Annotated in this window: 112 protein-coding genes, 1 tRNA gene, 4 pseudogenes and 1 riboswitch (1 of these 118 cut by a window edge); of the genes and pseudogenes, 57 read left to right on the top strand and 60 right to left on the bottom strand. The window is 69.5% G+C overall.

Going from position 1 to position 112,069, the window contains the following annotated elements; all coding sequences use genetic code 11:
• The first annotated feature begins 237 nt into the window (after positions 1-237).
• Both ID574_RS62720 and ID574_RS09070 read left to right on the top strand, forming a co-directional pair.
• Positions 238-363 carry a holin gene (locus tag ID574_RS62720; RefSeq protein ID WP_223166701.1) on the top strand — a complete coding sequence of 42 codons (126 nt, stop codon included), beginning with the start codon at positions 238-240 and terminating at the stop codon, positions 361-363.
• Between the two features lie 632 nt (positions 364-995).
• Positions 996-1,283, top strand: a complete 288-nt coding sequence (locus ID574_RS09070) for a hypothetical protein (RefSeq protein ID WP_188188386.1) — start codon at positions 996-998, stop codon at positions 1,281-1,283.
• Positions 1,284-1,584: 301 nt separating this feature from the next.
• Here the strand turns inward: ID574_RS09070 and ID574_RS59585 are convergent, their stop codons facing one another.
• Positions 1,585-1,785 (bottom strand): DUF397 domain-containing protein, encoded by a 201-nt coding sequence (locus ID574_RS59585; RefSeq protein WP_262495964.1) that lies wholly within the window; start codon positions 1,783-1,785, stop codon positions 1,585-1,587.
• 286 nt (positions 1,786-2,071) lie between these two features.
• On the opposite strand from ID574_RS59585, the gene ID574_RS09080 reads away from it, so the two are divergent.
• Both ID574_RS09080 and ID574_RS09085 read left to right on the top strand, forming a co-directional pair.
• Entirely contained in the window at positions 2,072-2,758 is a 687-nt protein-coding gene (locus ID574_RS09080; RefSeq protein ID WP_223166523.1) for a transposase, read from the top strand.
• Positions 2,759-2,950: 192 nt separating this feature from the next.
• Complete coding sequence (locus tag ID574_RS09085; RefSeq protein ID WP_188188388.1) at positions 2,951-3,268, top strand: hypothetical protein; 318 nt, start codon at positions 2,951-2,953, stop codon at positions 3,266-3,268.
• Position 3,269: 1 nt separating this feature from the next.
• Here ID574_RS09085 and ID574_RS09090 read toward each other — a convergent pair.
• From ID574_RS09090 to ID574_RS09110, 5 genes are all read right to left on the bottom strand, one after another.
• A tRNA-Thr gene (locus tag ID574_RS09090) sits at positions 3,270-3,342 on the bottom strand.
• Positions 3,343-3,381: 39 nt separating this feature from the next.
• Positions 3,382-3,612 carry a transposase gene (locus ID574_RS09095; RefSeq protein ID WP_188188389.1) on the bottom strand — a complete coding sequence of 77 codons (231 nt, stop codon included), beginning with the start codon at positions 3,610-3,612 and terminating at the stop codon, positions 3,382-3,384.
• 78 nt (positions 3,613-3,690) lie between these two features.
• A complete protein-coding gene (locus tag ID574_RS09100; RefSeq protein ID WP_223166524.1) occupies positions 3,691-4,245 on the bottom strand; it encodes a C40 family peptidase in 555 nt (184 codons plus the stop codon).
• A 33-nt stretch (positions 4,246-4,278) separates the two neighbouring features.
• Positions 4,279-5,244, bottom strand: coding sequence for a GH25 family lysozyme (locus tag ID574_RS09105; RefSeq protein WP_188188390.1), 966 nt, complete (start codon positions 5,242-5,244; stop codon positions 4,279-4,281).
• 49 nt (positions 5,245-5,293) lie between these two features.
• A complete protein-coding gene (locus ID574_RS09110; RefSeq protein ID WP_223166525.1) occupies positions 5,294-5,827 on the bottom strand; it encodes a P-loop nucleotide/nucleoside kinase family protein in 534 nt (177 codons plus the stop codon).
• Between the two features lie 223 nt (positions 5,828-6,050).
• Here ID574_RS09110 and ID574_RS09115 point away from each other — a divergent pair, with 223 nt between their 5' ends.
• Both ID574_RS09115 and ID574_RS09120 read left to right on the top strand, forming a co-directional pair.
• Positions 6,051-6,992, top strand: coding sequence for an ATP-binding cassette domain-containing protein (locus ID574_RS09115; protein WP_188188391.1), 942 nt, complete (start codon positions 6,051-6,053; stop codon positions 6,990-6,992).
• Positions 6,973-7,719, top strand: coding sequence for an ABC transporter permease (locus tag ID574_RS09120; RefSeq protein ID WP_188188392.1), 747 nt, complete (start codon positions 6,973-6,975; stop codon positions 7,717-7,719). The genes ID574_RS09115 and ID574_RS09120 overlap by 20 nt, the downstream gene beginning before the upstream one ends.
• Here ID574_RS09120 and ID574_RS09125 read toward each other — a convergent pair whose 3' ends face one another.
• The gene (locus ID574_RS09125) at positions 7,720-8,832 is read right to left on the bottom strand and encodes a calcium:cation antiporter (protein ID WP_223166526.1); all 1,113 of its coding nucleotides are present in this window, start codon (positions 8,830-8,832) and stop codon (positions 7,720-7,722) included. It lies immediately after the preceding gene.
• A gap of 114 nt (positions 8,833-8,946) precedes the next feature.
• Between ID574_RS09125 and ID574_RS09130 the strand changes: the two genes are divergently transcribed.
• Positions 8,947-9,462, top strand: coding sequence for an NUDIX hydrolase (locus ID574_RS09130; protein WP_188188394.1), 516 nt, complete (start codon positions 8,947-8,949; stop codon positions 9,460-9,462).
• On the opposite strand, the gene ID574_RS09135 is transcribed toward ID574_RS09130, so the two are convergent.
• Both ID574_RS09135 and ID574_RS09140 read right to left on the bottom strand, forming a co-directional pair.
• Positions 9,436-10,110 carry a flavin reductase family protein gene (locus ID574_RS09135; protein WP_188188395.1) on the bottom strand — a complete coding sequence of 225 codons (675 nt, stop codon included), beginning with the start codon at positions 10,108-10,110 and terminating at the stop codon, positions 9,436-9,438. The two genes, ID574_RS09130 and ID574_RS09135, sit on opposite strands and share 27 nt — an antisense overlap.
• Positions 10,111-10,167: 57 nt before the next feature.
• Complete coding sequence (locus tag ID574_RS09140) at positions 10,168-10,797, bottom strand: GNAT family N-acetyltransferase (RefSeq protein WP_188188396.1); 630 nt, start codon at positions 10,795-10,797, stop codon at positions 10,168-10,170.
• A 7-nt stretch (positions 10,798-10,804) separates the two neighbouring features.
• Positions 10,805-10,901, bottom strand: a riboswitch (SAM riboswitch).
• A 114-nt stretch (positions 10,902-11,015) separates the two neighbouring features.
• Between ID574_RS09140 and ID574_RS09145 the strand changes: the two genes are divergently transcribed.
• A complete protein-coding gene (locus ID574_RS09145; RefSeq protein ID WP_188188397.1) occupies positions 11,016-11,441 on the top strand; it encodes a nuclear transport factor 2 family protein in 426 nt (141 codons plus the stop codon).
• 82 nt (positions 11,442-11,523) lie between these two features.
• Here the strand turns inward: ID574_RS09145 and ID574_RS09150 are convergent, their stop codons facing one another.
• Complete coding sequence (locus ID574_RS09150) at positions 11,524-12,120, bottom strand: TetR/AcrR family transcriptional regulator (protein ID WP_223166527.1); 597 nt, start codon at positions 12,118-12,120, stop codon at positions 11,524-11,526.
• A gap of 141 nt (positions 12,121-12,261) precedes the next feature.
• Between ID574_RS09150 and ID574_RS09155 the strand changes: the two genes are divergently transcribed.
• Both ID574_RS09155 and ID574_RS09160 read left to right on the top strand, forming a co-directional pair.
• On the top strand, positions 12,262-13,014 hold the full coding sequence (locus ID574_RS09155) for an NADPH-dependent F420 reductase (RefSeq protein WP_188188398.1): 753 nt from the start codon (positions 12,262-12,264) through the stop codon (positions 13,012-13,014).
• A 65-nt stretch (positions 13,015-13,079) separates the two neighbouring features.
• Positions 13,080-13,649: a hypothetical protein gene (locus tag ID574_RS09160; RefSeq protein ID WP_188188399.1), complete on the top strand. Its 570-nt coding sequence runs from the start codon at positions 13,080-13,082 to the stop codon at positions 13,647-13,649.
• Positions 13,650-13,688: 39 nt separating this feature from the next.
• On the opposite strand, the gene ID574_RS09165 is transcribed toward ID574_RS09160, so the two are convergent.
• On the bottom strand, positions 13,689-15,221 hold the full coding sequence (locus tag ID574_RS09165; protein ID WP_188188400.1) for an aldehyde dehydrogenase family protein: 1,533 nt from the start codon (positions 15,219-15,221) through the stop codon (positions 13,689-13,691).
• Between the two features lie 113 nt (positions 15,222-15,334).
• On the opposite strand from ID574_RS09165, the gene ID574_RS09170 reads away from it, so the two are divergent.
• A complete protein-coding gene (locus ID574_RS09170) occupies positions 15,335-16,168 on the top strand; it encodes an IclR family transcriptional regulator (RefSeq protein ID WP_223166528.1) in 834 nt (277 codons plus the stop codon).
• A gap of 260 nt (positions 16,169-16,428) precedes the next feature.
• On the top strand, positions 16,429-17,892 hold the full coding sequence (locus tag ID574_RS09175) for a benzaldehyde dehydrogenase (RefSeq protein WP_442939297.1): 1,464 nt from the start codon (positions 16,429-16,431) through the stop codon (positions 17,890-17,892).
• A gap of 68 nt (positions 17,893-17,960) precedes the next feature.
• Here ID574_RS09175 and ID574_RS59590 read toward each other — a convergent pair whose 3' ends face one another.
• Positions 17,961-18,161, bottom strand: coding sequence for a type 2 periplasmic-binding domain-containing protein (locus ID574_RS59590; RefSeq protein WP_223166529.1), 201 nt, complete (start codon positions 18,159-18,161; stop codon positions 17,961-17,963).
• The gene (locus tag ID574_RS09180) at positions 18,113-18,820 is read right to left on the bottom strand and encodes a LysR family transcriptional regulator (RefSeq protein WP_262495965.1); all 708 of its coding nucleotides are present in this window, start codon (positions 18,818-18,820) and stop codon (positions 18,113-18,115) included. The genes ID574_RS59590 and ID574_RS09180 overlap by 49 nt, the downstream gene beginning before the upstream one ends.
• A 117-nt stretch (positions 18,821-18,937) precedes the next feature.
• Here ID574_RS09180 and ID574_RS09185 point away from each other — a divergent pair, with 117 nt between their 5' ends.
• From ID574_RS09185 to ID574_RS09200, 4 genes are all read left to right on the top strand, one after another.
• Complete coding sequence (locus ID574_RS09185) at positions 18,938-19,765, top strand: tetratricopeptide repeat protein (RefSeq protein WP_188188401.1); 828 nt, start codon at positions 18,938-18,940, stop codon at positions 19,763-19,765.
• Positions 19,766-19,853: 88 nt separating this feature from the next.
• Entirely contained in the window at positions 19,854-20,336 is a 483-nt protein-coding gene (locus ID574_RS09190) for a hypothetical protein (RefSeq protein WP_188188402.1), read from the top strand.
• A gap of 114 nt (positions 20,337-20,450) precedes the next feature.
• The gene (locus ID574_RS09195; protein WP_188188403.1) at positions 20,451-20,735 is read left to right on the top strand and encodes a hypothetical protein; all 285 of its coding nucleotides are present in this window, start codon (positions 20,451-20,453) and stop codon (positions 20,733-20,735) included.
• A 143-nt stretch (positions 20,736-20,878) separates the two neighbouring features.
• The gene (locus ID574_RS09200) at positions 20,879-22,072 is read left to right on the top strand and encodes a cytochrome P450 (RefSeq protein ID WP_188188404.1); all 1,194 of its coding nucleotides are present in this window, start codon (positions 20,879-20,881) and stop codon (positions 22,070-22,072) included.
• Between the two features lie 20 nt (positions 22,073-22,092).
• On the opposite strand, the gene ID574_RS09205 is transcribed toward ID574_RS09200, so the two are convergent.
• On the bottom strand, positions 22,093-23,406 hold the full coding sequence (locus ID574_RS09205) for an MATE family efflux transporter (protein ID WP_188188405.1): 1,314 nt from the start codon (positions 23,404-23,406) through the stop codon (positions 22,093-22,095).
• A gap of 108 nt (positions 23,407-23,514) precedes the next feature.
• Here ID574_RS09205 and ID574_RS09210 point away from each other — a divergent pair, with 108 nt between their 5' ends.
• The 5 genes from ID574_RS09210 to ID574_RS09230 all read left to right on the top strand — a co-directional run bounded on the left by ID574_RS09210 (position 23,515) and on the right by ID574_RS09230 (position 29,116).
• Positions 23,515-25,020, top strand: a complete 1,506-nt coding sequence (locus ID574_RS09210; protein WP_223166531.1) for an ABC transporter substrate-binding protein — start codon at positions 23,515-23,517, stop codon at positions 25,018-25,020.
• The gene (locus ID574_RS09215) at positions 25,002-25,955 is read left to right on the top strand and encodes an ABC transporter permease (protein ID WP_188188407.1); all 954 of its coding nucleotides are present in this window, start codon (positions 25,002-25,004) and stop codon (positions 25,953-25,955) included. Before ID574_RS09210 ends, ID574_RS09215 begins: the two co-directional genes overlap by 19 nt.
• Positions 25,952-26,773 carry an ABC transporter permease gene (locus tag ID574_RS09220; protein WP_223166532.1) on the top strand — a complete coding sequence of 274 codons (822 nt, stop codon included), beginning with the start codon at positions 25,952-25,954 and terminating at the stop codon, positions 26,771-26,773. Before ID574_RS09215 ends, ID574_RS09220 begins: the two co-directional genes overlap by 4 nt.
• Positions 26,770-28,158 carry an ABC transporter ATP-binding protein gene (locus tag ID574_RS09225; protein WP_188188408.1) on the top strand — a complete coding sequence of 463 codons (1,389 nt, stop codon included), beginning with the start codon at positions 26,770-26,772 and terminating at the stop codon, positions 28,156-28,158. Before ID574_RS09220 ends, ID574_RS09225 begins: the two co-directional genes overlap by 4 nt.
• A 115-nt stretch (positions 28,159-28,273) precedes the next feature.
• Positions 28,274-29,116 (top strand): lytic polysaccharide monooxygenase, encoded by an 843-nt coding sequence (locus ID574_RS09230; RefSeq protein ID WP_223166533.1) that lies wholly within the window; start codon positions 28,274-28,276, stop codon positions 29,114-29,116.
• 126 nt (positions 29,117-29,242) lie between these two features.
• On the opposite strand, the gene rox is transcribed toward ID574_RS09230, so the two are convergent.
• Together rox and ID574_RS09240 are read right to left on the bottom strand one after the other, a co-directional pair.
• The gene (rox, locus tag ID574_RS09235) at positions 29,243-30,670 is read right to left on the bottom strand and encodes a rifampin monooxygenase (RefSeq protein WP_188188409.1); all 1,428 of its coding nucleotides are present in this window, start codon (positions 30,668-30,670) and stop codon (positions 29,243-29,245) included.
• A 212-nt stretch (positions 30,671-30,882) separates the two neighbouring features.
• Positions 30,883-31,107, bottom strand: coding sequence for a hypothetical protein (locus ID574_RS09240; RefSeq protein ID WP_188188410.1), 225 nt, complete (start codon positions 31,105-31,107; stop codon positions 30,883-30,885).
• Between the two features lie 457 nt (positions 31,108-31,564).
• Between ID574_RS09240 and ID574_RS09245 the strand changes: the two genes are divergently transcribed.
• On the top strand, positions 31,565-32,272 hold the full coding sequence (locus ID574_RS09245; protein ID WP_188188412.1) for a GntR family transcriptional regulator: 708 nt from the start codon (positions 31,565-31,567) through the stop codon (positions 32,270-32,272).
• The gene (locus tag ID574_RS09250; RefSeq protein WP_188188414.1) at positions 32,265-33,431 is read left to right on the top strand and encodes an MFS transporter; all 1,167 of its coding nucleotides are present in this window, start codon (positions 32,265-32,267) and stop codon (positions 33,429-33,431) included. The genes ID574_RS09245 and ID574_RS09250 overlap by 8 nt, the downstream gene beginning before the upstream one ends.
• 486 nt (positions 33,432-33,917) lie before the next feature.
• On the opposite strand, the gene ID574_RS09255 is transcribed toward ID574_RS09250, so the two are convergent.
• The 8 genes from ID574_RS09255 to ID574_RS09290 all read right to left on the bottom strand — a co-directional run bounded on the left by ID574_RS09255 (position 33,918) and on the right by ID574_RS09290 (position 39,832).
• A complete protein-coding gene (locus ID574_RS09255; protein WP_188188415.1) occupies positions 33,918-34,784 on the bottom strand; it encodes an SDR family NAD(P)-dependent oxidoreductase in 867 nt (288 codons plus the stop codon).
• Positions 34,785-34,845: 61 nt separating this feature from the next.
• On the bottom strand, positions 34,846-35,589 hold the full coding sequence (locus tag ID574_RS09260) for an SDR family oxidoreductase (protein WP_188188417.1): 744 nt from the start codon (positions 35,587-35,589) through the stop codon (positions 34,846-34,848).
• Positions 35,590-35,938: 349 nt separating this feature from the next.
• A complete protein-coding gene (locus ID574_RS09265) occupies positions 35,939-37,018 on the bottom strand; it encodes an ABC transporter substrate-binding protein (protein ID WP_188188419.1) in 1,080 nt (359 codons plus the stop codon).
• Complete coding sequence (locus ID574_RS09270) at positions 37,015-37,548, bottom strand: SigE family RNA polymerase sigma factor (protein WP_188188420.1); 534 nt, start codon at positions 37,546-37,548, stop codon at positions 37,015-37,017. The genes ID574_RS09265 and ID574_RS09270 overlap by 4 nt, the downstream gene beginning before the upstream one ends.
• A 110-nt stretch (positions 37,549-37,658) precedes the next feature.
• Positions 37,659-38,276 (bottom strand): DedA family protein, encoded by a 618-nt coding sequence (locus ID574_RS09275; protein WP_188188421.1) that lies wholly within the window; start codon positions 38,274-38,276, stop codon positions 37,659-37,661.
• Between the two features lie 95 nt (positions 38,277-38,371).
• On the bottom strand, positions 38,372-38,665 hold the full coding sequence (locus tag ID574_RS09280) for an iron chaperone (RefSeq protein WP_188188422.1): 294 nt from the start codon (positions 38,663-38,665) through the stop codon (positions 38,372-38,374).
• Between the two features lie 115 nt (positions 38,666-38,780).
• A complete protein-coding gene (locus tag ID574_RS09285) occupies positions 38,781-39,392 on the bottom strand; it encodes a VOC family protein (protein ID WP_188188423.1) in 612 nt (203 codons plus the stop codon).
• Between the two features lie 83 nt (positions 39,393-39,475).
• Complete coding sequence (locus ID574_RS09290; protein WP_188188424.1) at positions 39,476-39,832, bottom strand: VOC family protein; 357 nt, start codon at positions 39,830-39,832, stop codon at positions 39,476-39,478.
• A gap of 177 nt (positions 39,833-40,009) precedes the next feature.
• Here ID574_RS09290 and ID574_RS09295 point away from each other — a divergent pair, with 177 nt between their 5' ends.
• Positions 40,010-42,832 carry an ATP-binding protein gene (locus ID574_RS09295; RefSeq protein ID WP_223166534.1) on the top strand — a complete coding sequence of 941 codons (2,823 nt, stop codon included), beginning with the start codon at positions 40,010-40,012 and terminating at the stop codon, positions 42,830-42,832.
• Positions 42,833-42,854: 22 nt separating this feature from the next.
• Here ID574_RS09295 and ID574_RS09300 read toward each other — a convergent pair whose 3' ends face one another.
• Positions 42,855-43,814 (bottom strand): helix-turn-helix domain-containing protein, encoded by a 960-nt coding sequence (locus tag ID574_RS09300; RefSeq protein WP_188188426.1) that lies wholly within the window; start codon positions 43,812-43,814, stop codon positions 42,855-42,857.
• 100 nt (positions 43,815-43,914) lie between these two features.
• Here ID574_RS09300 and ID574_RS09305 point away from each other — a divergent pair, with 100 nt between their 5' ends.
• Entirely contained in the window at positions 43,915-44,946 is a 1,032-nt protein-coding gene (locus tag ID574_RS09305) for a saccharopine dehydrogenase family protein (RefSeq protein WP_188188427.1), read from the top strand.
• A gap of 264 nt (positions 44,947-45,210) precedes the next feature.
• Positions 45,211-48,357: an AfsR/SARP family transcriptional regulator gene (locus ID574_RS09310; protein WP_188188428.1), complete on the top strand. Its 3,147-nt coding sequence runs from the start codon at positions 45,211-45,213 to the stop codon at positions 48,355-48,357.
• Here the strand turns inward: ID574_RS09310 and ID574_RS09315 are convergent.
• A complete protein-coding gene (locus ID574_RS09315; protein ID WP_188188429.1) occupies positions 48,341-49,102 on the bottom strand; it encodes an ABC transporter permease in 762 nt (253 codons plus the stop codon). The two genes, ID574_RS09310 and ID574_RS09315, sit on opposite strands and share 17 nt — an antisense overlap.
• Positions 49,099-50,043, bottom strand: a complete 945-nt coding sequence (locus ID574_RS09320; protein WP_188188430.1) for an ATP-binding cassette domain-containing protein — start codon at positions 50,041-50,043, stop codon at positions 49,099-49,101. The genes ID574_RS09315 and ID574_RS09320 overlap by 4 nt, the downstream gene beginning before the upstream one ends.
• A gap of 336 nt (positions 50,044-50,379) precedes the next feature.
• Between ID574_RS09320 and ID574_RS09325 the strand changes: the two genes are divergently transcribed.
• From ID574_RS09325 to ID574_RS09345, 5 genes and pseudogenes are all read left to right on the top strand, one after another.
• Entirely contained in the window at positions 50,380-50,787 is a 408-nt protein-coding gene (locus ID574_RS09325) for a hypothetical protein (RefSeq protein WP_188188431.1), read from the top strand.
• A gap of 65 nt (positions 50,788-50,852) precedes the next feature.
• Complete coding sequence (locus ID574_RS09330) at positions 50,853-52,061, top strand: cytochrome P450 (RefSeq protein WP_188188432.1); 1,209 nt, start codon at positions 50,853-50,855, stop codon at positions 52,059-52,061.
• A 221-nt stretch (positions 52,062-52,282) separates the two neighbouring features.
• Positions 52,283-52,444: pseudogene (locus ID574_RS09335) on the top strand (ATP-binding cassette domain-containing protein); the annotation flags it as partial.
• A 268-nt stretch (positions 52,445-52,712) separates the two neighbouring features.
• Positions 52,713-53,402, top strand: a complete 690-nt coding sequence (locus tag ID574_RS09340) for a DUF899 domain-containing protein (protein ID WP_188188433.1) — start codon at positions 52,713-52,715, stop codon at positions 53,400-53,402.
• Between the two features lie 347 nt (positions 53,403-53,749).
• Positions 53,750-53,983, top strand: coding sequence for a hypothetical protein (locus ID574_RS09345; protein WP_188188434.1), 234 nt, complete (start codon positions 53,750-53,752; stop codon positions 53,981-53,983).
• On the opposite strand, the gene ID574_RS09350 is transcribed toward ID574_RS09345, so the two are convergent.
• The 5 genes from ID574_RS09350 to ID574_RS09370 all read right to left on the bottom strand — a co-directional run bounded on the left by ID574_RS09350 (position 53,938) and on the right by ID574_RS09370 (position 61,144).
• On the bottom strand, positions 53,938-55,110 hold the full coding sequence (locus ID574_RS09350; RefSeq protein WP_188188435.1) for a benzoate/H(+) symporter BenE family transporter: 1,173 nt from the start codon (positions 55,108-55,110) through the stop codon (positions 53,938-53,940). The two genes, ID574_RS09345 and ID574_RS09350, sit on opposite strands and share 46 nt — an antisense overlap.
• A 309-nt stretch (positions 55,111-55,419) precedes the next feature.
• The gene (locus tag ID574_RS09355) at positions 55,420-57,897 is read right to left on the bottom strand and encodes a ligand-binding sensor domain-containing protein (RefSeq protein ID WP_188188436.1); all 2,478 of its coding nucleotides are present in this window, start codon (positions 57,895-57,897) and stop codon (positions 55,420-55,422) included.
• A gap of 632 nt (positions 57,898-58,529) precedes the next feature.
• Complete coding sequence (locus ID574_RS09360; RefSeq protein ID WP_188188437.1) at positions 58,530-59,552, bottom strand: ABC transporter ATP-binding protein; 1,023 nt, start codon at positions 59,550-59,552, stop codon at positions 58,530-58,532.
• Positions 59,549-60,250: an ABC transporter permease gene (locus ID574_RS09365; RefSeq protein WP_188188438.1), complete on the bottom strand. Its 702-nt coding sequence runs from the start codon at positions 60,248-60,250 to the stop codon at positions 59,549-59,551. The genes ID574_RS09360 and ID574_RS09365 overlap by 4 nt, the downstream gene beginning before the upstream one ends.
• A gap of 21 nt (positions 60,251-60,271) precedes the next feature.
• Positions 60,272-61,144, bottom strand: coding sequence for an ABC transporter substrate-binding protein (locus ID574_RS09370; RefSeq protein WP_188188439.1), 873 nt, complete (start codon positions 61,142-61,144; stop codon positions 60,272-60,274).
• 55 nt (positions 61,145-61,199) lie between these two features.
• Here ID574_RS09370 and ID574_RS09375 point away from each other — a divergent pair, with 55 nt between their 5' ends.
• Positions 61,200-62,228, top strand: a complete 1,029-nt coding sequence (locus tag ID574_RS09375; RefSeq protein WP_188188440.1) for a substrate-binding domain-containing protein — start codon at positions 61,200-61,202, stop codon at positions 62,226-62,228.
• Between the two features lie 21 nt (positions 62,229-62,249).
• Here ID574_RS09375 and ID574_RS09380 read toward each other — a convergent pair whose 3' ends face one another.
• The 4 genes from ID574_RS09380 to ID574_RS09395 all read right to left on the bottom strand — a co-directional run bounded on the left by ID574_RS09380 (position 62,250) and on the right by ID574_RS09395 (position 65,419).
• Positions 62,250-63,491, bottom strand: coding sequence for an MFS transporter (locus ID574_RS09380; RefSeq protein ID WP_188188441.1), 1,242 nt, complete (start codon positions 63,489-63,491; stop codon positions 62,250-62,252).
• 33 nt (positions 63,492-63,524) lie between these two features.
• Positions 63,525-64,100, bottom strand: a complete 576-nt coding sequence (locus ID574_RS09385) for a TetR/AcrR family transcriptional regulator (RefSeq protein ID WP_188188442.1) — start codon at positions 64,098-64,100, stop codon at positions 63,525-63,527.
• On the bottom strand, positions 64,097-64,657 hold the full coding sequence (locus ID574_RS09390; protein WP_188188443.1) for a sugar O-acetyltransferase: 561 nt from the start codon (positions 64,655-64,657) through the stop codon (positions 64,097-64,099). The genes ID574_RS09385 and ID574_RS09390 overlap by 4 nt, the downstream gene beginning before the upstream one ends.
• A gap of 183 nt (positions 64,658-64,840) precedes the next feature.
• On the bottom strand, positions 64,841-65,419 hold the full coding sequence (locus tag ID574_RS09395; protein WP_188188444.1) for a TetR/AcrR family transcriptional regulator: 579 nt from the start codon (positions 65,417-65,419) through the stop codon (positions 64,841-64,843).
• Between the two features lie 89 nt (positions 65,420-65,508).
• Between ID574_RS09395 and ID574_RS09400 the strand changes: the two are divergent.
• Positions 65,509-65,802: pseudogene (locus tag ID574_RS09400) on the top strand (DUF4267 domain-containing protein); the annotation flags it as partial.
• A 397-nt stretch (positions 65,803-66,199) separates the two neighbouring features.
• Here the strand turns inward: ID574_RS09400 and ID574_RS09405 are convergent.
• From ID574_RS09405 to ID574_RS09415, 3 genes are all read right to left on the bottom strand, one after another.
• On the bottom strand, positions 66,200-67,414 hold the full coding sequence (locus tag ID574_RS09405) for a cation:proton antiporter (protein ID WP_188188445.1): 1,215 nt from the start codon (positions 67,412-67,414) through the stop codon (positions 66,200-66,202).
• Positions 67,415-67,546: 132 nt separating this feature from the next.
• Positions 67,547-67,981: a cupin domain-containing protein gene (locus tag ID574_RS09410; RefSeq protein WP_188188446.1), complete on the bottom strand. Its 435-nt coding sequence runs from the start codon at positions 67,979-67,981 to the stop codon at positions 67,547-67,549.
• Positions 67,982-68,172: 191 nt separating this feature from the next.
• On the bottom strand, positions 68,173-68,655 hold the full coding sequence (locus ID574_RS09415; RefSeq protein ID WP_188188447.1) for a cupin domain-containing protein: 483 nt from the start codon (positions 68,653-68,655) through the stop codon (positions 68,173-68,175).
• A 368-nt stretch (positions 68,656-69,023) separates the two neighbouring features.
• On the opposite strand from ID574_RS09415, the gene ID574_RS09420 reads away from it, so the two are divergent.
• Complete coding sequence (locus ID574_RS09420; protein ID WP_188188448.1) at positions 69,024-69,485, top strand: carboxymuconolactone decarboxylase family protein; 462 nt, start codon at positions 69,024-69,026, stop codon at positions 69,483-69,485.
• A gap of 146 nt (positions 69,486-69,631) precedes the next feature.
• Here the strand turns inward: ID574_RS09420 and ID574_RS09425 are convergent, their stop codons facing one another.
• Positions 69,632-70,555: an NADP-dependent oxidoreductase gene (locus ID574_RS09425; protein ID WP_188188449.1), complete on the bottom strand. Its 924-nt coding sequence runs from the start codon at positions 70,553-70,555 to the stop codon at positions 69,632-69,634.
• A gap of 184 nt (positions 70,556-70,739) precedes the next feature.
• On the opposite strand from ID574_RS09425, the gene ID574_RS09430 reads away from it, so the two are divergent.
• Both ID574_RS09430 and ID574_RS09435 read left to right on the top strand, forming a co-directional pair.
• Entirely contained in the window at positions 70,740-71,015 is a 276-nt protein-coding gene (locus ID574_RS09430; RefSeq protein ID WP_188189598.1) for a DUF6510 family protein, read from the top strand.
• A gap of 95 nt (positions 71,016-71,110) precedes the next feature.
• Positions 71,111-71,854 (top strand): SDR family oxidoreductase, encoded by a 744-nt coding sequence (locus tag ID574_RS09435; protein ID WP_188188450.1) that lies wholly within the window; start codon positions 71,111-71,113, stop codon positions 71,852-71,854.
• 328 nt (positions 71,855-72,182) lie between these two features.
• Here ID574_RS09435 and ID574_RS09440 read toward each other — a convergent pair whose 3' ends face one another.
• The 5 genes and pseudogenes from ID574_RS09440 to ID574_RS09460 all read right to left on the bottom strand — a co-directional run bounded on the left by ID574_RS09440 (position 72,183) and on the right by ID574_RS09460 (position 75,765).
• A complete protein-coding gene (locus tag ID574_RS09440) occupies positions 72,183-72,566 on the bottom strand; it encodes a hypothetical protein (RefSeq protein WP_188188451.1) in 384 nt (127 codons plus the stop codon).
• A 93-nt stretch (positions 72,567-72,659) separates the two neighbouring features.
• Complete coding sequence (locus ID574_RS09445) at positions 72,660-73,679, bottom strand: sulfotransferase family protein (protein WP_223166535.1); 1,020 nt, start codon at positions 73,677-73,679, stop codon at positions 72,660-72,662.
• Between the two features lie 108 nt (positions 73,680-73,787).
• A pseudogene (locus tag ID574_RS62370) lies at positions 73,788-73,937 on the bottom strand (beta-ketoacyl-ACP reductase); the annotation flags it as partial.
• A 39-nt stretch (positions 73,938-73,976) separates the two neighbouring features.
• Complete coding sequence (locus tag ID574_RS09455) at positions 73,977-74,681, bottom strand: GNAT family N-acetyltransferase (protein WP_188188453.1); 705 nt, start codon at positions 74,679-74,681, stop codon at positions 73,977-73,979.
• A 361-nt stretch (positions 74,682-75,042) separates the two neighbouring features.
• Complete coding sequence (locus tag ID574_RS09460; protein WP_188188454.1) at positions 75,043-75,765, bottom strand: TetR/AcrR family transcriptional regulator; 723 nt, start codon at positions 75,763-75,765, stop codon at positions 75,043-75,045.
• A 97-nt stretch (positions 75,766-75,862) separates the two neighbouring features.
• On the opposite strand from ID574_RS09460, the gene ID574_RS09465 reads away from it, so the two are divergent.
• Positions 75,863-76,591, top strand: a complete 729-nt coding sequence (locus ID574_RS09465) for an alcohol dehydrogenase catalytic domain-containing protein (protein WP_188188455.1) — start codon at positions 75,863-75,865, stop codon at positions 76,589-76,591.
• A gap of 149 nt (positions 76,592-76,740) precedes the next feature.
• A complete protein-coding gene (locus ID574_RS09470; protein WP_188188456.1) occupies positions 76,741-77,256 on the top strand; it encodes a glycoside hydrolase family 32 C-terminal domain-containing protein in 516 nt (171 codons plus the stop codon).
• 99 nt (positions 77,257-77,355) lie between these two features.
• Here ID574_RS09470 and ID574_RS09475 read toward each other — a convergent pair whose 3' ends face one another.
• Complete coding sequence (locus ID574_RS09475; protein WP_188188457.1) at positions 77,356-78,264, bottom strand: carbohydrate kinase family protein; 909 nt, start codon at positions 78,262-78,264, stop codon at positions 77,356-77,358.
• Between the two features lie 175 nt (positions 78,265-78,439).
• Here ID574_RS09475 and ID574_RS09480 point away from each other — a divergent pair, with 175 nt between their 5' ends.
• The 8 genes from ID574_RS09480 (at position 78,440) to ID574_RS09515 (ending at position 87,545) form a co-directional block, all read left to right on the top strand.
• Complete coding sequence (locus ID574_RS09480; protein WP_223166536.1) at positions 78,440-79,774, top strand: ABC transporter substrate-binding protein; 1,335 nt, start codon at positions 78,440-78,442, stop codon at positions 79,772-79,774.
• Between the two features lie 130 nt (positions 79,775-79,904).
• On the top strand, positions 79,905-80,759 hold the full coding sequence (locus tag ID574_RS09485; RefSeq protein WP_188188458.1) for a carbohydrate ABC transporter permease: 855 nt from the start codon (positions 79,905-79,907) through the stop codon (positions 80,757-80,759).
• Positions 80,756-81,583 carry a carbohydrate ABC transporter permease gene (locus ID574_RS09490; RefSeq protein ID WP_188188459.1) on the top strand — a complete coding sequence of 276 codons (828 nt, stop codon included), beginning with the start codon at positions 80,756-80,758 and terminating at the stop codon, positions 81,581-81,583. The genes ID574_RS09485 and ID574_RS09490 overlap by 4 nt, the downstream gene beginning before the upstream one ends.
• A gap of 29 nt (positions 81,584-81,612) precedes the next feature.
• Complete coding sequence (locus ID574_RS09495) at positions 81,613-82,734, top strand: glycoside hydrolase family 172 protein (protein ID WP_188188460.1); 1,122 nt, start codon at positions 81,613-81,615, stop codon at positions 82,732-82,734.
• A gap of 60 nt (positions 82,735-82,794) precedes the next feature.
• Positions 82,795-83,826 carry a LacI family DNA-binding transcriptional regulator gene (locus tag ID574_RS09500; protein WP_223166537.1) on the top strand — a complete coding sequence of 344 codons (1,032 nt, stop codon included), beginning with the start codon at positions 82,795-82,797 and terminating at the stop codon, positions 83,824-83,826.
• A gap of 33 nt (positions 83,827-83,859) precedes the next feature.
• Complete coding sequence (locus ID574_RS09505; RefSeq protein WP_188188462.1) at positions 83,860-84,819, top strand: glycoside hydrolase family protein; 960 nt, start codon at positions 83,860-83,862, stop codon at positions 84,817-84,819.
• Between the two features lie 207 nt (positions 84,820-85,026).
• Complete coding sequence (locus ID574_RS09510) at positions 85,027-86,355, top strand: NosD domain-containing protein (RefSeq protein WP_188188463.1); 1,329 nt, start codon at positions 85,027-85,029, stop codon at positions 86,353-86,355.
• A 167-nt stretch (positions 86,356-86,522) separates the two neighbouring features.
• Positions 86,523-87,545 (top strand): LacI family DNA-binding transcriptional regulator, encoded by a 1,023-nt coding sequence (locus tag ID574_RS09515; RefSeq protein ID WP_188188464.1) that lies wholly within the window; start codon positions 86,523-86,525, stop codon positions 87,543-87,545.
• A 957-nt stretch (positions 87,546-88,502) separates the two neighbouring features.
• Here the strand turns inward: ID574_RS09515 and ID574_RS09520 are convergent.
• The 3 genes from ID574_RS09520 to ID574_RS09530 form a co-directional block, all read right to left on the bottom strand.
• Positions 88,503-89,156, bottom strand: coding sequence for a hypothetical protein (locus ID574_RS09520; protein ID WP_188188465.1), 654 nt, complete (start codon positions 89,154-89,156; stop codon positions 88,503-88,505).
• Between the two features lie 482 nt (positions 89,157-89,638).
• Positions 89,639-90,607: a CU044_5270 family protein gene (locus ID574_RS09525; RefSeq protein WP_188188466.1), complete on the bottom strand. Its 969-nt coding sequence runs from the start codon at positions 90,605-90,607 to the stop codon at positions 89,639-89,641.
• Positions 90,608-90,776: 169 nt separating this feature from the next.
• A complete protein-coding gene (locus tag ID574_RS09530; protein ID WP_336245500.1) occupies positions 90,777-91,355 on the bottom strand; it encodes an RNA polymerase sigma factor in 579 nt (192 codons plus the stop codon).
• Between the two features lie 150 nt (positions 91,356-91,505).
• Between ID574_RS09530 and ID574_RS09535 the strand changes: the two genes are divergently transcribed.
• Together ID574_RS09535 and ID574_RS61505 are read left to right on the top strand one after the other, a co-directional pair.
• Positions 91,506-92,303 (top strand): nucleotidyltransferase family protein, encoded by a 798-nt coding sequence (locus tag ID574_RS09535; protein WP_188188467.1) that lies wholly within the window; start codon positions 91,506-91,508, stop codon positions 92,301-92,303.
• A gap of 33 nt (positions 92,304-92,336) precedes the next feature.
• Positions 92,337-92,459: a hypothetical protein gene (locus ID574_RS61505; protein ID WP_262495966.1), complete on the top strand. Its 123-nt coding sequence runs from the start codon at positions 92,337-92,339 to the stop codon at positions 92,457-92,459.
• 579 nt (positions 92,460-93,038) lie between these two features.
• On the opposite strand, the gene ID574_RS09540 is transcribed toward ID574_RS61505, so the two are convergent.
• Positions 93,039-94,010: an alpha/beta hydrolase gene (locus ID574_RS09540; protein ID WP_223166538.1), complete on the bottom strand. Its 972-nt coding sequence runs from the start codon at positions 94,008-94,010 to the stop codon at positions 93,039-93,041.
• 82 nt (positions 94,011-94,092) lie between these two features.
• Here ID574_RS09540 and ID574_RS09545 point away from each other — a divergent pair, with 82 nt between their 5' ends.
• A complete protein-coding gene (locus ID574_RS09545; protein ID WP_223166539.1) occupies positions 94,093-96,759 on the top strand; it encodes a helix-turn-helix transcriptional regulator in 2,667 nt (888 codons plus the stop codon).
• Between the two features lie 78 nt (positions 96,760-96,837).
• A complete protein-coding gene (locus ID574_RS09550) occupies positions 96,838-97,536 on the top strand; it encodes an alpha/beta fold hydrolase (RefSeq protein WP_188188468.1) in 699 nt (232 codons plus the stop codon).
• On the opposite strand, the gene ID574_RS09555 is transcribed toward ID574_RS09550, so the two are convergent.
• Positions 97,499-100,210 (bottom strand): helix-turn-helix transcriptional regulator, encoded by a 2,712-nt coding sequence (locus ID574_RS09555; protein ID WP_188188469.1) that lies wholly within the window; start codon positions 100,208-100,210, stop codon positions 97,499-97,501. The two genes, ID574_RS09550 and ID574_RS09555, sit on opposite strands and share 38 nt — an antisense overlap.
• 27 nt (positions 100,211-100,237) lie before the next feature.
• The gene (locus tag ID574_RS09560) at positions 100,238-101,047 is read right to left on the bottom strand and encodes an alpha/beta fold hydrolase (RefSeq protein WP_188188470.1); all 810 of its coding nucleotides are present in this window, start codon (positions 101,045-101,047) and stop codon (positions 100,238-100,240) included.
• 183 nt (positions 101,048-101,230) lie between these two features.
• Here ID574_RS09560 and ID574_RS09565 point away from each other — a divergent pair, with 183 nt between their 5' ends.
• The gene (locus ID574_RS09565; RefSeq protein ID WP_223166540.1) at positions 101,231-102,025 is read left to right on the top strand and encodes an alpha/beta hydrolase; all 795 of its coding nucleotides are present in this window, start codon (positions 101,231-101,233) and stop codon (positions 102,023-102,025) included.
• A gap of 3 nt (positions 102,026-102,028) precedes the next feature.
• Here ID574_RS09565 and ID574_RS09570 read toward each other — a convergent pair whose 3' ends face one another.
• Positions 102,029-102,625 carry a TetR/AcrR family transcriptional regulator gene (locus ID574_RS09570; protein ID WP_188188471.1) on the bottom strand — a complete coding sequence of 199 codons (597 nt, stop codon included), beginning with the start codon at positions 102,623-102,625 and terminating at the stop codon, positions 102,029-102,031.
• A gap of 112 nt (positions 102,626-102,737) precedes the next feature.
• Here ID574_RS09570 and ID574_RS09575 point away from each other — a divergent pair, with 112 nt between their 5' ends.
• On the top strand, positions 102,738-103,481 hold the full coding sequence (locus ID574_RS09575) for a 3-oxoacyl-ACP reductase family protein (protein WP_188188472.1): 744 nt from the start codon (positions 102,738-102,740) through the stop codon (positions 103,479-103,481).
• The gene (locus ID574_RS09580; RefSeq protein WP_336245520.1) at positions 103,478-104,125 is read left to right on the top strand and encodes an NADPH-dependent F420 reductase; all 648 of its coding nucleotides are present in this window, start codon (positions 103,478-103,480) and stop codon (positions 104,123-104,125) included. Before ID574_RS09575 ends, ID574_RS09580 begins: the two co-directional genes overlap by 4 nt.
• A gap of 373 nt (positions 104,126-104,498) precedes the next feature.
• On the opposite strand, the gene ID574_RS61510 is transcribed toward ID574_RS09580, so the two are convergent.
• A complete protein-coding gene (locus ID574_RS61510) occupies positions 104,499-104,624 on the bottom strand; it encodes a hypothetical protein (RefSeq protein WP_262495967.1) in 126 nt (41 codons plus the stop codon).
• A 132-nt stretch (positions 104,625-104,756) separates the two neighbouring features.
• Here ID574_RS61510 and ID574_RS09585 point away from each other — a divergent pair, with 132 nt between their 5' ends.
• Positions 104,757-105,773 (top strand): DUF3500 domain-containing protein, encoded by a 1,017-nt coding sequence (locus ID574_RS09585; RefSeq protein WP_223166541.1) that lies wholly within the window; start codon positions 104,757-104,759, stop codon positions 105,771-105,773.
• A 21-nt stretch (positions 105,774-105,794) separates the two neighbouring features.
• Positions 105,795-106,025, top strand: coding sequence for a glycoside hydrolase family 6 protein (locus ID574_RS09590; RefSeq protein ID WP_223166703.1), 231 nt, complete (start codon positions 105,795-105,797; stop codon positions 106,023-106,025).
• On the opposite strand, the gene ID574_RS09595 is transcribed toward ID574_RS09590, so the two are convergent.
• The 4 genes from ID574_RS09595 to ID574_RS09610 form a co-directional block, all read right to left on the bottom strand.
• Positions 106,000-106,281 carry a hypothetical protein gene (locus ID574_RS09595; protein ID WP_188188475.1) on the bottom strand — a complete coding sequence of 94 codons (282 nt, stop codon included), beginning with the start codon at positions 106,279-106,281 and terminating at the stop codon, positions 106,000-106,002. The two genes, ID574_RS09590 and ID574_RS09595, sit on opposite strands and share 26 nt — an antisense overlap.
• Positions 106,282-106,515: 234 nt before the next feature.
• Positions 106,516-107,178, bottom strand: a complete 663-nt coding sequence (locus ID574_RS09600) for an NAD(P)-dependent oxidoreductase (protein ID WP_188188476.1) — start codon at positions 107,176-107,178, stop codon at positions 106,516-106,518.
• A 118-nt stretch (positions 107,179-107,296) separates the two neighbouring features.
• Positions 107,297-107,902 (bottom strand): NAD(P)H-dependent oxidoreductase, encoded by a 606-nt coding sequence (locus ID574_RS09605; RefSeq protein WP_223166542.1) that lies wholly within the window; start codon positions 107,900-107,902, stop codon positions 107,297-107,299.
• A gap of 27 nt (positions 107,903-107,929) precedes the next feature.
• Positions 107,930-108,643 (bottom strand): DsbA family oxidoreductase, encoded by a 714-nt coding sequence (locus tag ID574_RS09610; RefSeq protein ID WP_188188477.1) that lies wholly within the window; start codon positions 108,641-108,643, stop codon positions 107,930-107,932.
• A 119-nt stretch (positions 108,644-108,762) separates the two neighbouring features.
• Between ID574_RS09610 and ID574_RS09615 the strand changes: the two genes are divergently transcribed.
• Positions 108,763-109,161 (top strand): winged helix-turn-helix transcriptional regulator, encoded by a 399-nt coding sequence (locus ID574_RS09615; protein ID WP_188188478.1) that lies wholly within the window; start codon positions 108,763-108,765, stop codon positions 109,159-109,161.
• An 804-nt stretch (positions 109,162-109,965) separates the two neighbouring features.
• Here the strand turns inward: ID574_RS09615 and ID574_RS09620 are convergent.
• Together ID574_RS09620 and ID574_RS09625 are read right to left on the bottom strand one after the other, a co-directional pair.
• Positions 109,966-110,565: a hypothetical protein gene (locus ID574_RS09620; protein ID WP_188188479.1), complete on the bottom strand. Its 600-nt coding sequence runs from the start codon at positions 110,563-110,565 to the stop codon at positions 109,966-109,968.
• A gap of 242 nt (positions 110,566-110,807) precedes the next feature.
• Positions 110,808-111,149 carry a hypothetical protein gene (locus tag ID574_RS09625; protein WP_188188480.1) on the bottom strand — a complete coding sequence of 114 codons (342 nt, stop codon included), beginning with the start codon at positions 111,147-111,149 and terminating at the stop codon, positions 110,808-110,810.
• Between the two features lie 329 nt (positions 111,150-111,478).
• On the opposite strand from ID574_RS09625, the pseudogene ID574_RS09630 reads away from it, so the two are divergent.
• Positions 111,479-112,069 (top strand): annotated as a pseudogene (locus ID574_RS09630) (transposase); its annotated part runs 90 nt beyond the window's last position; the annotation flags it as partial.

Raw genomic sequence — 112,069 nt, forward strand, 5'->3', positions numbered from 1 at the left:
TCGGCGCAGGCTTCATTCCGCAAACGGGTATCGGACTCCGCTTGAGGTCCACAACGAGTACCTGAGCCGGCAGCTCGCAGCATGAAGTGATCATCAGGAAGCTGTCCGGAGAACGCGGGGCTCCTCAAGCCTCACATCCCAATACCGGCCGAGATTACGCTGCCAGCGACGCCCAGCATCACGCTACACCCGTTGGTTCGCAGCCACTGAGCAGTCTTCTGAAGGCGCATCCTCGACATCGCCTGGCCCGCGGTCGGCTCGATCGCCGCCGGCGCGGCGGTGGTGAGTCTGCTCATGTCCATCGTCGCCGGCACGAGCGGTGACCCAGTGACGGCGGGGTTCACCACCAGCCCCCGCGGATAGGCCGCCCGGGCGCACATCCCAGGAGGTGCCGGGGACGGCCCGGCAAGCGCCGTCCCCGGCCATCGCGATACCTCGGGCCAGGCGCCAATGCCCCGGCGAGAGTGTGAGCAGCGAGCCGCCGGGACGGCCCCCAGCTGTGCCTCTCGGAGACCGCAGACGTCATCATGCGGCTTCCGATTCGCGATTCGGTGGAGGCTGGTGCGCTTGCGGCAAACACCTGTCCTGTTTTGACTCTTGGGGCGGCTTCCAGGCGCTCGCACACGGTCCCGCCAGGCCTAGGCCTGCTGGAGTCACGCGTCTATAACCACAGAGCGCCGGGGCGGCGGCTCGGGAATCAGGTCATCGTTGAGCACGGCCCCATGGCCCGGAGCACACCGGTCTGGGAGGGCTGGACAGGGCGCGCCCGCGTTCAGCCGATAGTCCGACCGAAGCTTTGTCTCACCCGGGATCGTGGCGCAGCTTCCTATCCCTTCCTCCCGCCGGCTGACCGTCAACGCGGCGAAATTTGACATCGGTGTGCCTGCACGGGTTAAGGAGACTCACGGTGTTAACTGCCTGTGTCCGATCAACTTCGGACAGTCACGACATCGTTCATGTCAGAAATGGAGTGCCTCATGGGCACAGCTACACGGATGACCATCATCGCGGGTGCGATCGCAGCGACCCTCGCTGCGGGGGCCGCTGCAGCCAGCGCGGATTCGGACTCGCCCAGCGCCACCGCAAGCAACACGGTGGGAACCTTCTACGGCAACAACCTTCAGATCCCGGTTACCTTCGCCGTCCCGGCCAACCAGATCCCGGTTACCGCCGCTGTCCCGGCCAACCAGATCCCGGTTACCGCCGTCCCGGTCACCACCTGGAGGATGGGCATCCCCGTCCTCGGGACATGGGCGCCGGGACTCAGGGTCACGTCCCACTAGCCATAAGGTCGCGGCCCCTGGCGTAACAACACGCCAGGAGCCGGAAACAGGCCGGGGCCCCTGCCTGCGTCAGCAGAGCGACAGCGGCAAAGGGCCCTGGCCGTCGCAACGGCAACCGTAAGCCGGCCCGAAGAGGGTTTCCACTCCTGGAAAATGCGTAGGCACGACCAGGGCCATCAGGCAGCGCGGCGGGCCGTTCGGTGAGCTCGCTCAGGTGACAGGCACGGCTTCTGCTGCTGGACGCGACAGCGCCTCCGGGGTGAACTCGCCCGCCAGGACACCGGCGACGAACGCGTCCACTTCAGCGTCGTTGAACGTCAGCGACACCCACGGAGCGCCCTCTCGCCACATCTCCCACCAGTCCAGCGTCCGCGCGGACCAGCAGAACCGGGCCGCCGTAGGTGCCGAGCTGCTCGGCCGCCAGAGCGGACACGAACACGGCCCAGTCGGTGGCGGCGAACTTCAGCACCGGGGAGGCGTCGCCGAGTTTGGAGTCCCTCACCCACACCTGGCCGTCGCCGCGGTCATCCTGGAGACACGCAGCTTGGCGACGATCTCCGCCACGGTCCAGTACGGATCGTCGTCGGCGGTGGTGTGGTGGGTCACGGCTGGGTCCTTCCTGGAGTGGTTGGCGATGGGCGGGTGTTCGGCACAGGCTTGGGGTTCTCATGGCCGCTGCCAAGTGCCAGCGTGGGGCGGCTGGTTGGGCTGGCGGCGGGGTGTGGACGATGTAGGGCTTCCGGGCGGCGCGGCAGCGGACACGCGGTAGTGGCGGGGTGAGCCTGGTGGTGCTGGATACCCAAAGCGTCCGCGCAGCGGCCGGAGTGCCATCGAACACGACCGGGCGGGACGCGGCCAAGAAGGTATCCGGGCGCAAGCGCGGCCTCGCCGTGGACGCGCTAGGCCTGGTCATCGCGGTGGTGGTGCTGGCCGCCTCGGCACACGACAACACCGCCGGAATCGCCCTGCTGGACCGGGTCGCCGCCGCCACACCGCCCGGCAGCGTGCGTACCGCCCTGGTCGACCAGGGATTCAAGGGCTCGGTCGCCTCCCACGGCGCCACCCACGGCATCGACGTGAAGACCGTCGAGCGCAACCCCGCCGACACCGGGTTCGTCCCCCAGCCCAAACGGTGGGTGGTGGAGCAGACCTACGGCACGCTGGCCCTGCACCGCCGGCTGGTGCGCGACCATGAACACCACCCCTCCAGTTCCGAATCGCGCGCGTCCTGGGCGATGACCGATGTGATGGCTCGCCGCTTGACCGGCACCTCCAGCCCATCCTGGCGCCCCACTGACCGGCGACGATCCCGGCAGGCACCTGCTGGACCGGATCGACCCGCGCGAGACGGCCCTGACCTGCGAGATCGAACGGTCACGAGCCCAGATCGACGACCTGACCGCCAAGCTAGGCGAACTCGACGAGGCCATCGATCACCTGCGGATCAACCGCGAAACCCTTCTCCAGCTCGCTGACTAGCCCGACCCGGCACTCGATGTCGAGTCGCGCCGTGTGGGCGAGGATGCGGCAGTCGTCTCGTAAGCGCCGATTGAGGAAGGGCTGTCGCCGCATGATCTGCGGGACTGGCACAGCACGCTGATCCATGGCAACACCCCGCCGAAACTGCGGACGACCGCATGGGGCATATCTCTCCGGACATGCGGGGAATGCGAGGTACCTACACCGACATCCTTCCGCAGTGGCGCGTGGAACTCCGCGCGTTCCCTCAGGAGGTGTGGGAGCGGGCGCTGGCAGAGCAAGCCTGGTTCAGCCTCCACTCGCCGGTGCGGATGCTGGACGACTTGCTGGCTCCGTTCCGTGACGGCCGCAAGACGCCGATTGCCCCGTTCGGATCAAGTGGCAAGGTGATCGAGTTGCGGTCATGGGATGCCCGACAGACCAAGGTCACCGCATTTTCGTCGCACTCGATCAAGAAAGCCCGGTCCGAGATGATCTCGGCCGGGCGATTCACCTGTTCAGAATGAGAGCCCCCAAACGGAATCGAACCGTTGACCTTCTCCTTACCATGGAGACGCTCTGCCGACTGAGCTATAGGGGCCTGTCCGTCGCTGCGGACAGGTGTAACCATACACGGCACTCAGCGATGATGCGAACTGGTTCCGGCTCGCGCGATCCCTTCGGCTTCCGGCCGCGCCGGCAGCTCGATCACCTCGCACAGATCGGCCAGATCGACGTGCTGCGCCACCTCCGCCACGGACGAGCAGTCGGCGACCACCCACCCGTGCCTGCGCACCCGCAGCACCTGCCGCCCGGCCCGCACGGCGCCCACGACCTCATAGCCGTCGAGACCGACCCATCGCCTTTCCATAGCGGCACAGAGTAGCCTCCGGGTCTCTCAATTTTCGTCACGCCACAGGCGTTACAGCCATACCGAGTCGGCAGGCGTTCAGAGCCGGTAGTAGCCCGCGAAGTCCTTCAGGCGCGCGATGTCGTCGATGCGCACCACGGCGCCGGTCTCGGGCGCGTTCATCATCTTGCCCCCGCCCAGGTAGATGCCGACGTGGTGGGTTTTGACAGACTTTTTCGTGATTTTTCCAAAGAAGACGAGATCGCCGGGCATGGGGGACGCCTTCACCCGGCGCGTCCTCCGTACGTGATCATTGGTGTTCCCCGGCCCCAGCACGTCCTTCCCGTGCGCCAGCGCGTACACCCACCGGGCGAACCCCGAGCAGTCGAGCCCACGCGTCCTCGCGGCCGGGCAGGGTTTGATCCGCCCCTTGTAGCCCCTGCAAGTGCCGTTCGACGGCCCGGGGCGCGGCGCGTGGCCGCCGCCCCACGCGTACGGGATGCCGCGCTGTTCGATCTCGTACGCGATCTGGACGATCAGCGGCAGCGCCCGCGTCCCGAGTGGCATGGAGGCCGTGGCGGTCAGCAGCATCACCCCTGCCGCCGCCACGGCTAACCGCCGCCGTCCCATCCCGTCCCGCCCCCTGAAATCCATCGGACGTCGGGATTCATCCTGCCTTATCTGGCTTTATCGGGCCTTGAGGGTGAGTTTCACGGTGCCCACGGTGACGTTCATCCCGACCGTCCCCTTCGCCTTACGCGGCTTGGTGGTGAACGTGAACGTCGCCTTCTCACCGCGCGGCAACTCGTCGATCGTGCAGCGCACCGCCGTGCCGCTGAAGGTGCACCCGGGCGCCCTGACCACGCGCTGTCCGCCGAACGCCCGCCCGGAGATCTTGACGTTCGTGACGGGGTGCGGGCCGGTGTTCGAGACGGTGACCGTGTACGTCTTCCTGCTCCTCGCCGCCCCCGTGACCGATACCTCGGCCGGCGGGTTCGCCATGGCGTTGAGCTGGGATTCCGATCCGTTGAACAGGTTGCCGCCGCCGACCAGCGGCCCCTTGTCCGCCGACTGCCAGAAGGTGTGCCTCGTCCAGCTCTTCGGCAGCTCCCCGGGGTCGGCGCCCCAGCGGGCGAGCCAGAGCGGGTTGGACTTGAACTTCGTGGAGTTGCCCGTGCAGGTCTGCCACCAGCTCGTGGTGGTGTAGATGATCGCGTGCCGGCCGGTGCGCTCGCGGTACCTCTTCGTGAAGTCCTTCAGCCAGGTGACCATGTCCTCCGTGGACAGGTCGTAGCAGTTGTTCTTGCCGTTCTTGTCCTTGTACGGGTTGTCCTCGATATCCAGCACGCCGGGAAGGGTCTGACCGTCGGCGACCCAGTTGCCGCCGTTTGCCAGGAAATGTTCAGCTTGAGTCACCCCATCGGATTCGTGGGGTTGCGCAAAGTGATATGCACCGCGAATAAGCCCGGCCGACGCGGCGCCCCCGTACTGGGCGTCGAAACGGGGATTTCGATAGTTCGTCCCCTCGGTGGCGTGCACGAACGCGAACTTCCCGCCCCCGGAGACCACCTTTTCCCAGTCGATGTCGCCGGTCCAGTTGCTGACGTCGACTCCGGGAACACCATCGGCGGCCTCAGCGACCCCGCCACCCATCCCGAGCGCCATAATCGCCGCGAATAACCCCACACGTATCACGCGCAGATCATTGCGGAGCCCCACACAATTCCGCAAGTCCAGAAATGTCAAGCGATTTCGAGGTATCGAGCCAATACACCGGCCCCAGCCCCAACGGCTCCGCCCCGGCCACCCACTCCCGCCAGCGGGCGTCGTCGACGTCGGCGTCGCAGTGGACGGCGTGCCGCACGCGGCTCTCGTACCGGCGTCTGGCCAGCTCGGGCGGCACGTCGCACCAGACCTCCCGCACCCGCTCCGGCGCGACCGCCGCCTTCGCCAGACCGGCCAGGACGACCGGGCGCAATGGCGCCGGCCAGGGACTCTCCAGCACCGCACCGCGCCCGGCGCTACGCAGGAGCGTCCACATGCTCTCGCCGGCGGCCGCGCCCAGCATCCGGCTCCACTCCCGCACACCGATCCCGGCGGGCCGTTCGAGCATGTCGGCCAGCGTCTCCTTGAGGTCGTCCTTGCTGAAGACCGGCAGCCCCAGCTCCGCTCCCAAGGCACGCGCCACCGTCGTCTTGCCCGCCCCGGGAAGCCCGTTCACCAGCACCACGATCACGAGCTTGAAAATAGCCTGCGCAACACCGGAAAACAGCACTTCAGAACCCCGGAATCCGCCTCCGTCAGCACGCCGCCCGACGTGACGTTTCCGCAGGTCAGAGCCTTATATGTAACATATGTTCGCGTTTGCCAAAGCCGCTTTCTCCTGCTCAAACTTGATTCGATCCTCCATCGAGCCCCCGACCTTGGGGTTTCTTCGCCATGCCCGCAGGAGACCGACCATGATCCACGCCCGGGGCCTGACCCGAACCTTCAAAGTGAAGAAAGAGACCGTCGAGGCCGTCCGCGGCATCGACCTCGACGTCGAAGCCGGCCAGCTCCTCGCGTTCCTCGGCCCGAACGGCGCAGGAAAGTCCACGACGCTGCGCATGCTCACCACCCTCCTGCCGCCCACCTCCGGCACCGCCACGGTGGCCGGCCACGACGTGGCCACCGACCCGGCGGGCGTACGCTCCCGCATCGGCTACGTCGGCCAGCGCAGCAGCGCGGGTGAGGACTTCCTGGTCCGCGACGAGCTGGTCACCCAGGGCCGCTGCTACGGCCTGCCGGTCAGGGAGGCGACGGCCCGCGCCGACGAGCTGCTCGACCTGCTCGACATGAGGCCGCTGGCCAAGCGCAGGCCCGGAACGCTCTCGGGCGGCCAGCGCCGCCGCCTCGACATCGCGCTCGGCCTCGTCCACCGTCCCGACCTGCTCTTCCTCGACGAGCCCTCGACCGGGCTCGACCCGAAGAGCCGCGCCGAGATCTGGCAGCACATCCTGCGGCTGCGTGAGACGTACGGGACGACGCTGTTCCTCACCACCCACTACCTGGAGGAGGCCGACAGCATGGCCGAGCGGGTAGTGATCATCGACAACGGGCGGATCATCGCCGACGGCACCCCCGAGCAGCTCAAGAACGACCTCGCCGGCGACCGCATCACGCTCTCCACCAGCACCGAGGAGGAGGCCCGGCGGGCCGCCGCGATGGGCGGCGGCACGGCGGAGGGCACGACCGTGCGCCTGCGGGTCGCCAACGCGCCCGCCGCGCTGCCGGAATGCCTCCGGACCCTGGACGGGGCCGGCATCAAGGTCACCACCGCCGAGACCGCCCGCCCCACCCTCGACGACGTGTTCCTCGCTCTTACCGGGAGAAGCCTCACCGATGACGACATTCCTGCGTGACACCGCCACCGTGTTCTCCCGCGAGTTCAAGCCCTCGCTGCGCGACCCCGCGGGGCTGCTGTTCGAGATGGGGCAGCCGCTGCTGTTCCTGTTCCTGTTCGGATCGCTGCTGGACGGGGCCACGGGCACGTCGTGGCAGTGGTTCGTGCCCGGGATCCTGGTCATGATGTGCCTGACCGGGCCCATGTCCGCCGGCTACACGCTGCTGGTCGAGCTGATCGGCGGCTCCATGGAGCGCATGATGGTCACGCCGCTCAACCGGACGGCGATGCTCGTGGGCAGGTCTGCCAAGGCGATGATCGTCCTGCTGGTCCAGGCCGTGCTGATCATCCTGCTGGCGATCCCGCTCGGTTTCGAGCTGTACGCGGCGGGCGTGCTGGCGGGGCTGGCCCAGCTGGTCGTCTTCGGGGTGGGCCTGGGCGCGTTCTCGTTCGTGCTGGCCATCAGGTCGGCGCCGAGCGGCACCCTGTTCTACGTCGTCAGCCAGTCCATCCTGTTCCCCCTGCTGCTGCTGTCGGGCGTGCTGCTGCCGCTGGAGACCGCTCCGGCGTGGCTGCGGACGATCGGGCAGTTCAACCCGGTGACGTACATCGTGGACGCGCAGCGATCGCTCTTCGCCGGCGACCTCGCCGACCCCTCCATCTTGTACGGCACCGCGTCCGCCTGCCTGATCGCCGCAGCCGGCCTGTACCTGGGCAACCGCGCCATGCGCCAGGGCGTGGTCTGATCAGGGACTGATCGCCAGGAACAGGAACGCCGCGAACAGCACCAGATGCACCCCGCTGTGCATGAGCGTGGCCCGCCCGGGCACGACCGTGAGCGTCGAGACCACGGCCGTCAGGGCGAACAACACCAGGTGGGTGCCGCCGAGCCCGAGGAGCAGCGGCCCGTCGAGCCAGATCGACGCCACCGCGATGGCCGGGATGGTCAGCCCGATGCTGGCCATCGCCGACCCGAGCGCCAGGTTCAGGCTGATCTGGACCTGGTCGCGCCGGGCCGCCCGTATTGCGGCGATCGTCTCGGGCAGCAGCACCAGCAGCGCGATCACGACGCCCACGACGGCCTGCGGAAGCCCGGCCGACGACACGGCGAGCTCGATCACCGGCGACTCGACCTTGGCCAGGCCGACCACCGACACGAGCGCCACCAGCAGCAGTCCGAGACTGGTCAGCGCGGTGCGCCCGGAGGGCCGGGGCGCGTGCTCGTCCGGTTCGAAGGGCGCACCGTCCTGCGTTGAGCTACCGTTCTCGGGACCTGAACGTCCGCCGGTTCGGGCCACCGGCAGGAAGTAGTCGCGGTGGCGTACGGTCTGGGTCACCACGAAAAGCCCGTACAGCGCGAGGGAGACCACCGCGGCGAAACCGAGCTGCGCCGGCGAGAACGCCGGCCCCCGCGCACTCGTCGTGAACGTGGGCAGCACCAGGCTCAGCGTGGTGAGGGTGGCCACCGTGGCGAGCGCCTTACCCGTGCCCTCGGCGTTGAACACCGCGATCCGCCGCTTCAAGGTCACGGTGAGCAGTGACAGTCCCACGATGCCGTTGCAGGTGATCATCACTGCCGCGAACACGGTGTCGCGGGCCAGCGTCGCGGTCCGCTCACCGCCGGAGACCATGAGGCTGACGATGAGCGCCACCTCGATCACCGTGACGGCCACGGCCAGCACCAGCGAGCCGAACGGCTCCCCGACGCGATGCGCGATCACCTCGGCGTGGTGCACGGCGGCCAGCACGGCGCCGGCCAGCAGCAGGGCCACGACGATCACGAGCGCGACGGGCAGCTCGCGGCCCCAGGTGAGCCCCAGGGCGAGCAGCGCCAGAGCGGGTATGAGAACGGTCCACAACCTCGCAGCGTTACGGAGCACGTACAGGGTGTTCTCCCATCTTCATAAGTCGAACAAGGGTTTTACCCTGATCATGCCTTGACATCCGTTTTAAGGGAGAATGAGAGTGGCTTGATGACGCAACTGATCGCGACCAGCACCGTGCCCTGGATCCCCGTGGCACACCGCCTGGACGTCATCCTCGCCACCGCCCCTCCGCCTGTGGACCGCACCACGTCGGCGTTCGCGTTCGTCTCGGACGGGCTCGGCAGGACCCTGATGACCTGCGTGGATCGGGAGGGGCGGGGCTGGGACATCCCGGGCGGCCACCTGGAGCCCGGCGAGAGCGCGATCGACGCCGCGGTACGCGAACTGCACGAGGAGACCGGCCTGCTGCTTCCGGCCGCCGCCCTGTCGATCTTCGCCTGGCAGCGAATCGAGCTCCTGGACGCCCCGCCCGCCGGCTACCGGTACGCGCCGTTGACGTACATGGCCATGTTCCGCGCCGTCGTGCCCGGTCCGGGCGCGCCGACCCGCCCGGCGGCCGGCTCGGAGAGCACGCACGCCGGCTGGATGTCACGTGAGGAGATCGAGCGCCACTGCGGGCACCGTACGTGGCTGGTGCTACTGCAGGGCGCGGGCCCGCTCTAGATCCTCATCCGGCCGGTACATCCGCTCGGGGATGCGGGCGAGCGTCGACGGATGCACCTGCGGCCCCAACCCGTACAGCTTCTGGAAACTCATGATCAGCGGCCGCCAGGCGTCGGGGTCGACGCGATCGTCCGTCCCCGCCATCCGGATCTCCTCGTGCACCCAGACCCGCTGCACCCGCACCTCGAACGCCAGCACCCCGCCGTCGTCGCCGACCGGGTGCACCGCCTCCACCACGGCCTCCATGTTGACCGGGCACTCGGCCACCCGCGGCGGCGCCACCGTCTCGGAGGCGACGGCGGTCAGCCCGGCCCGCTCGAACTTGTCCGCCACGTGCCGATACCCCCGTTCCCACTTCCGCTCGGGGACGGGATCCGACCCGGTGGTGAGCGCCAGCCGGTCCACGGCGGAGGCGAGCGCGTCGGACGGCAGATTCAGTACGCACTCACGTGTCCTGACCAGGTTGTGCGCCGTCTTGGCCCGCGCGCCCAGCCCGAGCATCGCGCGCCAGCCGAGCCAGAAGGCCGAGGACATGGGGGCCAGGTTGGGGGTCCCGTCCTCGTTCGTGGAGGAGATCAGCACCACCGGCGTGCCGAAGTAGAGGATGTTGGGCTCGATGCGGGTGTGCCTGTCTACAACAATGCTCATACAAATACTGTCGACCCTCGTCACAGCGCTGCGCTGGCGGCCATCGGACGCCCTATTTCAGCCTCCGGCACCCCGCGTCACAGCGCCACCGAGGCGAGCGCTCAGGGCCGCCTTGACCTCCGGCCACTCGTCGGCGACCACGGAGAACATGGCCGAGTCCCGCAGCTTCCCTTCCTCTCCCGGCGCCCACGACGGCGACCAGCTACGCAGGACGCCCTCGAACCGGGCGCCGAGACGTTCGATGGCCCGCCGCGAGCGCGCGTTGCGGGCATCCGTCTTGAGATCGACCCGCACCACCTTCAGCACCTCGAACGCGTACGTGAACAGCAGGAACTTGGCCTCGGCGTTGATCCCGGCCCCCTGCGCCGACGCCGCCAGCCACGTCCAGCCCACCTCGATCGCCCGCAGTTCGCGCCGCCCCGGCCACATCCGCGGATCCCAGAACGCCGTGCACCCCACGGCCCTGCCGTCCGCCACCCGCACCTGTGCGAACGGCGTCAACCCTGGCCGCTCCAGCTGGTCCTTCAGGTAGGCCCCCATCTCCTCGGCCCTCGGCACCAGGGTAAAGCCGTAGGCGGAGCGATCCTCCTCCGCCGCCCGCGCCAGATCCGCCGCATGACGCATCTCCAGGGGCTCCAACCGGACCAGGGACCCCCGTAGCACCGGAACGTCGAGCCGCACGCTCATCGAACCCTCCTCATCGTCCCTGGCATTGGCACCTTGCCCGCTCGCTCGCGGGCAGGTTGCCGGACCGTCGTCGGGCCAGGCCCCTCGGATCCTCTGGATGAATCTCGGTCCAGCGATGATGCCCGCCCTCGTGCCGCGCCGTCAACGCGAAAGCGCTCACATGACATCTGGTACCGTATGATGTACCGTACAGCATACGACTGAATGGAGAGGCTCCTATGTACCAGCCGAGCGACGAGGAACTGAAGAGCGTCGAGGAGTGGTTCGCCGAGTACGACGCGCTGGCCGAGCAGGGCGAGATCGAGAAGCTGGCCGATCTGGCGGTCTTCCCGATGAACCTGGCCACCGACGTGCCCGAGGGGTACGCGACCGTACGACAGTGGACGCGCGCGGAGTACATCGAAGCGATGCAGGAGTCCATGGGCGGTGGCACGGCAGGGCTGGGCCTCGAGTCGAAGAGGACACCGCACTTCCTCTCCCCGAACCTGGTGGTGGTGGAGACGGAGGCGACGATGACGATCGAGGGCCGGCGGCAGAGCATGCACTACGCCGACCTCCTCGTGCGCACCGAGGACGGATGGGCCTTCCAGACGATGATCCAGGGCGGCTGGGGTCACGGCTGGGCACCCGCGAAGCGCGGCTAACCGACGATCGGGCACCGGCTCGGACCGGCATCCCTGACCGGGCCGGTGCCCGACTTGCATGAGAGTCCGGCCGTCGCAGCGCTCACCGGGGATTGAGCGCGGCGAACGCCTCGTCCAGGAGATCCTCCAGGTCGTGCTCCCCGTCGGAGGCCGTCCAGTGGTCGAGGGCGATGTTCAGGCAGTCCAGCGCCGCGGCGGCCTTCACCGACACCGCCAGGGTGGCCGGCACCGAGAGGCCCCCACGCTCGGCGAGGGCCTCGGCCAGGAGGGGCCGCCAGCCGTGCTGCTGCTCCAACTGCCGTGCGCACAGAGCACGGGTGTCCCGCACGAGCCGCATCATCGACAGGAGCCCGGCCGAGTCCTGCCGGTACTGCGCCATGACGGTATCCAGCGCGCGCCGCAGGGCCGTCCAGTCGTCCTCCTCGGACGGGCGGGCGCGCAGGGCGTCCGCGACCTGGTCGCCGTGGGCGTCGAAGGCGCTGAGGACGGCATCCTCCTTGGTGCCGAAGTAGCGCAGGAAGGTGCTGCGGGACACCCCGGCCGCCTGTGCCAGGTCGTCGATGGTGACGTTCTCGAATCCCTCACGGCGGAAGAGGTCGAAGGCCACCTGGGCGAGCTCGGCCCGGACGGCGGCCCGGGCGATGTCTCTCGTGCTCCTCGTACGCGCTGCTCTGGTCACCCGGCGAACCTACCTCCCCCTCACCACGGCTTGCAGTATCGAGCCTTAGTCGCTAGTCTGACACTCAGTTTCATCTTTGACATCATATTTCGATATAGCGACTGCCAACCGATACATCTGCTGGAACGGAGACATGACACCGTGACCAAGACCCTCGGGCTCATCGGCAGCGGCATGATCGGCAGCACCCTGGCCCGCCTGGCCGTCGCCGCAGGCCTGGACGTCGTCGTCAGCAACTCCCGCGGCCCCGAGACGCTCACCGAGCTGGTCGCCGAGCTCGGCGACCACGCCCGCGCGGCCACCTCGGAGGAGGCCGCGCGTGACGGTGACCTGGTGGTGGCCACCGTCCCGCTGAAGGCCTACGCCGAGCTGCCCGCCGCGGCCCTCGCCGGCAAGACCGTGATCGACACGATGAACTACTACCCGGACCGCGACGGCCGCCTGGCCGAGCTCGACGCGGGCGAGCTGACCTCCAGCGAGCTGGTGCAGCGGCACCTGTCCGACTCCGTGGTGGTGAAAGCGTTCAACAACATCGACTTCCGTCGCCTTTTCACCAGCGCCCGCCCCTCCGGAGCCGCTGACCGCAGCGCGCTGCCGATCGCCGGGAACGCCCCGACCGCCAAGGCCGAGGTGGCCCGGCTGCTGGACACTCTGGGCTACGACGCGGTCGACCTCGGCGCACTCGCGGACAGTTGGCGCAGCGAGCCGGGCACGCCCGTCTATGTCCAGCCGTACATGGCACCGTGGCCCGACGGGCTGGGCCAGGAGGAGGCACAGCGCTGGTTCTTCGAGACCCCGGGCGTCCCGGTGCCCGGTGAGCGGGTGAAGGAGCTCACCGGCGCGGCGGTCCGCGGCCCCGCCGGCGGCTACGTCCCGGGCTGGGCCGGAGACTGAGCCGCGGTGCTCGCGCTCGAAAACCAGATGAGCGTCGGATTCACGAACTGGGATGATCCGACACTGTGGCCAAGGGGACGATTCTCAAAGACCTGATCAGTGTGAGACGCTCCGGCAAGCCCGTGAGGGTCACCCGTTCGATCGCCGGCGCGGATCAACTCGACGGCTACGTGGTCGGCATCGGCGGCAAGTGGGTGTTGCTGCACACCGTCTCCGACGACGTCCGTCTCGACGGCTACTCGGCTGTGCGCCTCGGAGACATCGATGACGCGACGCGCTCGGGCTGGAAAGGCTCTGCCATGACCCATCGTGCCCTCACCTTGCGGGGGGAGCGCTTCCGGCCTCTGACGGACGTCGACCTGGACTCGACCGCGGGTCTGATCAGGACACTGACCAGCTCGTTTCCCCTCCTGGCCGTCTTCGTCGAAAAGATCGACCCGCATGTCTGCTCCATCGGTCGCGCTCGCGGCATCACCCGGAAGAAGCGGTTGCGTCTCCAGGAGATCGGGCCGGCGGCGGATTGGTCGTCCACGTGCGGCGCGACCAACAAGACATCAGACATAACGCGGTTCGACGTCGGCGGCGGATACATCGACGCGCTCCACGCAGTCGGCGGAGACCCTCCAGAATGCTGATCCTCTGACGGTCGCAGCGGGAGACGCCTCGGAGCCGGGTCAAAAGGGGAATGCGCGGTCCTGGTCGCGGACGGTGATCCACTGGAGCTCGCAGAACTCCTCGGCCGCGAACCCCAGCCCGAATCGCCCCCACCCGCTGTCCTTGACGCCGCCGAACGGCATGTGCGGCTCGTCGTTGACGGGCTGGTCGTTGACGTGGACGATGCCGACGTCGAGCGCGGAGGCCAGGCGCAGGCCACGACGGCTGTCGCCGGTGATGATCGAGGCGACGAGGCCGAAGTCGGAGTGGTTGGCGCGGGCGACGGCCTCCTCGGCCGAGTCGACCTCCTGCAGCACCACCACCGGGCCGAACGTCTCGCCGTGCGCGATCTCGGCCTCATCGGGGACGTCGGCGAGCACGGTGGCCGGGTAGCACGGCGGTGCGGGGACGCCGCCGGCCAGGACGCGAGCGCCGAGCCCGACCGCCTCCTTGACGCGACGGTCGAGGAGGGCCAGCGCCCACTCGTTGATCACCGGGCCCACGACGGTCGCCGGGTCGGCCGGGTCGCCCGTGGGCAGCGCCGCCGCCCTTGCCGCGAACCGCTCGGCGAACTCCCCGGCCAGCGGGCGCTCGACGTAGATCCGCCTGGCGCACATGCAGACCTGCCCCTGGTGCACGAACGCGCCGTAGATCGCGGCGCCGACGGCGTACTCGAGGTCGGCATCGCCCGCCACGATGAGCGGGTTCTGGCCGCTGAGCTGGAGCACCACGCGCTTCAGGTGCCTGCCGGCCTTCTCCGCGAGCCGCCTTCCCGTCGGCGTCGAGCCGGTGAAGTTGATCCGCTTGACGAGCGGGCTGGCGAGCAGCGCGTCGCCGATGCCGCCGGCCTCGCCGGGAGCGTGGGTGACGACGTTGAGTGCCCCGGCGGGCAGGCCCGCCTCCTGGAGGATCTCGGCCCAGAGCGCGCCGCCCGTGTACGGGGCCTCCTCGGACGGTTTCAGCACCACGGTGTTGCCCAGCGCGAGCGGCCCGACGATCGACCGCCCGGCGAGAGTGAGCGAGGCGTTCCACGGCGCTATCGCCGCGACCACGCCCACGGGACGGCGTACGACCTTCGCCTGAGTGCCCTCGACGTCCGACGGCAGCAGCTCTCCCGCCGGGCGGTAGGCCAGGTGGGCGGCCTGGCGGAGCAGCTTGAGCGTGAAATCGAGCTGCACGACGCCGAAGTGGCGGCCGCAGCCGGTCTCCGCGGCGAGCGCGCCGAGCACCTCACCGCCGCGGCGCTCCAGGATGTCGGCCGCGCGCAGGAAGACCTGCTGCCGCTGCGATGGCAGCGTCCGAGCCCAGCCGCCGAACGCCTCGTGGGCGGCGGCGACGGCCCGGCCGGCATCGTCGGCGTCGCCGGCGGCGACCTCACCGAGCACCTCGCCTGACCATGGGGAGAGGTTCGGGTACGAGCGCCCGGAGGCGGATTCGACCCATTCGCCACCGATGAAGTGCCCGACGCGTGGCTTGCGCCAGCCGCTCTGTGTTGAACGGTCGCTCTCGGGGCCTGACCGTTCGCCGCTCTCGGTGGGCTCCGCTCCGGTCATGGGGTTCGCTCTCTCGCTCGCGTCGTCACGTACGGCCTTGAGAGTGCCATCGCGTGGGCAGCAGTCAAAAACAGTTCGAATATCTGGAACTGCATGGCCGTATTCTGACCGCTGTGACCGATGTCGACTCCCCCCGCCCGCGCGGTCGCACGGCGGCCGACTCCTCCTTCTCCGTCTCGCTGGAGCGCGGCCTGCGCATCCTGTCCGCTTTCACCGGCAACCGCTCGATGCTGGGGATCGCCGACCTGGCCCGGGCGGTGGGGCTCAACAAGAGCACCACCCACCGGTACGTCGCCACGCTCACCAAACTCGAGTACATCCAGCAGGACCCGGAGACGAGGAAGTACTTCCTCGGCCCGCGCGCCGTGGACCTCGGGTTCGCGGCGATCGACTCCATGGAGCTGACCAACGTCGCCTGCCCCCTCCTCCAGGCGCTGGCCGACGAGACCGGCTACACCGTCAGCATGGGCCTGTCCGACGGCCCGGACGTCGTCTACGTGGACCGCAGACGCAGCGTCCGGCGCAACTCGCTGGCCATGGACCTCAACCTGCACGTGGGGTCCAGGCTTCCGGCCTACTGCACGTCGATGGGGAAGGTGCTGCTGGCGTACAAGGACGCGGCGGCGGTGCGGCAGATCCTCGACCACACCGACCTGGCGCGCCGGGGGCCCAAGACGATCACCAACCGCGAGCAGCTCACCGCGGCGCTCGCCAGGGTGCGCCAGAGCGGCGTGGCGGTCAACGACGAGGAGCTCGCACCGGGTCTGCGGTCGTTCGCGGCGCCGGTGCACGACCGCTCGGGCGAGGTCATCGCCGCGATCAACGTCGCCATTTACCTGACCGTCGCGTCGGCCACGGTGGAGGCGCTGACCGGACGCATCGAGCCGCCGCTGCGGCGCACCGCCGCCGAGATCTCCAAGCGCCTCGGCTATCGGCCCACGTCGTAGCCGCTGTTCCAACGACGAAAATCGCGTTCGAACCCTCGGAACAGCATGTTGCTCTGGTGTTGACGGCACCGTACCGTCGGCTCAACTTTCCGCCACCCGGGCCAAGGAGTTCGGGCGTGAGCGACACCATGACGGGCCGCGCCACGTCGCCGGTGAGCGCGTACGGCGGGCGGGAGGGCTCCGTCAGCTCGTCGTCCGGCCTGCTCAAGCTCTCACTGCGCATGGGCGGCTGGCACGACATGGACAAGGAGGAGGCGGCTGTGGGACTGCTCGACACCATCGATTGGCAGGGGAACGTCTTCAAGAGCGGCGCGTGGACGGCCGGCCGCGGTGGCGACTACGCGGTCGTCGAGCCCGCCACCGGCGCCGAGCTCGGCCGGATGGGGCGGGCGACCCCGGAGGACGTCACCGAGGCCGCCGCGAGCGCCGCCGCGGCGCAGAAGGAATGGGCGGCGCTGCCGCACACCGCCCGCGCCGCCGTCCTGCGCAAGGCCGGTGACCTGTGGCAGCAGCACGCCGACGAGATCAGCGGCTGGAACGTCCGCGAGGTCGGCACGGTCCCGGGCATGGCCGGGTTCGCCCTGCACGTGGCGGCCGAGGAATGTTACGAGGCCGCCTCCCTGCCCAGCCGCGCGATCGGCGAGCTGCTGCCCTCGGAGCAGCCGCGGCTGTCCCTGGCGCGCCGCATACCGGCCGGCGTGGTCGCGGTGATCTCCCCGTTCAACGTCCCGATCATCCTCGGCATCCGCTCGGTCGCCCCCGCCCTCGCGCTCGGCAACGCGGTCATCCTCAAGCCCGACCCGCGAACTGCGGTCACCGGCGGCACGCTGATGGCCCGCGTGTTCGAAGAGGCCGGTCTGCCGCCAGGCGTGCTGCAGATGCTGCCCGGCGGACCCGACGTCGGCGAGGCTCTGATCGCCGACCCGCACGTGCGTGTCATCTCCTTCACCGGCTCCACGGCCGTCGGCCGGCGCATCGGCGAACTGGCCGGCAAGCATCTCAAGCGCGCCCACCTGGAGCTCGGCGGCAACTCGGCGCTGCTGGTGCTCGACGACGCCGACGTGGACGCGGCGGTGAACCTGGCCGCCTGGGGCTCGTTCTTCCACCAGGGCCAGATCTGCATGACCACCGGCCGCCACCTGGTCTCCGAGCGCCTCTACGACGACTTCGTGGAACGCCTCGCCGCCAAGGCCGGCCACCTGCCGGTCGGTGACCCGGCCACCGGCCAGGTCGCGCTCGGCCCGGTGATCGACGCGGGCCAGCGCGACAAGATCCACGCCCTGGTGAGCGCGAGCGTCGAGCAGGGTGCGAAGCTGGCGGCCGGCGGCTCCTACGACAACCTCTTCTACCGGCCGACCGTGCTGGCCGACGTGCCGTTGACCGCGCCCGCCTTCGCCGAGGAGGTCTTCGGGCCCGTCGCCCCGGTCACCCGCGTGTCGTCGGTCGAGGAGGCCGTGGAGCTCGCCGCGGACGGCGAGTACGGCCTGTCGCTGGGGATCGTGACCCGGGACGTGATGCGCGGCCTGGCCGCCGCCGAGCAGATCCCGACCGGCATCGTGCACATCAACGACCAGACCGTGAACGACGAGGCCAACGCGCCGTTCGGCGGCGTGCGCGCCTCGGGCACCGGCTCCCGCTTCGGCGGGGCGGCGGCCAACATCGAGGCGTTCACGGAGACCCGCTGGATCACCATGCGCGGCGAGCCGCCGCAGTATCCGTTCTGATCGTCGACAGCGGCCGCGGCCCGGCGCCGGTGATCCGGCGCCGGGCCGTCGTCGTCGCTGAGGCATGATCAGCTGGTCAGCGGGCCGAGTTCGCGGACGACACCGGCGAAGGCGCGGATGAGGTCGTTCTCCGCCTCGCTACGCCATACCAGTGCGTACGGCAAGGCCGTCATGTCCCGTACGGGCAGATACACGATGTCGGGGCGGGGCCAGTAGCGGGTCACCTGGATCGGGAAGAGCGTGACCGTCTCCCCGAGGCTGGTGAGCATGAAGGCCTCCTCGAGATGCTGGACAGCGGAGCCTCGTTCGATCGACCGTCCCTTGGGCGTCTCCAGCGGAATGTAGCCGTCGAACCAGTAATCGGGGCCGACTCGATACCGACGTGCTGAAAGTCGCCGACCATCTCCACGGAGACCGACGAATAACCGGTGAGCTCATGGTCGCGGGACACGGCCAGCACTCTCGGCTCTTCGAACAGCACGGGGCCCACGGTCAGGTCGGCTTCCTCGACGGGCAGCCAGGTGACCAGGACGTCGATCTCGCCACGTCGCAGCCCGGCGAAAGGATCGGCGAAGGGCGCGTGCAGGATGTGCAGCCCCCACTGCGGGTACTGGGCGCGGAACGTGTCCCAGTAGGGACGCAGCTCGTGGACGTTGTTGGGCATCATGCCGACCCTGAGCGCGGCGGTCTTGCCCTGGGCTGCCAGGCGCGCCTTGTCCATGCTGTGCCGCAGCCCCTGGTAGACCTGGCCAAGGTCGTCGCGAAGCTGCCGGCCGACCGGCGTCAGCCGGACATTGCGGCTGTCGCGGTCGAACAGCAGGGTGCCGAGGGCGCGTTCCTGCTTCTTGATCGCCTGGCTGACCCGGGCGACCGATACGTGCAGCCGTTCGGCGGTGCGGCCGAAATGCAGCTCTTCGGCCAGCGTCAAGAAGATCTCGATGTCACGGAGCTCCACGCACGCCCTATCAGTCACCCGTCCGTCAATTGTGGCGTTAACGATCGTTGCAGGATTCGTCGTTGTTCGCCCCGGGGTCCGGCTGAATGCTTGATCACACCCCGTACCAGAGCATTCAGGGAGTGCGGGCTGGACCGGCCGGACCGGCTGCTCGGCTTCGCGCTGCCCGCCGCCGAACGTCTCGGCGATCGCCGGTCGCTCAGCTGGCTGCACTACATGCGGGGTCAGGCCCGGCAGTACGGCAGCCGACCGGCGCAGGCGGCGCCGGACTACGAGGCGGCACGCACGCTGATGGCCGAGGCCGGCGACGTGCACGGCGAGGTGCGGGTCCTGCAGCAGCTGGCCGAGCTGCGCATGAAGGACGGCGACTACACCTCGGCCATCGAGCTCCTGCGCCAGACGGCCGCGCTGCTGCCCGAGGGCGAGGTGGTGGAGACATACGTGGTCACCCGCGTGCGCATCGGCTACGCCCTGGTGCAGCTGGGTGAGTACGGTCAGGCCCACGCGATCGTCTCCGGTCTGCTCGGCATGGCCCGTGATCCCTTGAGCCAGGTGACGGGATACCGGCTGTATGAGGCGTCCAGCCTGTCCGACGTCGCCGTCGCCCTGCGCCACCTCGGTCGGCTGGAGGATGCCCTGGCTCGGCACGCGCAGGCGCTGAAGATCGCCGAGGAGGCCGGGGAAGCGCAATTCGAGCTCGGCGTCCTGATCCCGTACGCCCAGACCTGCCTGGCCGCCGGCGACCGCGAGGCGGCCGCGGGCCACTACCGCGCGGCGCTGGACATCGCCACCTCACTCGGCCTGCGCCATCTGGGGGCCGTCGCGGGTGACGCACTGGCCGAGCTGGAGCGCCCCATCGGTGTCCCGTCCCGTCCCGGGACACCTCGGCAACAGCTGCTCGTGGCAGCGAATCCCTAGGTCAACGGGGTCGCGCGGGAGCGTTCCGCGTCCCGCCACCCGATGCCGCGCCTTCCCGGGACGGAGCCGCGGCACGAAGCTGTTCGCCATGACCACGACGACGTCTTCACTGCTCGCCGACCTGGACGCGCTGCCCGTCCTGTGGGAGGTGGACGGCACCGTCGCCGCACCCGTGGAGGCGGTCGCCGGGCTGCTGTTCGCCATCGAGGACGGCCGGGTGGGCGACGACAACCTGCTGGTTCTGGCGGGGTCGTGGGCTGCTCGGCGCGGCGCGATGACGGTTTCCGCCGTGGGAGCCGGTAGCTATCACGCCGAGTTCGCCGGAGCCCCCGGCCCTGTGCGCGTCGAGCTGCACCGCGGGCTGTGCGCGATGGCGGTGCAGAGCTGGTACGGCGGCGTGCACGAAGCACTGCCGTCGGCCGGCGGCACCCGAGTGGTCCACCGCGTCCACCAAGTGCTCCCCGAGCATCCCGGCTTCCGCGCCGGGATCGCCGAGCTCGGCATGCACGTCCGCATGTCCCGCGATCTGCAGCGGGTGCTCCGAGCGATCGCCGACCGGCTCGGCTGCTAAGCACCATCCCGACCTTCGCGTACGTCCTCGCGTACCACAGACCCCCGCCAACGCCTGTAAATCGCCACTCCGCAGGCGCAACACCGCGATCCCCTCGTACGAAAGGAAAAGTTCATGGAGAAACTCGCTCTCGTCGTGGCCGGGAAGACCGTCGTCGGCCTCACCGCCGGCCCTGGGGTCGCCTCCGCACAGACGGACCGCGACCGCAAGAAACACGATCACGCCGAGACCCAGAAGGTGCTGACCCAAGCGGTGGCCCCGGCGGCCACCAGGGCGTCGTGGTCGAGGTCCGCGACAAGAACAGGACGTAGTTCGGTCGAGGCTCAGCTTGCCGGCGTTCGCCGCCACCCTGGTGCTGCAACGAGCAGGCTCTCCTCCGGCGGCGGCTGCTGCGGCTGACCAGCGCGCTTGGCCGCTGCCAGCGTTCGACCGGCGGGAGCGACGCACACCGGCCCGCTGCCTGCCATTGATCGGCACCGCCGGGTGATGGATGTTGGGGGGACGAGTGGCAGCGACCAGAAGCGACCCACGAGGAGTTCGACATGAGCGATGCCGCGCCCCCTGCGGTCACCATGCCCACCCGGCGTCAGCGCCCCCTCGATCCCCCGCAGGAGCTGGAGAGGTGGCGCGAGGAGGCCCCGGTCCGCAGGTTACGGTACGCCGACGGCCATGTCGGCTGGCTGGTGACCGGCTACGCGGCGGCCCGTGCGGTGATGGGCGACGGCCGCTTCAGCACCCGGCCCGAGCTGCACCATCCATCGACGCCGCAGATCGCGCAGCACCAGGCCATGCGCCGGCCGCCCGGGTTCTTCGTACGCCTGGACCCGCCCGAGCACACCCGCTACCGCAAGCTGCTGACCGGCCAGTTCACTGTGCGCCGGATGAAACTGCTGGAACCGCGGATCGCCGAGATCACGGGCGCCACGCTCGACGCGATGGTGCGCACCGGCCCGCCCGCCGAGCTGGTACGCGACTTCGCACTGCCGATCCCCGCCCTGGTGATCTGCGAGCTGCTCGGCGTCCCGTACGCGGACCGCGAGAGCTTCCATCGGCAGGCGGCCACGCTCGTAGCACTGGGGGCCAGCACCGAGCAGAAGCAGCAGGCGATGAACGAGCTGAACGCCTACGTACGCGCCCTGGTCGCCGACAAGCGGGCCAGACCGGCCGACGACCTGATCAGCGGCCTGTCGTCCGGCGGGGAGCTCACCCACGACGAGCTGTCCGGCGTGGCCATGCTGCTGCTCCTGGCCGGGCACGAGACGACGGCCAACATGCTGGCCCTCGGCACGTTCACCCTGCTCGGCAACCCCGGCCAGCTCGCCAAGCTGCGTAGCGACCCCTCCCTGGCACCGGGCGCGGTGGAGGAACTGCTGCGCTACCTCACGGTGGTCGACTTCATGGTCCGGACGGCGCTGGAGGACGTGGAGCTCGACGGTCACACGATCAAGGCGGGCGAGACGGTGACTGTTTCCCTGCCCACCGCCAACCGAGACCCGCTGCGGTTCGCCGATCCCGGGGCCATGGACATCACCCGGGACGCGACCGGCCACCTGACGTTCGGACATGGCATCCACCAGTGCCTGGGCCAGCAACTCGCCCGCAACGAGATGCGCATCGCCCTGCCCGCGCTGCTCGACCGGCTGCCGGGGCTGCGCCTGGCGGTGCCTGCCGAGGAGGTGCCCATGCGGTCCGACATGCTGGTCTACGGCGTACACCGGTTGCCGGTGACCTGGTAGCCGGGCGCGTACGGCGGGCCTCATTCCTTCTGGAGGGCGGAGAGGGCCCGGTGGAAGCGGGTGAGCAGCAGCGCGGCGGTGGCGGCGAGTCCGGTGAACAGGCCGAGCCAGGTCCCTAGCGTGTCCAGCCCGGCCGGTACGGACAGCAGCCAGACCGCGGGCAGTCCCACGAGCCAGTAGCCGACGAGGGTCACCCGGAAGCCGCCCTTGGTGTCGTCGAGACCGCGGAGGAGCCCGACCCCGATGTTCTGGGCGCAGTCGACGAACTGCATGACGGCTGCGACCATGAGCAGGCTCGTGGCGATCCCCGTCGCGGTGCCGTCGCCCGCCTCCAGGAACGCGCGCAGGACCAGCTCCGGCAGCGCCAGGTAGACCAGGCCGACGACACCCATCGCGATGGCGCCGCAGGCCAGGGCGGCGCGCGCGATCCGCCGGGCCCGCTGCGGATCACCGAGGGCGACCTCCCTGCTGACGCCTATGGAGGCGGCGTGCGACAGGCCGACCGAGATCTGGAAGACGATGTAGACCAACTGGTTGACGGCGGTGTGCGCGGCCAGGGCGGCGGTGCCGAAGGTGCCGACGAGCAAGGCGACGAGGGAGAAGAAGCCGGCCTCGGAGCCGTACGTGGCGGCGATGGGCACGCCCAGCCCGGTGAGCCCGCGCAACGTGGCCGGCCGGGCTCGCCAGGCACGCAGGTCGAGCATGGGGGCGAGTTCGGGGTCACGGCGGGCTGAGGCGTACAGGGCCAGGAAGGTCAGCAGGTAGACGGAGCTGGTCGCGAGACCGATGCCGGCCAGGCCGAACGGGCCCATCAGGGCCGCGTTGAGCACGCCGTTGACCACGATCGAGGCGAGCGTGATGCGCAGCAGCGCCTGCGGGCGGCGCATCCCGACGGTGAACTGCCGGATCGCCTGGAACCACAGGCACGGCACCAACCCCGGCGCCAGCGCCCACAGCATGGGCCGCATGCCGTCGATCACGACCGGGTCCTGGCCGAGGAGCCCTACGCCCTCCCCCACGGCGACCATGAGCACGGCTCCCCCGACGCCCGCGACGGTGGCCAGCGCGAGCGCGGCCCGGATGAGGTCGCCGAGGTCTTCCTGGCGAGCGTGCGCGGCGGCCACCTGGTTGCCGACAGCCGTGACCAGGCCGACACCCATGGTGCGGAACTGGTTGAAGATCACCATGGCCAGCCCGCCGGCCGCCAGCGCCTCGACGCCGAGCAGCCCGAGCATGACGGTGTCGGTGGTGGTCAGAGCGACCTGGGCGAGCTGAGTGAGAGCGAGCGGTACGGCCAGCGCGGTGAGCTCACGGGTGGTCGTTACCTTGCGCATACGCTCCCTTTAGGGTAGGCAAACCTAAGCAAAAAGTAATGCATGAATGGGGACAAAGTGGACCTTAGTCGGCGTCATCTCCTCGCGTCAGCCGGGGGTGTCGGTCTTGTGGCGCTGCTCGCTGCCTGCGGTGGCAGCGGTGGATCCGCTCCCGAGTCCGCGGCCACGACGACCGCGCCGGCCAAACCGGTCAGCGGCGGGACGCTCCGGATCGGCGCGCTCGGCAGGGTGAGCGCGATCACCCGCGACCCGCACGGCACGCAGGCCAACGAGAGTGACTATCTGATCATCAGCCTGATCTACGACACGCTGACCGCCCCCGGCGCCACCGAGAACACCGCGCCCCGCCTGGCCGCGAGCTGGAAGGCCGACGACGACGTCAAGACGTGGCGCTTCACGCTGGCGCAGGGCGCGACGTTCCACGATGGCACGCCGGTCACCGCCGAAGACGTCGTCTGGTCGCTCCGCCGGCTGCGCGAGACTCCGAGCGGCGCGGCCCGGCTGCCGGGCATCAAGACGGAGAACATCGAGGCGGACGGCGACACCGTGGTGCTGACCTCCGACTATGCCAACGCCGACCTGCCGCTCCTGTTGCGCCTGACCACGTTCGTGATGAAGAAGGACACCAAGGAGGTGGCGGACGCGCCGGGCAGCGGGCCGTTCAAGCTGGAGTGGTACCGCGACGGCAATGCCCGCCTGGTGCGCAACGACGCCTGGCACGGTGGCGAGCCGTACCTCGACGCGATCGAGGTGAAGATCTTCGAAAGTCCGCAGGCCATGGCCAACGCCCTGCTCGGCGGCCAGATCGACGTGGCTTCCAACGTCGGGGCCGTCGCCGCCAGGACCGCGGCCGCCCGTCCCGACGTCCAGGTGCTGCGCCGGCCCGACGACATGGCGATGCCCATCGTCATGCGCACCGCCGAGGGCAGCCCGTTCGCCGACCCCAAGGTACGCGAGGCGCTGCGCCTGGCCGTCGACCGCGAGGCCATGGTCAAGCAGGTGCTCAGCGGGTACGGCAAGGTCGCCAACGACGTGCTCGGCACCGGCGACCCCGCCTACGCCGAGGACCTGCCGCAGCGCGCCCGGGACCTCGCCAGGGCCAAGCAGCTGCTGCAGGAGGCCGGGTTCGACCTGTCGAAGACGTACCAGCTCAGGACCACCGAGGACATCGCCGGCCTGGCCGAGTCCGCGGCGCTGTTCGCCACGCAGGTGCGTGAGGCCGGCGTGCAGATCGAGGTCGTCAAGGAGGACTCCGGGACGTTCTGGGACAAGACCTGGCTCAAGGGCGACCTCTACACCACCTACTGGGGCACCAACGACTCGGTGATCTTCTTCTCCAGCAAGGTCATGGTGACCGGGGCCGGGCAGAACGAGGCGGCGTGGAGCGACGCCGAGTTCGACGAGACGTACAAGCAGGCCGTGGGCACGCTGGACGAGACGACGAGAGCGCAGGCACTACGCAAGATCCAGGAGATCCAGCACGCGCGCTCGGGGTACCTGCTGTGGGGCATGGCCGACGGCATCGACCTGGCCGCTTCCACCGTGCGTGACCTCCCCAAGCTGCCCGGGTACGGACGAGTGCAGCTCGAGCGGGTATGGCTGGCTCGGGCATAGCGGCGATCACTCGCCTGGCCTGGTTGCTCACCCGCCGGATCGCCCTGCTGGCCGCGCTGCTGGCGCTGGTCTTCGCCGTCGTCGAGGCGCTTCCCGGCGATGCCGCCGACGCGACGTCCGAGCGCGGTGAGAGCGTCGCGGACGTCGAGCGGCGGCGCGTGCTGCTGGGGCTGGACCAGCCGGTCGCGGTGCGGTTCCTGCGCTGGATGGCCGGGCTGCCGAGCGGCGACCTCGGCGTCTCCGCTCGCGGCGAGCCGGTGCTGAGCCTGCTGGCCGGACCGTTGCCGAACACCCTGCTGCTGGGTGGGCTGGCGCTGGCGGTCACCGTCGTCGCCGCGCTCGGGCTCGGTTGCTGGGCGGCGCTGCGGCCGGGATCGATGACCGATCGGGTCATCTCGGCATCGGCGACCGCGGTGCTGGCACTGCCGGAGTTCGTGATCGCCGTGGCGCTGGTGCTGGTGTTCGCCCTGTGGGCCGGCCTCCTGCCTGCTGCCACGCTGGCCGGTCCCGACGGCGCGCCCGCAGCGTGGAGCATGCTGGTGCTGCCCGTGCTGGCGCTGGCGATTCCGCAAATCGGATGGAACGCTCGGATCGTTCGCGGCGCTCTCGCCGACGAGGCCAAGGCCTCGCATGTCGCCGCTGCCGTGCTGGACGGGCTGCCGTCACGCCGGATCCTCACCCACCACCTGCTGCCGGGCGCGCTGCCCGCGATCGCGGCGGGTGTGGCGACCTCCACCGGCATGCTGCTCGGCGGGGCGGTCGCGGTGGAGACGATCTTCAACTACCCGGGCGTGGGAGCGCTGCTCGCCGGCGCGGTGGCCGATCGGGACACCCCGATCATCGCGGGCGTGGTGGCGCTGACCGGGGTGGCGATCACCTGCGTGCTGCTGGCGGCCGACGCGATCCGGGCCTGGGCGGCGGGAGTGCGCCGGTGAGGCGCCCCGGCTCGGGCGTGGGCGGTCGGACACCGCCGGTGCTGCGCATCGTGCCGGCGCTGTTGCTGCTCCTGCTCACCGTCGCGGGCCCGCTGCTGGCGCCGCAGCCGATGGACCGGCCGGTCACGATCCCGTACGCCGCCGCTGGGGCGGACGGGACGCTGCTCGGCGGCGACCAGCTCGGCCGTGACGTACTCAGCAGGCTCCTGCACGGCGGGCGCGATCTGGTCTTCTCCTCCCTCATCGTGGCGGCGCTGGTCACCGCCGTCGCCGCCGTGCTCGGCGTTGCCGGGGCGCTGCGACCCCGTCTCGGGCAGGTCGTCGAGCGAGTGGCGGACGTTCTCATGCTGCTGCCGGCCGTGCTGGGCATCCTGCTCGTCACACTCTCCTGGCCGGGCGGCGGCCGGCTCGCGCTCGTGGTCGCGGCGGTGGCACTCGCCATCCCGTACGCGGTGCGCTTCATGGCCGCCGCGGCGGCGCCCGTCGTGGTCACCGGGTACGTCGAGTCGGCTGTCGCAAGCGGCGAGCGCACCTGGCACCTGATCTTCCGTGACGTGCTGCCGAACCTGCGCTCGACCGTACTCGCCCTGTTCGGCCTGCGCTTCGTCTCGGCCGTCTACGTGGTGGCCACGGCCGCGTTCCTGCAGATCGGACCCCAGCCGCCGGAGGCCGACTGGGCGCTGATGATCCGCGAGAACTCCCCCGGCCTCGTGCTCAACCCTTGGGCCGTACTGGCCCCCAGCATCGCGATCGGCCTGCTCGCCATGAGCGTCAACCTGGCGGCCGGCGCCCTCAGCCCCAAGGCGGAACGCACATGACCATCCGCGCCGTCGTCGACGCGCTGACCGTGGCCGCGCCGGACGGGCGCGAACTGGTGTCCGGCGCCGGCCTCACCGCCCGCGCCGGGCAGGTCCTGGCGCTCGTGGGCCCCTCGGGTTCGGGCAAGACCACGCTGCTGCGGGCCATGATCGGTGACCTCCCGGCGGGCACGGCCCGCCGCGCCGGGACGGTCGAGGTGCTGGGCGTGGACGTGCTCGGCTGCGGAGCGGCGGAGCTGCGCACGCTGCGCCGTACCCGCGTGGCCTATGTCGGCCAGGACCCGGGCTCGGCTCTCAACCCATGGATGCGCGTGGACAAACTGGTCACCGAGACCGGCTCGCGCGAGGAGGCGGCCGCACTGCTCGAAGAGGTGCGCCTGACCGGCATCCCAGGGCTGCTCAGACGCCGGGCCGGCGAGCTGTCCGGCGGCCAGCAGCGCCGCGTCGCACTGGCCAGGGCGCTGGCCCGCCGTCCTGACCTGCTCCTGCTGGACGAGCCCACTGCCGGCCTCGACCCGTCGCTGCGCGACGAGATCAGCGCTCTCCTCCGGCACCTGGCCGCCGAGCGCGGGGTCGCGGTGGTGCTGTCCTGCCACGACCGGGAGCTGGTCGACCGGCTGGCGGACGAGGTGCTCGAACTTCCCGGCGTGGCACTCTCGCAGCCTGTACGCGGTACGCCCTTCGCTCCCTCCGCCCGGCAGGCCGAGGAGTCCGGGCTGCGGGCGCGGGGGCTGCATGCCGAGGTAGGCCTGCGACGGATGCGGGTCCTGCAGGGTGTGGACCTCGACGTGCCGTCCGGCACGGCCGTCGCCGTGGTGGGGCCGTCCGGCTCGGGCAAGACCACGCTGCTGCGCGCGCTGGCGGGCCTGCACCCGTTCTCCGCCGGTACGGTGACGCTCGACGGCGCCGTCCTCCATCCGGACGTCCGCAAGCGCAACCGCGAACATCGCCGCAGGGTGCAGTTCGTGCCACAGAACCCCATGGGCGCGTTGAACCCCTCGACCACCGTGTCCGCAGCCCTGGCCCGTCCGCTGCGTCTGCACCGCCGCTGCCCTCGCTCGGCCGTCCCCGGCCGCGTGACCGACCTGCTGGAGCACGTGGGCCTGGGGCCGGAGCATGCGAGCCGATACCCGCGCGAGCTGTCGGGCGGCCAACGACAGCGGGTCTCCATCGCCCGAGCTCTGGCGGCCGAGCCCGACGTGCTGATCTGCGACGAGATCACCTCCGCCCTCGACGGCGACACGGCATTGGCGGTGATGGAACTGATGGGCCGGCTACGCCGCGACCGGGACATAGCGGTGGTGTTCGCCTCGCACGACCTGCCCTTGGTCGAGAAGTACGCCGACACAGTGGTCACGATCTCGCCCGGAGAGGACGGGCGCTAGGGGCTGACTCGAGGCTTGACTTTGGGTCTTGTGGGATGCGGTCTCTCGTGCCACGATCGCAATAATTCTTAGGAAACTTTCCTAAGAGTTGTAATTCACCCCCTGGGAGTACGAGGTGCGCAAGAGTACGATCGCCGCCGCCGTGGCGGCCTCCGGAGTGCTGGCGCTGCTGCCCGCCTCCGCGGCCAACGCCCACGGCACGATGTCCAACCCGCCCAGCCGCGTCTACGTCTGCAAGAACGAAGGACCGGAGACGCCCAAGTCGGCCGCCTGCAAGGCCGCCGTGGCAGCCGGCGGCACGCAGGCGTTCTACGACTGGAACGAGGTCTCCCTCCTGGAGGCGGGAGGACGGCACCGCCAGCTCATCCCCGACGGCAAGCTCTGCAGCGCAGGACGCGACAAGTATCGCGGGCTCGATCTGCAGCGGGCCGACTGGCCGGCGACCCAGGTGCGGCCCGGCAGCTTCACGCTGACCTATCACGCCTCCGCGCCGCACGCCAACAGCAACTTCGAGTTCTACATCACCCGCCAGGGCTGGAACCCGACCATGCCCCTCAAGTGGTCCGACCTGGTCCACATCAGGACGTTCACCGGCCAGAACCCGACGACGTTCACCAACTGGACGATCAACCTGCCACAGCGCAGCGGCCGGCACATTCTCTACTCGATCTGGCAGCGCGTGGTCGGCAGCAACGAGGCCTTCTACACCTGCTCGGACGTGGACTTCGGCGGTGGCGGCACCCCGACGCCCACCCCTACACCGACCCCCACGCCGACCCCGACGCCTACTTCCAGCCCCACCCCCACTCAGCCCGGGGGAACGTGGAGCGCGGGCACCGCGTACCGGGTAGGTGACAGGGTGACGTACGGCGGGCTGGCCTACGAGTGCGTGCAGGCGCACACGGCGCTCCCCGGCTGGGAGCCCCCGAACGTGGCCGCCCTCTGGAAGCGCGCCTGACACTGTGGACACGTCGCGGCGGCGCTCGGCCTCCCGCCGACGCCGCCGAGGCGCGCCAGAGCCGGGTGGCGCGGAGGCCAGAGTGGCACCGGGCGGCGATCGCGGAAATGAGCCGGGTGCTGACCGTCAGTTGACGGGCGCCCCGAACCACTTGGGCATCTGGCCGAGCAGATCCTGCTGATCTTCGCCGACCCACGCCACATGGCCGTCCGGTCGCAGCAGCGCCGCGGGCACGTCGAGTTCGTCGCTGACGTCGACGACGTGGTCGACCCGATCCGCCCAGCCCGCCACGGAGAGCCGGCCTGTCTGGTCGAGCAGCAGTCCGCGGCCGCCGTGCATCAACTCGTAGAGGCGCCTTCGCTTCAGCGCCACGTCCCGCATCCGCCGGCCGAGCAGCTCATGCCCCTCGCCGAAGTCGTAGCGCACCCCGATCGCGACGATCTTCTCGATCAGGTACCGGTTCACGTCCTCGAAATCCATCAGCTCCACCAGCAGCCGGCGCACTGCCTGAGGACCCGGCTCGACGGACAGCAGCTCCATCTGCGCGCGGGTGTTGTTGAGCACGTCGGCGGCCACCGGGCGCCGTTCGGCGTGGTAGCTGTCCAGCAGTCCCTCCGGCGCCCAGCCGGCGACCTCGGCGGCCAGTTTCCAGCCGAGGTTGAACGCGTCCTGGATGCCGAGGTTGAGGCCCTGACCGCCGGTCGGCGGGTGGATGTGCGCCGCGTCGCCGGCCAGCAGCACCCGGCCGACCCGGTAGCGGTCGGCCAGGCGGGTGGCGTCGCCGAAGCGGGACAGCCAGCGCGGTGAGTGCACGCCGAAGTCGGTGCCGGCGAACACCCGCAGCTGTCGCTTGAACTCCTCGAGGGTCGGCGGCACCGTGCGGTCCTCGGCCACCTCCTCGGCGGGCACGAGGACGCGGTACACCCCATCCCCGAGGGGCCCGAGGCCGAACAGCTTCTGGGTCTTGCGGATCTCGGCCACCACGGCGGCCACCGTCTCCGGCGGCACGGCGACCTCCATCTCGCCGAGCAGCGTGTCGACTCTGGAGGGCTCGCCGGGGAAGCCGACGCCGAGCAGCTTGCGCACCGTGCTGCGGCCGCCGTCGCAGCCGACGAGGTAGCGCGAGCGCAGCTGCGTGCCGTCGGCCAGCTCGGCGGTCACCCCGTCCTCGTCCTGGCTCAGCCCGGCCAGCTCGCAGCCGCGCCGGATGTCGGCGCCGAGCTCGGCGGCGCGCTCGGCGAGCAGGCGGTCGGTGGTGGGCTGCGGGATGCCGAGGACGTACGGATGCGTGGTGTCCAGCCGGTCGGGCGAGGACTTGGTGATGCCGGCGAAGAAACCGCCGACCGGGTATTTCTGGCCGAGCGCGAGGAACCGGTCCACCACACCGCGCTGGTCCATCACCTCGATGCTGCGCACGTGCAGGCCGAGCGAGCGGACGACCTTGGTCGGCTCCGCCTCCTTCTCCAGCACGAGCACGTGCACGCCGTGCAGCCGCAACTCGCCGGCCAGCATCATGCCGGTCGGTCCGCCGCCGGCAATGATCACGTCAATCATGAACACCCCATTCAAGAGGTTGCATTTCGAAGACTGCATTTCGGCCGGCTGCTGTACTTACAAATCCCTGATTTCTTCAGGTTCTGGCTTCGGTCGGAGATTCTGCAGCACGACCCGGGTCTTGCCGCAAGCCCCCCGTCGCGCTATAGATTGAAAATGGCAAGGAATGCGAATCTCCTTGCCATTGTTCTTTTGCCGTGGACGGCAAGCCGTCACGGCGAGGCCACGTACACCGTCTGGGCGGCCACCAGGGCGGCGTAACAGCCTCCGTAGGTGAGGAGCCGGGAGAGCAGGGCGCGTGCCAGGGCGCGACGTCCTCGCGAAGGGTCCTGGGTCACGACGTCGATCTGCCGCCGCAGCGTGCTCTTGCCCGCCCCGGAGGGGCCGACCAGTTCATTGGCAACATCAAGCGGTCGTGAGCAGGCCGCGCAGGACATACGGCATGATCCCGCCGTGCCGGTAGTAGTCAGCCTCACGCGGGGTGTCGAGGCGGAGGCGGGCTTGGAATGTGACGTCGTCGGCGGTGACGGTCAGCGTGGGCGGGAGGCGCGGTCCGCCGAGCGCGGTGAGACCGGTGATGGTGACGACTTCCCGGCCGGTGAGGCCGAGCTCGTCCGCGCCTCTGTGCGGAAGGTGGGGTGGAAGGTGGTCATGTGCTTCCTCCTAGACCAGGCGAGACCGACCAGCCGTCGCCTGCGATGCCGCATACTTTGCTTCGTTATAACCTATGACCTCAACCCCCTCCTTTCCGAAATGTAACGCGATAGTCCAGCTTGATGGCATATAGCGGCTATGACGAGCAGAACTTGCCCAGTCGACCTGCAGTCCGGTCTCTTGCCGACAAGTCGGGACAGCGGGGTAGGTTATAACCGTCACCGACGAGACAGGACACCGATGAGCGAATCAGCAGCCGAGCTCTACACGACCAAGGCGGACTTCGCCTACCTACGCGTCAAGGAGCTGATCCTGTCCGGGAAGCTGCTCCCCGGCTCGGTCATCGCGCAGGCTCAGCTGGCCCGCGACATCGGCATCAGCACCACTCCCCTGCGCGAGGCCCTGCGCCGGCTCAAGAGCGAAGGGCTGGTCGAGCTCGACGCCCACCGCGACGCCCGCGTCGCCCCCCTGGCCGCAGAGGAGGCCCGCGACCTGCTGGAGCTGCGCCGATCCCTCGATCCACTCGCCGTCGCACTGGCCGCCGAACGCCGCACCAAGGCCGACATCGCCGCCATGCGCGCCGCCCACGAAGGCCTCAAGCCGCTTCCCGGCAACCCCGCCTACGAGCAGCTCGTCGCCCACCGCAAGTTCCACACCGCCCTCTACTGCGCCTCGCACAACGACGTGCTCATCCAGACCCTCGACGGCCTGTGGGACAAGGCCGACCGCTACCGCCGCCTCGCCCTGGAGGTAGAGCGCGGCCAGGCGGCCCGCGACCGCAAGGCCGCCGAGCACGAGGCCCTGCTGGAGTACGTGATCGCGGGCGACGCGGAGGCGGCCGCGGCCGTCATGCGCGAACACATCGACACCAGCCTGGGCGCCCAGGCCGCCTGGCGTCTGCGCAAGCACCACACCGATGCGGAGTCTCCGGGCGAGGGAGATGCCTGAGCCCTGGCCTCGGCACGCCGCCCTGCTGGCGCACTCCGCCGGCACCCAGGTCATCACGTTCGTGCTGCGCCCCACCATGTCGTACCGCGCGATCGAGCTCGACGTGCCGACGGCCTGGCTGGGAGTGCTCGGCGCCTGCTTCGCCCTCGCGCCGCTGCTGCTGGCCCTGCCGGCCGGCCACGCCGCCGACCGCTACGGCGAGCGCCGCATCGCCGTGGCCGGCGCGCTCCTGATCGCCGCCTCCGCCGTCGCGTTCACCACGCTCGGCCACACGGTCGCCGGGCTCGTGGCAGCCGGCATCCTGCTCGGCACCGGCCACCTCGGCAGCGTCATCGCTCAGCAGGCGCTCGTCGCCAACACCACCGAACGCGGCCACCACGACACCGCCTTCGGCCACTACACCTTCGCCGCCTCCCTCGGCCAGGCCGCAGGCCCGCTGATGATCGCCGCCCTCGGCGGGCAGGGCGCCATCCCCGACACCGGCCGCATCTTCGCCTGGTCGTGCGGCCTCGCCGTCCTGCTCGTCGCACTGTCGGTCCTGCTCCCGGCGAGCCGCCCGCCGGCCCGTGCCCACGCCGAGCACGGCGACCATGGCGGCCTGCGAGCGCTCCTGCGCCGGCCCGGCATCGCCCACGCCCTGCTGACCAGTTGTGTGGTGCTGGCCGCGGTCGACATCACTCTGGCGTACCTGCCCGCGCTCGGCACCGAACACGGCCTGGCGGCCGGCACCGTGGGTCTCCTGCTGACTCTCCGCGGCGCGGCCTCCATGACCTCGCGTTTCTTCCTCGGCCGGCTGGCGCGTGCGGTGGGCCGGCGCAGGCTGCTGGTGGTCAGCACGCTCTCCGCGGCCGTCGCCATGCTGCTCACCCCGGTGCCCATGCCCTTGTGGCTCCTGGCCGCGCTGCTCCTCGTCGTGGGCTTCGGGCTGGGCGTCGGCCAGCCGCTGACCATGTCGTGGCTCGCCGAGTCCGCCCCTCCGGGCATGCGCGGCCGTGCCATGTCACTGCGCCTGGTCGGCAACCGCACCGGCCAGCTCTTCATCCCCGGCGTGGCCGGTCTCATGGCGGCCGCGCTCGGCGCCGGGGGCGTCCTGTTCGTGACCGGGCTGAGCCTCGGCTGGGCCGGCGTGGCCGCCCGCCGGCTTCCGGCCGATCCCTAGAAGCGACCCCTGACGATCACGCCGGGGACATGACCTCATACAAGTTGCGGGCCGCGTCGACGAAAAGCAGACCACGCGGACACAACGGGTGGTCGATACGGCCGTTGTCAGGCTGAGCAGGATGGTTGCCGACGAGCACCCCGGGCGGCCGGCGGGAGGCATTGAAGTCAGCGGCCCGTGATGCATGGGCATGTGCCGTTGCGATGCCTGTAGTCGTAGAACCTTGGATGCCCGCAGTAACAGATGCTCGTCCACATGCGTTCGGGGTCAGTGGACTGCTCGGGTCCAGCTCCGCATGCAGGGCAGACGGAAGGTCCGTCGTCTGCTGTGTGAGACGGCTCCATGACGGCACTGTACGGCGGCGACGGCGAGCCGGAGGCCGTTGCGTTGGCCGGCTGCGGCGTAGTGGCCGTGATCCCGTTCCCTACCCTTGTCGAGTGCCGAAATCCACCCGGGCGTGCGTTCGGGCCGAGGAGAACGACGGGCTCAGGTCTCCGAAAGCGCGGACCTCGAGTCGCCGAGGTTGCCGTGAGCCTCCGCGGAAAGGTCCTGCCAGTCGTCCCAGGTCTTGAGCCGATCGGCGTACGCCTGCTGGATCATCGGGTAGAAGCCCTGGCCGAAGAGCACCCGCAGCGGCGGGTTGTCGGAGTCGACGAGCTTGAGGAGTGCCCGGGCCGCGGCGGCCGGGTCTCCGGCGGGCTGCTTTCCGGCGAGCGCGCCGAGTCGTCGGCGGAGACCGTCGTAGGCCGGGTCGGTCTGGGACATGTGGCCGTTGGCGAGCGGATCCGGGTTCTTGCCGTCCCTGGTGGCGAAGCCGCCGGGCTCGATGATGGTCACCTTGACGCCGAAGTCGGCGACCTCGCCGGCGAGGGCTTCGTTCAAGCCCTCGAGGGCCCACTTGGAGGCGTGGTACGCGCCGCCGAGCGGCATGGCGATGACCCCGGCCGCCGAGGACAGCTGGACGATGTGCCCGGAGCGCTGCTCTCGCAGGTAGGGCAGCGCGGCTTGGACCACCCACACCGCACCGAACAGGTTGGTCTCCAGCTGGTCGCGCAGTTCCCGCTCGGTCAGCTCCTCGACCGCGCCGATCTGGGCGTAGCCGGCGTTGTTCACGATGACGTCGAGCCGGCCGAAGTGCTCCTTGGCCCGCTCCACGCTCTCGAAGACGGCGGCCTTGTCGGTCACGTCCAGCTCGAGCGGGAGAATCGCGTCGCCATGGGCGGCGACCAGCTCGTCCAAGCTTCCCGTGCTCCGAGCGGTCGCGGCCACCTCGTCGCCGCGGGACAGGGCGGCCTCGACGAAGTTGCGGCCGAGGCCGCGGGACGAACCGGTGACGAACCAGACCTTGCTCATGATGTCTTTTCCGTTCCTTCTGATTTTGATGGCGGACGACTCGCGGTAGGTTGCGCGGCGGCTACCAGCCGACGGGGCCGAGGCGATCGATGAAGGTCCCGGTCGGCCCGTCGGCGTCGATCATCGCGAGTTTCACGATCGGGTCCGTGCCCTCGGTGACCGTCAGCTGACCGGTGTGATGGTTCATGTCGGTGGCGGCGAATTTGCGGTTGGCGACCTCGCCGGGGGTGACGACGTTGAATTTGATATTCGGAAGCGCCTGGGCGTACCGGACGGTGATCATGTTCAGCGCCGCTTTCGACGAGGTGTAGGCGAGCTCGTGCATTTTCGAGACGGGCTGCTCCGGATCGGTCACGACCGCGAAGGAACCGCCACCGCTGGACACCATCACCACCCGCGGATGGTCCGCCGCCTGCAGCAGGGGAAGGAATGCATGCGTGACCCTGATCGGTCCGTACACGTTGGTGTCGTAGACGGCATGCACCTCATCGGCCGTCGCCTCTGCGGGCGCAATGAGGTTTCCTGGCGCGCCGGCGTTGTTGATCAGCACATCCAGCCGGTCGGTGTGCTCCCGAACGAACCGTACGGCGTTGGCCACCGACTCGTCCGAGGTCACGTCCAGGGGGACCATGACCACGTTGAGGCCGCCGTCAGCCAGCTTGTCGGCTGCCGCCCTTCCTCGGCCTTCATCACGCGAGCCGAGAAAGATCGTCCAACCCTGTTCCCCGAGCCGCCGGGCGGTCTCGAAGCCGAGTCCCTTGTTGCCTCCGGTGATCAACACCGAGGTCTGTTCCGAGTTCGTCATTAGTCCTCACCCGTGGAATTGTGTGCCGCGGATCGTTCGCGCGACATGCTGACGACCATGAGATGCCGGCCGCCCGATCCCCGTGACAGCACTGCCATGTGAGGTGCGCCACTGGATCACGGGTGTCACACAGCGGTGAGGGCCGGCAGGCCGATCCGATGGGTGGGAGCGATCAGCCGTAGTGGCCCCTCCATGCCTGACGCGAGTGAGGGTCAACACTCGTTCCAGGCGAGGGACGTAGGACCAGGCCATCCGCGGGATGACCGCCGGGGCGACTCTTCAGCCCGGCGGTCTCCGTCAGTGCGTCTGTACGTTCGCCACCGCGGAGCGCGGAAGGAATCGGCCGCGCTCACCCGCCCTTCACGACGGCGCTCCGGACGTCCGCCGGGCGTCTGAGCAACTCGTAGGTGCGGGCCAGATCGGCGATCCGCTGGAGTTCTGTCATGTCCAGCTTGGCGGGATAGGAGCCGAGCGCGACGCCTGCGACCTCCGCCTTGGACATCCTTATGTAGGTGGGCAGCGCCTGGCGCACCTGCTGGGGATCGCTCGCGATCAGGCGCTGCGCCTTGGTCAGCGCGCGCTGGAAGGCCGCCAGTGTGCGAGGGTTTCGCCGGATCCACTGGTCGGTGGCCGTCATGCCCGCGGTGTGCAGGTTCACGAAATCCGCCGTCATCGCGTCCTCCACGATCCGCACGTGCCCGGTCTCGCGGCCCATGGTGACGAACGGCTCGGCCAGCAGGGCGGCGTCGACCCGCCCCTTTTCCAGCGCGTCGAGCATGTCAGGGGAGGGTCTCTCGATCAACCGCACGTCCGTCAACCTCAGCCCGGCCCGCTTCAGCACGGCTGACAGCGCCAACGGCCCGAGCCCTATGAGGTTCGGGATCGCGAGCTTCTTGCGCTTGAGGTCGGCCGCCGTCCTGATCTTCGACTTGGCGTTCACGGCGACCGCGAAGCTCCCTGGCGCGGCCTGGTACAGACTGGAAACGATCTTGACTTCCTGACCGTTGTCGTTCGCCACGAAGGCCGTGACGTAGTCGGTCTGCGCCAGGTCCAGCGCGTCACTCAGGACCTGAGGCATCGCGGCCGCCGGGCCGGTGATGGTCACCGGCTCCACCGTCAGCCCTTCCTCCTTGAAATAGTTCTTGGTCAAGGCCACGAATACGGGCGCCGACTCCACCGTCGGCACCACCCCGACCTTGATGGTGGACTGCTCGGGCGGCGCGGACGGGCGGGCTGCGGCGCGCGGCTCCGCGGGCAGTGCCCGTACCCCGACGGTGGCGGCGAGCACGATGACGACGACCACCGCGGCGGCGGCGAGCGCAATGAAGTTGCGCCGCCTGCGCTGATGGATCTCTATCGCCCTGGTGCCCAGGTCGCGCTCCGGCATGTCGTCCGCGATGCGGCTGAGCTGGTCTCCGAGCCAGGTCATCGGCGTGCCCCCTCACTACGGGCCGGGTCGTCCAGTACGGGCAGTCTCGGCGCCAGTTCCGGCGCCAGCGCACGCAGGCGGGCCAGCGCGTGGTGCGCCTGGCTCTTCACGGTGCCGACGGAGCATCCCAGCAGGTCGGCGACGTCGCGTTCGGTGCGGTCCTCGTAGAAGCGCAGGACGAGCACCGCACGCTGCTTGGGCGTCAGCCGCATGAGCGCCTGGCGCAGGACGATCCGCAGGACGGCGGAGTCCTCGGGCGAGTAGGCGCGGTCGGGTGGGTCGGCGCTCGGAACCTCGTCGGAGTGGCGGCGGCGCCGCCACGAGATGTACTGGTTGACCATGGTCTTACGCGCGTAGGCGTCGAGGTTGTCGATGTGGCGTAACTTCGACCACCGCCCGATCATGCGGACCAGCACACTCTGCAGGAGGTCCTCTGCAAGGTGGACCTCTCCGGTTAGCAGGTAGGCCAGGCGCATCAACGGGCGTTGGTGAACATCCACGAACGCCCGGAAGCTGGCATCGCGATCCAACGTCTCTCCTCGTGTCGGTACCCTCCAAACGCTCTGGGGGCGGCGAAAGGTTGGCACTCCTGAGGAGCCGGCGTACGGGAGAGACGGGTGCTCACACCGTCCCGCAGCCCCTAACCGCCAACCGCATGCCGCCCCTTGCGCCGCTCGACCAGCCGCATCCCCACGAAGACCAGCACGGCCAGCGCCACCGCGGCGATGACCGCGTTAGTGCCCATGCCCACGTAGGTCTCCACCAGCGACCAGTTCTCCCCCAGCGTCCAGCCGGCCAGCACGAAGAGGGTGTTCCAGAGCAAGCTCCCGGCCGTGGTCAGGAGCGTGAAGATTCCCAGCGGCATGCGCTCCACCCCGGCGGGGATGGAGATCAGGCTGCGGAAGATCGGGATCATCCGGCCGAAGAACACCGTCTTGCGCCCGTGCTTGAGGAACCATGCCTCGGTCTTGGCGATGTCGGAGACCTTCAGCAGCGGGATCCGGGCGGCCAGGGCCAGCGTGCGCTCGCGGCCGAGCAGCGCGCCCACCCAGTACAGCGCCAGCGCCCCGATCACCGAACCGGCGGTGGTCCACAACAACACGGCGAGCAGGTTCATCTCTCCCTGGGAGGCGGTGAAGCCGGCCAGCGGCAGGATCACCTCGCTGGGGAGGGGCGGGAAGAGGTTCTCCAGCGCGATCGCCATCCCGGCTCCCGGCGCGCCGAGCATTTCCATCAGGTCAATCAGCCATTCCGTCATGCGTCTGAGACTAGGAATGATCAGGGTCTGGTCACCATGAGGCAGGTGGCCGTTCAGGGGTGGGGGAAACCACAGGTGCCGCCATTGGGCGCGCCTCAGCTCACCGCCTGCTTCACCAGCGCGGCGATCCGTGCCTCCACCGCGGCCGTCACCTCGGTCAGGGCGAAACCGGCAGCCCACATCGTGCCCTCGTCCAGCTTGGCCACGTCGCTGAACCCGAGCGTGGCGTAGCGCGCCTTGAACTTCGCCGCAGGCTGGAAGTGGCAGACGATTTTGCCGTCCAGCGCATAGGCGGGCATCCCGTACCAGAGCTTCGGCGCGAGGGCCGGGGCGCTGGCGGTGATGACGGCATGGACGCGCTCGGCCATGATCCGGTCCGCTTCCTGCATCTCGGAGATCTTCGCGAGTACGTCCCGCCGGTCCTGCGCCGCCTTGTCGGCGTGTGAGCTGCGCCGCGCCGCCTTCTTCGGAATGTTCGTGGCCGAGGCCGGCCCGTCGCCTGCCTCAGACGGATGCGGCCTCCCAGACGAACCCGTCGGGGTCGGTGAAGGGCCCGGCATCGCCGCCGATCAGGATCCGGTGTGATCCGGTGCCCTCCTGGGAGACGCCGGTGTCCTTGGCGAGGGCGCGGCGCGGGTAGAGCGCCAGCGTGACGGCCGACGACGGGGTGTCGAACTCGACGTACTTGCCGCCGAAGCTCTTCCCCACGGCCAGGCCACGGTCGACGTAGAACCGCTTGCTCGCCTTGACGTCCGCGACTCCCAACAGCAGCACGACCTGGTCGATGTGCCGGGCGGCAGGGCCGGTGTCCTTCTTCTTCGAGGTCGCGATCTTGCAGATCGTCCCGTCCGGGGCGCGTACGACGCCGCCGTAGCCCCAGAATCCCTTCGTGGCCGGCCTCAGGATCGTGGCACCGGCGTCGAGGGCGGCGCCGACGAGGGCGTCGACGTTGCCCGGCTGGGACACCACGAGGGACAGCGCGAACCCACGGAAGCCGGTCGTCGGCGCGTCCGAGGCGCGCACGTTCACGTACGGCCCCAAACCGAAGGCTTCGTAGAAGGCGTCCACGGCGGTGGGGTCGGAAACTTCCAGGGTGACGGATGCGAAGGAGGTCATGGCAGGTCCTTTGAGCGAGGTGGGTTGGTCGTCTTGTCGGCGGGGCCGCTACGCGGCCGATAGGGCAGGGGCAGGTCCGCTGCTCACCGGTCCTGGATCAGCCCGAGCACGTTGCCGTCGGGGTCGATGACGGTGGCCACCAGGCGGCCGCCGCCGACCTCGTGCGCGGCCTCCTTCACGGTGGCCCCCGCGGCGATCACCTCGGCCAGCTTCGCCTCCATGTCCGGCACGTGCCAGTAGGCCACCGGCGTGGTCATGCCCTGCGGTCCACCGCCCGGCACCAGTCCGATGTGCTGGCCCTCGGCCTCGAAGCCGACGTAGTAGGACGAGTCGGTCTGCGGCGCGACACCGAGCAGGGCCGCATACACCGCCTTCGCCTTGGCCAGGTCGGTCACGGGGTGCAGCACCGTCTTGATTCCCTGGGTGGAAGAGCCGGTCATGGTCACTCCTGTCGTCATGGGTCACATCGACCCGCCGTTTGCGTGTTCATAGCTTTTCTCGCGGCCTGGCCGGTCCACATCCGTGGCGACCACGGAACCGCACCACGGATCGACGGCACGGATCGCGCACGGTGGCCATTGCGGATGGGGTGGGGAGGGATGCGGCAAACTGGGACAGTGGCGACAGGAGTGGAGATCTCGCCTCGGGAAGCCGAGGTGCTGGAACTGGTCGGGGCCCGTCTCAGCAACGCCGAGATCGCGGCACGACTGTGCATCTCGGTACGGACGGTAGAGAGCCACGTCTCCTCGCTGCTGCGCAAGCTGGAGGTGCCGGATCGGCGGGCGCTCGCCCAGCGTGCGCCCGAGCCGGCCGGCGCCGGCCCGTCACGTCGGGCAGCGGTTCTGCCCACCCTGCTGACCTCGTTCGTCGGCCGGGTGAGCGAGCGGGCCGAGCTGATCGAGATGATCAAGACACACCGTCAGGTGACCGCGGTCGGTCCCGGCGGAGTGGGCAAGACCCGGCTCGCGTTGACGGTGGCCGCGGAGGCGGCCGGCGAGTACTCCGACGGGGTGTGGTTCGTCGACCTGGTCCCGGTCACCGATCCGGGCATGATCGCCACTGCGGTCGCCGGGGCGCTCGGCCTCGGTGAGCAACCCGGCCGCGACATGACCGGGTCCGTGGTCGCCGCGCTGGCCGACCGTCATGCGCTGCTGGTGCTGGACAACTGCGAGCACGTGGTGAACGGGGTGGCGCTGTTTCTCGAGCGGCTGCTGGCGACGTGCCCTCGGGTGACGGTGCTGGCGACCAGCCGGGCACGGCTGATGGTGCCGTTCGAACGGGTGTATCAGGTCCCGCCGCTGTCGCTGCCCGTCGATGGTGAGTCGGACGCGGTCATGTTGTTCATGGAGCGGGCGGCAGCGGTCGGTCGGCCGCTGGATCCTCCGCTGCGCGACCAGATCGCCGCGATCTGCGAGCGGCTGGATGGGATGGCGCTGGCCATCGAACTGGCCGCCGCCCGGTATCCCACGCTCGGTCTTGACGGCATCACCGCCGCCCTGTCCCACCCGCTCCGGATGCTCACCGGCGGCTCCCGTGCCGATGAGCGGCACCGTTCAGTACGGGCGGCGCTGGACTGGAGCCATGCCCTGCTGGAGCCGGCCGACCGGGCGCTGCTGCGCCGGGTGTCGGTGTTCGTGGCGCCGTTCACGGCTTCGGCGGCGGCGGAGGTCGCTGGGGGCGAGGAAGGCCTTGTCGCCGAGGGACTGGCCCGACTCGCCGAACAGAGCCTGCTCGTGGTGACGGCCTCCCCGGGCGGCACCCAGTACCGGGCGCTGGAGACCATCCGCCAGTACGGCACGGAGCGGCTCACCGAGGCCGGCGAGTTGGCCGACGCCCGATCCCGGCATCTTCGCTGGTGCTTGGCCAAGGCCACCGGCCTGGCGGAGGCAGGAGCGGACTGGCGGGCCCGCTTCGACGCGGTGGCCGACGACCTGCGCGCGGCCCTGGCGTGGGCGGCCGACCAGTCAGAGCAGCGCGCGGGCGCCTACCGCCTCGCCCGGTGCCTGGCGGGGCTGACCTTCGTCCGTCACCTGACCGGCGAGTCCCAGCAGCGCTACGAGCAGGCGGCCGCGCTGGCCGACGACCCCGCCGCCACCGCGTCGATGCTCCGGCAGGCCGCGGCCGTCGCCGGCTGCCGGATGCACGGTGATGACATGCACCGCCTGCAGCGCGCGGCAGCGGACGCCGCCCGCCGTGCGGGCGACACCGCCGGCGCCGCCCGTGACCTGGCGACCGCCGCCACCAACGCCTACCGGTTCTCCGGCAAGTTCGTACGGAAGCTTCCGCAGGAAGAGGCGATCGCGCTCATCACCCAGGCACGGGAACTGGCCGGCGACGACCCGGCCGCCCAGGCCGCGGTGGCGCTGGCCGAGGCCGGAGTGCTCTACGACGCGTTCGGCGCCGCCCAGGGCCCGCCCGACAACGCCGTGCCGGAGACGATCGCGCGCGCCGGACGAGCGGTCGAACTCGCCCGCCGGACCGGCGACCCGCTCGCCGAGTCCGCCGCGCTCGACACACTCACCGGCGCCCAGAGCTGGGGCGGTGACACGTTCGCCGCCGCCGATACGGCCCGGCGCCGGATCACGCTCCTGTCATCCACGCCGGATACCCCGGCCGGCACCCACGAGCTGGTCGACGCACTCGGCATGGTCACCGAGGCCAGCCTCGGCGCGGGTGACGTGCCGGGCGCCCGCCGGTGGGCACGGCAACTGGCCGAACATCCGTCTCTGGCGGAGGTCGGCCACCTCGCCACGTACCGGCTGCTGATGGTGGAGGCGCTGGCGGGCAATGCCGACGAGGTGCTCACGGGCAGTGTCCGGTTCCTCGACGCGTGGCGGCGGTCGGGCAGCCCGGCCCAGCCGGGCCTCAGCCCGGCGGTGGCCGGTGTGGCGATGATCCACGGCCTCCGCGGCGACCAGGAGGCCCAGGGCGAATGGCGGGAGGTCCTGGATCAGCTCGGCACCTCACCGGGGCGTACCCATGGCTACGGGTCGGTCTTCGACGCGATGCTTCTGCTGCACCACGGGCAGGCGGCGGAGGCGCTGGAGCGGATGGCGCCCGAGCCCGACCAGGTGTGGAAATGGGTCACCTGGATCTGGCTCCACTGGTATGTGGCGCTGCGCACCGAGGCGGCCGTGCTCGCCGGGATCCCCGACGCCGGCGACCGTCTGGCCGACGCTCGGACCATCGTGGCCGGCAACCCGGTCGCCAGCGCCATCGTGGAGCGAGCCCAAGCGCTGCTCGACAACGACCAGGAGCGACTGCTCGCCACGGCAGACGCGTTCGACGCCGCCGGCTGCCGCTACCAATCGGCGCGGACTCTGGTGCTGGCCGGCGGCGACCACGCTGACCGCGGCGCGGCCGCGCTCACCGATCTCGGCCTCATCTCGATGGCCCCAGTGGCGGTGGCGGCTCGTTCCGATGGACGCGCGGCAACGTGAGTCTGAGTCGACTATGACGCCATCACCCTGTGGGCCGAATGGATGTCCGTGAGCGGAAGGTGCGGCGGTAGGTGTCCGGAGGCACACCGACCGTACGGTTGAAGTGCCGGCGCATCGTCGTCGCGGTGCCCATGCCGGTGGCCGCCGCGATGGTGTCGATGCTGTCGTCGGTGGTCTCCAGCAACTCCTGGGCGTGGCGGATCCGCTGAGTCAGCAGCCATTGCAGCGGGGTGGTGCCGGTCACCGACTTGAAGTGACGGCCCAGGTTGCGCGAGCTCATCCGCGCCTGCCTGGCCAGGTCCGTCACGGTCAGCGGCTGGTCGAGCCGTTCGATCACCCAGGGGAACAGTTCGGCGAGCGGGTGGTTGTCCGGGGCCGGCACCGGGGTGGTCACGAACTGGGCCTGGCCACCGTCCCGGTGCGGCGGCACCACCAGGCGGCGGGCGACCGTGTTGGCGATCGAGGAGCCGTGGTCGCGGCGGACGAGGTGCAGGCACAGATCCATGGCCGCGGCTTTGCCGGCGGAGGTGAGCAGGCTGCCGTTGTCGACGTACAGGACGTCCGGGTCCACCTGCACCTGGGGATAGCGGGCGGCCAGGTCTTCGGTGTGCGCCCAGTGGGTGGTTGCGCGCCGTCCGTCCAGCAGGCCCGCGGCGGCCAGCACGAACGCACCCGTGCAGAGGGAGGCCACGCGTGCGCCTGCCTCGTGAGCCGCACGCACCGCCTCGACCAGGTCGGCGGGTGGTTCCACGTCGACGTCGGCCCAACCGGGGACGATCACGGTGTCGGCGCGCGAGAGTGCGTCGAAGCCGTGGTCGGGCTCCAGCCGGAACCGGCCGACCCGTACGGCGACCGGCCCGCAGACGGTGACGTCGTACCAGGGGACTGTCACGCCGTCCGGGACAGCGGCGAAGACCTCGTACGCCAGGGACAGTTCGAAGTGCAGCATGCCGTCGGTGACGGCCAGCGCGACAGTACCCATGTCCGGAATTGTACGAGTGATGGCGTTCCGGACACTCACGGTTCAGCGCCCGCCCCCGTCAGGATGTCCTCAGTGGATCATTCGAGCACAGGGAGAACCCATGGGATCGGGGCAGATGGTGGCGGTGTTCGGCGCGTACGGGCACACCGGGCGGTTCGTGGTGGCACAGCTGCGGGAGCGCGGGTTCGTCCCGATTCTCTCCGGCCGCGACGCCGGCAAGCTGCAGGCGCTGGCGGCGTCTTATCCCGGACTCGAGGCGCGGCCGGCGTCGGTCGACGATCCGGGCTCGCTCGACCGCGCGCTGGCCGGTGCGGCAGCCGTGATCAATTGTGCCGGGCCCTTCGCCACGACGGCCGCCCCCGTGATCGAGGCGGCACTGCGCGCCGGGATCCCGTACGTGGATGTGGCGGCCGAGATCGAGGCCAACGTCGACACGTTCGCGCACTTCACCGACCGCGCCCGCGCCGCGGGAGCGGTGATCGTCCCCGCGATGGCCTTCTACGGCGGCCTCGGCGACCTGCTGGCCACCGCCGCGATGGGCGACTGGAGCGCGGCCGACGAGGCGCACATCGCGTACGGGCTGAGCAATTGGCACCCCACCGCCGGGACGCGCGCGGCGGGCAAGGTCTCCCGGGAGCGGCGGGACGGCCGGCGCGTCCGCTACGCGAACGGGCGACTGGAGTACCGCACCGACAACCCGCCCACCCTGAAGTGGCCCTTCCCCGAGCCGATGGGCACTCGGGAAGTCATCGGGGAGTTCACGATGGCCGACGTCGTCACCATTCCCAGTCACCTGTCCATCCCCGAGGTGTGCACGTACATGGCGATCGAGGCGGCCAGGGACATGTCGGACCCGGACACACCGACACCGGCCGCGGTCGACGAGCGTGGGCGGTCCGCCCAGACCTTCCTCGTCGAGGTCGTCGTGCGCTCCGGCGGCAGTGAACGGCGCGCTGTGGCAAGCGGCCAGGACATCTACGCCGTCACCGCTCCGCTCGTCGTGGAAGCGGTCGACCGCATCCTCACCGGACGGACCAGGACCGTCGGCGTCGCCTCCGCCGGCGAGATCTTCGACGCCCCCGACTTCCTTCGCGCACTGTCCCCGCACATTACCCTGGAACTGCACCCATAGCGGACAAACCACCCAGCGCTGCACGCCGGGCCGCTGTGGTCGCGTTCGCGTCGCGCCGGTGGGTGGTGGTGACGGGCCTCTCGTGTTGTGTCCGGGTGTGAAGGCCGTCACCAGCGGAACCGCGCCGTGGCTGGGGCGCCGTAGCGTCCGACGGAAATCAACGCAGTCGCCCGACCTGCGATGATAAGGGCCTATGAACGTCTATGGCGTGTGTGCGCAGTGACGGTCGGTCGGTCGTCGCCACGGTTCGGCAGAATTGCTGACGTGAGAGTCGGATTGCTGGGACCGTTCGAGGTCCGGAACGGCGACGGGGCCGTGGTGGAGGTTCCTGGGATTCGGCTGCGCGCACTGCTGGCTGCACTCGCCCTCGAACCCGGCCGGATCGTCACGCGTGCGAGGCTGGTGGACTGGATCTGGGGGCAACAGCCGCCCGCCGACGAAGTGAACGCCTTGCAGGCGTTGGTGTCCAGGCTGCGCAGGGTGTTGCCGGACGGTGTGATCGAGGCCGATTCCGGCGGGTACCGGCTGGCCGTGGCTCCTGATGCCGTGGATGTGTGCCGCTTCGAGCACCTGGTCGGTCAGGCCCGTGCCGCCGAACCCGCGGAGCGGGCGGATCTGCTGCGCTCGGCCTTGGCGTTGTGGCGCGGTACGGCCATGGCGGACCTCGCGCTACAAGGCAGCGATGTGTTCGACGCCGCGGTCGCGCGGCTGGACGAGCTCTACGTCGCCGCGCTCGGGGACCGGGTGGATGCGGACATCCGCCTCGGCCGTGGCTCGGAGTTGGTCTCCGAGCTGACCGAGCTGGTTGCCACGTATCCGCTGCGAGAGGGGTTCGTGGCGGCCTTGATGCGGGCGCTCGCCGAGGCGGGGCGTGGCAATGAGGCGTTGACGGTGTACCAGCGGACGCGCGAGCGGCTCGCCGAGGAGTTGGGCGCCGACCCATCGGCCGAGCTCTCCGCGCTGCACACCGCGTTACTGCGTGGCGAGCTGGGCGGGCGGGCGGAGAACCGCAGGACGAACCTGCGCGCCGAGCTGACGAGTTTCGTCGGCAAGGACGATGACATCTCCGCGGTCGCCGGCCTGGCCGTCAAGCACCGACTGGTCACTTTGACCGGGGCAGGTGGCTCCGGCAAGACCAGGCTGGCCACCGAGACCGCGCGGGCGATGCTCGCCGAGCTGCCGGATGGGGCGTGGCTGGTCGAACTGGCCTCGGTGCGGGCAGGCGGTGAGCTGGCGCAGGCCGCCCTCACCGCGATCGGCCTGCGTGACCAGGCAGTGCTCGGCGGTGCGCGGGGCGGGGAACCGGTGGATCGGCTCATCGCCGCGGTCCGGGAGCGCTCGATGTTGCTGATCCTGGACAACTGCGAGCACGTGATCGAGGCGGCCGCGGCCTTCGCGGATCGGCTTCTCGGGGAGTGCCGGAGGTTGCGGATCCTGGCCACGAGCAGGGAACCGCTCGGCATCACCGGGGAGGTGCTGTGGCAGGTCGAGCCACTCGCGCTGCCCGCGAACGGAGCAGACCTCGCCGAGACCGGGTCCTCGCCCGCGGTGCGGCTGCTGCGGGACCGCGCGGAGCTGGTACGTAAGGACATCGGCTCCGACGCGCACACCTTGTCGGCCATGGCGCGCATCTGCTGGGCGCTCGACGGGATGCCGCTGGCGATCGAACTGGCCGCGGCACGTCTGCGCACCATGTCCGTCGATCAGCTGGCGCGTCGGCTCGATGACCGATTCCGTCTGTTGACCAGCGGCAGCCGTACGGTGCTTCCCCGGCACAAGACGCTGCGCGCGGTCGTGGACTGGAGCTGGGATCTCCTGACCGAGGCCGAACGCGGCGTGCTGCGGCGGCTGTCGGTGTTCTCCGGCGGGGTGAGCCTGGAAGCGGCCGAACGGGTGTGCGGGGACGAGGTCGCCGGGGAGCAGGTCTTCGACGTGCTGACCGCGTTGATCGAGAAGTCGCTGCTGCTCGCCGACGGCGAGGTCACGCCGCGCTACCGGATGCTCAACACCATCAGGGAGTACGCGGCGCACCGGCTCGCCGAAGCCGGGGAAACCGAGCAGGCGCGCCGGGCGCACCTCGCTTACTTCACCGAGCTGGCCGAGACGGCGGAGCCGAACCTGCGCCGGGCCGGGCAGCTGGAATGGCTGTCCACGCTGAAGGCCGAGCACGACAACATCAGGGCGGCCCTGCGCGGGGCGATCGCCGAGGGATGGGCCCAGGAGGCGATGCGGCTGGTCGCGGCCGCGGGCTGGTACTGGTACCTCAGCGGGCACAGGGCCGAGGGCGCGGAGTTGAGCATCGCGGCGGCCTCGCTGCACGGTGAGGTGTCCGATGAGGTGCGGGCGATGGCGTACGTCATGGTGACGGTGTTCGTGACCTCCGGGGTCAGCGGCGATCAGTATCAGGCGCGGGAGTGGATTCAAGAGGCCCACCGGTTGGCCCAGCGCAGCGGGTCTCGCCACCCGCTGCTCGGGTTCGTCCAGCTGTGGGAGCGGATGCTGCACGCCCCGACGGAATTCCTGCCCGCGCTCGAGCCGCTCATCGCCGGCGACGATCCGTGGGTGCGCGCGCAGGCCAGGCTCAGTCGTGGCCGATTCCGGTTGACGCTCGGCGCCGACGAGACGGACGTGGACGTCGACGCCGAGATCGCCCTTGCCGAGTTCCGCACGCTGGGTGACCGGATGGGGATCTCGTTGGCGCTGACCTTCCTGGCCGATCGACTCGCCATGCGCGGCGAGTTCGCACGCGCGTGTGAATACCACGAAGAGGCGGTTGTGGCGCTGACCGAGGTAGGCGCGATGGAGGACGTGGTCGGGGTGCGGGCGCGGCTGGCTCAGCTGTACTGGCTGCTCGGCGACGAGCGAGCCAGCACGCTCGCCATGGCGGAAGCGCAGCGGTGCGCGGGCGGGATCGCCTGGCCGGACACGCTTGCCGAGCTGGCGCTTTCGAAGGCGCAGCTGGCGCACTGGCGTGCCGAGCCGGACAAGGCACACGAGCACCTGGCCACGGCGCGGGCGGTGCTGGGCGACGCGGAAAAGGCCGACTCCATCCGTGCCGTGACCATGCACCTGTACGGCTACCTCACCGAGGATCTCGACAAGGCCCGCGTGTATCGGGCCGAGGCGTTCCGCGCGGCCGCGGCCACGGATCACCCGCATCCACCGACGATCGCCGAGATCTTGATCGGGATCGCGGATCTCGCGCTGCGCCAGGGGCAGTACGAGCAGGCCGTGCGACTGCTCGCGGCGAGCGACAGCGTGCGCGGTACGCCGGATCGCTCGCAGCCGGACGTTGCCAGGATCGCCGCGGAGGCGCGGAATCGCCTCGGCGAAGCCGCGTTCGCCGAGGCGACCCGCGACGGACAGCGGCGGGATTGGCGTGAGCTGGCCGAGATCACGCTCGCTTCGTGAACGTCGCACGCGCCCACAGGTAGCCGGCCAACGAGAGCCCCACACACCAGGCGATCGCCGTGATGGCCGATCCCGCCGACGGCGTGCCGGTCAACAGCCCGCGCAGGGTTTCGATGATCGAGGTGAACGGCTGGTACTCGGCGAATTGCCGCGCACCCGGCCCCATCGTGTCGGCCGGCACGAACGCGCTGCTCAGGAAGGGAAGGAGCATCAGCGGGACACCGGCGAGGCCCGCGTTTTCCGGTGTCTTCGCGGCGAGTCCGGACGCGACGGTCAGCCAGCCGATCGCCAGCACCGTCAACACGATGATGCCGATCGCGCCGAGCCACTCCGGGAAACTCGCCGACGGCCGGAATCCCATCAGCAATGCGACCCCGATGATGATCGCGATGGCCACCAGGGTCCGCAGGATGATCGCGAACACGTGCGCGTTCAACACCGCGGCCCGGGACACGTCCATGACCCGAAGCCGGTTGATGAATCCGGTCGTCATATCGGAATTCACCGCGGTCGCGGTGGGTCCTATGCCGTAGCCGATGGTCAATATGATCAGCCCCGGCGTCGCGTAGTCGACGTAGTCGGTACCGACGTCGAACGCGCCGCCGAGTACGTAGACCATGAGGAACATCACGAAAATCGGCACGACTATGGAGTTGAACAGGGTCAACGGATTTCGCATCGTGTGTCGGAAGTTGCGCCGCACCATGGTCGCGGAATCCGCCAGGGAAGCTGAGATGACGTTCATCGTGCGCTGATCTCCTTGCTTTCGTGACCGGTAAGGGCGAGGAAGACGTCATCCAGGTCCGGTGTATGCACCGACAGTTCCTCGACTTCCAGGGAATGCTCATCGAGCCGATCGAGCAGGGCGCGCAATGACCTCACCCCGCCGTCGCCGGGCACACGCAAGGTCAGCTCTTCGTCGTCCTTTGTGGACCCGTGCAGGACCCGTGCCGCGACGTCGAGCTCGTGCCGATTGGTGAACCGTAGCCGGACATGACTGCCGGGAACCCGGCGCTTGAGCTCATCGGCGGTGCCCTCGGCGACCAGCCGGCCCTGATCGAGTACGGCGATCCGGTCGGCGAGCTGGTCGGCCTCCTCGAGATACTGGGTCGTGAGGAAGATGGTCGTACCGTCGGCGACCAGTTCCCGGATGATCTCCCACATCGTGCGGCGGCTGCGCGGATCCAGTCCCGTGGTGGGCTCGTCCAGAAAAATGAGCTGCGGCTGGCCGACCAGCGTCATGGCAAGGTCCAGCTTGCGGCGCATGCCGCCGGAGTAGGACGCCGCCAGTTTGCTCGCCGCTTCGGCCAGGTCGAACCGGTCGAGCAGCCGGTCGGTGATTCGTTTGCCCTCCTTCTTGGGCAGGTGCAGGAGATCCGCCATCATCAGCAGGTTTTCCTCACCGGTCAGCAGGTCATCGACCGAGGCGAACTGCCCGGTGACCCCGATCGCCGCACGCACCGCCTTGGTTTGCGTGGCCACGTCGTGCCCGGCGACGACCGCCTTCCCGGCGTCGGGGGTCAGCAGCGTGGTCAGCACGTTCACCGTGGTGGTCTTCCCGGCGCCGTTGGGCCCGAGCAGGGCGAAGATCGTGCCGGTCCGGACATGCAGGTCGACGCCGTCGAGCACGACCTTGTCTTTGTATGCCTTCCGCAGCCCCGAGGCCGCAATGGCTGAACCGTTCATGGCGTCCAGCGTCGCCGACCGCCCTGATACCGGGCCGTTGCCATCCTGACGCGGGCGCTGACACGACACCGCATCAGCGGCCGATCGCCGCCGGTACCCTTGCCGGCCCGTTCTCTACTGGGAGTCGGCGGCGCAACTCCGCGAGCGCGAGGTCCCGGTCCAGCCGAGATACCAGCAACCGGTCGGTCCCCAGCCGACCAGCCCTCGCGCCGGCCGTCGACCATGCGGTGCCGGTGTCAGCGGCCGTGTCAGGCCGGCGACGGCCCGGTATCAGAGCGGTCGGCAACGCTGGACGCCATGAACGGTTCCAGAACGGATGTAAAGGACCACACAACCATGTCCATCACCCTCACCGACCAGGACAAGATCACCCTGTGGACCGCCGCATGGGGCGCCGTCTCGCTGATGTCCGCCGCCGGTGCCGCCGGCTCGGCCCACAGGGCCGGCACCGAGGGCTCCATCGCCCTGACCTCCGCGACCGGCCTGGTCGGGCACGTGCTCGCCAAGAAGCCCAAGGGCGCGAAGCTGAACGGCAAGTCCGTGGCCGAACTCGCCGACACCGTGCTGCCGGCCCTGACCGCGGCCATGAGCCTGCTCAAGGAGCAGGCTCCGGCCGAGGCCGGCAACTTCCGCAGCACCGTCATCATCGCCATCGACGCAGCCACCCGGACCCACCAGGGCGAGCCCAGCCCCACCATGGCGGAGATGGCCCGCAAGATCACCGAAGCCCTCGACGCCGCTTGACGCGCTGAATGCAACGTAGCTTCCGAGCCACTCCAAACACGTACGATCGCGAGACGAGGAAAGTCATGGGTGAATCCCTCCACACCGTCACGGCGATGCCGACGGCGCGTCAGCCCGGCTGCCCCTTCGACCCGCCGGCAGAGCTGATCGACGCCCGCGGGCACGGCCCGATCAGCCGCTACCCCTTCCCCGACGGACACCAGGGCTGGCTGATCACCGGCTATGACCTGGTCCGCTCGGTACTGGCCGACCGGCGGTTCAGCTCCCGCAAGGAGCTCATGCGCCACCACCCGCTGATCGACTACGGCGACATCGAGGTCCCTCCGGCGCCGCCCGGCGAGTTCCTCCTCATGGACGACCCACAGCACAGCCGCTACCGCAAACCCCTGGCGGGCAAGTTCACCGTCCGCCGGATGCGGCTGCTCACCGAGCGCGTCGAGCAGATCACCGCCGAGCACCTGGACGCCATGGAGGAGACCGGGCCGCCGACCGACCTGGTGACCGCGTTCGCCAAGCCCATCCCCGCCATCATGATCTGTGAGCTGCTGGGCGTGCCGTACCAGGACCGAGGCTCCTTCCAGGAGAACATCGACAAGTTCATGAGCGGGGAAACCAGCGACGAAGACCTGTTCGCCGCCTACACCGCGACCCAGCACTACCTCGGCGAGCTGGTGGCAGCCAAGCGCGCCAACCCCACCGACGACGTGCTCAGCGACCTCACCGACAGCGACCTGACCGACGAGGAGCTGAAGGGGATGAGCCTGATCCTGCTGGCGGCCGGGCTCGACACCACCACGAACATGCTGGCGCTGGGCACCTTCGCCCTGCTGCGCAACCCGGCGCAGCTGGCCGCGCTGCGCGCCGATCCCGCGCTCGCCGACCGGGCCGTGGAGGAGCTGCTGCGGTATCTGAGCGTCGCCAAGACGTTCATGAGGACGGCGCTGCAGGACGTCGAGCTGGGCGGCCACACCATCGAGGCCGGCACGACGGTCATCCTGTCGGTCAACACCGCCAACCGCGACCCCGAGCGCTTCACCGATCCCCACGTGCTCAATCTCCGCAGGCAGGACGGCGGGCACCTGGCCTTCGGCCACGGCATCCACCAGTGCCTGGGCCAGCAGCTGGCCCGCGTCGAGATGCGGGTGGCGCTCCCCGCGCTGCTCAACCGCTTCCCCACCCTGCGGCTGGCCGTACCGGCCGACGAGGTCGCCCTGCGCCCGGAGACAGCCGACATCTACGGGGTCAAGAGCCTCCCGGTCACCTGGGACGCCTGACCGCGAGCCAGTGACGGGTGAGGTCGCGTACGGCCGCCCGCCACCACTGTGGTGGCGGGCCTACGGCGATCGCGACCGCGGTCTAGTCCATGCCATCCGACTTGCTCGCAACACAGGCAAGATCATTGCACCGATATCTCGTGCAGGCGGTCAGGCCGTGCCGATGTACGACCGTGGACAGACGGGGAAGTTCCGACCGTGGTCAGACGCGCTGCGCCGGGATGGTTTGTCACCGTGTTCATGTGATCGAAGTCGGAGAGTCGACGAAGCAATACGGCTCGACGCTCGCCTTGGACCGGCTGTCCTTCCAGGTTCCCCCCGGGCGGGTGACCGGCTTTCTGGGGCCCAACGGCGCGGGGAAGTCCACGACCATGCGCGTCATCGCCGCGACTCCTGATTCACCTGTCACGCGGCCGTTTCGCTCTGGCTGAGCGCGGATGTGAGAGCCGCGGTCAGCCTCACGAGCGGGCCCGGTCCTCGCCACAGCGGCCAGGCCTGGCGGCTGACATGCGGGCGGTGCACGGCGAACGCGTTCCGGGGGCGGCTGTGTGCTCTCTCCCCATCGGATCCGCCGGCCACCGATGAATTCGACGACCGGGCCCGGTCTACACCTACACACTGCAAGCCGCGCACATGATCAGTGGAGGGACCATGAGCACAAACGCGCTCCCGCCCGTCGTCGACGCCGACACCTGGCAGCGTCAGCTCGAAGCACTGCGTGCCCGCGAGAAGGCCGCGACCCGGGAGCTCGACGCCATCGCCGCCCAGCGCCGCCGCCTGCCCATGGTGAGGATGCCGGACTACACCCTCGAGGGCGAGGCCGGGCCTATTCGGCTGGCCGACGTCTTCGAAGGCAAGAGGCAACTGATCGTCTACAACCACATGTGGTTCCCGGGCAAGGAGTGGCAGTGCCCGGGTTGCACGGGGTTCACCTCGCAGTTCACCCGGCTGGAGTTCCTGGACGACTACGATGCCCGGTTCGTCATCGTCACTCAGGGCCCGATCGACGAGGCACTCGCCTACAAGCGGCGGGTCGGGAACAAGATGGACTGGTATTCCACCGCGAACAGCCCCTTCGGCGCCGACGTCGGCGCACCTCCCGGCGGAGGCTTCGCCGTCAACGTGTTCCTGCGCGATGGCGACACCGTGTATCGCACGTGGCACACCAACGGCCGGGGCACCGAGCAGCTCACCCACACGTTCGGGCTGATCGACCTGCTGCCGTACGGGCGGCAGGAGGAGTGGCAGGACTCGCCCGACGGCTGGCCGCAATCGCCCACCTACAGCCGGTGGGCCACCGCCAAGGACATCGCCGCGCTCTACGGCCCGGATACCGCTTAGGGACTTTCGTTCGGCTCATCGAGCGCACCAAAGGAAGCCGTGATCGAGCCGGGACATGCTCGAACACTCCAGTACGTGGATCGGTCTCCGGGGGTCGCCCGACGCTCAGCCCGCGGGCTGTCTGATCGCTTCAACCCCGGAATGCGTTGACCGCCGGGACGGAGGGAATGGGGTCCTCTCTCGCGGCTCGGCCACCCGGTCGATGTTCAGCCCCGCGTCGATGAACGCGCTCAATCGGATCCGTCCTCACGACCCCGTGCGACGGCGTCGACGGCCGACCCTGGCGATTCACCACCCGCCAGTTCCGTCGCAGCAGCGCCTGGCTCATCGCCCACCAGTCCTTCGACGTGGTCGCCGGGAAGATTCAATACAAGGATGCTCAGGTCGCCGTCTTCGAGGGCCACGCCGGCACTTCTGCCTCCAGCTCCCCCGGCGAGGCCCGCTTCCTGCTCGGCAGGACGCCGGAGCGCGCCGACCGGCTCGAGGAGGCGCTCCCGCACCTGCCCATGGCCACCGCCGTGCATGCCGAGCCCGACTACCTGGGGTCGGTCGGCAGGGTGGAGCGCGAACCGGCCGCCTGAGCCCGCCGTAGCAGCAGGTGCATGAGGCCACCCGCCACGAGACCCCAGAAGGCCGAACCGACGCCCAGCCAGCTCACGCCCGAGGCGGTGACCGCGAAGGTGACGACCGCGCCCTCTCTGCCGTGGGCCTCGGCGAAGGCGGACGAGAGCGCGGAGCCGAGCGCGCCGAAAAGGGCGAGCCCGGCCACGGCGGTCACCAGGACGGGCGGCGCCAGCAGGACCAGGGCGGCGGCGGCGCTGGACAGCAGGCCGAGACCGATCATGGAGACGCCCGCCGTGACCGAGGCGATCCACCGGCGGGAGGGGTCCGGTGCCGCCTCGGGTGAGGCGGCCAGCGCGGCGGTGATGGCGGCCAGGTTGATGGCGTGCCCGCCGAAGGGCGCGCCGAGCGCCGAGGCCGCCCCCGTCGCCAGCAGCACCCCGCGCAGCGGCGGACGGTAGCCGTACCCGGAGAGGACCGCCATGCCGGGGACGTTCTGGGCGGCCATCGTGACCAGGAACAACGGCACGCCGATGCCCACCACCGCGGAGAGGCTGAAGGCGGGTGGCGTGATCTCGACCACCGGCACCAGGCTGAGGTCTCCGGGAGAGTAGGCGATCGCGATGACCGCCACCGCGGTCGCCAGTGCCCCCGGCACCGCCCACGTGCGGGCGAAGCGGTAGAGCAGCGCCCAGACCAGGATCACCGGACCGGCCAGGTACGGCACGTCGAGCATGGCTTGGACCGGCGCGAGACACAGCTTGAGCAGCACCCCCGCGAGCATCGCGGCGGCGATCGGGCCGGGGATCGCCGCGATGGCGCGGCCCAGCCACGGGATCAGCCCCGCCGCCATGATGAGCAGCCCGCAGACGACGAACGCGCCCACCGCCTCGGCGAACCGGCCGTCCGCGGTCAGCAGGAGTGCGGCGCCCGGAGTGGACCAGGCGATCGCGATGGGCATCCGGTACCGCAGGCCCAGCACGATCGAGACGGCCCCGACGGCGACGCAGAGCGCCATCAGCCCGGAGGCGGCCTGCCGTTCGTCGGCCCCGACGGCCCGTAACCCGGCGAGGATGACGGTGAAGGAGCTGGCGAAGCCGACCAGCGCGGTCACCACTCCGGCGATGATGGGCTGCATGCGTTCCATATACGGAACATACAGGATCGGACAGGATTGCCTCATGACAGCCGCGAGCGGCGACCCGCGCGAGGTCGGCAGGAAGGTGCGCCGACTCCGCGCGGGAGCGCGGGATCTCGCCGTCGCAACCGGCCAGGCGAGCCGGTGTGGGCAAGGCCGTGGGTGCCGAGCCGGTCCTCGCGTCGCTGCTGATCCGCTACCCGGCCACCCCCGCTGTCGCTCTGAGCGTTTTTCGCACGGGCATGCATCCTTGCGTGTCGAGGAGAGGGAGATAGCGAGACACGGAATCGGTTCAGACCGAAATCAGCCAGGCGTCTTTCACGTCCGGGATATCGCGAGCCGATGCAGTCGCTCGTTGATCTTGTAGTAGAGGTTGCCGTACCCGTCGGCCGTCAGCCCTTCCATCCCCGGATCCGTCCGCAGCACGGTCAGCACTTTCGTCGACTTTGCGATCTTGAAGATCTGGTCGCCGAGCGTGCCATACACGTGGCCCGGATCTTGCGGCACGGTCAGCAGCACCCCGTCACGCCAGGCGAGGCTGGGCCTGGCGGCGTAGTCGGGATCGGGGAACAGCCGTTTCGCCGTGATCGTCCCGGGCGTGGCCGGATCGAGCGTGAACAGCGAACCGCCCGCCAGCCCCCAGAGCTCGCCGTCCACCTCCGTGAGCGCCGTGACGGCCTTGGGCGCCGTCAGCGGGAGCGGATGCAGGCGCACGGCGCCGGCGGCGGCGTCGTAGGAGAAGAGCGTGGCCGATGCCCCCGGCGCGTAGACGGGGTCGACGCCCAGCGCGCCGCGCGTGGAGGTGCCGCCGAACAGCCTGCCTCCCGCGTAGGCCAGCGAGACGACGGACTGGTTCGGCACCACGCAGACGGTCCGCCCGGCCGTGCCCTCCTTCCAGACGGTGAGGGCGCCGCTGCGCTTGCCGTACTTCGGGACCGTGCCCATGTAGACGGCGCCGTCCGGGCCGCCGGCGAGCGCGTACGGCCGGTCCTGCGGCGGCGGGCCCTTGCCCGGCTCGCAGTCGTCGGCCTTGTCGCCCGCCTCGCCGCCGGTGTACAGGAGCGTGGGCGGCCAGGAGCCCGCGGGGTCGTGGCGGTAGAGCCTGGCCGACGGGTAGACGCCGATGTAGAGCCGGCCGTCGTGCGTCAGCAGGCTGTCGGTCTGGTTGAGCCCGGTGAGGGTCCGCGTGTCCGGCTGGCCGTCCTTCTCGTCGCCCCGCAGCGGGTCGTAGACGCCGTTGCCGCCGGTCAGGTAACCGCCGGTGTAGATGCGGCCGTCGGGTCCCGCGCCCAGCGCGTTGATCGCGGCCGGCAGTTCGGGGGTGCCGGAGACGACGCGAGTGCTCCACTGGCCGCTCGCCGGGTCGTACTTGAAGATCCTGGTGCCGTCCACGGCCGCGCCGAGGCCGACCAGCGTGCCGCCGGACCAGGTGTAGCCGGTGACGTCGAGCCCGGGCCGGACGGAGGTTGCCTGGACGGATCTGGTGCCCACGTCGTAGGAGTGGAGCAGGCCGTCCTTGACGAGCCAGACCTTGCCATCGCGGGCCGGGGAGTGGTGCAGGTCCACGTCGGTGATCGCGGCGTCGGTGACGGCGGCGTGCGAGCCGTCGGCGTTGCGTACGACGCGCAGGACGAGCAGTGTGCGGTCGATCCAGGCGAACAGCCTGCCGCCGGTCCAGGTGAGCCCGCCCACCATGGAGTTGTGTGCGTAGGCCGCGGGAAGGAGGCTGTCCACTCGCCCCGTGACGTTGTCGAACCTGACCAGCGCGGCGTTCGTCCCGGTGCCCAGGTATGTGGCGTTGGCGTCCGGGTCGTGGGCGAGGCTGCGTACGTACTGCGCGCCGGCCACGATCGGCTGGTTCCCGATCGTGGTGAAGGCGCCGTCGTCGTACTTGAAGTAGCGGCCGTCGTTGTACGTGCCGCCGTACACCTTCCCTCCCGCTCCGGGCTCCAGGTCCCAGATGAACGAGTAGCCGCCCTCGGCCCGCCCTAGGTCGGTGACCGTGGACTGGCCAGGGACGTGCCGGTAGAGCTTGGAGTTCGGATAGGTGCCGAGGTAGACGCTGCCGTCGGTGGCGGTGGCCGCCGCCCACCCGCCGACGGTGGGCGTGGCCGAGGTGTCCGGGATGACGATCTTCCTGGTCACCCTCTCGGTGGCGAGGTCGATCACGGCGAGCTGTGGGTTGACGTCGGCGGTGCCGGTGTAGAGAGCGTAGGCGCTGCCGCCCGCGAAGGTGGTGGCGTTGGGCACGGTGCTGACGATCTGCACGCCCAGATCGGTCACGTCCTTGGTGATCAGCACCTCGTCCCAGTAGGCGGTGCCCACGTCGGCCACACCCGAGTAGATGAGGGCCGAGACGGTGGCCGTGCCGGCGGGCGCGACGCCCGAGGCCGTGACGCGGTTCCACCGCCTGCCCGTCGCCGAGGCGTTCGCACCGCCAGCGAGAAGACCGCCGGAGGCATCCCTGAAACGCAGATACAGATGCGCGGCGCCGCTGTCGGCCCAGACCTCGGCGTGCAGCGTGTAGCGAGTCCCCGCCGAGGCGGGCAGGCCCGGCACGCTCTCTCTGCCGTAGGCGGCAGCCGGATCGGTGTCGGTGACGCGCGCGGTGGTACGCCCGTCCCAGGTCACGGCGTCGACGCCGCCGGCGGTGTGCGAGCCGCTCCAGCCGGTCAGCCCATCGTCGAAGCCGTCGTTGACGATTCGCAGGTCGGCCGCCTGCGCCGGTGTGAACGGCACCGCGAGCAGCGCCGCCAGGAGCGCCGTCGCCACCGTTCCGCGCAGGGCGCGTCTCACGCGCCTCTGCCTTTCCTGCGGACGGACCGGCGTCGAGTGCGCCGCCGGATCGGCCACGCTAATGGACCCTCCACGAGGATCTGCACGGTACCACCTCCATTGGTGTTCATTCGTGCGCCATAACGGTCCCGACCGTAACCTTGCGATCGACTCCCGTCAATGTTGTGATCGCCGTCAGCGAGCTCCCCGTGGGGCGACGAAAGCGGCCATGTACGGAAGTCGGTGGGTCAGCCAGTCGCACGGCCTCTCGCCTGCCGTCCTCCGAACCACCCTGAACGTGCACGGCACCCGGCCAACCGCGGACGCCATCCTCAACAGCATCCACCTCGCCGGACTGCACGACACATCCCCGCCTGGGCGACGCCGACGCCGCTGGGCCGGCGCGGCGAACTGCCGCCCGTCCCGGTGCGCGCACTGCCCGCCTGGGTCGCCGAGCACGTCAGCGCCGTCGCGGAGGAGATACAGACGCCGCTCGACCTGGCGGGCTGCGTCAGCCTGGCCGCCTCGTCCACTGCCGCCGGTGGACGCGCGGTCGTCAATGTCCCGGGGCTCATGGGTGGAGCCGTGAACGTGGTGGCCATGCCATCCCTCGTGGGGATCGGCCGGGCGGGCGCTGTGATGAAGGTGTCGTCTCAGTCGGCGATGACCAATGACCGCGCGTGCCGAATCCTGACGCGGACGTTGCTGCCGATCGGGGGAAGCTCGGTGGCGAGCACGTCGCCGGGGTGCAGGCACGTCAGCCGGCCGGTGGAGGTATCGACGTCGACGCGGGTGGCGATGCCGAGTGCGACGGTCCGGCGCAGCGTTCCGGTCACCACCCGTACAGCATCGGTTTGGTCGGCGGGATCCTCGGACGGGTCGAGAACGAGTTGGGTGTGCTCGGGCCGCGCCGCGAGGGTGTGCGTCCGGCCGGTGAGAGCCGCCGGGAGGAGGTTGGTGTAACCGAGCAGTCGGGCCGTGTCGGCGTCACTGGGGCGGTCCAGCACCTCGGTGGTCGGCCCGTGCTGGCGGATCCGGCCGTCGATCAGCAGCGCGGTGTCCTCGGCGAGGGCGAGGGCCTCCTGCCGGTCGTGGGTGACCAGGATCGTGGCGGTGGGCTGCCCGGTCAGCGCGGCACGCAGGTCGGCGAGCAGGTCGGCGCGGGTAGTGCTGTCCAACCCGCTGAACGGCTCGTCGAGCAGCAGCACCCGGGGTCCGACCGCGAGCGCGCGGGTGATGCTGACCCGTTGAGCCTCGCCTATGGACAGGGTGCCGACATCCCGGTCGGCGAGGGGCGCCAGGCCGAGCGACTCGATCCACGGCCATGCGCGGATTCGGGCCTCGCGGCGGCTCATGCCGCGAAAACGCAGTCCGCTGATCACGTTGGCGGCCACCGTGCCGCGGCGCAGGATCGGCCGTTGCAGCACGGCCGCGATCGCCTCGCGCATCAGTGACCGTGTCGCGGGGCGGCCGTCGAGCAGGATCTGTCCGCTGACACGGTGGCTGGTGAGCAGGCCCAGCGCGCGCAGCAGGGTGGACTTGCCGGCGCCGTTGGGACCGAGCACGGCCAGCGTGCGTCCCGCCGCGACGTGCAACTCCGGCACGCTGAGCAGTTCCCGGCCGCCGGCGTGCACACGCAGGTCTCGGCACCCGATCCCGGTGCTGAGGCCGCTCACCGCGGCACTGTCCGTCGCTGTTGCGTCAGGGTCAGCGACAGGTTCACGCCGAACGCGATCAGCAGCAAGATGATGCCGAACGCGATGGCGAGCGAGAACTGGCCCCGGCTGGTGGCCAGTACCGCAGCGGTGGTCAGCACCCGGGTCTGTCCAGCCAGGTTGCCCCCGACCATCTGCGCGGCCCCGACTTCACTGACCACTGCGCCGAACGCGGCCATTGCCCCGGCCAGCAGCGGCAACCTGGCCTCGCCCAGCAGTGCCGCGAACGCGCGGATCGAAGTCGCTCCCAGAGCCTGCATCTGAACCCGGAAGTCGGGATCGACCTGTTGCAGCGCGGCCGCGACCAGTGCGACCACGATCGGGGTGGCGATCGCGGCCTGGGCGATGACCATCGCGGTCGGGGTGTAGAGCAGCTCGAGCCCGCCCAGCGGCCCGCTGCGCCACAGCAGCACGGTGACGAACAGACCGACCACTACCGGCGGCAGGCCCATCCCTGTATTGGCTGCCGCCAGGACGATCCGCCGGCCCGGGAAGCGCGCCAGCGCCAGGGCCGCGCCCAGCGGCAATCCGATCAGCAGGGCGATCGCGGTCGCGCTCAACGAGACTCGCAGGGTCAGCATGATGATCGACCAGCTGTCCTGGTCCCCGGAGAGCAGTAATCCGATCGCGTCTATCAGCCCGTCGAACAGCACGTCCATCAAATAGCTCCCCGGCCATGCTCACTGGCCCAGTTTCGCCTCGTCCGCGCCCGCGTCCGCGGTGAACAACGGCTGGCCGAACTTCGCCCGCCCGAAAGCACCGATGAGCCGCTGCGCGGGTGGGGCGACGATCCAGTCGGCGAATGCCTTCGCTCCGTCGGGCTGCACCCGATCGCCTGCCTTCTTGGTCATCTCGATGACGTGGTAGACGTTGAGCAGGCCCGGATCGCCCTCGCTGAGCACCTCCAGCGCCAGGGTGCCGCGCTGGGTGAGATAGGTGGCCCGGTCCGACAAGGTGTAGGCGGCCTTCTCACTGGCGACCCGCAGTGTCTCGCCCATGCCCTGCCCGGTGGACTGGTACCAGGATCCGCCTGGGGTCACCGCCGCCTTGGACCAGAGGTCCTTCTCCTTGGCATGCGTACCCGACTCATCGCCCCGGGAGAGGAACACCGCCCGCGCGGCCGCGATCTTCTTCATCGCCTCTGCGCTCTTCGCGCCCCGTATCTTGGCCGGGTCGGCCCGTGGGCCGATCAGCACGAAGTCGTTGTGCATCACCAGCCGCCGCGAGCCGGCGCTGCCCTCGGCCACGAACTTCGCCTCCGCCGCGGGGGAATGCACCAGGAGCACGTCGGCCTCCCCGCGACGGCCCAGTTCGATGGCCTGCCCACTACCGACCGCCAGGGTCTTGACCTGCCAGCCGCTGTCGCGGGTGAACGCCGGCAGCAGCTCATCGAGCAACCCGCTGTCCTGGGTGCTGGTCGTCGTGGCCAAGATCAGTGACTTCTCCGCCGAAGGGTTCGCCACCGGCCCGCTGGAGGAGGGGGCGCTCCCGCACCCGGCCAGTAAGAACGTCGCGACCCACGCGCAAATGACTACCAAGAGCCTTCTGCTCATCACTGTGGCCCCATCTGTGCTACTTCAGAGCAGTGCAAGTGTAAATTATCCAAGCGTGACCCGATATCGGGAGATTTGCACCGACCTCGCCCATCAGATCAGCGCGGGGACCCTCCACCCTGGCGACGAGCTGCCGGGGGTCCGCGATCTCGCCCAGCAGTGGCACACCACGGCCTCCACCGTCAGCCGGGCACAGCGCCGGCTGGCCGACGCCGGCGTGCTGGAACTGGCCGACCGTCGCCGTGCACGCGTAGCCCCCGGCGCTGCGCTCGCCGCCCGCCGGTTCCTGCACGTGGACTCGGTCTTCACCCTCGCCGGCAGCGACGATCCCGCTCTCGACCTCCTCACCGGCGCGCTGGACGGAAAGCTGAAAGTCGTCACGCGCGAGGGCAGTGTCGCCGGCCTCAGCGCGGTGCGTCAGGGCCACGCCGACGGCGCCGCGATCCATCTGCTGCACCACACCGGGGTCTACAACGCGCCTTTCGCGCTCGGCATGCTGCGGGGCCTGGAACCGCACTTGATCCACCTCTGGCGACGCGAGCAAGGGCTGATCGTGCCGCCGGGCAACCCCCACCGCATCACCGGCATCGCCGATCTCGCAGAGCGGCGGGTCTCCACCCGACGCCCGGGCACCGGGACCCGAATCCTTCTGGACCGGCTGCTCCTGGCCGCCGGTCACGACCCGGACAGGCTCCGGGGACCGCAGGTCGGCTCCCATCTCGAGGTCGCCCTGGCCGTCGCCACCGGCACCGTCGACGCCGGCCTCGGAGTCCGCTCGGCCGCAACCGACCTGGGCCTCGAGTTCATTCCCCTGACCTGGGAGGACTTCGACATCGGGCTGGCCGGGCACGCCCTCGACCCGGCTGCTCATCTCACCGCCGCACTACGCACGCCGACCCTGCGTGACAGGATCACCTCACTGGGCGGCTACGACACCTCAAGGTCTGGCGACGTCACGAAACTCTCCGACACGGAGCCGAGCGGGGCCCGTGTGCCGGGGAGTGGTCAGCGTCGCCGAGCGGTGTCGAGCACCCTTTCCCCGGAAAGAGCCGACGCTTTTACAGCTCGTGACCGTTCCGGCTGAGCCGACAGCTGAACGCTGGACTTAGGCGGGCGTGCGGTTCACCAGGACGCGGGCGAGCACGACGGTGATGACGCCGGCGAGAACGACGGACAGCAGGCCGACGCGCAGACTGGCGAGGTCGGCGACGAATCCCACCAGGGGCGGGGACAGCAGGAATCCGCCGCGCAGCAGCCAGCTGACGATGGTGAGGCCGGTGCCAGCGGGCAGTCCGGGTAGTTCGTCGGCGGTGTGCATGGCGGCAGGGACGAGGGTGGCCACGCCGAGCCCGGCGAGGGCGAAGCCCGCCAACGCGGTGCCCACGCTGGGCATGGCGAGGGCGGCGCCCATGCCGACGGCGGCGAGAGCTCCTCCAGCACGCACGACGGTGCGCTGGCCGAAGCGGTCCACGACACGGTCGCCGGTGAGGCGGCCGACGGTCATGGCGATCTGGAGGGCCACGACGGCCAGGCCGGCGGTGGCGGCACTGGCGTGCAGGTCGCCGTTGAGGTAGAGGGCGCCCCATGACGCGCCGGCGTCCTCGACGAGGGCGCCGCAGGCGGCCAGCACGCCGAGAGCGGCGAGCATCCGCACGGCCGAGCCGGTGAACGAGCGCCAACGTCCGTGGGCCGGTGGGGCGGCCGGGTGCCCGTCCGCTGCGGCGACGTCCTGGGCTTCGGCGGGGCGTTCGGCGTCTTCGGGGCCTGGCAGCAGGAACCGGTAGGCGACGAGGGCGACGATGCTGAACAGCGTCGCGGAGATGCTCAGGTGGACCGCGAGGGGGATGTGGAGGCCGGCGGCGGCCGAGCCCATCAGGCCGCCCAGGACCGCGCCGATGCTCCACACGCCGTGCAGCGAATTGAGGATCGAACGCCGGTAGAGCCGTTGGACCCGCAGGCCGTGGGCGTTCTGCGCGACATCGACGACCGCGTCCAGCGCGCCGATGACGAACAGCACGAGACCGAACGCGATCCAGTTCGGCGCGAAGGGGATGGGCAGCGTCGCGATGGTGGTCGCGACGATCCCGAACGCCGCCACGCGTGCGGAGCCGAACCGGCGGATGGCGGCGCCGGCGAGCAGCCCGGCCAGCAGCGCGCCGATCGAGTACCCGGCAAGCGCGGCGCCGAAGACGGCGTTGCTCACGCCGAGATCGGCCTTGATCTGCGGGTAGCGCGGGACGACGTTGAAGAACACGGCGCCGTTGGTGAGGAACAGCGCCGCGACGGCGGCGCGGGCCAGGCGTGCCTGACGGGTGGGCGCGGCGAGGGGAGCGGCGGCAGCGGACATGCGGCTTTCCAAACGTAGGTGCGAGGGAAGGGGTCAGCGCAGGAACCGGTGGATGGCGTGGCGGATCTGCTCGGACGTCATCGGGTCGGTCGACAGGGCGCTGTGCAGCACGAGCCCTTCGATGAGTGCGTCCAGCTCCCGGGCGGTGGTGGCGTCGAAGTGGCGTTCCAGCGCCTGCCGGCTGCGCGCCATCCAGGCCTGGGTGACGGCCCTCAGGGCCGGGTTGCGTGCCGCGGCCACGTACAGCTCCACGGAAAGGACGAGGTCGTGCCGCGAGCCGAGCAGGTCGTCGGCCACCAGCGTGATGACGGCCTCGACCGCCGCGTCCCGGTCCTGCGCGGCGCTCAGCCGCTCGTCGAAAACACGGGCCACCGACTCGGCGTGCCGGGTGAACGCCTCGGCGAGCACCTCCTCCAGGGACGCGAAGTGGTAGGTCATCGAGCCCAGCGGCACGTCGGCAGCGCGGGCGATCTCCCGGTGCGTCGTCCCGGCGACGCCACGCTCAGCGATGACCGTGAGCGCGGCGTCGATCAGCCGGTCCCGTCGTCCGGGGTCGTGCCGGCGAGGCCGCCGTGGGACGGGTGGCCGCGGGGCGGTGGGGCTGCTCATGCCGTACCCGGCTCGATGGTACGGATCACGCGGGCGGGGTTGCCCACGGCGACGACGTTCGCCGGGAGATCCCGGGTGACCACCGCGCCGGCGCCGACGACGGTGTTCTCCCCGATCGTGACCCCGGCCAGGACGATCGCCCCGCTGCCCAGCCACACGTTGTCACCGATGGTGATCGGCTTCGCGGCCTCCCACTTCGCCCGGCGCAGCTCCGGATCGACCGGGTGCGTCGGCGTCATGAGCTGCACATATGACCCGATCTGCACGTCGTCGCCAATGGTGATCGGCGCGACGTCCAAGGCGACGAGACCGAAGTTGGCGAACGACCGGGCGCCGATGCGGATGTGGCTGCCGTAGTCGACCCGCAGCGGCGGCCGGATCTCCGTGCCCTCACCGACCGCGCCGAGCAGTTCGGTGAGCAGCCCGCGCCGCTGCTGCGGATCACGGGCCGACGTCGCGTTGTACGCGTCCATCAGGTCCATCGCACGCAGCATGTGCTCGGCCAGCTCTGGATCGTCGGCGATGTACAGGTCACCGGCGAGCATCCGCTCACGCATCGAGCGATCATCAAAGTCAGGCACCATACGTACAAGCGTACACATCCAATGTACGCATGTACATATCGGCGAAAGCGCGACAGCGTGTCCGCCGACACCGGCTTCTATCTGGACCTGGCCGTCCCGGACGACGACGCGCGGAACATATCAGCGCAACTCGCGGCCCCAGCAGCTGCAGGCCGGTCAGCTTGGGGTGTCGGCGAGCTGGGTGACGAGGAAGTCGAGGCGTTCCTCCTCACTGTCCAGGGGAATACGGCCGCTGTCCGACAGGGTGGCTATGCCGTGCAACGCGCTCCAGATGACTTCGGCGAACAGTTCGCGTCGCGCGTTGTCCGGGCGAAGACAGCTGACGAATTCGTCGAAGGCGGCGCGCAGTGGGGGCGGCGTCTCGGCGTGCGCGAACTTCACGTCGGTCGGCATGACGAACATGGCCTGGTAGAGGGCGGGCCGCTCGGTAGCGAACTCCAGGTAGGCGCGGCAGACGGCGTGCAGGGCCTGCTGTGGCTCGGGGTTGGCCAGCCGGGCACGGCGCAGATGGGCGGCGAGTTCGCCGAATCCGTCGATCGCGACGGCACGGACGATGGCGTCCTTGCCGCTGAAGTGGCTGTAGAGCACGGGCTGGCTGTACTCGACGCGCTCAGCGAGCCGTCGCGTCGTCACCGCCTCCCAGCCTTCGGCCTCGGCGAGTTCGCGGGCTGCTGTGATGATCAGCTGATGGCGTCGGGCGCGTTCGCGTTCACAGCGCTCTTTGATGGCGGACATGGTCTAGCAACGCTAGACATTCTGTCGCAGGTATCCCTATCATCGACCCGACAACTAGCGCCGCTAGACAATAGGCGCTTCTTGCGCCGCAGGTCGCAGTCGGTTTCGGCATCCCCGGCACACCGACCGAGGACCGCAGCTTCCAGGCATGGCTGACCGTCAAGGCCGTGCGCGACATAGCCTCCGGGCTCTTCATCTTCATCGTGCTGGCCGGCGGGTCACCCCACCTGCTTGGCTGGTTCATGCTGGTCGCCACTGGCATAGCCGTGGGCGACGCCTTGATCGTGCTGCGCAGCAACGGACCCAAGGCGGCCGTCTACGGCATCCACGGCGGCACCGCAGTGGTGATGCTGGCGATCAGCGTGCTCCTCCTCATCGCGTAACCGCTCCTCACGCCGCCTCGGCGGGGTATTGCCTCCCCTGACGGATGGGCGAGTCGGGTGCGGACTCGGCCTCGTCGGGTAGCCGGGACGCGTTGTCGCGCCCCGGCCCCCTGGTAAGTCCTTGTAGTGATTGATCGCCAAGACGTCCCTTGGTGTGCTGACGGGCTTGGTGTCCCGACACACAAGGAGGACGTCCGTGAGCCGGGGCAGCAACGGCCTGTCGCGAACGAACCACGTCTGCAATCTGATGGCCAATGTACGGAAATGCGCTCAGAACGAGATCCGCCTAATCCCGCGCCTCCGGCCTTAGCTGCCCCTCGCACAGAGGGTGCTGGGCGCATTACCCACGATATGGGCATGTCGGGGAGGCATGACCACAGAGCAAACACCAGGCACGTCAACGCTCTGCGCCAGGCGACTTGATCGGGCGCCGGCGTGGGTGGTCGGAACGGCTCAGCAGCCGCAAGGCCATCAGGGGGAACACGACCACTGACAGGAGGCCCGCTGCCACCAGCGCGGCGGCGTTCTCCGGACGGATGGCGTCCAGCTTCAGGCCGATCGTGGCCGCGGCCACGATCACCGGCAGCGATGTGGCCTGCAGGAGTCCGCTGGCCATGACGTCCGCGCACGACAGACCGGCAGCGCGGTAGGCCAGTGCGGGAAGTCCGCGAACCAGGAGAAGCGCGGCTAGGAACATCGGCACCCGCAACACCGTCCCAGCGTCGGCGAACAGGGCGCCGAGATTGAACTGGATGCCGCTCGTCACGAAGAACACCGGCACGAGAAACCCGTAGCCCAGCCCCTCGAGTTTGATGTGAAACTGCGGGTGGGTCCGTTCCGCGTCGGGGTCGATCAACCGGAGCACGGCTCCCGCGACGAAGGCACCGAGGATGGCCTCGAACCCGAGATGCAAGGCCATCGCGGACAGTCCGACGACGAGGAGCATCGACAAGCGGACCCGGACTTGCGCACTTGTGTCCGCCAGCTTCTCCACGGCCCGGGAAAGCCACATGGAGCGCCCCGCCTGCATCGACGCCAGCACAATGAGTACCGCCAGCCCGACAAGGCTGAGGAGCAGCAGCAGCCTGGAGCCCGGGCCCGACGAGTGCTCGGAGAAGAGCAGCGACAGCAGCACCACAGCGCTGATCTCACCGGCCGAGGCTCCGCCGATGGTGAGCTGGCCGACCGGCCGGTCGATCGCACCGACGTCCTTCAAGATGGGAATCAGCAACCCGAGTGACGTGGCCACCAAAGCAGTGCCGATCAGCAGCGGGCTCTCGGCCAGCCCCGCTACGTGCAGCAACAGGCCGACGATTGCGGCCAGTGCGACCGAGCCGAGCAGGCCGGCGCTGACCAGTCGTGCCCGGGGCCCACGCAGCCGCCGGATGTCGATCTCAAGTCCGGCCAGGAACAGAAGGAAGCCCAGGCCGATGACCGACAATGCTTGGACGGCGGTGTCCGCCGCTACCACGTTCAACACCGCCGGGCCAAGGACGACGCCTGCCACGATCTCCAGGACCGCGCCGGGTACGGGAAGGCGGGGCACCGCGGCGAGGAGGAACGGGACACCGGCGGCCACCGCCAGCACGATCAGCAGGTTGTCGTACGACATTCCGGCGGTTACTCCTCTGGGGCTTGTCAACGTCACGCAGGTCCCGCCGCAACTGGCCCAGCCTGCCGCCCGGCCGGCCTGACCTGCGCGCTGACGCGGGGCTGAGCTCGAGGCCGGCCTCCCCGCCCACGGTTACGGGCGAGGGGCCCGGCGGTCCCGGCGCTCTTCGAGTTCTTCGGCGCTCACCGGGATGAGCATCGGCTGTCCGGCCACACCGAACATCGTGACGACGAATTCGGTTTCGGCGTCCGGAAGGTTGTTGGCATCCTGGTAGTGGATGAGGTCGCCGCCGGGCTCCCAGAACGTCTCTCCGGCCTTGACGACCCGTTGTGGTTCGCCTTCCAGCTCGAAGATCATCTCGCCTCTGATCATGTAGCCGAAGGCCGGACCGGTGTGGCGGTGCGGCGGGTTGCCCTCACTGCCCGGCGGCAGAGTGACCAGGATTGTCATCGCCTCGGCGTTGTCGGGCATAGGCGGCGGCGAGGGCACCGACGAGATGAGTTCGATCTTCGGCGGCGGCGTAGTCGCGTTGGGGTTCTCGAGGTGGTGCGAATGTTCGGTGCTCATGGGCTCCTTCGTCCTCTCTGATCGTTTCTGTCGTCGGGTCGGCTTCAACCAGTCGGTGTAGCGGGTGGGGCGATGCGGGCGTCCTTCTTGGCGGTGAGGACATCGCCGTGGGCGACGGCGAACAAGCCGACGTGTCGTCGATGATCACAGGGCGACTGATCAGCGCTTACCCCGGCTATGCAACCGGCGCACTACCCGCGCGGGTCATCGACCTTGATCTTGTCCCCTGTGTTCGAGATGAAAATGACCAGCAACTTCGCCGGTTTTGTCCGGCTGATGTTTTCCGTGAGCACATGGTGGGCGCCCGGCGGCTCGACCCAGTACTCGCCCTGGCGGAAAGTGCGCACCGGCTCGCCACTGATCTGGCTACGCAAAGTGCCTTCGAGCACGTAGGCGTACACGAAAGTGTTGCCGTGCCGATGCGGCACCGCGCGTGAACCTGGCGGGAAGGCTGCGATCGCCGAGGTGAACGTCTTGCCCCTGACATTCGGAAGCGTCTGTTCCAGCAGAGTCGTGAGCGTCTCGGTCGGCGGCGGCGAACCCGTGGCGGCAACCGGCACCTCGGCGGCACCCTGCGCCTTGCCGGTCGCACGCTTTGCTACGGGAGCACATGCGGCGGCCGTGGCCACCATGCCGGCAGCCAGAAAGCCACCGGCGAGCCGTGCTCGGATCATGACGGCTCTCCTATTCCTGCTCGGACTTTTGAAGCTTCCCTGCTCGGACTTTTGAAGCGGACGGGACGATCGCGAGGCGTCCCGGCTTTCGCCCCACGGGCTTACTGCTCCGACTCGCCACACCACCGGACACGGCCCGAAGGGGCTCACCTCGGCGTGGCGTCTCGGTCAGGCGGAGAGGTGTTGCCTGAGTACGCTGCCCAGGCATTTCGAAGACCTGCCAAGGGCGAATTCAAGCCTTGGTGATGGTCTGCCCAGGCACAGTCGGTGTCGTCGTGTCGAGCCGGCCAAGAAGCGAACCGCGACGAGCCACACGGCCGGGTGCCCCGCGGGAGGGGCGGCAGTTCACGCGGCCTAGAGTGATACGCGTGACTGAGCAGCAACGCGTCAACATCGGCAAGCAGCACCCGGCCAGCTACAAGGCTCTCATCGCCTGGTCGACGGCGGCAGAGGAGGGCGCCGCGGCGGCAGGCCTCGACCCGCTGCTGGTCGAGCTGGTGAAGATCCGTACGTCGCAGATCAACGGCTGCGCGTTCTGTCTGCGCATGCACACCCGCGACGCGCTCAAGAAGGGCGAGAACCCAGACCGCCTCGCGGTGCTGCCGGCATGGGCAGAGACCGGCTACTTCTCCGAGATGGAGCGCGCGGCCCTGCGCCTGACCGAGGCGATCGCGCGGGTGTCGGATGGTCATGTGAGCGACGCCGACTACGCGGCGGCCGCCGCAGTGCTCTCCGAGGATCAGGTCTCGGCGGTCGCCTGGCTGTCGACCGTGATGAACGCCTTCAACCGCGTGGCGATCACGAGCCGATACACCGTCGCCGGCAGCTGAACCGGCCTGGGGGTTCCGCGAAAATCGGCGGCCTTCCAGCCCGCGCTCCACGCAGCCCTGGCCCGGCCGCCCCCGTCGACGAGTTCGTGCGCGGGAGTGGACGGAAACCGTCGCACCTGCCCCACGCCGTCCGCGCACGTATCCGGCTATTCGCCTGCCGCGACCCTGATGATCGTCTTGCCGGGGGTGCGCTGGGCGGCCGCGAGCGCCGAGGGCGCCTCGGCGAGCGTCAGCACGGTCCCGATGATCGGGCGGAGCCGTCCGTCCCGGAGCCGCCGGGCCAGGTCCGCGAGCCGGGCGCGATCGGGTTCGACGACGAAGAAGATCGCCTGCCCGTCTCGGGGCCGGACCGTGGGTGGGGAGGCGATGGCGACGAGCGTGCCGCCGGCGCGCACCAGCGCGGCCGAGCGGTCCCGGAAGTCACCACCGATCACGTCGAACACCACGTCGACCTGACCGGCATCGTCCAGGGGATCGGCCTCCAGGTCCAGGAAGGCATCCACGCCGAGCCCGAGCGCCGTGTCCCTGTCGCGGGCCCTGCCGGTGCCGATCACTCGGGCTCCCGCCTCGCGCGCGAGCTGCACCGCGATAGAACCGACACCGCCCGCGGCGCCGTGGATCAGGACGGTCTGACCGGCAGCAAGGCGGCCGTGGTCGAACAGGCCCTGCCATGCGGTCAGCCCTGAGATCGGCAGTGCGGCAGCCACGGTGTGGCCGACGTCGGCCGGCAGGGGCGCGAGGTTGCGGGCCTCCACCGCCACGTACTCAGCCAGCGAGCCGTCACGGGCCCAGTCGGTCAGCCCGAACACCCGCTGGCCGACGGTCAGGCCGGTGGTTCCGTACCCCAACTCGACGACGACACCCGACACCTCATGCCCGGGCACACTCGGCGTCCGGTCGCGCCCCGCACGATCGGACCACGTTGCTGGCCAGTCGAGCTCTCCGGGGGTGAACGCCGCAGCATGCACCCGCACGATGACGTCGTTCTCGGCGGCGTGGGGGTACGGCACTTCCGTCAGGGAAAGCCCAGCCAGACCGGCGGCGCGGTCTCGGACGGTGATGGCCTGCATGACAGGTCCTCGCGAGCGGTGGAATTTCGGACAGGACGAACGTACCCGCGTGCGTTGGGGTTTGATGCGTGCGAACTCACCGCGGCGAGTCGCCGGATCCGCCACCGCCAGCAGCGCCGCCCGGACAAGCTTTATGCAGGTCAACGTCCCGTCTCAGGATTTCCCGTAGATCCTTCGCCGAGGCATGCGGATCGCGGGCCCGGGCATGGTGGAAGGACCAGATGACCCGTCGCTGAAGGAGGCCTTCCGTGGCCATCGTCTCGCGCGGCTTTCGCGGCGGGCCCAGGGCGGCGACCGGCTCCCACCCGGTCCGTATCTGGTCGAGGACTTTCCCGAACCCGGGCTGGTGGCCCGCTCCCCCGGATGCGCGGAGGTGGTGCTGCGCCTGGTGCGCGGCCTCGGCACGGCCTGGCTCGACCTCCGCGGCGCCGTGTCCCTGCGCGTGTCCCTGCCGGACTGACCGACCTGGCCCACGACGCCCCTCGCCACGCCGCGGGTCCGGGTGTTTCCGCCCTGGAAGCATGCTGGAGTAACGATCAAGGAAAGGAGATCATCGTGCGGATCGCAGTCGCCGGCGCCACCGGGAACATCGGCTCGCTCACCGTCGCCGCGCTCCAAGCGAACGGGCACGACGTCGTGCGCATCAGCCGTTCCCACGGCGTGGACCTGTCGACCGGTGACGGTCTCGACGACGCCCTCACGGGCGTCGAGGCGGTCGTCGACGCCACGAACCTGGCGGCGACCGAGCGGGCCCAGGCGGTGGCGTCCTTCGGTGCGGCGACCCGCAACATGCTCGCCGCCGAGGAACGGGCCGGTGTCCGCCACCACGTGCTGCTGTCGATCGTGGGGCTCCATCGTGTCGAGGGCAACCCTCACTACGAGGGCAAGCGGGAGCAGGAGCGCCTCGTGGCGGCAGGGCCGGTCCCCTGGACGATCGTCCCCGCCACGCAGTTCCACGACTTCGCCGCGACGGTGGTGAGCTGGACCGAGCGGGACGGGGTCGCCACCATCCCGCCGCTGCTCGTGCAGCCGATCGCACCCGCGGACGTGGCCGAGGTCCTCGCCGAGATCGCGACCGGCGAGCCGAAGGGGCGCTACGTGGACGTCGCCGGGCCCGAGCCGCAGGACCTCGTGGACATGGCCCGGCGTACGAACGAGGCCCGCGGGCGGAAGGTGAAGCTCGTGCCCACATGGTCGGGGCCGCTCGGCACCGAGATGGCCGGCAACGTGCTGCTGCCCGGAGAGAACGCCCGCATCGCGCCGACCACCTTCGACGAGTGGCTCGCGGGCGAGGCATGAACGACCGCCGGGTGAGCGTCTTCCCGGCGGCGGGGGGAGAGGTGATGTCTCATGTGCTCGAGCGTGTCCGCCAATTTGGGGGAAGATCCTGGACGGGTTACGGGCGACTGCGATGCGCCCGAGGGAACGGACTGGACGGTGGGCGTGGATTCCACCGTGGTACGCGCCCACCAACACGCCGCCGGCCGACTTCCCCTTAAGGGGATACCGTAGATCACAAACCGGTCAAGGGGCGAGAGGCGCTGGGCCGCTGCCGGGCCGTAGCCCAGAGCACTGGCAAACGCGGGCGGATCTACCAAGGCACCATCGACGTTGCTGATCCACTGCCCTAGAACCACACCTCATCCAGCCTGTCCCAAAAAACGTGGACGCGATCTCTCCCATATCGGTCGATGAGCGCGGCGGCAAAGGCGCGGTCGCGTGGACTGACGCCCACCCCAACCTTGTTGATCTCCTGTTTGACGCCGACCTGAACGATAAGAGGGCCCTCCCTCAAACGGCGCCAGAACTCCTCCTCGGAAGCGAATTCCCCAGAACCCCAGAGCGCGTGCAATCGGGCGTCCTGGTCATCGCTGATGGTGTCCTGCAGGCGCCGCAGTTCCCGCAGGGTGTAGCGCTGTGCAATCACGTTGAGGTGTTCAGGATGGGCGAGCAGGCGACGGACCTTCGCGGCCACCGCAGATGCCTCCGAGGAGGTCGGGACGATCGTCACCCCAACGGGACAGCTCGGCCATGTCCGATTCCAGCTCCCGCTGCTGCCGCATAACGGGATCCGGCGCTCGCGAGCGCGCGTTCTGTTCGGCCACTACTCGTATCCCATGGCTGGGATGACATCTGCGAGTGCTCGTTCGATCAGCGCGCGGGTGTCACTGTCGAACTGGTCGTTGCGGTGGTCGAGGCTGCGTGCGCGGAACGTCGACGTGGTCGCGAAGTCGTCAACGCCAACGCTCTCGAAGAGCGCCTTCCGCTGGGCCGGCCAGTCCGCAGCGAGATCCTCGGCTCTGATCTCAACGTATCGCTTGGTGTCGAGATCGGCGGTCGCCTTCCAGGCGAGCCATCGGTCATAGATCGGCTTGAGCCAGGCGAGCGCGCCGTCGACCGTGGACGGTGCCCATGGCTGGTCGACGTGCGACGCAACCACCGCGACCGGGTGGCGCTTGATGTGGACGATGGTGGCCTCAGGGACGAGTTCCCAGAGGAAGTCCATGCACAGAAGGTTGAACGGCGTCTTCTCGCACCAGGTCGGCTTTCCCGCGTCGGCAGCTGCCCCGCCGAACATTACGTCGACTGCGCGACGAAGGATTTCGAGGAGTTCGCTCCGATCGCTGAAGTACTTCGGGATCGCCCGCCGGTAACTCTGATGCTCGAACGGCCCGGCGGCCCAGTCGGTGTGGCCGAACCCTGCCGCAGGCACGAACTGGTCGAACGTGGTCGCGACGAGCTCCGACCACAGCCGTCCCACCGCGTCCCAGTAGTGCCGCTCGCCGATGGCCTCAGGAACGGTATGACCACGATCGATGTCTCTCCTGCTGACCAGTCGCACCGTAAGGATGTCGCTCAGCCTGCGGAGGGCGTCGTCCCCGACGTAAGGGTCGTATCGAATCGTGAGTGCATCCGCCAAGTCCCTGAAGCCGCCCGGGTCGACAATGAACCTGGTCTCGATTGGAATCCTGTGGATCTGCGGGTGTTCGCCGAGAATGTTCGCGAGTTGCGATGTTCCCGACCGACCGACCGGTGCCGGCGACGAAGATCGGCGGAGGATAGGCCACGGCGAAAAACTCAACTCGCGACTCACCGATGTGTCAAGTGAATTGCCGCTGGCCACCTGCTCCTGCCCACCTGCGCATGCCCCGCCTGTCGGAAACATGATGGTGGAGATCGTGTGCGGCCTTGGCGTGCGCTTCGATGCAGTCCCGGCCATGACACCGCCGTCGACGTCCCAGACGGCGCCGGTGACCCAGTCGGTCTGATTGGACAGGAGGAAGTCGACGGTGGCGGCCGCGTCGTCGGGAATGCCGGTACGGCCCAGAGGGTGAAGGTGTTGAAGCCGTCGAGTGCGGAGTCGACGTCCGCCTGACGGCAGCCGGCCGGAAAGAGTCTCAACGCCGAGGGCCTGAGGAGATCACGGAATGCGGAACCCGCGAAAGGTCACGTGTTTCCGAGCCTCGAAGCCGAGCCGCTCGTAGAGCGCGATCGCGCCGGTGTTCGCCTCGGCGACGTGGAGGAAGGGACGTTCGCTCCGAGCCGCGATGCGCGCGGCGAGCGCACTGACCAGGCGGGCGGCATGGCCTCTCCCACGTGCCTCGGGGGCGGTGCAGACAGCGCTGATCTCGGTCCATCCCGGAGGTCGGAGCCGTTCGCCCGCCATTGCCACCAATGTGCCGTTGTCGCGTACGCCGAGATAGGTACCGAGTTCGTGGGTGCGGGACCAGAACGGTCCTGGTTGGGTCCGCGCAGCGAGCTCGAGCATCTCAGGCACGTCGTCGACGCCCAGTTCGACCACCCCCGCGTCTGGCTCGGCATCAACGTGACCGGGGTGGCTGCCGGCGGGACCGATCATTTGAAGGCCGTCGAGGGTGAAGACCGGCTTCCAGTCCGCAGGCGGGGTCGCCGGGCAGCTGAACAGATCGGCGAGCTCGCCGCGACCGAGCAAACGAGCGAGATCGGCCCACTCTGCCGCGTCTGGGTCGGTGGATACCGTGGAGAAGGTTGCGACTTCCGGGAGGTAACCGGCCGCCCGGCCGAGCCGACGGGCCAGATGTGTGTGGTGGCCGCGGAGCGACTCACCGACCGGGTCGTCGAGTGAGACGGCGTCGCGGTTGACCATTGTGCTGTGCCTCTCGTGTCGTGCGCGCGTGGGAGTTGGCGGTTGCCCGATGCTATGCCGCTCAAGCCTGTGGCCGGCACCGAGAGCACGCCACGCGTTTCGCGCCTCGTGGGCCGGGCCTATTGGGCCTCAGCCTTCGTCCGGGTGCCCGTATCGCGATGAGCGGGAACGGGCGGCGGGCCTCAGTCAGGGTGCATCCGCCCACTCTGGCGCTCATGCATGCCACCTTCGCCTGATGCGTCTCGCGTACTACGGCGACCCCGCAGAGCGCCGATGACGAGGCAGGGTCAAGGGATGACCGGCGCGCGCGTTCGAGTCCGGCGAATGGACACGAGACACTCACCATGGTCGTTTGGCGACGTCACCGGCCGTCTGGTCGCTCCGCCGCTCCACCGGGGCCGGGGGCGGGGCGGGTGAGGCGGGCCATGGCCCGATACAGCGCGATGGGTGCAGGAGCCTGCGCCAGAGGTGGGGGGTCGGTGCCAGGGGCCGCGTAGGCGCGCAGCATCTGGCCGACCAGGCGGCGCCAGGTGTCAGGGGCGGCATCGTGGGTGGCGGCGACGACGCCGGCGTTGGCCATCAGCAAGATGACGAGGTCTTCTGGGGTGAAGTCGGCGCGCAGGTGGCCGGTGGCCTGGGCGCGGGCGATGAGTTCGAGGAATCCGTTGTAGGCCTCGGTGCGGCGGGCTTCCAGTGCCTTGGCGGCGGGGAAGGTCATGGCCAGCACGTCGGCGAAGCCGCGGTCGGCGGCCTGCATGGCGCACACCGTGTGGATGTAGCCGGTGAAGCCGTGCCAGGGGTCGGGGTCGGCGAGGGCTTCGGCAGTGGCGGCGGCGTAGGCGTCCATGCGGTCGGCGAAGACCGCGTTGATGAGCTCTTCGGGGGTGGCGAAGCGGCGCGACAGGGTGGCCTTGCCGACGCCGGCTTCGCGGGCGATGCAGGCCATGGAGACGCCGAGCCCGTGGCTGGCGTACAGGCGGCGGGCGGCGGCCAGGATGCGCTCGCGGTTGCGTTCGGCGTCGGCGCGCAGCCCCGTTTCGGGCTGCCGGTCCGGGGAGGAGTCGGGGTCTGCGGCGGCTGTCATGTTTCCATTCTACAAGTGGAACAGGCTACCCAGTTTCGTTGTTAGGCTGTCATCATGGAATCGGGTAGGACGTTCCAATTCCCGAAGGGTGCAACCCATGCGTGCAGTGACCCTGGACTCCGTCCCTGCGACCCCGGCCGTGACCGAGGTCGACACTCCCCGCCCTGAGGCCGGTGAGCTACTGGTGAAGGTGGCCGTCTCCTCGATCAACGGCTTCGACGCCGCCACCGCGGCCGGCTACCTGCAGGGGATGATGGAGCACCGCTTTCCGTTGGTGGTGGGCAAGGACTTCGCGGGCACCGTCGAGGCTCTGGGCGAGGGCGTGGACGGTTTCGAGGTCGGCCAGGCGGTCTTCGGCGTGGTGATGAAGCCGTTCCTGGGCACCGGCTCGCTGGCCGAGCACGTCACCGTGTCCGCCGGCTACGGCGTGGCCCCCCTCCCCGACGGCCTGTCCGTTCAGGAGGCGGGCGCGCTGGGCCTGGCCGGCACCGCGGCGCTGGACAGTCTCAACTTCGTCGCCCCGGCCGACGGCGAGACGGTGCTGATCTCCGGTGCCACCGGTGGGGTGGGCGCGCTGGCCGTGCAGCTCGCCGCCGCCCGCGGCGCCCGCGTGATCGCCACCGCCCGCCCCGGTGCCGAGGCCGACTTCGTCGCCGGCCTGACCGGCACGCCGGTCCACCTCGTGGACTTCGCCGGCGACCTGCCGACCGAGGTCCGCGCCTTCGCCCCAGGGGGTGTGGACGCCGTCCGGAAGTCCACCACCTGCCGTACCCGCAGCCAGCGCCTCCCCGCGGCCGAAGACCTTGAGACCGCACGGCAACTGTGACAACTCTCGTGGCCTTGCCTGCGGCATCATCCCACGCATATCCCGGATCTTGATAATGCTTCCGCGTACTGGCGGCCTGCATTCACAGATAGTCCCGCCAGAACGGCCTCCGGCCCGACGGTGACCTGGGCGTCAAGCCGCTGCCCGAGATGGCCTCTCTCCACACCACCACCGCCCCGCTGGTCATCCTCACCAATCAGAACGACCTCAGCGCGGCCAACCAGCAACTGTCCCACGTCCGCGGCGACACCCTCCACATCCGGCTGGAGATGTCGGCCTCCGCCGCGAGCCGCTACGGAATCAAGGTCAGGCGCAGCCCCGCGGGAGAGGAGGAGACACTCCTGTCCTACAACAAGAACGACAAGACCTTCTGCGTCGACCGGACCCGCTCGGGCGCCGTCTCCAGCCTGTTCGCCGACCTGGGCGTCCAGTGCGGCCCTGTCACTCTCGCGGGCGATGTCCTCACCCTGGACGTGTTCCTCGACAAATCCATGCTCGAGGCCTACGCCGGGGGCCACAAGTCCATCACCACCCGTGTGTACCCCGCCCGTGACGACTCGCTCGGCCTGGCCCTGTTCGCCGACGGCACCGTCACGGTCAAGTCGCTCAAGGTCCGGGCGATGAAGTCCGCCTTCACCGGCTGGATGCTTGAGCCCAAGGCGTAGCTGCGGAGATAGGGCGAGGGTGTTCATGCTCGGGCTGTGATGACCGAGCATGAACACCCTCGCCACCGCACTGTACGTGTCGCGCGACCGGGCGGATGGTCAAACCGGGGTCGGCGGCACTGAGGAAAGCAGGCCGTCGATCTCCTGCGGACTGGGTGGCACCGCGCCCTCCCGGGTGCACACCACGGCCGCAGCCGCGCATCCGTAGCGCAACGCGTCGCTGACCCGCTCCGCAGTGAGCTCCCCCTCGCCGAGAACCGTGAGATAGGCGGCGGTGAAGGTGTCGCCCGCGCCGACGGTGTCGACGAGCTCGACGACGGGAGCAGGGCAGTTGATCACCGAGCCGCCGAGGATCGCCGACGCGCCGTCGCCACCCCGGGTCACCACGACCAGGCGCTCTCCCGGCCACGCCGCCCAGCGCTTCGCCGCGTCCAGGTCCGGCTCGCCGGGATACAGCCAGGCCAGGTCCTCCGCGCTGACCTTGACCAGCCGCGAGAGCCGTACACACTCCTCGACCAACGTGAGCGCAGACGCCCGGTCACCGATGAGCGAGGGGCGGATATTGGGGTCGTAGGAGACGATGACCCCGGCGTCGGCCGCGGCCCGCATCACCTCCCGGACATGTGCGGCGCCGGGCCCGACGAGCGTGGCCAGCGATCCGGTGTGCAGGCAGGTGACGCCGTCGAGCGAGACCGGACCGGAAAAGCGCCAGTCGAACCGGAAGTCGTAGGACGCCGACCCGTCGTCACCGATCCTGGCGAAAGCCAGGCTGGTTGCGGCACCGGGGACGAGCTCGCCTTGCCCGACCCCGTGCCTGCCGAGATGGCCCCGCAGCAGTTCGCCGAAGAAGTCGCCGCCGATCTCGCTGGCGAGTCTGACCGGTTGCCCCAGCGTGGCAAGGGCGACCGCGACGTTGAGCGGGCTGCCTCCCGCGACGGCGCTGAACCGCGATGCGTCGGGGGAGCCGATCAGGTCGACGATGCTCTCGCCGATCACCAAGAACGTCATGTGCCCTCCCCTCGTGTCGGCGACATGGTGACATGTGCTGAATCGATTCTGCAAGCGCGGAGGCTCGTTCCACGGGCATTACGACAAAGTTTCCGGCGCCCTCTTGACCTCCCTCGATATGCAGGCTTACGTTTGCGCAAACGTTTTTGCTCAGCAGCGGTTCGGGGTGCACCGCATGAGCCCCAGGCTGATGGGAGAGGGCACCATGCCTCACAACTCAGGGCTGTCCCGACGCGATCTGTTGAAGTGGACGGGTGCATCGGGCCTGGCGGTACTGGCCACCGCGTGCGGCGCCGGCGGGACGACGAGCGGATCGGGCGCGGGCGGCGCCAAGGCACTCAGCGTCCTGGTCGAGGCGGGCGGCAAGGCGGAGCTGACGAAGATCGCCGAGGCGTTCACCGCGAAGACCGGCGCGAAGGTGACGTTCATCGAGCTGCCGTACGACGGCCTGTTCAACCGGCTGTCCGGCGAGCTGTCCTCCGGCACCCTCAGCTTCGACGTGGCCGCGCTGGACGCGATCTGGCTGACCGCGTTCGCCGGGGCCGTACGCCCCCTGACCGAGTTGTTCACCGCGGACGTCAAGGCCGACCTGTTCCCGGCCCTGGTGACCGAGGCGCAGGTCGGCGGCACGTTCGTCGGCATGCCGGTGTGGACGAACGCCGAGATCCTCTTCTACCGCAAGGACCTGTTCGAGGACGCCGACGAGCAGGCCGCCTTCAAGAAGAAGTACGGCCACGAGCTCGTCCCGCCCACGACGTGGGAGCAGTTCAACGACGCGGCGGCGTTCTTCACCCGCGGCGGCAAGCTGTACGGCACCGACGTCAAAGGCGCGGTCGAGACCGAATGGCTCGCGCACATACTGCAGGCCGGGTCGCCGGGCGTGGTCCTGGACGCTTCGGGCCAGGTCATCATCGACAACGAGCAGCACCTGAAGGCGCTGACGTTCTACAGCGACCTGAACAACAAGCTCAAGGTGAGCCCGCCCGGCGCCGCGCAGCTCGACTGGGCGGGCGCGCAGAACCTGTTCAACCAGGGCAAGACCGCGATGATGCGGTTCTGGGCGCACGCCTTCCCGCTCATCCCGAAGGACTCCCCGGTGTACGGCAAGGTCGGGGCCGCGCCCATGATCGGCGGAGCGGCGGGCGTGGCGGGCATCCCCGGCCCCTGGTACCTGTCGGTGCCCAAGGCCACCAAGCAGGCCGACCTGGCCACCGAGTTCGTCAAGTTCGCCTACGACAACAACGCGATGGCGATCGAGTCCTCGCTCGGGCTGGCCGCGCGGAAGTCGGCCTTCGAGCAGTACGCCGACAAGCCCGGCTACGAGCACTTCAAGCCGCTGCTGGAGACCCTCAACGCGACGGCCACCAAGCCACGCCCTGCGACGGCCAAGTGGCAGCAGATCGTGGACACCGTGCTGATCCCGACGCTGCAGCAGTCGCTCAACCCGAACGCCGACTACACGGGCCTGCTGGCCGCCGCCAAGGACAAGGTGCAGAGCCTTGCCCAGTAGTCCGAACCCCACGGTGGGCCGGGCCGATCCCCGACCCTCCGGCGGCGACGTCCGGGCTGGTGATCACGTCAGGCACCGGCGGCACCGGCGGGGTCGTGGGCTCACTGACAACCGGTTCGCCCTGGCGTTGATGGCCCCGGCAGCGGTGTTCCTGGCGGTGTTCGTCGGCTGGCCGCTGGTCAAGCTGGTCGTGGACAGCCTGTACGACATCGCCCCGCTGGCCGGGACGCGCGAGTTCACCGGACTGGGCAACTACGGCCAGGCACTGACCTCGCCCGAGTTTCTCGGCGCCGCCGGCCGTACCGCCCTGTACACGGCGCTCGTGGTCACACTGGAGTTCACCCTCGGGCTGGCGGCGGCCCTGCTGTTCAACGCGTTGGGCAGCCGGGCGAGGTGGATTCGGACCCTGTTCCTGTACCCGCTGATGATCGCCCCGGTCGTCGCGGGCCTGCTGTGGCGGTTCCTGCTCATCGACAACTTCGGCATCGTGAACGAGCTGCTCACCCGGCTCGGCATCATTGACGGACCCGACGCGATCGGCTGGCTGAGCGACCCGGACATCGTGCTGTTCTCGGTGGCGCTGCCGGACATCTGGCTGACCACCTCGTTCATGGCCCTGGTGCTGTTCGCCGGACTGCAGAACATCCCGGGCGACGTGCTGGAGGCCGCCCACCTCGACGGCAGCGGGCCCTGGCACACCCTCACCCGGGTGACGCTGCCGCTGCTGCGGCCGGTCATCGCCGTCGCGCTCGTCGTACGCGGCATCGACGCGGCGCGGGCCTTCGACGTGATCCTCATCCAGACCAACGGCGGCCCCCAGTCGGCCTCCGAGACGCTCAGCCTGCTCATCTACCGGACGATGGTGCGGTTCGGCGAGCCAGGCCTGGCCAGCGCCATGGGCACCCTCTATCTGATCGCGATGCTGGGCGTGGCACTGATCGCGGTCGCCACCATCTGGCGGCCGGGGAAGGGGGCGCAGCGATGACCCCGCGCACGAGCACCCGCACGCTGCTGTGGGCGCTGCTGACCAGCATCGTGGTGCTGTACGCGTTCCCGTTCGCGTACCTCATCCTGACCTCGCTCAAGCTGCCCACCGACGCCATCGCCGTGCCGCCGACGGTGCTGCCCAAGGCCTGGAGCCTGGAGAACTACGGCACCGCCCTGGCCACGCCCGGCGTGATCCCCTCGTTCATCAACAGCACCTCCACCGCCGTGATCAGCACAGTGCTGTCGGTCCTGCTCGCGGTCCCGGCCGCATACGGGATCACCCGCTACGGGACCGTGAGCGGGCGGATCTTCATCATGCTCGCCCTGGTCACCCGGATGGTGCCACCGGTCGCCATCGGGGTCCCGCTGGTCACCCTGATGAGCACCGCGGGCATCACCGACACGCCGACCGCGCTTGCCCTGGCCCACACGACGATCTCGCTGCCGCTGTCGATCTGGCTGATGGCCAGCTTCTTCGAGGCCGTACCGCCCAGTCTCGAGGAGGCGGCCGTGGTCGACGGCTGCACGCGGCTGCAGGCGCTGGTGCGGATCGTGGTGCCGGTCGTCGGCGGCGGCATCGCGGTGACCGCGATCTTCGCGTTCCTCGCGTCCTGGAACGAGTTCCTGTTCGCGCTGCTGCTCACGGCGGTGCGGGCGCAGACGACACCGATCGTCATCGCCAACTTCCAGACCCAGTACGGCCTGCAATGGGGGCCCATGACCGCACTGGCCACGCTGTACTCGGTCCCCGTCGTCCTGTTCACCCTGCTGCTCCAGCGGCGGATCGTCGCGGGCATGACCCTCGGCGCCGTCAAGGGCTGACCCACCACCTCGCGAAAGGTAATCGAGAAATGCAGTTCTGGCAGCCGACCAGCCCGCTGGGCGGACTTCCGCGCGTCAAGGCCGGGCGATCGCTGCGATCGTCCAGCTGGGACCGCACCGGCGGCAACCGCGACTTCGCCGTCGTCGCCCCCGGCGAGACTCATGTGCTCGCCGACATCGAGGGCAGCGGGATCATCGAGCACATCTGGCTGACCACCCGGTGCTACTCGGAGAAGTACCTGCGCAAGCTCGTCATCGAGATGTACTGGGACGGCGAGGACAATCCCAGCGTACGCAGCCCGCTCGGCGACTTCTTCGGCGTCGGCCACGCCACCTGCACGCACTACGTGTCGCTGCCGCTGAGCATGGTCTTCGGCCCGCGCCGCGGCCCCAAGGGGCCGTTCGCCGCCGCGATGAACTGCTACTTCCCCATGCCGTTCGGCTCGCACGCCAAGATCGTGCTGCGCAACGAGAGCGACATGCCGGTGGAGAACTTCTTCTACTACGTCGACTACGAGCTCACCAAGGAGCCGATCCCCGACGACATGGGCCGCTTCCACGCCTATTACCGGCAGGAGAAGCCCTGTCAGAAGGTCGTGCACCCCGCCGGCGCGGAGAACCCCCCGCCGTGGGAACTGCCGGGCGTCAACCTCACCGGGGACGACAACTACGTCATCCTGGACGCCACCGGCACCGGGCACTACGTCGGCTGCGTGCTGAGCATCGACAACTTCGACGCCTCCAACCAGCAGTTCACCTGGCCGGGCGAGGGCGACGACATGATCTTCATCGACGGCGAGCAATGGCCGCCGTCCCTGCACGGCACCGGCACCGAGGACTACTTCGGCGCCGCGTGGGGATTCCCCAGCGGGGCGTACGCCGGGCCGTATCACGGGATCTCACTGGCCAGCAGCCCGCAGGAGCACTTCGGCCTGTGGAGTATGTACCGCTTCCATATCGAGGACCCGGTTCGCTTCACCAAGTCGATCCGCGTCACCATTGAGCATGGTCACGCCAACGACCAGGGCAACGACTTCTCCAGCGTCGCGTACTGGTACCAGCTCCACCCGCATGCCCCCCACGCCGATCTCCCCCCGGTCGAGGAGCGGCTGCCACGCCGCTGGCCCGAGCACGGCCTCTGGGACGAATGATGCGGCCGGGTACGCCATCAAAGGATCCACCAGGGGACAATGGAGAAGAGGAGAGACGCGGTGACCAGGCGGCCGAGCATCCGTGACGTCGCGCGCGAGGCAGGCGTGTCCATCACGACCGTCTCCCGCGCGCTCAACGACGTCGAGGGCGCCCGGCTGCCCGACGACACCCGTCGACGGGTACGCGAGACGGCCGAGCGGCTGGGGTATGCCCCCAACAAGCTGGCCCGCGGCCTGCGCACCCAGCGCAGCCACATGCTCGGGCTGATCAGCGATCACATAGCGACCACCCCGCACGCCGGCCGGCTCATCCTCGGCGCCCAGGAGGCGGCGATGAGGCGGGGGTGGGCGTTGACGCTCATCAACACCGGAGGCGACGCGGCGGTCGAGGCCCGCGGCATCGAGGCGCTGCACCAGCAGCAGGTCGACGGGGTGCTGTACGCCACGATGTACCACCGGATCGTCGAGGTCCCGTCCGAGCTGCGCGGTCTCCCGCTGGTCCTGGCCGACGGCAGGACCGGAGGCGACGGGCCACCCGCCGTGGTCCCGGACGAGGTCCGGGGAGGGTACGACGCCACCCGGGAACTGCTCGACCACGGCCACCGGCGCGTGGGACTCGCCCTCAACAGCGACGACGTCCCCGCCACCCACGGCCGCCTGCGCGGTTATCGCCAGGCGCTGGAGGAGGCGGGCATCGCCTACGACCCGGAACTCGTCGTACAGGAGGAGTCCGAGACCACCGGCGGCTACCTGGCCTGCCGCCGGCTGCTGGAGCGCACTCCCCGGCCCACCGCGATCTTCTGCTACAACGACCGCATGGCCATGGGGGCCTACCGCGCGGCCGCCGAACTCGGGCTGCGCATCCCCGCGGACGTGTCCGTCGTCGGCTTCGACAACCAGGAGTACATCGCCGACGGCCTGTACCCCGGCCTCACCACGCTGCAACTGCCCCACTACGAAATGGGCGCCTGGGCCGTCGATCGCCTCATGGAGCTGATCGACGACCCCGCCCGGAACGCGGGCGATGTCCCTGTGCGGACTCTGCCCTGCCCCCTCATCCGCCGGTCCTCGGTCGCGGCACCGTCCGTCTGAGGCGTACCGGCGTCATCACCGGAAAGGCTTTTCGTGCTGCGTCTCGACGACCACTGGGTCTGGGACTTCTGGCTCGCCGACGACGGCGAGACCTACCATCTGTACTTCCTCAAGGCGCCCAAGGCGATCGGCGACCCCGACCAGCGCCACTGGAACGTCTCGATCGGCCACGCCGTATCCGCCGACCTCACCGACTGGACCGTACTCCCGGACGCCCTCGCCCCCAGCACCGGTCCCGCCTTCGACGACTACACCACCTGGACCGGCTCGATCGTCCGGGCCGACGACGGCACCTGGCACATGTTCTACACCGGCACCAGTCACGCCGAGCGCGGCCTCAAACAACGCATCGGCCTGGCCACCTCGGACGATCTGCACACCTGGCACAAGCACGGCACGGCGGCGATCCTGGAAAGCGATCCGCGCTGGTACGAGCAGCTCCAGACCGCTCAGTGGACTGACGAGGCATGGCGCGACCCCTGGGTCTTCCGCGACCCCGGCGAGGACGGCTGGCACATGCTCATCACCGCCCGCTCCCGGGTCGGCGACCCCGACCAGCGCGGCGTGATCGGCCACGCCCGCTCCCACGACCTGCTCACCTGGGAGGCGCAACCCCCGCTCAGCGCACCCGGCACCGGCTTCGGCCACCTGGAGGTCCCTCAGGTGGAGATCGTCGACGGCAGCCCCGTGCTGCTGTTCTCGTGTCTGCGCACCGAGCTGGCGGAGGAACGGCGCCTGACCGGGGAACGCGGGGGCGTCTGGGTGCTCGAACCCGGCGACCTGCTCGGACCGTACGACCCGCTCAAGGCGCGACGACTCACCGAGGAGTCCCTTTACAGCGGCCGCCTCACCCGGGATCGCGGGGGCGCCTGGGTCATGCTCGCCTTCCGCCACACCGACGACGACGGCTTCATCGGGGAGATCACGGACCCGATCCCCGTACGCCTCGAGCCGGCTCACGGCTTGCAGAGCACCCAGCCACTCCCGATGTGACACCCGCCTGCTCAAAAGACCTTCGGACGGCCTTCGACACAGCCGGCTGATTCGTCACCGGTGCCTGGGCAACCGCGGCACCGCCGACAGGCATGCCCGCAGGTAACGCCGTGCTCCCGGGCCGGAGCACGGCGCGCACCTCAGCCCAGCGAACTCCACCTGTCCCTCAAACCCGGATATCGCACCCCCAACCCTCAGGAGGAACGCATGACCGAGAAAGACTCCGGCATCGCCCGCCGCATGCTGCTCAGAGTGCCGGCAGTCGGCGCTGCGGCGGCCGGCTTAGCGGTGCTGTCTGGCCAGCCCGCCGCATCCGCCAAGGCCAACAAGCCGCCCACGGTGTACGACGTCACTGCCTGGACCCACTCCACCAATCCGGCCATCACCTGCTACACCGACATCGGCGCGCTGATCAACGACATCATCGCAGACATCAAGAAGCGCCAGCCCGACCAGTCGTCGAAGCCCGGCGCGGTGATCTACATCCCTCCCGGCGACTACCCCCTCAAGACGAGGGTCACGGTCGACGTCAGCTACCTCACCATCAGGGGTGACGGGCACGGCTTCGCCTCCTCCAGCATCCGCTACAACGCCGGGGACACCTCGGCCTGGCACGAAATCTGGCCGGGCGGCAGCCGGATCCGGGTCGAGAACACCGACGGCAGAAGCGAGGCCTTCCTCGTCTCCCGCAGCGGGGAGCCGCGGCTGAGCTCGGTCGTCTTCGACAACTTCTGCCTCGACGGGCTCTCCTTCACGCCGAACCAGAACTCCTACGCCAACGGCAAGGTCGGGATCCGGGTCGACACGGCCAACGACGCCTTCCGGATCGAACGGATGGGGTTCGTCTATCTCGAGCGCGCGCTGGTCATACGCGACGCGGACGCGCTGAGCGTGCACGGCAACTTCATCGCCGAATGCGGCAGCTGCGTGGAGCTGATCGGCTCCGGGCAGGCGTCGAAGGTCACCGACAACCACGTCGGCGCAGGCTACATCGGCTACTCGATCTTCGCCGAACAGCACCAGGGGCTGCTGATCGCCGGGAACAACATCTTCCCGCGCGGCAAGAGCTTGATCCACCTCCGCAACACCAACCGGTCGTCGATCACCGGGAACCGACTGCACGGCTTCTACCCCGGAATGCTCGACTCGGACGGGGCCAACAAGGAAAACCTCATCAGCGGCAACCACTTCCGGAGGGAACCCGAACCCTGGGGGCCGATGCAGCCGTACGACAACGGCAAGGACGACCTGTACGGGGTGATCCACCTGCGCGGTGACGGCAACATGGTCACCGGCAATCTCTTCGCCTATGACGTCCCTCCCGCCAAGATCACCCCCTCCGGGGCCAAACCCACGATCATCCTGGTCGCCTCGGGGCACAACAACCACCTGTCCAACAACAGCCTGGTCAGCAACGTCGCGGCGAACGCCGTGGTGCTCGATGGGAGCACGCACGGCACGAAGGTGATCGACAGCGCCACCGCCTCGCAGTTCGTCGCCCACACCTCGGACCACACCTTCCGCGCCACCCCCTGAGCCGGAGCAGGCAGCGGTGGCGCTGCCGCTGGACGCGCCGGGCGGCTCCGAGGTCCCGAGCAGCCGGTTCGCGGCATGTAAGGCGTCGGAAACGAACTCTTGCCAAATATCTGCATCAGGGCAAGGATGAAGAACCGATTTGATGAATCGTTTCTTCAAGGAGAATCATGGGCAAGCCGCGGATCAAGGACGTCGCAGCCCGAGCGGGCGTAGGCGTCTCCACGGTGTCCGTGGTCCTGAACAACGTCGAGGGCGCGCGCGTCGGCCCCGAGACCCGGGAGCGGATCCTGGCCGCCGCCCGCGATCTCGGCTACACCTCCAACCCGATCGCACGCAGCCTTCGCACACGTAGGACTCAGACGATCGGCTTCGTCGGCGACGACATAGCGACCACCCCGTTCGCCGGGCGGATGATCCAGGGAGCTCAGGACGCGGCCTGGCAGGCCGGCTACCTGCTCTTCCTGGTGAACACCGGAGGAGAGCACGCGCTCGAGCGCCACGCCGTTCGGGCGCTGCTCGACCGGAGGGTCGACGGTGTCATCTACGCCACCATGTACCACCGGCACGTCGAGATCCCCGAGATGCTGGGCGACGTGAGCACCGTCATGCTCGACGCCTGTCCCACCGACGGCTCCATGCCGTACGTCGTGCCCGACGAACGCGGCGGCGCGGCTGCGGCGGTCGGCGAGCTCCTCCGCGCGGGTCACCGGCGGATCGGATTCGCCACCGAAGCGCTGGACGTTCCGGCGGCATCCGGGCGCCTGGCCGGCTACCACGAAACGTTGGCCGCGGCGGGGATCCCCGCCGACCCAGAGCTCGTAGCAGCCGAGCACGGCACCACAACGGGAGGCTACCGAGCGGCGAGCCGCCTTCTCGATCTCGACGAACGGCCGACCGCGATCTTCTGTTACAACGACCGGATGGCGATGGGGTGCTATCGTGCCGCGGCCGAACGCGGCCTGCGCATCCCCCACGACCTGTCCGTCGTGGGGTACGACGATCAGGACCTGATCGCGCCCGAGCTGTCCCCGGCGCTGACGACCGTCGCCCTCCCCCACTACGAGATGGGGATGTGGGCGTTCCACCGGCTGCTGGGGCTCATCCAGGACGACCCCGAGCAGAGGGAGCAGGGATATCTCATGCCGTGCCCGCTGGTCAGGCGGGACTCGGTCGGGCCGCCGCCGCGGTGAGACGCGACGGCGACCCAGTTCACAACCCGCGGCGGGGGCACGGCCGCAAGCCTCAAGCTCTGATCCTGTTCTTCCTGTTTCAGCGGGCCTTCATCGCCGGCATCGCTGACACGGGTCCGAAAGGTTGACCTGACTCCGCGGCTCTCCGGCCACTGGAGGCCGGCCGCATAGCTCTGCCATTGCGAGAACCGAAGTGTCCTTCCGGAGAAGCCGGCCTGGACGGCCCCGTCCCACGCCCGTGGGAGTAACCGGAGCTCCAGCGGCCATGCGTAGGCCTGGATGGGACTCTCCCAAGCTCTTGATCCAATGGGAACACCTTGGGAACGATCAGCCGTAGATGCCCGGTGAACCCTGTGGACGGCATGACACAACGCGAGAGGCCAGGCACCGCGTTTCCGGTGGCGACGGGCCTCTTCCCACTGACGTGACAGGTGGGCAGCTACGTATAACGATCAAGCTCCTCTTATGGGCTAGACCGCAGCGATAGCGACAGACCGCGATCGAAGTGCCTGCCGCCCGACCATGTTGCCGTCGTGCTAAAGCAGCGGTGAGGGCTGAACGCTACCGGTGGCGAAGAGTCGACGAACGAAGGCCTCACGTCTTGGAACCCTGATGGCCCTGACAGCGCATGGCCTCACCCCGCAACCAGAACACGCCGGACACGGCCATCACGGCCCTTCATCGTGCCTGCACAACCACCCAAGCGAAGCTCCGCGGCTTTCCCGGTTGCAGCTCAGCGACCTCGATTCGCTGCATCAAACCCACATCGACGAGGACCAGCGAACCGTTCACGTCTCGTGTGATCCACCGAGTGTAAGCGGTCATGAGAAAATCCCGGCTGGCGGCCATGTCGGTCCAGGTAGGTGGCCACCTGGTTCCTGGTAGACGGCCAGGAGAAATCCGACGGTCAACACTCTCCTGCCCGACCTCGCCCGGGCTGAGCGCTCCCCCCGACCACTACTCTGTGGAGATCACATCCAACCGGCCTCCGAGAGGGCGGACCCACTGTTGTCCCCGGGCGAATCGGTCGACGTCCAAGCGCACGCCAGTCATCGCTTCCACGGTCGCCAGCGCGGTCTCCCACTCAGGGTAAGGAGCGGAGGGTGTCACACCGGCCTGGTCGTCTGTCCGCTTCTGATCGGCAAGAGCGCGCAGGGCCCCCAGGTAAGAATCCAGAGCACGGGGATCTGGGCCCCAGCACTCTGAAGCCTGGGGATAAAGGGTGTCCACCTCGGTGACGAGCTGCCCATCGGCCGCGTGGAACAACCTGTTCGCAGCGTTGATCAGATACCAGAAGCCCCACGCCTGCGCCTTCTCGGTCAGACGGGCCCATATGTCGGGCCCGTCGATATAGACGTCGGCCGCCAGCACGACCACGCCGTGGTCGCTCTGTTCCAACACGGCATGTTCCGCCGGTTCCAGCACCGTTCGGAGACCCGCCGTGTTGGGGTCAGCGCCCAGTCGGCGAGCGACATCGGCGACCGTGAGGGGCTCCTCACGGCCTCGCACCACCATCCAGAACAGCGCGTTGGTGCTGCCATCCTTCACCCGTTCCAGATCCTTCAGGAGCTGTATGTAGTAGTTGATCATCTCGGGCGTGACCGGACTCATGCGTCTCCTCCTCGACAAGCGAGGCGACAGGATAGCGACCGATCACGACGCTTTTCGATCACGAGGACCCCAACCCGCCCACAATCGCCACCAGGCATCACTGTGGCGTCAAACCCGGCATCTGGCTCACATCGGCGATGGCACGCTGTCGTCTGCCCAGGGCCAGGCTCCTCCTGGGGTTGTTCCGCTCGAGCAGGGTGGCCATGGGCCTTCAGAAGTGCTGGCCACTCACCAGGAGGATTCCTGGCCGTGTACCAGGATGCTCGTGGCCATCCACCAGGAGGGCACCACGATCTGGCGCGGCCTCGCCTAACTCGACGCCGTCCCGGCTCTACCCCTCACCCGGAGTCCGGACCGGGTGATACATAGCGTGGCGGGATGAGCTAGTCAGGTGTCCGCCTCAGCGCGGCACCTCACTGGAGATGCCCCCGCCCCGCATGCATCCCACCTGCCTGTTAGCCAGCCCGGCTGGCGGGCCCCACCTAAGGGCGTTGCCCGGGCTCGTCCACCACGGCGATGGCGGTCCGGGTGGATTGGCGGTAGACGGCGCCCGCCTCGATCAGCCGGCCGCCGGTCGGGCTGGGGCTGGGGCTGAAGGCCGATTCGCCGCCGCGCCACACGAAGAACCCGTTATGGAGCGTGTGGTCGCGGACGGCGGTCTCTCTGGTGCCGCGGTAGGCGAAGGTCTCCGGGTCCAGGAACAGTTCCGAGCGCAGCCATCCGCGTGCCTCCAAGCTGACCGCCAGCGCCGGACGCCCCTCCGGGTCCGTCGCCGCCTCGTTCACCGTGACCCCCGGCAGGAGCGCTATGGCGCGGAAGACCGTGGCCTCGACCTCGGGCGGCACCAGGTTGTCGGAGAGCAGGGTGCGGAGCAGCCCGAACATGAACTCGTCACCACTGACCGGATTCGGGGCCGCCTCGTGACCGGCGAACCTCTCGCGTATCCGCTCCACCACCGCCTCGCGACGGGCCGTGCGCTCCCGGAACAACGCCAGCAGCGCCTCGGGATCGGTGGGCAGGGCGGCGATCGTGGCGTAGTCCTTGGGCGTGTTCCCGCCCAAGTTGTGGATCTCCAGCTTGCCGTCGCGGTCGTGGGCTACCAGCTCGCCGTCGGCGCGTCGCCAGGCGGTCTCCGCCTCGCTCTCCAGCGGCGTCCGCGCGGTCACTGTCTCCCCGTCGTGGGCCTTGTGGAACCAGGTGCGGGTCTCGGTGTAGATCCACTGATCCGGGCGCGGCTCCCCGAAGGACCTCGCTTGTGCCGCATCGGCCGCCCTGGCCAGGACCACCTGCGCATGGGCCGCCGGGGTCGGTCCGTCGTAGAGCTGGACCGCCGTCAGGCCCGCCGTCACGACCACGGCCACTGCGGCCACCGCGAGCGCCCGTACGGCCCACTTGCGCCGTGCGACACGCGCCGGAGTGAGGCGCCGGTCGACGGCCGCCCGGCTCAACAAGCCCGCGGGACCCCGGACATCCCCCAGCGAAGCCGGAGCCAAAGCCGAAGTCGAGCCCGAAGCCGAAACCGCAGAGCCCCCGCTCGCGCGCTCCAGCAAGGCCATCCGTGCCGCGTGCCGTACCTCAGCCACCGGTGGTTCCGGCTGCCCCCACGCCTCACGCAGCGTCTCAAGATCGTTCATCATCGCTCCTCCCCAGGGCCGCCTGGATCCTCTTGCGGGCACGATGCAGCCGCGAGCGGGCCGTACCGGCCGGAATGCCGAGCGCCCGGCCGGCCTCCTCCGATGTGAGCTCGGCCCAAGCGACGAGCAGGAGCACGTCACGGTCGGCACCGGAAAGCCCGGCCAGCGCTGCCGCCAGCCGCTTGCGGTGGGCGGCGGCGTCCAGCGAGGACGCCACACGGTCGGCGTGATCCTCGCCCGGCTCCTCGGCGCCGGTCCTGGCCAGCGCCCGGTACTGGCGCACCTCGGCCCGATGATGGCGGGCGATGAGGTTGGAAGCGATCCCGAACAACCACGGCCGCGCGTCGGCCCGGCTCACGTCGTACTGCTCGCGCTTGTCGAAAGCGATCAGGAAGGTCTCCGCCGCGACGTCGTCGGCCAGGCTCCGGCCCAGCCGCCGGTCGGCGTAGGCGTGGATGCCGTCGTAGTGGCGGTCGAACACGGCGGCGAACTGCTCCGGCTCCCGCCACGAACGCCGGATGAGCGCGGCGTCCTCGACGGCCTGAACCGGCATCGTCACGCTCACCTCTCGGTCCTTGGTTCCATCGATCCTGCCCTTCTGTCACACCTCCTTCGCCGACCGCCGGAAAAGTGTTCGCGGGCGAGGCGATCACCACGGTCGTGCGACACCCGCAGCCGCCACAGCGCCAGGCTGTGCCCGGGACGGTCCAGTGACGTGGGCCAGCCGCTACGAGATCACCTCCAAGCCCCGGCCGGCCAACCGGGTCAGCGCCTCGACGCGAGTCATCATCCGCACCGCCTCACCGCGGCCAGTCGATCGGCCTGCGCCGACATTCTCCGGTGTGCCTCCGGTTCGGCAGGTGACCAAGCCCAGCGCCTCCAGTGCTCGACGCCCTCGACGAAGACGCGAATCGGCAACGAGCTCTTTAGGTACGTGCGCTGGAAGAAGCTGCACGGCAAGCACAACGGGGCGAAGAGCATCGAGGAACGCCGACGTTGCTGGACCCTTGACTACTCAGACGAAGGCTTCCACCTCGATGTTCTGCCTACCATCGCCGACGTCGAGCACCCGCCTACCGGGATTTTGCTCACCGACAGGGAGCACCGCTGGTGGCAGCACAGCAACCCGATCGGATACGTCGAGTGGTTCAAGCATCGCTGCGAGATGAAGTCTTACTTGGCCGAGGCTGCCATGAAGCGGCATGTGAACGTGGCCGACGTCCCCGAGTGGGAGATTCGCACCGCGCCGCAGCGCACCGTCCAGGTCCTCAAGTGGCACTGCATGCTGCGCTTCGCCAAAGACCCTGACAACCGGCCCCCGTCGATTTTGATCACCACGCTGGCCGCCCGGACCTACAACAGCGAGCGTGACCTCTTCACTGCCACCTCCAACGTCCTGAGCCGCATGTTGGCCTTCGTCGAGAACCGCAAGGGCACGTGGTGGGTGCCGAACCCCGCGCACGAGGAGGAGAACTTCACGGACAAGTGGAACGAGTACCCCGAGCGGCGTTAGGCCTTCTTCAGCTGGCACCGCGACATCTCTTCCGTGCTCTCCGACCTCGTCCGCATGGAGACCAAGGGCCTGGACATCATGGCCAAGCGCATGTCGGAGAGCTTCGCGCCCGACCCCATCATGCGGGCGTTCCAGCGCATGGCGAGCGGCAGCTAGAACAGCGGCAGGCCGGCGCGCAGTACATGGCTCCAACGGGCTTGCTCACAGCGACAGCCGTCGGACCCCGCGTCCGTGACCACGTCCTCCATGGCCACCGTGCCGACCCGCACGATTGGCCTCGCCCAACAGTTCGCCGCGATCGTGAGCGTGCTCCCCGGCGCACGCGGCACCGTGCGTCGCGCCGAGCTCAGGTGCATCGTCCAGCTACAGCCGACACCGGCGAGCCGGATCTACACGGTTCGTGTGGTCTATCGGCACGCCCGCAGACCACACGTCACCGTCGTGGATTCCCCCGCTTGCTCTCCATCCCGGCGCCCACGCGCTGCCTCACGTGTACCCCATGAACGAACTGTGCCTGTACTACCCAGGGCAGTGGAGCCATGACATGCTACTTGCCAAGACGATCTTGGTGGACTGCTGAGTGGCTGGTCCACTACGAGCTATGGCTGATCACGGGGCGTTGGGCCGGCGGCGGTGATGGCTGCTGCGCCGGGTGGGCTGGGATCGAGCAGCATGGCCATGGTGTTGGCGAGCAAACGAGGCGACGTGTTGGTCAGGCAGTACGGGTGGCGGCAGCTACTTCTGCGAGGTGTCGTGCAGGGTGGCCGTCAGGAAGTCCGCCGCCTGCCCCAGAGCGAGTTGGGCGGCCAGTGTGTGGCGCAGCACGTCAAGGACCGCGAAGCCGTGTACGGCTCCCACGTACCTGGTCGCAGCGACGGACACGCCGGCGGCACGGAGTTTGGCTGCGTAGGCTTCGCCCTCATCCCGCAGGACGTCGGCCTCGGCCGTCACCACGAGGGCGGGCGGCATGCCGGCGAGCTCGGCGACCGGTGCGCGCAGGGGTGAGGCGGTGGCCTGGGCGCGCTCTACCTGGCTGGTGGTGTACTGATCCCAGAACCAGATCATCGCTTCCCTTCGCAGGTAGCCGTCGGCGAAGCGGCGGTAGGACGGGGTGTCGAAGCCTGCGTTGGTCACCGGGCAGAACAGCACTTGAGCGGACAGTCTTACGTCGCCACGCCGCGCGGCCAGCAGAGCCAGCGCGGTGGCGAGATTGGCGCCCGCGGAGTCACCCGCTACGGCCATCCGGCGACCATCCAGGTCGTAAGCGTGGCCGTGCCGGGTCACCCAGCGGGCCACGGCGTAGCACTGCTCCAGCGCGATCGGGTAGCGGTGCTCGGGCGCCAGGCCGTACTCCGGGAAGACGACCGCCACCCTGCTTCTGACCGCGAGCTCGCGCACCACGCGGTCATGGGTGCGGGCGTTGCCGAAGACCCAGCCGCAGCCGTGCAGATAGACGACGACCGGCAGCTGGCCGGTGGCGTCCGGCGGCCGCACGATCCGCGCCGGAGGTCCATCCGGAACGGTCAGCCAGTCCTCCACGACCGACGGCTTGTCCGCCTTCGTGCGGTGCAGCCGCTCGTAGGCCTTCCTCCCCTCGACGGGCCCCAACTGGTAAGCGTAGGGCGGGTTGGCGAGTGACCGGACGAGCTGCGCGGCGTCCGGTTCCAGGATGGGGGTGCGCAGGGAGCTGGGAGAAGCCTCGTACACGAGTGTGAGGCTGGCATCGCGAACCTGTTCTGCTCTTCTGTCAGGTGACTGGTTCCGCCAAACTGGATCTAGAGTTCGACCTGTGGGTGAGCCTCAAATGATCGTCGGCCGCGAGGCGGAACTGGCCAGGATCGAAGACCCGGCGACGCAGGCCGTGGTCATCACCGGCGAGCCTGGGATGGGCAAAACCGCGCTGCTGCGCACCGCGGCTGCGGAGCAGTCACGCACGCTGTGGGCACAGGGCAGCCAGAGCGAGACGGACCTGGCCTTCGCCGGACTGCATCAGCTCGTACGGCCGCTCCTGCCGCAGGTGGAGGCTCTGCCCGCCCCGCAGCGTGAAGCGCTTCTCAGCGCCTTCGGCCTTGGCCCGGCGGCCCCACCTGACCCGATGCTGCTGGGTCTGGCGGCGCTGTCACTGCTGTCCGGCGCAGCGGAGCACGGCCACCTGCTGGCGGCGGTCGACGACGCCCAGTGGCTCGACCAGGAGACACTGCGCGTCCTCGGGTTCGTCTCCCGCAGGTTGGAGGGGGAGCCGATTCGGCTGCTGCTCGGCGTGCGCGGCACTCAGCCGCCGACGCAGCTCGATCGTGGTGCCGTCCACCTGCCGTTGGCGCCCTTGTCGGAACAGGCCGCACACCAGTTGCTCGATCTGCAGCCCGATCCTCCACTCGGTCGCGTACGGTTGCAAATCCTGCGGCAGGCAGAGGGCAACCCGCTGGCCCTGATCGAGCTTGCCAAGACCGGGCCGCAGAGCGACGAGACCGGCCTGCCGCTCACCGAACGGTTACGGGGCATTTTCGCCGCCCGGCTCGACGACCTGCCGCCCGCCACCAGACGGCTGCTGCTGCTCGCGGCCGCAGCCGACAGCGCCGACCTGTCGGCGGTCCTGACCGTGGCCAACGGCGAGGCCGCGGACTGGTGGCCCGCCGAACAGGCGGGCCTGATCCGGGTGGAGGGAAATCGCGTCGTTTTCCGCCACCCGCTGGTCAGATCGGCGATCTACCAGGCGGCCTCCTTCGCCGAACGTTCGGCGGCGCATAGGGTGCTGTCGGACGCTCTGCCGGATGACCCCGACCGCAGTGTCTGGCACCTGGCGGCGGCCGCTCCTCATCCCGATGAGGCGGTCGCCGCGCTGCTGGAGAAAACGGCTGACCGGGCTCGGCAGCGCGGTGGTTTCGCCGCGGCCGCGGCGGCTTTGGAACGGGCCGCCGAGCTCAGTCCCGATTCCGGTGAGCGGGCCAGGCGGCTGGTGTTGTCGGGGCTGATGGCAAAGTGGACAGGGCACGCGGGTTGGGTGGAGGAGATCGCGCGCAAGGCGTTCGCGCTGTCGGAGGACCCCGAGGCGCGGGCCGAGGCCGCGCTTCAGGCGGGATGGGCGATCTCCACCACCGGTGACCATGAGGGCGCTCTGCGCTGGCTACTGCCGCTGGCCGAAGCCACGACCGGGCAGCGTGGAGGGCCCGCGCTCAACGCGCTGGGCACTGCGGCCACCGTGGTGTACCAGTCCGGCTCGGCCGAACATCGCCGCAGGCTGCGCGAGATCACTGCGCGGGTCGTACCGCAGCCTGATGAGACGGACCGGATGTGGGCGCTGGCGGCGACCGACCCGTTCGGCGACCGCGATCAGGCTCTGGCCCACCTGCGGGCCACCCCAGCACACGCCGACGGCCGCCTGCTGATCCTCGGCGCCATCGCCTACGTGCTGGATGAGCCCGAAACCGTCGTGCGGTTGCTGGGTGAGCTGCTGGACCGTATGCGGCGCGCCGTGACCAGCGGCGGCAACGCGCTGGTGGCCGCCACACTGGCGTGGGCCCATCTGGAGACGGGCGCGTGGCGGCAGGCCCGCGAGGTGCTGGATGAGGCCTCCCGCGTCGCACTGGAGACCGACCTGAGGCTTGTCGGTGCCAACACCCTCACCCTGAGGGCCACTCTGGCGGCCCTGCAGGGCCACCCCGAGCAGGCCCGCACGGCGGCCGCCGAAGTCATGGCGAGCATCGATCCCCGGCGTAGTCTGGCGATGGCCATGCGGGTCCGGCACGCCGCGGGGCTGGCGGCGCTGGCGGAGGGCGACCACCACGCGGCCTACGAGCAGCTTTCCGGGCTGTTCGAGGACGACGGCATCCCGGTGCACTATCACGCGTCCTGGTTCGGGGTGGCCGACCTGGCGACCGCCGCAGTGAGGGTGGGCGAACAGGCCAAGATGCGGGCCGTGCTGCAGCTCGGCGTGCCGTACCTGGCGGGCCGGAGCTCGGCGCGGCTCACCCAGTTGCTGCGCCATGCCGTCGCGCAGCTCGACCCGAGCGAGGAGCGCTACCGGGAGGCGTTGGCCGATCCGGAAGGGGAGCGTTGGCCGTATGAGCGAGCCCGGGTGCGGCTCGATTATGGGCGATGGCTGCGGCGCGAGCGGCGCGTGAGTGAGGCGCGACCGCTGTTGACCGCCTGCGCCGAGGTGTTCGAGCGACTCGGCGCCCGTCCCTGGAGCGACCGGGCCGGCAACGAGCTGAGGGCTGCGGGCGTCACTGCGACGGCGACCCCCGATGCGCTTGCCGAGCTCACTTCACAGCAGCGGCAGATCGCCCGGCTGGCCGCGCGAGGGCTGACCAATCGGGAGATCGGCGAGCGGCTGTTCCTGTCGCCTCGCACGGTCGGCTTCCACCTGTACCGCATCTTCCCCAAGCTGGGCGTCACCTCCCGCGCCCAACTGCGCGACATCGTCGGCGCTCACGACGAAGCTCACCCGAACGGGTGAGATTCGGCGCCGCACGCATGCCCGGCTCCCCTCCATTCGCGCGATGCGCAGTCGTGCGGCCCGTAGTTGGTTGGCCGCATGGAGACAACTGTTGTACTGGTGCACGGCGCCTTCGCCGATGCTGGGAGCTGGGCGGCGGCCACGAGCCGCCTGCAGGAGGCGGGGCTGGCGGTGCTCGCGCCCGCCAACCCGCTGCGCGATCTGGAGGCCGATGCCGCCTATCTGGTCTCAATTCTGGCCGGGATCGATGGGCCGGTGCTGCTGGCCGGCCACTCCTATGGCGGAGCCGTCATCACCAACGCCGCACTGCGCAGCGAGAGCGTGGCCGGCCTGGTGTACATCGCCGCCTTCGCCCTGGACGAAGGAGAGAGCCTGGCCGACATCGGTGAACGCTTCCCCGCCCCGCTGTTCGCGCCCGCGCTGCGCCCCGCCGGAGACGGTGAGTTGGTCGTCGACCCCGGCTCGTTCGCCGCGGTCTTCGCCGCCGACCTGCACCATGCCGTCACCGACGTGCTGGCCGTCTCGCAGCGGCCCATCACCCGGACGGCGCTGGCCGGCCGCTGCGGTCCTCCGGCATGGAAGAGCCTGCCATCCTGGTATCTCATCGCCGAGGACGACCAGGCCATCCGCTCCGACGCCCAGCACTACATGGCTCAGCGCGCCGCCGCCCACACCGCATCGGTGGCCGCCTCACATGCCGTCACCGTGTCACGCCCAGACGCAGTCGCCGAACTGATCATTACGGCGGTGGAGCGGATCGCCGCTCCTGCTCCATGACCGAGCGAGCCAGCTGGACGCGGGAGTTGACACCCAGCTTGGCGAAGATCGAGCGCAGGTGAGTGCCCACGGTGTTGGGCGACAGCATGAGTTCGGCCGCTGCTGAACGGTTGGAGTGGCCGCCCGCGATGAGGTGCGCCACCCGCCGTTCGGCATCGGTGAGCGCCTCCCACCCATTCACCGCGCGGGTGGATGCGTTCTTCCAGTGGTTGCGCCGTACCCCTGCGCTCTGGAGGAGCCGTTGGACGCGGCGGGCCTCGCCCGTGGCGCCCAGCGCGGTGTAGGCATCCCACGCCTGGTCCAGAACAGCGATCGCGGCCTCTGCCGATCCGGCTTGCAGGAGCGCCGCGCCGTGGTCGGCCACCGCGTGAGCCTGCCACAGCGGGCAGGGGCTGAGCCTCAGCAGAGCGACCGCGGTCCCAAGCAGGTCGGTGTCGCCCGTGACCAGGCCCATGGCTTGGGCTGCCATGCCGCGTGCGGTGGCGACCTCGGGGTTGCGCTCGGCGTACTCGTCCGCCCACCTGGCCAGTTGCCAGGCCAGCTCGGCATCGCCGGAGCGTAGAGCGATGCGGGCGGCGGGCACGGGCCAGTCGGGTAGCCCCGCGGGCCGCTCGACCCAGCGGAATCGGCTGTCCAGCAGCGGCAGGAAATCGGTGCGCAGGATGCTGCCGGCAGTGCCGTGATCGCGCTGGGCGTCGGCGGTCATGGCCTGGGTGAGCACCAGCATGGCCGCGTTCTGCTCCCGCGCCCGGGCCAGGTGCTGGTGCGCGGTGGCGAGCTCGCCACGCAGCAGCGCGATCCGGGCCAGCATGGCGCAGGTGACGTCGTGGAAGACGGGCTCGCCCAGGTCCTCGCCCAGCTGCAGCAGGGTTCGCAGATCGGCCTCGCACTCGTCGAGGTGGCCCAGGCCGTAGTTGTGCAGGGCTTGGGCCCAGGTCAGCGCCGGCACCTGCCAGGTGCCGCCCTGCCGCTCGTTCTCCAGCCTGGCCTGGATGAGCAACTGGCCGCCGGTGGCGTAGTCGTCCAGGTGCAGCAGCGAGGTGATCTCGTCGGCGCCGGGGCTCCGCCCGGTCAGCGTCCGCAGGTCCTGAAAGTGGCGTACCCCGGCGCTGTGCCGGCCCTCGTTGACCGCGATCTCGGCCAGCGCCCACAGGGCGGTCGCCTGCGCCTCGGCCGAGCCGATCCGTACACCCTCGTCCAGCGCATGCTGGCCCGCTCGCCTGGCCTCGGCCAGGTCATCGGCTCGTGACAGGGTCAGGGCGCGCAATCCCAGCAGCTGCGCCCGGAGCGTCTCGCTCAGCCCGTCCAGAGTCAGCGCGCCGGTCACCCGCTCGGCCAGCTCCGCCACCCGGCCGATCTCCCACAACGGCCCTGCCAGGCGGACCTGCAGCCGGGCCACCTGTTCCGGCCCGGCGCCTGCCGCGATCAGCCGGTCGGCCACCTCGACGGCGTGGCTGCCCTGCCGAGCCGCCACCAGCACCTCCACCGCCTCCAGCCCGACCTCCGCGCGACCCGGATCGTCCTGGCCGACGAGATCCAGAGCCCGCTCGATGAGCGCCACGGCGGTGGTGGGGTCCAGGGAGCCGACCTCTGCGGCGGCCCGGCGCAGCAGCCGCACCGCTTCGACGTCGCCCGGCCGTGCGCCGGCCAGAATGTGCGGCGCGACCTCCAGCGCACTCCGGCCGACGGCGGTCAGGTGGCGGGCGGCCGCCGCGTGCAACGCTCGTCGGGCCGAGCGGGGCACATCGGCGTAGACGGCCTGACGCAGCAAGTCGTGGCGGAAGGAAAGGCGCAGACCGTCATCGTCCAGCAGACCGCCCCGTACCCCTGCCTCCAGCCATTCCACGAGCGCCATCGGCGACTCGTCCAGCAGCGCGGCGGCGTCCTCGATGGTGAAGGAGCGGCCCAGCACCGCCCCCACCTGCAGCAGGCGCAGCGCGGGCGTGGGCAGCGACTCCAGCCTGCCCCGCACGCCCAGCACCAGTCCCGCCGGCAGCTCGCCATCCATCTGCCCGGCCGCCAGCCCATCGAGCAACTCGACCGCGAGGAACGGGTTACCGCCCGCCCCGCGCAGCAGCTCCCGCAGCCGCCCGTCGGGCGGCTCGCCCAGCCGGTCGACGGCCACCTCCTCGATGGCCTCCTGGGACAATGGCCTCAGCACGATTTCCTCGGCGGACAGCGGTGTGCGCGAGCGCGTAGTAAGCACCCAGACCACAGGCGAACCCGTCAACCTGCCCGGCATCACCCGCAGTGCGAACATTGTCAGCGGATCAGCCCACTGCACGTCCTCGACCACGATGAGCACCGGGCCGCGCATCGCCCGCTCCTCCAGCAAGGCCGCCATGCGGTCCACCAGCCACAACCGGCGATCATAGAGAGAGACCAGGCCCGAGAAGTCTGCCTGCGACAGCAGCGGAGCCGGCCCCGAGCGCAGCGCCACCACCAGCGGCGCCAGCGGCGCGATCTGATCGGACTCCTCGGCCTTGCCCGCGCCCACCAGGAAACCGATCCGCGCCGCCTGCGCACCGATCTCGGCGGCCAGCGCCGATTTGCCGATGCCCGGCTCACCCCTGATCAGCAGCACCGCGCCCTGACCCGTCCGCACGGCCGCGCGAAGCACCGCAAGGGCGCGGGCCATCTCCTCGGCGCGGCCGCGCAGGACGGTGGGGCTCATCCGCCTGTCCTCCAAGCTCAGCTACCGCTACCGTACGGCCTTCGCCGCCCGGCCGATCACCTCGGCCACCGCATCCGGCCGAGAGACCGCCACCGCGTGCGAAGCCGATACCTCGATGGTCTGCGCCTTCATTCGCTTGGCCGCGAAGCGCTGCGCCGCCGCCGGAATGGCGTTGTCGGCGCGAGCCACCACGAACCACGAGGGCACGTCATGCCAGGCCGCGCCGGCCGTAACCTCGCTCAGCGCGCCCAGCTCAAGCGGCCGCTGCGAGGCCGCCATGACCTTCGTCAGGCTCAGGGGGAGGTCGGCTGCGAACGCCTCGCGGAAGACGCCAGGCTTGATCGAGATATCTGTGCCCTCGCCGCCGCCGGGCAGCGGGTAGTGGGCGGCATCCAGGTTGTCCGGCACCAGCAGGGAGCCCTCGAACTGGGAGGCGGCCTGGATGGTGGCCTCACCCTCGTCGGGGGCGTAGGCCGCGACGAAGACCAGCGCCTTGACATCCGGGTCGTCCTTGGCCGCGTTGGTGATGACGGCTCCGCCGTAGGAGTGGCCGACCAGGACGACGGGCCCGGTCACCGTGTTCAGCACGCTGCGCAAATAGGAGGCATCGGAGGCCAGCCCGCGCAACGGGTTGGCCGGAGCCTTGACTGGGTAGCCGGCGCGCTGCAGGCGTCCGATGACACCGCTCCAGCTGGAGGCGTCGGCGAAGGCGCCGTGCACCAGCACCACTGTGGGCTTGGCGCCCCCCGCCGCTGTGGGCTTCGCGCTCGCCGCCGTCGGCGAGGTCATGGAGACGACGCCGAGCACCACGACCAGCAGGCCGAGGAAACGTTTCATGATGACGTCCTTCCGGAAAAGGTTGGAAGATCATCAAAAGGGCCCCGCAGCGTTTCCGGCATCGCGCGGATGGGTGAGACGAGCGGCGGGCCACCCTTCTCCCGCTCACCCGTTCACGCGATGCCGCGCGAACTCGCCCGCGATGACATGGGGTTTCCGCGACGTGATGGAGGAAGGAACCTCATGAGCACCATCGTGCTGATCCACGGGCTCTGGATGACCCCGCGCAGCTGGGAGCACTGGATCGACCGCTACGGCGCGGCCGGCCACACCGTGCTCGCGCCCGCCTGGCCCGGCATGGAGGCCGAGGTCGAGGAGCTCAACCGTGACCCCTCGCCGATCGCCCGCCTGACCATCTCGGCCATCCTCGACCACTACGACGCCATCATCCGTGCCCTGGACGAGCCGCCGATCATCATGGGCCACTCCTTCGGCGGCACCTTCACCCAGGTGCTGCTGGACCGGGGGCTCGGCTCCGCCGGCGTGGCCATCGACTCCGCCCAGGTCAAGGGCGTCATGAAGTTGCCGCTGGCGACCCTGCGCTCCACCTTCCCGGTGCTGGGCAACCCGGCCAACCGCAACCGGGCCGTGCCGCTCACCCCGGACCAGTTCCACTATGCGTTCACCAACTCCCTGTCGGAGGAGGAGTCGCTGGCCGTCTACCGCCGTTACCACGTCCCGGCCGCCGGGCACGTGCTGTTTGAGGGCGCGCTGGCCAACTTCAATCCCCGCGCCGCCACCCGAGTGCATTTCGACAACTCCGACCGCGCGCCGCTGCTGTTCATCTCCGGAGGTCAGGACCACGTCATCCCCGAATCGATCAACGCCGAGAACGTCCGCCGCTATCACAAGTCCGGCGCGCTCACCGAGCACGAGGTGTACCCCGACCGCACCCACTACACCCTCGGCCAGGACGGCTGGGAGAAGGTCGCCGACCACGCCCTGTCCTGGGCGCTGGAGCACGCACGCGCCAGTTGAGGTTCAGTGGCGGCCGCCCGGCCAGATGGCCAGGGCCTGATCGGCGAGGCGGTGCAGGTCGGCGCGGCCGGCGCCACCGGTGGCTTGCACCGAGATGCCCTGACCCACCGCGGTGAGATAGCGCGCCAGCGCGTCGGGGTCGGCGTCTGGTGACAGATCGCCAGAGGCTTGCGCGCGTTCCAACCGTGTCCGCAACGCGACCACGCCGGCCGCCCTGCGGGCGGCCAGGTCGCGGCAGACGGGCTCGGCGTCGGAACCGCAGGCCAGGGCGCCTTGGACAAGCAGGCAGCCGTGTGGCCGACCGGGCATGGTATAGGCGTCGGCGGCGCCGTGCAGCAGCCGCTCGGCCACCCCACGCGCGGTCGGCTCCGTCAGCGCTTCAGCGATGAACGCGCCAGGGCCCTGGAGATAGCGATCGACCGCAAGGCGGAAGAGATTCTCCTTGTTGCCGAAGGCCGCGTACAGGCTGCGCCGGTTGATGCCCATGGCCTCGGTCAGATCGCTCAGCGACGTCCCCTCGTAACCCCCGTGCCAGAACAGCCGCATCGCCGCCTCCAGCGCCTGGTCGACGTCGAACTCACGCGGCCGGCCTCGTGCCACGTCTGACTCCCTTCACCGGAACGGGCGGAATACCGCCCGGTGGCCCCGTGTTGCAGCCACCACGAAATAGTAACCGATCAGTTCGGAATTTAGTTCCGTGCAAGGAGCAGTCATGACGCAGCAGCTCACCGGCAAGGTGGCACTGGTTACCGGCGGATCGCGCGGCATCGGCGCCGCAATCGTGCGGCGCCTGGCCCGTGACGGCGCCCGCGTCGCCTTCACCTACAGCAGCACCAAAGATCACGCCGAAGCGCTGGTCGAAGAGATCACGATCACCGGCGGGCGGGCATTGGCCATACAGGCCGACAGCGGCGACCCCGACGCCGTCCGCCAAGCGGTCGCACACGCCGTGGATGCGCTCGGCGGCCTGGACATCCTGGTCAACAACGCAGGGGTGGCGCACGTGGCACCCTTGGAGGACTTCCCGCTGGAGGAGTTCGACCGCATGGTCGCGGTCAACGTCCGCGGCGTCTTCACCGCCATCCAAGCCGCCGCTCCGCACCTCGGCCGAGGCGGACGGATCATCACCATCGGCAGCATCAACGCCGACCGCGTCCCCGTACCCGGCATCGGCGCCTACTCGCTCACCAAGGCCGCCGTGGCCGGACTGGGCCGCGGGCTTGCCCGCGAGCTCGGCCCGCGCGGCATCACGGTGAACACCATCCAACCCGGCCCCACCGCCACGGACATGAACCCCGACTCCGGCCCCTTCGCCGAAGCCATGAAGGCCATGCTCCCCGTCGGCCACTACGCCCAGCCCACCGACATCGCCAGCGCTGTCGCCTACCTGGCCGGCCCAGAAGCGCGCTTCATCACAGGCGTGGCCTGGGACGTCGACGGCGGCTTCGCCGTCTGACCCGCCCTACCCGCAACACCGATCAAGGAGACAAACACATGCCTATCGGAATCATCGGGGCCGGCGCCATCGGCCAGGCCCTCACGCGGCGCCTGGTCGCCGCCGGGCAGCAAGTCTGGATCAGCAACAGCCGCGGACCCGACTCCCTGCAGAGCCTGTCCCGCGCCCTCGGCCCCACCCTGATCCCCGCCACGGTGCCCGATGCAGCCGCCCAAGAGATCGTCATCCTCGCCGTGCCCTGGCGTCAGCTACCCGCCGCCGTGAAAGCAGCCGACGTGGACGACTGGAGCGGCCGCATCGTGATCGACACCACCAACCCACTGGGCCCGCCGGACTTCAAGGCCGCCGACCTGGGCGGACGCACCTCAAGCGAGGTCGTGGCGGATCTCGTACCGGGTGCGAGCCTGGTCAAGGCGTTCAACACCCTGACTCCTGGAGTCCTCGGCGCCGACCCGCGCACGCCCGCCGGACGCCGCGTCATCTTCCTCTCCGGCAACGACGCAGGAGCCAACGACCGAGTGGCACGACTCATCCAGCACGCCGGATGGGCGCCGATCGATCTTGGCGCGCTCTCCTCCGGCGGTCGGCTCCAGCAATTCCCAGGCGGGCCCTTGCCGACCCTGAACCTCCTGCGGGAGACCTGATCCGCCTTGGATGTCACCATGCGCCCAAGCTGAGAACCGCGTGACTGCCAGGTATGCGGCTTGGTCAGATTCCGTCGATAAATGCCGGGGACTCCTGCAGCGACCATGAGTGACCAGATCGGCGGTCACGGCCCCGCCCCCTTTAATCTCAACTGCCTGGGGCGTTACACCTTCGGGGCCTCGCAACCTCGCGATGAACGGCCTCCGGCCCCCTCCGCCATCCGGCCAGCATCGACGACGAGGACGAGGACGAGGACGAGGACGACGGCACCTGACCAGTCGCCACTGATTCCCGGCGGGCAGTTTAGGAATTGCTCAATGGCGCCCTCAGATCCTTTTAATCGTCGCCGGACACGATCGAGCACATGAGACATCACCTGCCCCCCGCTGCCGAGAAGACGCTCAGCCGGCGGTCGTTCATGAATCGCGTACTGCTGTCCGGCGGCGTGGCGGCCGTCGCCGTCATGGCGGGCGCCTGCGGCTCGAACAATGGCTCCACGTCCTCCTTGCCCTCGTCGTCCGCCGCCGGCGGCCCGCCTTCAGGCGGGCCGGGGGAGGGCCGGGGGGTGGCACACCGGTCGCCTATGCCGATTTCAAGGGGATCACCACCGACGGTACCGTGGTCCCGGACATGTACTCGATCCACTCCACCGGAGTCAGCACCGATGAGGTGCGGGCTACGGCGACCGCCTTCCTCGCCGCGCTGTCGACGGACCAGAAGGCCGAGACACTCTTCGACGTCGAGGCTGACGAGTGGTTCAAGTGGAGCAACGTCCACTCCTACGAGCGCGCGGGGGTCTCACTGGCGGACCTGAGCGATGCGCAGAAGACGGCCGGGTTCGCGCTGCTGCAGGCCGGGCTGAGCGCCCGCGGGCTGAAGCAGACCCGCAACATCATCCGGCTCAACCAGGTCGCCGGAGAACTGATCAAGCAGACCGACCAGTTCAACGAGGAGGCCTACTACTTCACCGTGATGGGCACACCTTCCGCGACCGCCCCGTGGGGCTTCCAGTTCGAGGGCCACCATCTGGCCATCAACTACTTCGTGCTCGGCGACCAGGTTGTGATGACGCCGACGTTCATGGGCACCGAGCCGGCCTCCGGCACGTACAACGGTGAGAAGATCGTCCTGTTCACCGATGAGACCCAGGCCGGCCTCACGGTGATCAACTCTCTTACGAGCGCGCAGAAGGCGAAGGCGATCGTCTCCTCCAGCAAGACCCGCGACAACGAGAAGGGCGCCGCGTTCCAGGACAACGCGCAGATCCCCTACCAGGGCGTTCAGGGCAGCGCCCTGGACCCCGCCCAGCGGCAGAAGTTGCTGGACCTGATCGAGGTCTACGTCGGCAACATGGACGAAGGCCACGCCAAGGTGAAAATGAAGGAGGTCGCCGCCCACCTCGATGACACCTACTTCTCCTGGGTCGGCGCCACCGACGCCGACGCCGTCTTCTACTACCGGGTCCACAGTCCGGGCATCCTCATCGAGTACGACGCCCAGCAGCCCGGACCGCTGGCCGCCTCGTACGGCGCCACGCAGGGCGGCACCCCCACCCGCAACCACATCCACACCGTCGTACGCACCCCCAACGGCAACGACTACGGCATGGACCTGCTCAAACAACACCTGGAGACCGGCCACTCCTGAAAGGGCTGGGCCACCCAACACCTGGCCTACCTCGACGCTGGCAACGCCGACTGGACCGCACCGGCGACCATGGCCTCCCGGCTGCAGAGCGTGGGCGTCGCCAACGTCCGCGGCTTCTCGGTCAACGTCTCCAACTACTACACCACCAGCCAGTCATCCACCGACGCCAACGCGATCGACTCCGCGCTCGGCGGCACCGCCAATCGTTTCCTCTACACCCTCAAGGTCAGGCGAGAGCGCTCGCGGCCGTGACGGCGTCGTGCTCGTCGTTGAAGTAGTGGAAGCCGAAGCGGACCCGGTCGCCCAGAGCCGTGGCCCGCACGCCGCGCTCGCGCAGCCGCATGGCGATGCCGTCGGCCCGGCTAGTGCGCAGGACGACGATGTGGGAGGCGGGACCGCGCGTCACCCTCCGCAGGCCGGCGACCTCGGCCCGCTGGGGCAGCTCGCCTGCGAGGGCGAGGCAGTGCCGTTCGACGCGCTCGGCGTCCAGCGAGCCGAGCTTCGTCACCTAGGTGATGGCCCGGCCCAGTTCCTCATGCGTGACGCCGTGCCTGAGCGCCACGTCCCCGAACGCCTTCTGGAGATCGTCGAACACGACGCGCAGCCGCTTGTTGAACTCGATGTCAGTGCGGGGGTGTCAGTCGTTGTCACAGTCACTCCGTTCCGGCGTCGCCGTCGATATACGGCGCACCTAAGTTCCGAAAACTGTTGCGAATGACGGGGGCGTGGAGCATAGGGAGTGTCAGCCTCGTGCGTTCCAGACGAGGGGTGCCTTGCGGTTCCAGGTGTCCTTCTCAAGCGTGTCGAGGAGGAATCGGGCAAGATCGGCGCGGTTGATCCGCGTCCCCGGATTCCCGGTACCGGCCTCGGCGGCGCGCAGAGAGCCGCTCATAGGCTTGTCGGTGAGGGCGACAGCTCGGGCGAGGGTCCAGTCGACGTCGGAGGCGCGAAGGAGCTTGTCGACGCCGTGGTGGTCGTCGTAGCCGACCTTGAGGTTGGAGACCTTGATCAGGGCCTTGAACACCGGGTTGAGTCGGGCCCAGTCGTCTCCGGCGCCCATCGTGGAGATCAGGACGATCCGGTGGATGCCCTCCTCCTCCATCACCGTCAGGGTGTTGCGGGTGACGTCGGTCATGAACATGGGCGGACTGACGGGTTTGGCCCAGGGGTTGTCGGAGGCGCGGGAGTTGTTGAGTGCGCTGATTACCGCCTCCGTTCCACTGGCGGCCTTGCGGATGTCGTCGATGTTGGCGGGCGTGCCCTGGATCAGTTCGACGCCGGCCGGGGCCTGGACGGCGTCGGGGTTGCGCACGAGGGCCCGGACGTGGTGGCCGCGCTCTGCGGCCTGGTTGAGGACGTGGAGGCCGGTGCGGCCAGTGCCGCCGAGGATGAGCAGGTTGGACATGGTGATCGATTGCCTTTCGGGACCGGCCGGGCCGGTCGGGAGACGGTCGAGGCCGGTCAGGCGGCCTGCCGGCCGCTGATGGCTGTGGCCAGGCTGCGTGCCTGGGCGTGGGCGTCGGTCAGCGACGCCTCGTGGAGGGGAGGAGAGGGGCAGGCACCGGCACGTGCCGAGCCATGGTCAGCTCGGGCGTGACCGTCGTCACCTTGGGGCCGAGCATGGTCGGGTCACGGTTTCCAGCGCCGGCACCAGGTGGTCCATGCCGTGCTTGGGGGCGCCGGGGCCGTAGCCGCCGCCGCGCGCGGAGATCAGCACGGCCGGGCGGCCCGCGGCGGGAGCGGGCCCGGTCGAAGCTCAGGGTGCGGCCGTCGACCATGATCTGGTCCAGCCGTGCCTTGAACGCGGACGGCATCGTGAGGTTGTACATCGGCTCGGTGAACAAGTAGGCGTCGGCGCCGAGGAATTCCGCGATCAGCTCGTCCTGGATCGCCATGGCCTTCGCCTGCTCGGGGGTGCGCTCGGCAGGGTCGGTGGTGCGGGCGGTGATGCCCGCCGCGCTGGGGTGCGGCGCGGGCGAGACGGCCAGGTCACGGTGGACGACCGCGCCCTTCCACTCCTCACGGAAGAACTGGGCGACCTGACGGGAGACGGAAAACCTCGCCGTGCGAGGACTCGTCGATGTGCAGCAGGTACGACATGGAGAAGTCAGCCATTCAAAAACGATCAAGGGTGTGTCGGGAGCGAACGGTGGAGGTCAGCTGTGGGCCGGCACAGCGCAGCCGTCGGGGCCGCAGACCGGAGCGTCGCCGTCGGTGCCCAGGGTGAGCGGGTGGGACTCGTCCCAGGCCGTGCGCAGCACCTCGAGAAGGCCATCGCTGTCCTGCGCCCCGGAGATGCCGTACTTGCCGTCGACGACGATGAAGGGCGCGCCGGTGGCACCCAGGCGCTGGGCGCGGGCGGCGTCGTCGCGGACCTGCCGCTGGTAGCGGTGCTCGGTGAGCGCCTGGCGAATGTCCTTCAGGTCCAGAGCGATCTCCTGACCCAGGCCGAGCAGGTCGTCCAGGCTGAAGACCGGACGGGCCTGACCGAAGTAGGCACGAAAGATCGCGTCCCAGGCTTCGCGATTCTTGCCCTCGGCGGAGGCGTGGGCGAGGAACTCGTGCGCCAGGTCGGTGTTGCCGACCAGGTTGTCCAGCACCTTGTAGGGGCTGAGCCCCTCGGCCTCGGCCAGCGCCTCGATCCGGCGGGTGGACACCTCCGCCTGGGAGCCGTCTATGCCGTGCCGGCGCAGCAGCGCGTCACGGACGCTGAAGGTCTGGTCCACGGGGAACGAGCTGCTCAGCGGGAACGAGTGGTGGATGACCTCCACCTCGTCGCCGTGCTCGAACCGCTCCACGGCCCGGTCCAGACGGTGGCTGCCAAGTCCGCACCACGGGCAGGTGACCTCGGCCCAGATCTCGATCTTCATGACGCGCCTCCCATACCTGCGCTTCAATCCCTACTTTTTGTTCGTAGCGCCATGATGGGCCAGTATGGAAGTCGATACAAAAGGCACATCAGTGTCTGTACCGGAGAGGAATGTGCGTCATGGAGGTCACGAGAAGTTCGGACCGCGCGGCAGCAGTGGGGCCCTGCGCCGCCATCCCCGCCGAGCACATGGCCTTCATCCGGCAGGTCCTCGACCGCGTCGGCGACAAATGGAGCTTGCTCGTCATCGCAGTCGTGGAGTCCGGCCCGCTGCGCTACACCGACCTGCAGCGCCAGGTCCCCGGAATCTCCCAGCGGATGCTCACCCTCACGCTGCGCCAACTCCAGGAGGATGGTCTGATCACCCGCACCGCATACGCAGAGGTTCCGCCGCGCGTCGAGTACTCCCTCACCCCGCTGGGCCGCGGCCTCCACGAGATCGTGACCTCCCTGATCGGCTGGGCCGCGGACCACCACGACGAGATCCGCGAGCACCGAGCCCGCGCCACTGCACCGTGAAGATCGCACTGGGCGAAGGCAGACGTGCACCCGGCCCACCGGCTTGCTCACCCGGGCCGTGCCCGTGCCATGGCGGCACTGGGCATCGTCGTACACGTCATCGCCACCGACCCCGCCGCTCGACCTGCCCGGCTGGTGCCCCTGATCCTGTGAAGCTCGATCAGGTTCATGACGGTCGCGTCGCGGGGATGCCCGATCTCGGACACGACCATCTCAAGATGAGCGTTCGCGATCAGAGCGCGGAGTTTCAGCACCGCTTCTGCTCCGGCCAGGCCCCAGCGTGTCCGGCCAGGTCGAACCGGCCGGATGTCCTGATGGCCCCCCGCGAGCCGCGACTCCGACGATCGCCTGCTTGCGCGCGGCTCACACCACAGCCGCAGTGGTGAATGCGGCGCCATCGAACCGAGATCATCGCCCCCACGACCAAGTCCAGCGCGACCTGCAACCAGGTCGGCGCCTGATCGGCTGATGTGGCAGGGGGGAACTTGGGGCTCTGCAGCGCGCTTGATCCTTTGGGAACGCATTGGGAACGATCAGCCGTAGACGCTCTTTGAACCTCGTGGACAACCAGGCACAACGCGAGAGGCCCGTCACCGCGTCTCCGCTGGTGACGGGCCTCTTCCCGCCGGTGTGGCAGGTGCAAGGTTCGAACTTGCGTAGGCTGAGCCGACGGTTTACGCCGGGTCGGTAATCCAGACCCCGATAGGTCGCTGAGCTGGCATTACAGCCTTGGCCGTGGTTTCTGCCTGCGGCATCATCCCGCGCATATCCCGGATCTTCCTACCACGTACTGGCGGCCTGCACTCACAGATAGTCCCGCCAGAACGGGACCGTGGCGTACGGCTGCCATTCCTCGTCACGTTCGGGGCGCGGCTCCTGGAACTCCTGGGTGATGTAGTCGGCCAGGTCCGTGCCGTAGTAGATGATGTCCCAGCCCCGCATGGACAGGACGGGATGCCCGTGGGTTCCACGGCCGGCCGGCAGGAACCGGTGTGCATAGAGCGGGACCATTCTGGGGACGTCCGCCAGCCGGAGCCGGGCCGTTTCGACGGCTTCCAACACATCGCTCGGCCGCTCGCCCCAACTCGATCGCCAGTGGCCGTGCTGGACATCCCACAGGAGATAGTCGACCGGCCAGGCGACGTGCTCTCGCAGAGCCTCGGGATCACCGTTCCGCCAATCAGGCCAGGGGTTCTCCCACGTCTGCCCTTCCTCCCAAGGCTGACGCACCGGCAGCCCTGCCGCCAGGAAAGCCCGATGATCGTCGGCGAACTCGAACCCGTACTCCTGCTCAATCCGCGCGAACTCGACCTCGGAGAGCCCTCGCTCGATCTCGCAGCAGTCCAGCTCCGCCAGCCGACGCGCGGCCTGCACACCGAGGCGGAGACCTTCCTTACTGATCACTGAGTTGCACCCTCGTCTCCTGATTGATGGGGCGAATAGCCTGGCGATCATGTGTATAACTTGCGGCGGTCGCCACGCTGGCCCCGCCTCTTCCCGCGGTCAGGGATCATCCAGGACCTGCCCATCCTGTTGATCACTCGTTCGGCTCCAGTCTGCTTGTGCACGCACAGGTAGCCTCTCGAAGACCGCTAAGACAGCACAGGCAGACGACGGAACATGACGGCCGATCTGCCATGTGTCCCCTACGCTGCATCGGCTCCTGGTGAGCCTGCGGTCTCCCCGAAGAGCAGAGCACATAGCAGGGCCGTGAGCATGAAGCCGGTCACCGCAGGGACCCCTATGAAGAGGTAGAGCGCGAGCTTGTCGTCGGACACCCAGGAGTCATACTCCGGCTGGATGAAGGCGACCGCCAGCATGGCGAAGGGTGCCACCAGCCCAACGGCCGGCCATACAGGCAGGCGGGCCAGTAGCGCGGCGAGCATGCTGAGCGGGAAGGGCGCCAGCGCGAACGCCATTGCCAGCTTGAGCTCGGAATCCGAATCACGAGTCGGCCAGTGGAGGAGGAGCAGCAGTAAGAACGCCACCGCGGACCCTGCCAAGGCCGACCTCAATAGGAGACGCACACAGTGATTGTTACGGATCGTGGGGGGACAGGTCGATGGGAGCGAAGCGGCCGGTGCCGACCTAACGATGCCGCTGGCGTCGCGACGAGGTAGGGCCGACAACGGAAACGCCGTTTTGCTGCGGTGGCGTGTGGTGCTGACTAGCGTGCCGGGTATGCCATTGCAGGAGATTCCTCCGAGCAATGATCGAAACCTGTGGATCTGACGGGAAGGGGTGTACCTTCCCGAATCATCTGATCATGGTTTCGAGATAAGGCCGACGCGCCAACGTCGGTCGGGAAGGCACACCCGTGCTCACCGTAGTGCCCGAACTGCCTGCCTGCGACAGCGCCCCGACGGATTCCTCCTCGTTGATCGACCAGATCCTGCGTGAGGGTGCCCGCAAGATGCTCGCCGCCGCACTGCAAGCCGAGGTGGACGCCTACATCGCCACCTTCGCCGACGAGCGCGACGAGGCCGGCCGCCGCCTGGTCGTGCGTAACGGCCACCACCAGCCGCGCGAACTGCTCACCGGCGTCGGCGCGATCGAGGTCAAGGCGCCGCGGATCAACGATAAGGGCATCGACGAGGCCACCGGCGAGCGTAAGCGGTTTTCCTCGGCGATCCTGCCCGCCTGGTGCCGCAAGACCCCTCAGGTCACCGAGGTGCTGCCACTGCTGTACCTGCACGGCCTGTCCTCGGGCGACTTCACCGCCGCGCTGGGCCAGTTCCTCGGCAGTTCGGCGGGCTTGTCCGCGTCGGTCGTCACCAACCTCACCGAGACCTGGAAGGCCGAGCAGCGCGCCTTCGCCGAACGCGACCTGTCCGGCGTGGACTACGTCTACCTGTGGGTCGACGGCATCCACGTCAACATCCGCCTCGAAGAACACAAGCTGTGCCTG

Source organism: Nonomuraea sp. SYSU D8015 (assembly GCF_008065375.1).
Taxonomy (GTDB): domain Bacteria; phylum Actinomycetota; class Actinomycetes; order Streptosporangiales; family Streptosporangiaceae; genus Nonomuraea.

Bases quoted from the DNA above. Each gene is read 5' to 3' on its own strand.
- ID574_RS09070 (WP_188188386.1), top strand. From the start codon at position 996: ATGACCATCATCGCGGGTGCGATCGCAGCGACCCTCGCTGCGGGGGCC.
- ID574_RS09085 (WP_188188388.1), top strand. From the start codon at position 2,951: ATGCGAGGTACCTACACCGACATCCTTCCGCAGTGGCGCGTGGAACTC.
- ID574_RS09095 (WP_188188389.1), bottom strand. From the start codon at position 3,612: ATGGAAAGGCGATGGGTCGGTCTCGACGGCTATGAGGTCGTGGGCGCC.
- ID574_RS09100 (WP_223166524.1), bottom strand. From the start codon at position 4,245: ATGGATTTCAGGGGGCGGGACGGGATGGGACGGCGGCGGTTAGCCGTG.
- ID574_RS09105 (WP_188188390.1), bottom strand. From the start codon at position 5,244: ATGGGTGGCGGGGTCGCTGAGGCCGCCGATGGTGTTCCCGGAGTCGAC.
- ID574_RS09115 (WP_188188391.1), top strand. From the start codon at position 6,051: ATGATCCACGCCCGGGGCCTGACCCGAACCTTCAAAGTGAAGAAAGAG.
- ID574_RS09120 (WP_188188392.1), top strand. From the start codon at position 6,973: ATGACGACATTCCTGCGTGACACCGCCACCGTGTTCTCCCGCGAGTTC.
- ID574_RS09130 (WP_188188394.1), top strand. From the start codon at position 8,947: ATGACGCAACTGATCGCGACCAGCACCGTGCCCTGGATCCCCGTGGCA.
- ID574_RS09135 (WP_188188395.1), bottom strand. From the start codon at position 10,110: ATGAGCATTGTTGTAGACAGGCACACCCGCATCGAGCCCAACATCCTC.
- ID574_RS09140 (WP_188188396.1), bottom strand. From the start codon at position 10,797: ATGAGCGTGCGGCTCGACGTTCCGGTGCTACGGGGGTCCCTGGTCCGG.
- ID574_RS09145 (WP_188188397.1), top strand. From the start codon at position 11,016: ATGTACCAGCCGAGCGACGAGGAACTGAAGAGCGTCGAGGAGTGGTTC.
- ID574_RS09165 (WP_188188400.1), bottom strand. From the start codon at position 15,221: ATGACCGGAGCGGAGCCCACCGAGAGCGGCGAACGGTCAGGCCCCGAG.
- ID574_RS59590 (WP_223166529.1), bottom strand. From the start codon at position 18,161: ATGCTCACCAGCCTCGGGGAGACGGTCACGCTCTTCCCGATCCAGGTG.
- ID574_RS09190 (WP_188188402.1), top strand. From the start codon at position 19,854: ATGACCACGACGACGTCTTCACTGCTCGCCGACCTGGACGCGCTGCCC.
- ID574_RS09195 (WP_188188403.1), top strand. From the start codon at position 20,451: ATGGAGAAACTCGCTCTCGTCGTGGCCGGGAAGACCGTCGTCGGCCTC.
- ID574_RS09200 (WP_188188404.1), top strand. From the start codon at position 20,879: ATGAGCGATGCCGCGCCCCCTGCGGTCACCATGCCCACCCGGCGTCAG.
- ID574_RS09205 (WP_188188405.1), bottom strand. From the start codon at position 23,406: ATGCGCAAGGTAACGACCACCCGTGAGCTCACCGCGCTGGCCGTACCG.
- ID574_RS09215 (WP_188188407.1), top strand. From the start codon at position 25,002: ATGGCTGGCTCGGGCATAGCGGCGATCACTCGCCTGGCCTGGTTGCTC.
- ID574_RS09225 (WP_188188408.1), top strand. From the start codon at position 26,770: ATGACCATCCGCGCCGTCGTCGACGCGCTGACCGTGGCCGCGCCGGAC.
- rox (WP_188188409.1), bottom strand. From the start codon at position 30,670: ATGATTGACGTGATCATTGCCGGCGGCGGACCGACCGGCATGATGCTG.
- ID574_RS09240 (WP_188188410.1), bottom strand. From the start codon at position 31,107: ATGTCCTGCGCGGCCTGCTCACGACCGCTTGATGTTGCCAATGAACTG.
- ID574_RS09245 (WP_188188412.1), top strand. From the start codon at position 31,565: ATGAGCGAATCAGCAGCCGAGCTCTACACGACCAAGGCGGACTTCGCC.
- ID574_RS09250 (WP_188188414.1), top strand. From the start codon at position 32,265: ATGCCTGAGCCCTGGCCTCGGCACGCCGCCCTGCTGGCGCACTCCGCC.
- ID574_RS09255 (WP_188188415.1), bottom strand. From the start codon at position 34,784: ATGAGCAAGGTCTGGTTCGTCACCGGTTCGTCCCGCGGCCTCGGCCGC.
- ID574_RS09260 (WP_188188417.1), bottom strand. From the start codon at position 35,589: ATGACGAACTCGGAACAGACCTCGGTGTTGATCACCGGAGGCAACAAG.
- ID574_RS09265 (WP_188188419.1), bottom strand. From the start codon at position 37,018: ATGACCTGGCTCGGAGACCAGCTCAGCCGCATCGCGGACGACATGCCG.
- ID574_RS09275 (WP_188188421.1), bottom strand. From the start codon at position 38,276: ATGACGGAATGGCTGATTGACCTGATGGAAATGCTCGGCGCGCCGGGA.
- ID574_RS09280 (WP_188188422.1), bottom strand. From the start codon at position 38,665: ATGCAGGAAGCGGACCGGATCATGGCCGAGCGCGTCCATGCCGTCATC.
- ID574_RS09285 (WP_188188423.1), bottom strand. From the start codon at position 39,392: ATGACCTCCTTCGCATCCGTCACCCTGGAAGTTTCCGACCCCACCGCC.
- ID574_RS09290 (WP_188188424.1), bottom strand. From the start codon at position 39,832: ATGACCGGCTCTTCCACCCAGGGAATCAAGACGGTGCTGCACCCCGTG.
- ID574_RS09300 (WP_188188426.1), bottom strand. From the start codon at position 43,814: ATGGGTACTGTCGCGCTGGCCGTCACCGACGGCATGCTGCACTTCGAA.
- ID574_RS09305 (WP_188188427.1), top strand. From the start codon at position 43,915: ATGGGATCGGGGCAGATGGTGGCGGTGTTCGGCGCGTACGGGCACACC.
- ID574_RS09315 (WP_188188429.1), bottom strand. From the start codon at position 49,102: ATGAACGTCATCTCAGCTTCCCTGGCGGATTCCGCGACCATGGTGCGG.
- ID574_RS09320 (WP_188188430.1), bottom strand. From the start codon at position 50,043: ATGAACGGTTCAGCCATTGCGGCCTCGGGGCTGCGGAAGGCATACAAA.
- ID574_RS09325 (WP_188188431.1), top strand. From the start codon at position 50,380: ATGTCCATCACCCTCACCGACCAGGACAAGATCACCCTGTGGACCGCC.
- ID574_RS09330 (WP_188188432.1), top strand. From the start codon at position 50,853: ATGGGTGAATCCCTCCACACCGTCACGGCGATGCCGACGGCGCGTCAG.
- ID574_RS09340 (WP_188188433.1), top strand. From the start codon at position 52,713: ATGAGCACAAACGCGCTCCCGCCCGTCGTCGACGCCGACACCTGGCAG.
- ID574_RS09350 (WP_188188435.1), bottom strand. From the start codon at position 55,110: ATGGAACGCATGCAGCCCATCATCGCCGGAGTGGTGACCGCGCTGGTC.
- ID574_RS09365 (WP_188188438.1), bottom strand. From the start codon at position 60,250: ATGGACGTGCTGTTCGACGGGCTGATAGACGCGATCGGATTACTGCTC.
- ID574_RS09370 (WP_188188439.1), bottom strand. From the start codon at position 61,144: ATGAGCAGAAGGCTCTTGGTAGTCATTTGCGCGTGGGTCGCGACGTTC.
- ID574_RS09380 (WP_188188441.1), bottom strand. From the start codon at position 63,491: ATGTCCGCTGCCGCCGCTCCCCTCGCCGCGCCCACCCGTCAGGCACGC.
- ID574_RS09385 (WP_188188442.1), bottom strand. From the start codon at position 64,100: ATGAGCAGCCCCACCGCCCCGCGGCCACCCGTCCCACGGCGGCCTCGC.
- ID574_RS09390 (WP_188188443.1), bottom strand. From the start codon at position 64,657: ATGCGTGAGCGGATGCTCGCCGGTGACCTGTACATCGCCGACGATCCA.
- ID574_RS09395 (WP_188188444.1), bottom strand. From the start codon at position 65,419: ATGTCCGCCATCAAAGAGCGCTGTGAACGCGAACGCGCCCGACGCCAT.
- ID574_RS09405 (WP_188188445.1), bottom strand. From the start codon at position 67,414: ATGTCGTACGACAACCTGCTGATCGTGCTGGCGGTGGCCGCCGGTGTC.
- ID574_RS09410 (WP_188188446.1), bottom strand. From the start codon at position 67,981: ATGAGCACCGAACATTCGCACCACCTCGAGAACCCCAACGCGACTACG.
- ID574_RS09415 (WP_188188447.1), bottom strand. From the start codon at position 68,655: ATGATCCGAGCACGGCTCGCCGGTGGCTTTCTGGCTGCCGGCATGGTG.
- ID574_RS09425 (WP_188188449.1), bottom strand. From the start codon at position 70,555: ATGCAGGCCATCACCGTCCGAGACCGCGCCGCCGGTCTGGCTGGGCTT.
- ID574_RS09430 (WP_188189598.1), top strand. From the start codon at position 70,740: ATGCGGATCGCGGGCCCGGGCATGGTGGAAGGACCAGATGACCCGTCG.
- ID574_RS09455 (WP_188188453.1), bottom strand. From the start codon at position 74,681: ATGGTCAACCGCGACGCCGTCTCACTCGACGACCCGGTCGGTGAGTCG.
- ID574_RS09460 (WP_188188454.1), bottom strand. From the start codon at position 75,765: ATGACAGCCGCCGCAGACCCCGACTCCTCCCCGGACCGGCAGCCCGAA.
- ID574_RS09465 (WP_188188455.1), top strand. From the start codon at position 75,863: ATGCGTGCAGTGACCCTGGACTCCGTCCCTGCGACCCCGGCCGTGACC.
- ID574_RS09470 (WP_188188456.1), top strand. From the start codon at position 76,741: ATGGCCTCTCTCCACACCACCACCGCCCCGCTGGTCATCCTCACCAAT.
- ID574_RS09475 (WP_188188457.1), bottom strand. From the start codon at position 78,264: ATGACGTTCTTGGTGATCGGCGAGAGCATCGTCGACCTGATCGGCTCC.
- ID574_RS09480 (WP_223166536.1), top strand. From the start codon at position 78,440: ATGAGCCCCAGGCTGATGGGAGAGGGCACCATGCCTCACAACTCAGGG.
- ID574_RS09485 (WP_188188458.1), top strand. From the start codon at position 79,905: ATGGCCCCGGCAGCGGTGTTCCTGGCGGTGTTCGTCGGCTGGCCGCTG.
- ID574_RS09490 (WP_188188459.1), top strand. From the start codon at position 80,756: ATGACCCCGCGCACGAGCACCCGCACGCTGCTGTGGGCGCTGCTGACC.
- ID574_RS09495 (WP_188188460.1), top strand. From the start codon at position 81,613: ATGCAGTTCTGGCAGCCGACCAGCCCGCTGGGCGGACTTCCGCGCGTC.
- ID574_RS09510 (WP_188188463.1), top strand. From the start codon at position 85,027: ATGACCGAGAAAGACTCCGGCATCGCCCGCCGCATGCTGCTCAGAGTG.
- ID574_RS09515 (WP_188188464.1), top strand. From the start codon at position 86,523: ATGGGCAAGCCGCGGATCAAGGACGTCGCAGCCCGAGCGGGCGTAGGC.
- ID574_RS09520 (WP_188188465.1), bottom strand. From the start codon at position 89,156: ATGAGTCCGGTCACGCCCGAGATGATCAACTACTACATACAGCTCCTG.
- ID574_RS09550 (WP_188188468.1), top strand. From the start codon at position 96,838: ATGGAGACAACTGTTGTACTGGTGCACGGCGCCTTCGCCGATGCTGGG.
- ID574_RS09555 (WP_188188469.1), bottom strand. From the start codon at position 100,210: ATGAGCCCCACCGTCCTGCGCGGCCGCGCCGAGGAGATGGCCCGCGCC.
- ID574_RS09560 (WP_188188470.1), bottom strand. From the start codon at position 101,047: ATGAAACGTTTCCTCGGCCTGCTGGTCGTGGTGCTCGGCGTCGTCTCC.
- ID574_RS09565 (WP_223166540.1), top strand. From the start codon at position 101,231: ATGAGCACCATCGTGCTGATCCACGGGCTCTGGATGACCCCGCGCAGC.
- ID574_RS09575 (WP_188188472.1), top strand. From the start codon at position 102,738: ATGACGCAGCAGCTCACCGGCAAGGTGGCACTGGTTACCGGCGGATCG.
- ID574_RS09585 (WP_223166541.1), top strand. From the start codon at position 104,757: ATGTACTCGATCCACTCCACCGGAGTCAGCACCGATGAGGTGCGGGCT.
- ID574_RS09600 (WP_188188476.1), bottom strand. From the start codon at position 107,178: ATGTCCAACCTGCTCATCCTCGGCGGCACTGGCCGCACCGGCCTCCAC.
- ID574_RS09610 (WP_188188477.1), bottom strand. From the start codon at position 108,643: ATGAAGATCGAGATCTGGGCCGAGGTCACCTGCCCGTGGTGCGGACTT.
- ID574_RS09615 (WP_188188478.1), top strand. From the start codon at position 108,763: ATGGAGGTCACGAGAAGTTCGGACCGCGCGGCAGCAGTGGGGCCCTGC.